Annotated in this window: 83 protein-coding genes, 5 tRNA genes and 1 other RNA gene (1 of these 89 only partly in view); 41 read left to right on the plus strand and 48 right to left on the minus strand. The window is 39.1% G+C overall.

Annotation, left to right across the window (positions count from 1 at the left end; all coding sequences use genetic code 11):
* The 9 genes from purB to N0B29_RS04045 all read left to right on the plus strand — a co-directional run.
* Positions 1-600: the end of an adenylosuccinate lyase gene (purB, locus tag N0B29_RS04005; protein ID WP_263832387.1), read on the plus strand. The gene continues 729 nt to the left of window position 1, outside the view; 600 of the gene's 1,329 nt are visible here — the last part of the coding sequence; its start codon lies beyond the left edge, outside the window; the stop codon is at positions 598-600.
* A complete protein-coding gene (locus N0B29_RS04010; protein ID WP_263832388.1) occupies positions 600-2,966 on the plus strand; it encodes a ribonucleoside-diphosphate reductase subunit alpha in 2,367 nt (788 codons plus the stop codon). The genes purB and N0B29_RS04010 overlap by 1 nt, the downstream gene beginning before the upstream one ends.
* 62 nt (positions 2,967-3,028) lie before the next feature.
* Complete coding sequence (locus N0B29_RS04015; protein ID WP_263832389.1) at positions 3,029-3,727, plus strand: aspartate/glutamate racemase family protein; 699 nt, start codon at positions 3,029-3,031, stop codon at positions 3,725-3,727.
* A gap of 222 nt (positions 3,728-3,949) precedes the next feature.
* Positions 3,950-6,055 (plus strand): ribonucleoside triphosphate reductase, encoded by a 2,106-nt coding sequence (locus tag N0B29_RS04020; RefSeq protein ID WP_263832390.1) that lies wholly within the window; start codon positions 3,950-3,952, stop codon positions 6,053-6,055.
* Entirely contained in the window at positions 6,052-6,216 is a 165-nt protein-coding gene (gene nrdD / locus N0B29_RS04025) for an anaerobic ribonucleoside-triphosphate reductase (protein ID WP_263832391.1), read from the plus strand. The genes N0B29_RS04020 and nrdD overlap by 4 nt, the downstream gene beginning before the upstream one ends.
* Positions 6,167-6,886 carry an anaerobic ribonucleoside-triphosphate reductase activating protein gene (locus N0B29_RS04030; protein WP_263832392.1) on the plus strand — a complete coding sequence of 240 codons (720 nt, stop codon included), beginning with the start codon at positions 6,167-6,169 and terminating at the stop codon, positions 6,884-6,886. Before nrdD ends, N0B29_RS04030 begins: the two co-directional genes overlap by 50 nt.
* 115 nt (positions 6,887-7,001) lie before the next feature.
* Positions 7,002-8,024, plus strand: coding sequence for a ribonucleotide-diphosphate reductase subunit beta (locus N0B29_RS04035; RefSeq protein ID WP_263832393.1), 1,023 nt, complete (start codon positions 7,002-7,004; stop codon positions 8,022-8,024).
* Complete coding sequence (locus tag N0B29_RS04040; RefSeq protein ID WP_263832394.1) at positions 8,014-8,769, plus strand: carbon-nitrogen hydrolase family protein; 756 nt, start codon at positions 8,014-8,016, stop codon at positions 8,767-8,769. The genes N0B29_RS04035 and N0B29_RS04040 overlap by 11 nt, the downstream gene beginning before the upstream one ends.
* A complete protein-coding gene (locus tag N0B29_RS04045; RefSeq protein ID WP_263832395.1) occupies positions 8,747-9,406 on the plus strand; it encodes a protein-L-isoaspartate(D-aspartate) O-methyltransferase in 660 nt (219 codons plus the stop codon). Before N0B29_RS04040 ends, N0B29_RS04045 begins: the two co-directional genes overlap by 23 nt.
* Here N0B29_RS04045 and recJ read toward each other — a convergent pair.
* The 3 genes from recJ to galU form a co-directional block, all read right to left on the minus strand.
* Entirely contained in the window at positions 9,403-10,986 is a 1,584-nt protein-coding gene (gene recJ / locus N0B29_RS04050; RefSeq protein ID WP_263832396.1) for a single-stranded-DNA-specific exonuclease RecJ, read from the minus strand. The genes N0B29_RS04045 and recJ overlap by 4 nt on opposite strands.
* The gene (gene pyrG / locus N0B29_RS04055; protein ID WP_263832397.1) at positions 10,979-12,619 is read right to left on the minus strand and encodes a CTP synthase; all 1,641 of its coding nucleotides are present in this window, start codon (positions 12,617-12,619) and stop codon (positions 10,979-10,981) included. Before pyrG ends, recJ begins: the two co-directional genes overlap by 8 nt.
* Before the next feature lie 140 nt (positions 12,620-12,759).
* Complete coding sequence (gene galU, locus N0B29_RS04060; RefSeq protein WP_263832398.1) at positions 12,760-13,629, minus strand: UTP--glucose-1-phosphate uridylyltransferase GalU; 870 nt, start codon at positions 13,627-13,629, stop codon at positions 12,760-12,762.
* 179 nt (positions 13,630-13,808) lie between these two features.
* On the opposite strand from galU, the gene N0B29_RS04065 reads away from it, so the two are divergent.
* On the plus strand, positions 13,809-15,485 hold the full coding sequence (locus N0B29_RS04065; protein WP_263832399.1) for a methyl-accepting chemotaxis protein: 1,677 nt from the start codon (positions 13,809-13,811) through the stop codon (positions 15,483-15,485).
* Between the two features lie 426 nt (positions 15,486-15,911).
* Here N0B29_RS04065 and N0B29_RS04070 read toward each other — a convergent pair whose 3' ends face one another.
* From N0B29_RS04070 to ilvD, 3 genes are read right to left on the minus strand one after another with little or no spacing between them, the layout of a single operon-like run.
* A complete protein-coding gene (locus tag N0B29_RS04070; RefSeq protein WP_263832400.1) occupies positions 15,912-16,118 on the minus strand; it encodes a hypothetical protein in 207 nt (68 codons plus the stop codon).
* Positions 16,119-16,126: 8 nt separating this feature from the next.
* Positions 16,127-16,765 (minus strand): MarC family protein, encoded by a 639-nt coding sequence (locus N0B29_RS04075; protein ID WP_263832401.1) that lies wholly within the window; start codon positions 16,763-16,765, stop codon positions 16,127-16,129.
* Positions 16,765-18,444 carry a dihydroxy-acid dehydratase gene (gene ilvD / locus N0B29_RS04080; RefSeq protein ID WP_263832402.1) on the minus strand — a complete coding sequence of 560 codons (1,680 nt, stop codon included), beginning with the start codon at positions 18,442-18,444 and terminating at the stop codon, positions 16,765-16,767. Before ilvD ends, N0B29_RS04075 begins: the two co-directional genes overlap by 1 nt.
* Positions 18,445-18,572: 128 nt before the next feature.
* Here ilvD and N0B29_RS04085 point away from each other — a divergent pair.
* From N0B29_RS04085 to N0B29_RS04100, 4 genes are all read left to right on the plus strand, one after another.
* Positions 18,573-18,647 (plus strand) — tRNA-Gly (locus N0B29_RS04085).
* Between the two features lie 29 nt (positions 18,648-18,676).
* Positions 18,677-18,764, plus strand: a tRNA-Leu gene (locus N0B29_RS04090).
* A gap of 16 nt (positions 18,765-18,780) precedes the next feature.
* Positions 18,781-18,854, plus strand: a tRNA-Cys gene (locus N0B29_RS04095).
* 34 nt (positions 18,855-18,888) lie between these two features.
* Positions 18,889-18,976 (plus strand) — tRNA-Ser (locus tag N0B29_RS04100).
* A gap of 81 nt (positions 18,977-19,057) precedes the next feature.
* Here N0B29_RS04100 and N0B29_RS04105 read toward each other — a convergent pair.
* Together N0B29_RS04105 and N0B29_RS04110 are read right to left on the minus strand one after the other, a co-directional pair.
* A complete protein-coding gene (locus tag N0B29_RS04105; RefSeq protein WP_263832403.1) occupies positions 19,058-21,121 on the minus strand; it encodes a molybdopterin oxidoreductase family protein in 2,064 nt (687 codons plus the stop codon).
* 2 nt (positions 21,122-21,123) lie between these two features.
* A complete protein-coding gene (locus N0B29_RS04110; protein WP_263832404.1) occupies positions 21,124-21,408 on the minus strand; it encodes a hypothetical protein in 285 nt (94 codons plus the stop codon).
* Between the two features lie 85 nt (positions 21,409-21,493).
* Between N0B29_RS04110 and N0B29_RS04115 the strand changes: the two genes are divergently transcribed.
* The gene (locus N0B29_RS04115) at positions 21,494-22,066 is read left to right on the plus strand and encodes a YqiA/YcfP family alpha/beta fold hydrolase (RefSeq protein WP_263832405.1); all 573 of its coding nucleotides are present in this window, start codon (positions 21,494-21,496) and stop codon (positions 22,064-22,066) included.
* On the opposite strand, the gene N0B29_RS04120 is transcribed toward N0B29_RS04115, so the two are convergent.
* Genes N0B29_RS04120 through N0B29_RS04130 form a run of 3 tightly spaced genes read right to left on the minus strand, consistent with a single transcriptional unit; the run spans position 22,032 to position 24,215 of the window.
* Positions 22,032-22,928, minus strand: a complete 897-nt coding sequence (locus N0B29_RS04120; protein WP_263832406.1) for a DMT family transporter — start codon at positions 22,926-22,928, stop codon at positions 22,032-22,034. The genes N0B29_RS04115 and N0B29_RS04120 overlap by 35 nt on opposite strands.
* 36 nt (positions 22,929-22,964) lie before the next feature.
* On the minus strand, positions 22,965-23,765 hold the full coding sequence (locus N0B29_RS04125; protein WP_263832407.1) for an AraC family transcriptional regulator: 801 nt from the start codon (positions 23,763-23,765) through the stop codon (positions 22,965-22,967).
* Positions 23,766-23,816: 51 nt separating this feature from the next.
* The gene (locus N0B29_RS04130) at positions 23,817-24,215 is read right to left on the minus strand and encodes a YbjQ family protein (protein WP_263832408.1); all 399 of its coding nucleotides are present in this window, start codon (positions 24,213-24,215) and stop codon (positions 23,817-23,819) included.
* A 91-nt stretch (positions 24,216-24,306) separates the two neighbouring features.
* On the opposite strand from N0B29_RS04130, the gene amrA reads away from it, so the two are divergent.
* The 4 genes from amrA (at position 24,307) to N0B29_RS04150 (ending at position 27,583) form a co-directional block, all read left to right on the plus strand.
* Positions 24,307-24,849, plus strand: a complete 543-nt coding sequence (gene amrA, locus N0B29_RS04135; RefSeq protein ID WP_263832409.1) for an AmmeMemoRadiSam system protein A — start codon at positions 24,307-24,309, stop codon at positions 24,847-24,849.
* Positions 24,849-25,838, plus strand: a complete 990-nt coding sequence (amrS, locus tag N0B29_RS04140) for an AmmeMemoRadiSam system radical SAM enzyme (RefSeq protein ID WP_263832410.1) — start codon at positions 24,849-24,851, stop codon at positions 25,836-25,838. The genes amrA and amrS overlap by 1 nt, the downstream gene beginning before the upstream one ends.
* A complete protein-coding gene (gene amrB / locus N0B29_RS04145) occupies positions 25,831-26,625 on the plus strand; it encodes an AmmeMemoRadiSam system protein B (protein WP_263832411.1) in 795 nt (264 codons plus the stop codon). The genes amrS and amrB overlap by 8 nt, the downstream gene beginning before the upstream one ends.
* A gap of 100 nt (positions 26,626-26,725) precedes the next feature.
* The gene (locus tag N0B29_RS04150) at positions 26,726-27,583 is read left to right on the plus strand and encodes an AraC family transcriptional regulator (protein ID WP_263832412.1); all 858 of its coding nucleotides are present in this window, start codon (positions 26,726-26,728) and stop codon (positions 27,581-27,583) included.
* Positions 27,584-27,605: 22 nt separating this feature from the next.
* Here the strand turns inward: N0B29_RS04150 and N0B29_RS04155 are convergent, their stop codons facing one another.
* Genes N0B29_RS04155 through N0B29_RS04170 form a run of 4 tightly spaced genes read right to left on the minus strand, consistent with a single transcriptional unit; the run spans position 27,606 to position 30,043 of the window.
* A complete protein-coding gene (locus N0B29_RS04155) occupies positions 27,606-28,010 on the minus strand; it encodes a nuclear transport factor 2 family protein (protein ID WP_263832413.1) in 405 nt (134 codons plus the stop codon).
* A 33-nt stretch (positions 28,011-28,043) separates the two neighbouring features.
* The gene (locus N0B29_RS04160) at positions 28,044-28,889 is read right to left on the minus strand and encodes an AraC family transcriptional regulator (protein WP_263832414.1); all 846 of its coding nucleotides are present in this window, start codon (positions 28,887-28,889) and stop codon (positions 28,044-28,046) included.
* Between the two features lie 53 nt (positions 28,890-28,942).
* Complete coding sequence (locus tag N0B29_RS04165) at positions 28,943-29,470, minus strand: phosphoglycerate mutase family protein (protein WP_263832415.1); 528 nt, start codon at positions 29,468-29,470, stop codon at positions 28,943-28,945.
* Positions 29,471-29,476: 6 nt separating this feature from the next.
* Positions 29,477-30,043 carry a TetR/AcrR family transcriptional regulator gene (locus N0B29_RS04170; RefSeq protein ID WP_263832416.1) on the minus strand — a complete coding sequence of 189 codons (567 nt, stop codon included), beginning with the start codon at positions 30,041-30,043 and terminating at the stop codon, positions 29,477-29,479.
* A gap of 117 nt (positions 30,044-30,160) precedes the next feature.
* Here N0B29_RS04170 and N0B29_RS04175 point away from each other — a divergent pair, with 117 nt between their 5' ends.
* Entirely contained in the window at positions 30,161-30,712 is a 552-nt protein-coding gene (locus tag N0B29_RS04175; RefSeq protein ID WP_263832417.1) for a cysteine hydrolase family protein, read from the plus strand.
* A 58-nt stretch (positions 30,713-30,770) separates the two neighbouring features.
* Here N0B29_RS04175 and N0B29_RS04180 read toward each other — a convergent pair whose 3' ends face one another.
* Genes N0B29_RS04180 through N0B29_RS04190 form a run of 3 tightly spaced genes read right to left on the minus strand, consistent with a single transcriptional unit; the run spans position 30,771 to position 34,947 of the window.
* The gene (locus tag N0B29_RS04180; RefSeq protein WP_263832418.1) at positions 30,771-32,588 is read right to left on the minus strand and encodes a citrate/2-methylcitrate synthase; all 1,818 of its coding nucleotides are present in this window, start codon (positions 32,586-32,588) and stop codon (positions 30,771-30,773) included.
* Between the two features lie 10 nt (positions 32,589-32,598).
* Entirely contained in the window at positions 32,599-33,915 is a 1,317-nt protein-coding gene (locus N0B29_RS04185) for an ATP citrate lyase citrate-binding domain-containing protein (protein WP_263832419.1), read from the minus strand.
* Between the two features lie 60 nt (positions 33,916-33,975).
* Positions 33,976-34,947: a malate dehydrogenase gene (locus N0B29_RS04190; protein ID WP_263832420.1), complete on the minus strand. Its 972-nt coding sequence runs from the start codon at positions 34,945-34,947 to the stop codon at positions 33,976-33,978.
* A gap of 230 nt (positions 34,948-35,177) precedes the next feature.
* Here N0B29_RS04190 and N0B29_RS04195 point away from each other — a divergent pair, with 230 nt between their 5' ends.
* The 6 genes from N0B29_RS04195 to N0B29_RS04220 all read left to right on the plus strand — a co-directional run bounded on the left by N0B29_RS04195 (position 35,178) and on the right by N0B29_RS04220 (position 40,826).
* Positions 35,178-36,746, plus strand: coding sequence for an L-aspartate oxidase (locus N0B29_RS04195; protein WP_263832421.1), 1,569 nt, complete (start codon positions 35,178-35,180; stop codon positions 36,744-36,746).
* 79 nt (positions 36,747-36,825) lie between these two features.
* Entirely contained in the window at positions 36,826-37,362 is a 537-nt protein-coding gene (locus N0B29_RS04200) for a carboxymuconolactone decarboxylase family protein (RefSeq protein WP_263832422.1), read from the plus strand.
* A gap of 70 nt (positions 37,363-37,432) precedes the next feature.
* Positions 37,433-39,016 (plus strand): aspartate:alanine exchanger family transporter, encoded by a 1,584-nt coding sequence (locus N0B29_RS04205; RefSeq protein WP_263832423.1) that lies wholly within the window; start codon positions 37,433-37,435, stop codon positions 39,014-39,016.
* 1 nt (position 39,017) lies between these two features.
* The gene (gene cheQ / locus N0B29_RS04210; RefSeq protein WP_263832424.1) at positions 39,018-39,494 is read left to right on the plus strand and encodes a cheVAW transcriptional regulator CheQ; all 477 of its coding nucleotides are present in this window, start codon (positions 39,018-39,020) and stop codon (positions 39,492-39,494) included.
* Positions 39,495-39,575: 81 nt separating this feature from the next.
* Complete coding sequence (locus N0B29_RS04215) at positions 39,576-40,652, plus strand: methyl-accepting chemotaxis protein (protein ID WP_318526688.1); 1,077 nt, start codon at positions 39,576-39,578, stop codon at positions 40,650-40,652.
* Positions 40,653-40,738: 86 nt separating this feature from the next.
* A tRNA-Ser gene (locus N0B29_RS04220) sits at positions 40,739-40,826 on the plus strand.
* Between the two features lie 11 nt (positions 40,827-40,837).
* Here N0B29_RS04220 and N0B29_RS04225 read toward each other — a convergent pair.
* The 4 genes from N0B29_RS04225 to N0B29_RS04240 form a co-directional block, all read right to left on the minus strand.
* Positions 40,838-41,467: a tetratricopeptide repeat protein gene (locus N0B29_RS04225; RefSeq protein ID WP_263832425.1), complete on the minus strand. Its 630-nt coding sequence runs from the start codon at positions 41,465-41,467 to the stop codon at positions 40,838-40,840.
* A gap of 39 nt (positions 41,468-41,506) precedes the next feature.
* Positions 41,507-42,184, minus strand: a complete 678-nt coding sequence (locus N0B29_RS04230; protein ID WP_263832426.1) for a hypothetical protein — start codon at positions 42,182-42,184, stop codon at positions 41,507-41,509.
* A gap of 138 nt (positions 42,185-42,322) precedes the next feature.
* Positions 42,323-42,832, minus strand: a complete 510-nt coding sequence (locus N0B29_RS04235; RefSeq protein WP_263832427.1) for a LeuD/DmdB family oxidoreductase small subunit — start codon at positions 42,830-42,832, stop codon at positions 42,323-42,325.
* Between the two features lie 10 nt (positions 42,833-42,842).
* On the minus strand, positions 42,843-44,093 hold the full coding sequence (locus N0B29_RS04240; protein ID WP_263832428.1) for a 3-isopropylmalate dehydratase large subunit: 1,251 nt from the start codon (positions 44,091-44,093) through the stop codon (positions 42,843-42,845).
* A 138-nt stretch (positions 44,094-44,231) separates the two neighbouring features.
* Between N0B29_RS04240 and N0B29_RS04245 the strand changes: the two genes are divergently transcribed.
* Positions 44,232-44,885 carry a GntR family transcriptional regulator gene (locus N0B29_RS04245; protein ID WP_263832429.1) on the plus strand — a complete coding sequence of 218 codons (654 nt, stop codon included), beginning with the start codon at positions 44,232-44,234 and terminating at the stop codon, positions 44,883-44,885.
* 281 nt (positions 44,886-45,166) lie between these two features.
* Positions 45,167-46,351, plus strand: coding sequence for a multidrug effflux MFS transporter (locus N0B29_RS04250; RefSeq protein ID WP_263832430.1), 1,185 nt, complete (start codon positions 45,167-45,169; stop codon positions 46,349-46,351).
* On the opposite strand, the gene mutY is transcribed toward N0B29_RS04250, so the two are convergent.
* Complete coding sequence (gene mutY / locus N0B29_RS04255; protein ID WP_263832431.1) at positions 46,307-47,278, minus strand: A/G-specific adenine glycosylase; 972 nt, start codon at positions 47,276-47,278, stop codon at positions 46,307-46,309. The two genes, N0B29_RS04250 and mutY, sit on opposite strands and share 45 nt — an antisense overlap.
* A gap of 99 nt (positions 47,279-47,377) precedes the next feature.
* On the opposite strand from mutY, the gene N0B29_RS04260 reads away from it, so the two are divergent.
* Positions 47,378-48,700 (plus strand): hypothetical protein, encoded by a 1,323-nt coding sequence (locus N0B29_RS04260; RefSeq protein ID WP_263832432.1) that lies wholly within the window; start codon positions 47,378-47,380, stop codon positions 48,698-48,700.
* Here N0B29_RS04260 and N0B29_RS04265 read toward each other — a convergent pair.
* The gene (locus N0B29_RS04265) at positions 48,693-50,282 is read right to left on the minus strand and encodes a DNA methyltransferase (protein ID WP_263832433.1); all 1,590 of its coding nucleotides are present in this window, start codon (positions 50,280-50,282) and stop codon (positions 48,693-48,695) included. The genes N0B29_RS04260 and N0B29_RS04265 overlap by 8 nt on opposite strands.
* 95 nt (positions 50,283-50,377) lie before the next feature.
* Between N0B29_RS04265 and N0B29_RS04270 the strand changes: the two genes are divergently transcribed.
* On the plus strand, positions 50,378-50,743 hold the full coding sequence (locus tag N0B29_RS04270; protein ID WP_263832434.1) for a helix-turn-helix domain-containing protein: 366 nt from the start codon (positions 50,378-50,380) through the stop codon (positions 50,741-50,743).
* 87 nt (positions 50,744-50,830) lie between these two features.
* Here N0B29_RS04270 and N0B29_RS04275 read toward each other — a convergent pair whose 3' ends face one another.
* Positions 50,831-51,505, minus strand: coding sequence for a uracil-DNA glycosylase (locus N0B29_RS04275; RefSeq protein ID WP_263832435.1), 675 nt, complete (start codon positions 51,503-51,505; stop codon positions 50,831-50,833).
* 64 nt (positions 51,506-51,569) lie between these two features.
* Between N0B29_RS04275 and ffs the strand changes: the two genes are divergently transcribed.
* Positions 51,570-51,667: signal recognition particle sRNA small type (ffs, locus tag N0B29_RS04280), an RNA gene on the plus strand.
* Between the two features lie 16 nt (positions 51,668-51,683).
* Here ffs and N0B29_RS04285 read toward each other — a convergent pair.
* The 6 genes from N0B29_RS04285 to dnaA all read right to left on the minus strand — a co-directional run bounded on the left by N0B29_RS04285 (position 51,684) and on the right by dnaA (position 59,672).
* Positions 51,684-52,895: an HD domain-containing protein gene (locus N0B29_RS04285; protein WP_263832436.1), complete on the minus strand. Its 1,212-nt coding sequence runs from the start codon at positions 52,893-52,895 to the stop codon at positions 51,684-51,686.
* Complete coding sequence (gene queF / locus N0B29_RS04290; RefSeq protein ID WP_263832437.1) at positions 52,889-53,284, minus strand: preQ(1) synthase; 396 nt, start codon at positions 53,282-53,284, stop codon at positions 52,889-52,891. The genes N0B29_RS04285 and queF overlap by 7 nt, the downstream gene beginning before the upstream one ends.
* Positions 53,281-54,696, minus strand: a complete 1,416-nt coding sequence (locus tag N0B29_RS04295; RefSeq protein ID WP_263832438.1) for a GGDEF domain-containing protein — start codon at positions 54,694-54,696, stop codon at positions 53,281-53,283. The genes queF and N0B29_RS04295 overlap by 4 nt, the downstream gene beginning before the upstream one ends.
* Positions 54,696-57,008: a DNA topoisomerase (ATP-hydrolyzing) subunit B gene (gene gyrB / locus N0B29_RS04300; RefSeq protein ID WP_263832439.1), complete on the minus strand. Its 2,313-nt coding sequence runs from the start codon at positions 57,006-57,008 to the stop codon at positions 54,696-54,698. Before gyrB ends, N0B29_RS04295 begins: the two co-directional genes overlap by 1 nt.
* Before the next feature lie 114 nt (positions 57,009-57,122).
* Positions 57,123-58,190 carry a DNA polymerase III subunit beta gene (dnaN, locus tag N0B29_RS04305; protein ID WP_263832440.1) on the minus strand — a complete coding sequence of 356 codons (1,068 nt, stop codon included), beginning with the start codon at positions 58,188-58,190 and terminating at the stop codon, positions 57,123-57,125.
* A gap of 156 nt (positions 58,191-58,346) precedes the next feature.
* Positions 58,347-59,672, minus strand: coding sequence for a chromosomal replication initiator protein DnaA (gene dnaA / locus N0B29_RS04310; RefSeq protein WP_263832441.1), 1,326 nt, complete (start codon positions 59,670-59,672; stop codon positions 58,347-58,349).
* A 159-nt stretch (positions 59,673-59,831) separates the two neighbouring features.
* Here dnaA and ruvC point away from each other — a divergent pair, with 159 nt between their 5' ends.
* Positions 59,832-60,305 carry a crossover junction endodeoxyribonuclease RuvC gene (gene ruvC / locus N0B29_RS04315; RefSeq protein ID WP_263832442.1) on the plus strand — a complete coding sequence of 158 codons (474 nt, stop codon included), beginning with the start codon at positions 59,832-59,834 and terminating at the stop codon, positions 60,303-60,305.
* Here the strand turns inward: ruvC and thyX are convergent.
* The 5 genes from thyX to fliK all read right to left on the minus strand — a co-directional run bounded on the left by thyX (position 60,302) and on the right by fliK (position 68,482).
* Positions 60,302-60,916, minus strand: a complete 615-nt coding sequence (gene thyX / locus N0B29_RS04320) for an FAD-dependent thymidylate synthase (protein WP_263832443.1) — start codon at positions 60,914-60,916, stop codon at positions 60,302-60,304. The two genes, ruvC and thyX, sit on opposite strands and share 4 nt — an antisense overlap.
* A 57-nt stretch (positions 60,917-60,973) precedes the next feature.
* The gene (gene flgE, locus N0B29_RS04325) at positions 60,974-63,712 is read right to left on the minus strand and encodes a flagellar hook protein FlgE (RefSeq protein ID WP_263832444.1); all 2,739 of its coding nucleotides are present in this window, start codon (positions 63,710-63,712) and stop codon (positions 60,974-60,976) included.
* A gap of 88 nt (positions 63,713-63,800) precedes the next feature.
* On the minus strand, positions 63,801-66,122 hold the full coding sequence (locus tag N0B29_RS04330; protein ID WP_263832445.1) for a flagellar hook-basal body complex protein: 2,322 nt from the start codon (positions 66,120-66,122) through the stop codon (positions 63,801-63,803).
* An 11-nt stretch (positions 66,123-66,133) separates the two neighbouring features.
* Positions 66,134-66,832, minus strand: a complete 699-nt coding sequence (locus N0B29_RS04335; RefSeq protein WP_263832446.1) for a flagellar hook capping FlgD N-terminal domain-containing protein — start codon at positions 66,830-66,832, stop codon at positions 66,134-66,136.
* A 21-nt stretch (positions 66,833-66,853) separates the two neighbouring features.
* Positions 66,854-68,482 carry a flagellar hook-length control protein FliK gene (gene fliK, locus N0B29_RS04340; RefSeq protein ID WP_263832447.1) on the minus strand — a complete coding sequence of 543 codons (1,629 nt, stop codon included), beginning with the start codon at positions 68,480-68,482 and terminating at the stop codon, positions 66,854-66,856.
* A gap of 294 nt (positions 68,483-68,776) precedes the next feature.
* Here fliK and typA point away from each other — a divergent pair, with 294 nt between their 5' ends.
* From typA to N0B29_RS04360, 4 genes are all read left to right on the plus strand, one after another.
* Entirely contained in the window at positions 68,777-70,576 is a 1,800-nt protein-coding gene (typA, locus tag N0B29_RS04345; RefSeq protein WP_263832448.1) for a translational GTPase TypA, read from the plus strand.
* Positions 70,577-70,655: 79 nt separating this feature from the next.
* The gene (locus N0B29_RS04350) at positions 70,656-71,213 is read left to right on the plus strand and encodes a LemA family protein (protein ID WP_263832449.1); all 558 of its coding nucleotides are present in this window, start codon (positions 70,656-70,658) and stop codon (positions 71,211-71,213) included.
* 7 nt (positions 71,214-71,220) lie between these two features.
* Complete coding sequence (locus N0B29_RS04355) at positions 71,221-72,189, plus strand: DUF3137 domain-containing protein (RefSeq protein ID WP_263832450.1); 969 nt, start codon at positions 71,221-71,223, stop codon at positions 72,187-72,189.
* Complete coding sequence (locus tag N0B29_RS04360) at positions 72,190-72,642, plus strand: flagellar basal body-associated FliL family protein (protein ID WP_263832451.1); 453 nt, start codon at positions 72,190-72,192, stop codon at positions 72,640-72,642. It abuts the gene before it with no gap.
* Here the strand turns inward: N0B29_RS04360 and N0B29_RS04365 are convergent.
* From N0B29_RS04365 to N0B29_RS04415, 11 genes are all read right to left on the minus strand, one after another.
* A complete protein-coding gene (locus N0B29_RS04365) occupies positions 72,626-73,717 on the minus strand; it encodes an MFS transporter (protein WP_263832452.1) in 1,092 nt (363 codons plus the stop codon). The genes N0B29_RS04360 and N0B29_RS04365 overlap by 17 nt on opposite strands.
* The gene (locus tag N0B29_RS04370; protein ID WP_263832453.1) at positions 73,714-74,178 is read right to left on the minus strand and encodes an RDD family protein; all 465 of its coding nucleotides are present in this window, start codon (positions 74,176-74,178) and stop codon (positions 73,714-73,716) included. Before N0B29_RS04370 ends, N0B29_RS04365 begins: the two co-directional genes overlap by 4 nt.
* 6 nt (positions 74,179-74,184) lie before the next feature.
* Entirely contained in the window at positions 74,185-74,793 is a 609-nt protein-coding gene (gene pyrE / locus N0B29_RS04375; protein WP_263832454.1) for an orotate phosphoribosyltransferase, read from the minus strand.
* A gap of 8 nt (positions 74,794-74,801) precedes the next feature.
* A complete protein-coding gene (gene frr / locus N0B29_RS04380; protein ID WP_263832455.1) occupies positions 74,802-75,362 on the minus strand; it encodes a ribosome recycling factor in 561 nt (186 codons plus the stop codon).
* Positions 75,349-76,305, minus strand: coding sequence for a polysaccharide deacetylase family protein (locus N0B29_RS04385; protein ID WP_263832456.1), 957 nt, complete (start codon positions 76,303-76,305; stop codon positions 75,349-75,351). The genes frr and N0B29_RS04385 overlap by 14 nt, the downstream gene beginning before the upstream one ends.
* A 6-nt stretch (positions 76,306-76,311) precedes the next feature.
* Positions 76,312-76,650: a preprotein translocase subunit SecG gene (gene secG, locus N0B29_RS04390; RefSeq protein ID WP_263832457.1), complete on the minus strand. Its 339-nt coding sequence runs from the start codon at positions 76,648-76,650 to the stop codon at positions 76,312-76,314.
* A gap of 88 nt (positions 76,651-76,738) precedes the next feature.
* Positions 76,739-79,135 (minus strand): HD domain-containing phosphohydrolase, encoded by a 2,397-nt coding sequence (locus N0B29_RS04395; protein ID WP_263832458.1) that lies wholly within the window; start codon positions 79,133-79,135, stop codon positions 76,739-76,741.
* 2 nt (positions 79,136-79,137) lie between these two features.
* On the minus strand, positions 79,138-81,354 hold the full coding sequence (locus tag N0B29_RS04400) for a CHASE2 domain-containing protein (RefSeq protein ID WP_263832459.1): 2,217 nt from the start codon (positions 81,352-81,354) through the stop codon (positions 79,138-79,140).
* A gap of 3 nt (positions 81,355-81,357) precedes the next feature.
* Positions 81,358-82,662, minus strand: a complete 1,305-nt coding sequence (locus tag N0B29_RS04405; protein WP_263832460.1) for a porin family protein — start codon at positions 82,660-82,662, stop codon at positions 81,358-81,360.
* Positions 82,662-84,419, minus strand: a complete 1,758-nt coding sequence (locus N0B29_RS04410) for a FecR family protein (RefSeq protein WP_263832461.1) — start codon at positions 84,417-84,419, stop codon at positions 82,662-82,664. The genes N0B29_RS04405 and N0B29_RS04410 overlap by 1 nt, the downstream gene beginning before the upstream one ends.
* A gap of 210 nt (positions 84,420-84,629) precedes the next feature.
* Positions 84,630-86,453, minus strand: coding sequence for a FecR domain-containing protein (locus N0B29_RS04415; protein ID WP_263832462.1), 1,824 nt, complete (start codon positions 86,451-86,453; stop codon positions 84,630-84,632).
* 378 nt (positions 86,454-86,831) lie between these two features.
* Here N0B29_RS04415 and N0B29_RS04420 point away from each other — a divergent pair, with 378 nt between their 5' ends.
* The 5 genes from N0B29_RS04420 (at position 86,832) to N0B29_RS04440 (ending at position 93,520) form a co-directional block, all read left to right on the plus strand.
* Positions 86,832-87,569, plus strand: a complete 738-nt coding sequence (locus N0B29_RS04420) for a methyltransferase domain-containing protein (protein ID WP_263832463.1) — start codon at positions 86,832-86,834, stop codon at positions 87,567-87,569.
* Positions 87,570-87,907: 338 nt separating this feature from the next.
* On the plus strand, positions 87,908-90,247 hold the full coding sequence (locus N0B29_RS04425) for a molybdopterin-containing oxidoreductase family protein (protein WP_263832464.1): 2,340 nt from the start codon (positions 87,908-87,910) through the stop codon (positions 90,245-90,247).
* A gap of 2 nt (positions 90,248-90,249) precedes the next feature.
* The gene (locus tag N0B29_RS04430; protein ID WP_263832465.1) at positions 90,250-90,813 is read left to right on the plus strand and encodes a 4Fe-4S dicluster domain-containing protein; all 564 of its coding nucleotides are present in this window, start codon (positions 90,250-90,252) and stop codon (positions 90,811-90,813) included.
* A 9-nt stretch (positions 90,814-90,822) separates the two neighbouring features.
* On the plus strand, positions 90,823-91,995 hold the full coding sequence (nrfD, locus tag N0B29_RS04435) for an NrfD/PsrC family molybdoenzyme membrane anchor subunit (protein WP_263832466.1): 1,173 nt from the start codon (positions 90,823-90,825) through the stop codon (positions 91,993-91,995).
* Between the two features lie 313 nt (positions 91,996-92,308).
* Positions 92,309-93,520, plus strand: a complete 1,212-nt coding sequence (locus N0B29_RS04440; RefSeq protein WP_263832467.1) for a rhodanese-like domain-containing protein — start codon at positions 92,309-92,311, stop codon at positions 93,518-93,520.
* Between the two features lie 77 nt (positions 93,521-93,597).
* Here the strand turns inward: N0B29_RS04440 and N0B29_RS04445 are convergent, their stop codons facing one another.
* Positions 93,598-94,305 (minus strand): Bax inhibitor-1/YccA family protein, encoded by a 708-nt coding sequence (locus N0B29_RS04445; RefSeq protein ID WP_263832468.1) that lies wholly within the window; start codon positions 94,303-94,305, stop codon positions 93,598-93,600.
* Positions 94,306-94,580: the final 275 nt, after the last annotated feature.

Below are 94,580 nucleotides of genomic sequence, written 5' to 3' on the forward strand. Positions count from 1 at the left end.
CAACGTACTGAAGTCTATGAATGTGAAGAGTTCTTTGAAAAAGGGCAAAAAGGCAGCTCTGCAATGCCTCACAAACGCAATCCTGTCCTTAGTGAGAATATTACAGGGCTCTGCCGTATGATAAGATCTTATGCGATTCCAGCTATGGAAAACGTTGCTTTATGGCACGAGCGAGATATTAGTCATAGTTCCGTTGAGCGCTTTATATTGCCAGATGGCTTTATAACGACTGACTTCATGCTCAACCGCCTTAACAGTGTCATCTCCAAACTGGTTGTTTACCCAGAAAACATGATGCGCAATCTTAACCTTACAGGCGGTCTTGTTTTCTCACAACGCATCCTTCTTGAGCTTCCACTTAAAAATGTATCTCGCGAAGACGCCTATAAAATCGTTCAACGCAATGCCATGAAAGTCTGGGAAGATCTTCAACAAGGAAAACCTGCCCTTAATGCTGAGGGTGAGAGCTTGTACCTTCAAAACTTACTCAGTGATGAAGACCTTCGCGCAAAACTGAGCGAAACAGAAATCAGAGAGTGTTTTGACTACGCTTACTATACAAAAAATATTGATAAAATTTTTCAAAGGGTGTTTAAATAATGTTAACTGTCCAAAAGCGTAATGGTCGCATAGAGCCACTAGACATCTCTAAAATTCAAAAATATACCAGCTCTGCCATCAAAGGTTTGGACAACGTTTCCCAGAGTGAACTTGAAGTTGATGCAAAAATTCAGTTTCGTGATCAAATCACCACTGAAGAAATTCAAAAAACATTGATCAAAACGGCGGTTGATAAAATTGATATTGATCGTCCAAACTGGACCTATGTTGCAGCACGCCTTTTTCTCTATGACCTCTATCATAAAGTCAATGGCTTTACAGGGTATGGAAGCTTTGCTGAGTATTTGGAGCGCGGAGAGAAAGAGGGAAGAATTGCACTAGGTCTTAAAGAAAAATATAACCTTAAAGACTTAGAATCTCATCTCAAACCTGAACGTGATCTTCAATTTACTTACCTTGGCATCAAGACACTTCATGATCGTTATTTGATCAAAAACCGACAAGGTAAACCCATCGAGTTGCCACAGCACATGTTTATGGCAATTGCTATGTTTTTGGCGCAAAATGAGCTTAATTCACAAGACTGGGCAAAGAAGTTTTACGATGTCATCAGTAAATTTGAAGTGATGTTGGCAACACCTACACTCTCAAACGCACGAACAACACGCCATCAACTCAGCTCATGCTACATCGGAAGTACGCCTGATAATATCGAAGGTATTTTCGACTCCTACAAAGAGATGTCACTACTCAGTAAATTTGGTGGAGGCATTGGTTGGGATTGGAACTTGGTACGCTCGATGGGTGGCATGATCGATGGTCATAAAAATGCCGCAGGTGGCGTTATACCGTTTCTTAAAATCACCAATGACATTGCCGTTGCCGTTGATCAACTGGGTACCCGTAAAGGTGCTATTGCCGTTTATCTAGAGCCTTGGCACATGGACATCTCTGACTTCTTAGACTTGAAGAAAAATTCAGGTGAAGAGAGGCGTCGTGCACACGAACTTTTCCCAGCATTATGGATTAACGATCTCTTTATGAAAAGAGTCGAAGAAAATGCTATTTGGACGCTTTTTGACCCAGCAGAGACAGGTGATTTGTGTGAAGTTTTTGGCGAAGAGTTTGAGCGACGTTACATCGCGTATGAGCAAAGTGACAAGGTTGCCAAAGAGTATGTGCCCGCAAAAGAGTTGTGGAAGAAAATTCTGACGAGTTACTTTGAAAGCGGTAGTCCTTTTTTATGCTTTAAAGACAATGCCAATAAAGCCAATCCAAACGACCATTCGGGAATTATTAGAAGCTCTAACTTGTGTACAGAGATTTTTCAAAATACTCAGCCGAACCACTATAAAATTAAAATTGTTTTTAACGATCAAACTTTCATTACCTATGAAGAGAGTGATTTAGTCAAAGTAGACAGTGGTATTACCAAAGAGGCTAAGAAAGTAACAGCACTTGATAGCATCGATGGTAAAGATATTTTTATTGTTGAAAAAGAGATGGTAGAGGGCAAAACAGCTGTGTGTAACTTAGCGAGTGTTAACCTCTCCATTATCAATACAAAAGAAGATATTGAGCGAACGATCCCAATTGCCATACGAATGCTAGACAATGTTATCGACCTTAACTTCTACCCACATGCAAAAGTAAAACATACTAACCTCAAATCACGTGCGATTGGTTTGGGTGTTATGGGTGAAGCTCAAATGCTTGCAGAACAACACATTGCATGGGGAAGTTATGAGCACTTTAGTAAAATTGATGAAGTGATGGAAGCAATCAGCTACAACGTTATTCTCGCCTCTTCGAACTTGGCCATTGAAAAAGGTGCTTATCCAGAATTTGCGGGTTCTAAATGGAGCAGAGGTATTTTCCCTATCGATACAGCCAATGAGGAAGCTAAAAAACTGGTCGATCGTGGTGGTCTTTTTGGCTATATGTATGACTGGGATAGTTTAAAAGAGAAAGTGAAACAAAATGGTATGCGTAATGGTTATTTGATGGCAATTGCACCAACCAGTTCTATCTCTATTCTTGTAGGAACAACCCAAACCATTGAACCTGTTTATAAACGTAAATGGTTTGAAGAGAATCTCTCAGGCATGATCCCCGTTGTTGCTCCAAATCTTAATCCAGATACGTGGGGATTTTATACGCCTGCGTATGAACTCGATCAAAGAGTGCTTATCAAAGCGGGTGCGATTAGACAAAAATGGATTGATCAAGGACAGAGTCTTAATATCTTTATCACACTTGATAAAGCCAGCGGAAAGTACCTTAATGACATCTATATGCTAGGATGGAAATTGGGTATTAAATCAACCTACTATCTACGCTCACAATCACCTGAAAATAAACTCGAAGTAGCAGATCGCAGCATTGAGTGTGAGGGTTGCCAATAAACATTCTCTAAAGTCTCTTGGCAAAAATCCAAGAGACCCTTCTTTACATGTAAAGGTTACAAATGAAAACAATAGGACTCATCGGCGGTATGAGTTGGGAGTCAACACTGAGTTATTACAAGCTTCTCAACGAAGGCGTAAAAGCAAAACGTGGTGGGCTACATAGTGCAAAGATCATCTTACATTCCGTTGATTTCGCTCCCATTGCTCGCTTGCAAAGTGAAGGTAAATGGGAAGAGGCGGCTGTTATTATCAAAGAAGCGGCACTTTCGTTAGAACGCGCAGGAGTGGATTTTATACTTTTATGCACCAATACTATGCACAAAATTCTTCCATTAGTCAGTCCTCATGTTAAAACACCTTTTTTACATATTGCAGAAGCGACTGCAAAAACACTCAATACTCATGGTGCACATAAAGCTATCTTGTTAGGGACAAAATTTACCATGCAAGAGTCTTTTTACAAAGAGGTTTTAAATGCACATCACATTGAAGTTGTTACTCCCGATGTAAAGTCAATAGAAATCATCAATCAGGTTATCTTTCAAGAACTCTGTGTTGGTAAAATTGAAACAACCTCAAAAGAAATGTTTTTGAAAATTATTCATGATCTAAAAACACAAGATGAAAGTATTGATGCTGTCATTTTAGGATGTACTGAGATTGGTCTTTTATTGGATCAGAAAAGCTCCAATCTTCCGTTGTTTGACACCACTGTTTTACATGTAAATGAAGCCATCAACCATGCACTAAATCAATAAAATTTCTTTTAATATTTAAAAATTGTTATTAACTATAAATTTTAATACTTAATAACTAACTTTTGGTTTAAAATACCTATCTATAGATACTATATCGATTAAGCTAACGATACAAAATTAACACTTTTCTAGCTTGTGACATATTTGTTTCAGCTTAATTATTAAGTTTCTTTAAATTTTACACTTACTATAATCTTCTCTACTTTTAAATCTAGGATAACCATGCTAACCAAAGTACTCAAACGCGACGGCACTACAGAAGAATTTCAACCTTACAAGATCGAAGATGCCATTAAAAAAGCATTCAAAAGCGAAGGTGTAACGTACGACGAAAGTATCTTTAAAGAGATTCTCAAACGTATTGAGAAAAAGCGGGTAGCAGCGGTCGAAGACTTCCAAGATATGATCGAACAAGAGCTTTATAAAACACGTTATTTTGACGTTATGCGCTCATTTATTCTCTATCGTCATACGCATAAAATGCAGCGTGAGCACATCTACGGGCTTAATGAAGATACAACCTACGTCAATTCAAGCCAAACGATTGAAGAGTATATTGGTAAAAGTGACTGGAGAATTAAAGCAAACTCCAACACGGGTTATTCCAATGCAGGTCTTGTTAACAACACCGCTGGAAAAGTGATCGCCAACTACTGGCTCGATAAAATTTACTCCAAAGAAGAGGGTTTAGCGCACAGAAATGGCGACTATCATATCCATGATTTGGACTGTTTAACCGCTTATTGTGCTGGCTGGAGTCTTCGAGTACTTTTGGATGAAGGTTTTAATGGTGTAAGGGGTCGCGTTGAAAGCCGTCCTCCAATGCATTTTAGAGAAGCACTCGGACAAATGGCAAATTTTTTAGGAATTTTACAAAGCGAGTGGGCAGGTGCACAAGCGTTTAGCTCTTTCGATACCTACTTAGCACCGTATGCATTTAAAGATAAAATCTCCTACAAAGAGATTAAAAAAGCAATCCGTAGCTTTATTTACAACTTAAATGTGCCCGCACGTTGGGGACAAAGCCCGTTTACCAACATTACCATTGACTGGACTGTGCCTAAAGACTTAGCCGATCAGATTCCAACGTCAAGCCAACGTCACCTCTTCAAAGAGATCAATGATGCTGAACTTCTTGATGAGGCAAAAAAACGTGGTGTCAATTCTCTTGAAGCTATGACCTATAAGCATTTCCAAAAAGAGATGAATCTCATCAATAAAGCTTACTACGAGGTGATGACCGAAGGTGATAAAACGGGGCAACCCTTTACATTTCCAATTCCTACGGTTAACATCACCGAAGATTTTGATTGGGATGGTGAAAATACCGAATTACTCTTTGAAAATACGGCAAAAATTGGCTCTTCTTATTTCCAAAACTTTATCGGAAGCCAATATGTCAGAGATGCCGATGGCAAGCTTATCGAAAACCCAAAGGCCTATAAACCAGGTCATGTTCGCTCAATGTGCTGTCGTTTACAACTCGATCTTAGAGAGCTTTTAAAACGTGGTGGTGGACTTTTCGGAAGCGCAGAGATGACAGGAAGCATTGGTGTTGTCACCCTCAATATGGCACGTCTTGGCTATCTTTATAAAGGTAATAAAAAAGAGTTGATGGCGCGTTTTGAATACTTGATGGATCTTGCAAAATCAACGCTAGAGAAAAAACGTGTTTTTGTTCAAGAGATGTATAACCGTGGACTTTACCCTTATACGGCTCGTTATTTACCAGGATTTAACAGCCATTTCTCCACTATCGGAGTCAACGGTATCAATGAAATGATCCGCAATTTTACAGAAGACAAGCACAATATTGCCGATGATTATGGAATGGAATTTGCTCACGAAATATTAGAATTTATGCGCAATAAAATGGTCGCTTATCAAGAAGAGACAGGCAATCTCTACAACCTTGAAGCAACCCCAGCAGAGGGTACAACATACCGTTTTGCGAAAGAAGATAAAAAACGCTACCCTGAGATCATCCAAGCAGGATCAGGAAAAAATGTTTATTACACCAATTCCTCTCAACTTCCTGCGAATTTTACCGATGATCCTTTTGAAGCATTAGATCTTCAAGATGATCTTCAATGCTCCTATACAGGTGGAACCGTACTGCATCTTTACATGAAAGAACGCATTAGTTCAAGTGAAGCGTGTAAAAAGTTGGTCAAAAATGTGATTACCAACTACCGTATGCCATACCTTACGATCACACCAGTCTTTTCGGTGTGTGAGAAACATGGCTACATTAGTGGTGAGCATGAATTTTGCCCAAAATGTGACGAAGAACTAGTCGAACAATACAAAAAAGGAGAAGCATCATGAGTAAAACGGAGATTTTAGAGAAATTAAGAGAAAAACGTACCAAATGTATCGTTTACACCCGTGTTATGGGTTACCATAGACCTGTAGAAAGTTTTAATGTTGGAAAAACAGGTGAACACAAAGAACGAACTCAATTTGTTGAGAGATGCTGCCATAAATAAACCAATCCATAGCATTACCAAATTTACGACGCTAGATTATCCGCATCATCTAGCGTCTATTTTTTGGTTTGCTAAGTGCAATATGACATGCCCTTATTGCTATAATCCTCAAATCGTACGAGATAATGGAACCATTAGCCTCGAAGCTGCCCTTCAATTTTTACAAAGCCGCAAAGGCCTTCTTGATAGTGTTGTTTTAAGCGGTGGAGAGTGTACACTTTACCCTCATCTTGAAACATTCTGTGAAACTATTAAAGCCTTAGACTATAAAATCAAAATTGACACCAATGGCTCTAATCCAACACTACTCGCTACTTTGATTGAAAAAGGGCTTGTGGATTACATTGCACTTGATTATAAAGCCCCTAAACAGAAGTATGAAAGCATGACACATTACCGCCATTTTGAACGCTTTGAGCAAAGCTTAAAGATGCTGATTCAAAGCCATTTTCCTTTTGAAGCTCGCACCACACTGCACAGTGATTTACTCACGCCAAATGACATCAATACTATCATTGAAGATTTACATGTAAAGGGCTATCAAGGTACCTATTACCTCCAAAATTATTTACATGTAGAACCCACCCTTGGCGCAACAAAAATGCAACAAAATCAGTTTGATTTGAGCCAACTAACCCCTCTTGTGCCCATAGAATTAAGAAATTTTTGATACAATAATCCCTTATACATCAAACCAACAAAACTATTTTGACTACGCAAGAGCACTAAAGCTTGCCAACTTTGTTAGTAGTCAATTTTAAAATAAAATGATACAAGGAATATTAGTGGAGCGCAAAAAAATCTATAACCCAAACTCAGATGAGAGCTTAAATGATCGCAGAGTCTTTGGCGGAAATCCACATGGAATTTTAAATTTTACCAAAGCAAAATACACTTGGGCACTCAAACTTTGGGATATGATGGAAGCCAATACATGGTTTCCAAAAGAGGTCGATACCACCAAAGATGTCATCGACTACAACCGTAATCTGACGGATGCTGAAAAGCGCATGTATGACCTTGTTTGGTCACAGCTTATTAGTATGGACAGCTTCCAAACCAACAACTTGACCGATAACATCAACCCTTATATCACAGCCCCAGAGATTAACGCGTGCCTTTCACGTCAATCGTATGAAGAGGCAAACCATTCTAAATCGTATGCCGTTATGGTCGAAGCGATTTGTGACAATACCGACCTCATTTATGAAATGGAAAAACACGATGAGGTTTTGCGTCGTAAAAATGACTATATTTCAAGCGTATACGAAGAGCTTGCAGGCGATGTTACCGATGAAAAACTTGTCCTTGCTATGTTTGCAAACCAAATTTTAGAAGGTATCTATTTTTACTCAGGCTTCACCGCGATTTACGCTCTTGCAAGAGCGGGAAGAATGCTTGGTAGTGCTCAGATGATCCGCTTTATTCAGCGCGATGAAATCACGCACCTTCTCATCTTTCAAAACATGATCAATTCTGTTCAAAAAGAGCGCCCAGATCTTTTCACACCTGAGCTTAAAGCCAAAGTGTATGATATGTTTCAAAAAGCCGGTGACCTTGAAATAGAGTGGGGTAAATACATCACGCAAAATCAAATTATGGGCTTTACCGATGACATCATTGAGACGTACATTCATTACCTCATTGACGACCGATTAAGCGCTGTAGGATTTGAAAAACTCTACAATGCCAAACATCCAATCAAATGGGTTGATGACTTTTCAAAATTTAACGATCAAAAAACAAACTTCTTTGAAGGCAATGTCTCAAATTACAGTAAAGGAAGTCTCTCATTCGATGACTTCTAAACCGATGCTCTGTGCTTTACAATTTCCCTATGAAGGGCGATGCTTTGAGGAGAATTTTGCAACCTTGCAAGCTTTGCTTGAGCAAACACCTCCAAATAGCATTGTTTTAGCACCAGAGCTCTGTTTAAGCGCTTACAGTTACGATAAAATGGAAGAGGCCGCAGAATTTTCTTCCATGATACTCCCCGACCTTGCAAAACTTTCTACATGTAAAACATTTGGGCTTACTTTAATCGAAAAAACAGATACAGGATATGTGAATAACTTCAAACTTTTTCATCATGGTGAACTTATCTATACACGTGCCAAATCAAAACTGTTCACTTTAGGCGAAGAAGAAAACTACTTTAGCTCAGGAAATACGGAAGAAATCAGTATCATTGATGTTGATGGAATAAAAATTGCTGTACTTATCTGCTTTGAACTTCGCTTTCCAAGCCTTTGGGAGCAAATCAAAGGAGCCGATCTGATTTTAGTACCTGCATACTGGGGCAAACTTCGCAAAAAACACTTTGAAGTGCTTACGACGGCATTGGCAATCGCCAATCAAGCGTATGTACTGTGTGCGAATGGCGCCGATGAAAGTATGGCTAAAGGTAGTGCGATTATTTCTCCTTTTGGTGACGTTACCATCGATGACAGTAGCAGACTTATAATGCACGCTTTTGATCTTCATGAGATCAAAAAAATGCGACGATATCTTGACATAGGATTAAACCATAATGCCGCAAACGGCTCACTTTAACACCAAAATACGTTTCCAAAAACATAAAAAAATGGCAGATGAAATTGCCAAAATATGTCCTATTAGTCCCAATGTCTATGATGCTTTTTGCCAGAGTGAGCGTGAGCTCTTTGTGCCACAAGGCATGAGTATGCATGCTTATAAACTCGATGCTCTCCCACTTGTTGCCAACCAATGGATCAGCTCACCGTTAACCGTAGCCAAAATGACCGAAGCGCTTACATGTAAAGGTGCGGACAGTGTTTTAGAGATCGGTTGTGGAAGTGGTTACCAAGCGCTTATTTTAAGTAAAATTATCCGCAGAGTCTTTACTATTGAACGCATTGAACGCCTTCTGAAAGAAGCACGTGAGCGCTTTAAAACGTTAGGCATTACCAACATACACACGCGCTTTGACGATGGTCAAAATGGCTGGAGAGAGTTTGCTCCCTATGATCGCATCCTTTTTTCAGCTTCAACGCCGGAAGTGCCTCAAAAACTCTTTGAACAGTTAAAAGTAGGGGGAATTTTGGTAGCACCCATTGAAAAGGGCGATAAACAGATTATTACCCGTTTTATTAAAACAGAAGAGGGGATACGCAAAGAGACAATCGGTGATTGCCTCTTTGTACCTGTTAAAGACGGAAGAGAGTTTTAATACTTTTTAACAATTTGCTTAATTAACAGTTGTGGTGTAACAAGCCCTCGATAATCGTTACGTGAAACCGTAAAGAGTATATCAATGCGATCCCCTTGTTTAGCTTTCACATCGTAGTTGAAGAAAAGCGCTTCAAGAGCATTATTCCCCTCTTGTAAAATGAGTTTTAAATGTTGCCCATCTTTGCCAATCAAACGATCAACCTTCACAGCAATGTTTCGTAACAAAAAGCTTGGTTTTGGGTTTTTTTGCCCATAAGGCTCTTGGTTTTCCAAAATTTCCAAAAGTTCAAAATCAATCTGATCGGCAGTAATCTCGCCCAAAAGATCATTATCAGCTTCTAAAACTTCTTGGGTAAATTGGCTTGAAGCTTTTTCTAAATTGGTGCGAAATTGCTCCAAATGTTTAATCTCAATGGAAACACCCGCAGCGCCTTTATGACCGCCGTAGCCTAGTAAAATCTCTTCTTGAGAGCGAATCAACTCTAAAATATCCACATCGCCTATGCCCCTCGCACTCCCCTTGGCTCTTTCATCTCGAATAGAGAAGACAATAGCAGGCTTTTTAAAGCGTTTAGAAAGCCGTGAAGCGACAATCCCGACGATACCCTCATGCCACTCTTCACCCCATGCCACGATGATATTTTCAGCCTCTTTGACGTAAGGAAGCGTTGCTTCAAACAAAAGACGCTCTTCTTCTTTGCGCGCTTCATTCAAAGAGACAATATAATCAAGTTTTTGTAGAGCATCATCCACATTTTTTGACTTCAAAAATTCATAAGAGAAGATAGCATCTTCCATGCGCCCAGAGCTGTTAATCAAAGGAGCAATTAAAAAAGAAATATCATCTCCCTCTAAAGTTGCTTTACCAAAGTACTGTTTTATCGCCTCAAAAGCAGCACGTGGAGAGCGATTAAGTTCAACTATGCCTTTTTTAACCATCACACGATTCATGCCCACAAGTTCCATCATATCTGCCATAATGGCGATACAAAGTAGGTCTAAGAAGCTGGAGAGGTCATATTCAACGCCTAGCTCTTCTTTGAGCGCTGCGACTAAATACCATGCGACTTGCGCCCCACAAATTTCACAATGAGGAAAAGCACAATCTTCTTGTTTCGGATTGACAATAGCATACGCATCAGGCAAAACAGAAGGAATGCTATGGTGATCGGTAATGATCAAATCAATCCCTTGTTCTTTGCAAATCTGAGCTGCTTCAATGGCAGAGATGCCGTTATCTACGGTGATAATCACATGCACATCAAGCTTTGCGACAATGTCTGGATTTAAGCCATAGCCATCGGTAAAACGGTTAGGAATAATCAAGGAGTAATCAACCCCTAGATCATCAAAAAATTGGCTTAAAATAACCGAAGAGATTACACCATCAACATCATAATCACCGACAATGGCAATACGCTCACCGTTACGCATTGCCGATGCAATGCGTTTTGAAGCACGTGCAATATCTTTTAAAGAGGAGGGCTTAGGAATTTCATTTAAACGGGTACACTCGTCATTCTCGAACCTGCTTTGAAGAATCCGTTTTATCTCCTCTTTGGTCAGTACCTTAACCATTTTGGCGTTGTGTTAAAGCCGCTTTAGCAAAGCCTACAATGGTTTTGTTAGGGTTTGTTAAACGAGAGGTAAACTCAGGGTGAAACTGAACACCTAAAAACCATGGATGCCCTTTAAGCTCCACCGCTTCGATCAGGCCATTGCTTTCGCCACTAACGATAAGGCCCGCTTTCTCAAAAGCTTCACGATACGCTGGATTGGCTTCGTATCGGTGGCGGTGACGTTCGCGGATTACTTTAGCACCATCATAGACTGATCGTAACAATGAGTCTGGTTTTGTCTCACACTCATAGCCACCCAAACGCATCGTACCGCCAAGTGGGCTTTGGAATGTACGCAGTTGTTTCTGACCACTTGCATCCATAAAAGAGTCGATCAAATAGATAATTGGGTTTTTACATGTAGGATTAAATTCAGCCGAATTCGCATCTTCAATGTGAAGCACGTTACGTGCAAATTCAATCATCGCAAGCTGCATTCCAAGACAGATTCCAAGGTAAGGAATTTGATGTTCTCTTGCATAACGAATGGCTGCCATTTTACCGACAACGCCACGTTCGCCAAAACCACCAGCAACCAAAATACCATCGACATCAGAGAGAATATCTTCGCAACCTTTTTCTTCAATGACTTCTGAGTCAACCCAGCGAATTTTCACTTTCGCATTAAGATGTGCGCCCGCATGAATTAAGGACTCTGTGAGTGATTTATAAGATTCTTTAAGGTCAAGGTATTTACCTACAAAAGCGATCATTAACTCATCACGTGGAGCAATAACACGTTTCACTAAAAGATCCCACTCGTCCATGTGCGGTGTCAAATCTCCAAGATCAAGCGTCTCAGAAATCGGCGCTAAAATGTTTTCTTTTAAGAAACTAAGGGGCACTTGATAAATCGTGGTCGCATCCAAACACTCAATAACCGAATTACGTTCAACACCACACGAAAAAGCAAGTTTATTTTTAAGCTCTTTTGGAAGTGGGTATTCTGAACGACAAATAAGCATATCTGGCGTTATACCAATACGACGAAGCTCTTGAACAGAGTGTTGTGTTGGTTTGGTTTTAAGTTCCCCTGCAGCTTTGATAAAAGGTACAAGGGTAAGATGAATGTTCATCGCTCTGCGCTTGCCGAGTTCACTTTTAAGAGAACGAATGGCTTCTAAAAAAGGCAAACCTTCGATGTCGCCAACGGTTCCACCAATCTCTACAATTAAAATATCTTTACCACGTCCTGCTTCTTTGATACGATTGGCAATCTCATCAACGATGTGAGGAATCACTTGAATCGTTTTACCAAGATAATCACCACGGCGTTCTTTTTCGATAACCGCAGAGTAAACGCGCCCTGTTGTGAAATTGTTGGCTTGGGTTAGATTTTCATCTAAAAAGCGCTCATAATGCCCAAGATCAAGATCTGTCTCTGCACCATCATCGGTTACAAAAACCTCTCCGTGCTCCAAGGGACTCATCGTACCTGGGTCTACGTTGATGTAAGGATCTGCCTTGAGAATACTGACTTTAAAGCCAACATTTTTTAAAAGTGTAGAGATACTCGCCGCTGCTATGCCTTTACCAAGAGAGCTTAAAACGCCTCCAGTAATAAAAATATACTTTGTTTCGTGATTGGACATAATCTTTCCGCCTCATTATTATTTAATGCCTTGATTATATCAAACGTAAGCTAATAAAGGGTTTATCTTATCTGTTTTAACGCAGTCAAAAAAGGGGAGAAAGCCTCATAAAAAACGCTTATGAGGCTTTACATGTAAAACTATTTTACTTTATCGTGGAAGTAATTGGTTGCTTCAACAAAGCCCTCAATAGAGCCACAGTCAAAACGTCTTCCGGTAAATTTATACGCAATAACTTTACCTTGGCGCGCGAGTTCTAAAAGCGCATCGGTAATCTGAATTTCACCACCTTTGCCAGGTTTTGTATTTTCAATCACTTCAAAAATCTCAGGCGTTAAAATATAACGACCGATGATGGCTAAATTGGTTGGCGCATCTTTTGGATCTGGTTTTTCAACCATGTTTGAAACACGAAGAACTGACTCATTGCCATCAACAATTTTGCCATCAATGACACCATATTTGTTTGTATCTTCTTTAGGAACTTCTTCAATGGCAACAACACAACAGCGGTATTTTTCATACACTTCGACCATCTGTTTAAGTACGGGATCGTCATCGTTATTGTCACATAAGTCATCTGCCAAAATAACGGCAAATGGTTCATCACCAATCAATGTTTTACCGGTAAGAATCGCATGTCCCAAGCCCTTCATCTCAACTTGTCTGGTATAACTAAAAGTACAATTATCGATAAGATTACGAATTTCTGTAAGGTAACTCTCTTTTGAAGTTCCTTTGATTTGGTGCTCTAGCTCATAACTGACATCGAAGTGATCCTCAATGGCACGTTTACCGCGACCTGTGACGATTGCCATCGTATCAATACCAGCACTTACGGCTTCTTCAACACCATATTGGATCAATGGTTTAGTAAGAACAGGTAACATCTCTTTAGGCATCGCTTTGGTTGCTGGTAAAAATCTTGTACCGTACCCAGCCGCAGGGAAAAGACATTTTTTAACAGATTTTAGACTATTGATTTTGCTATATTTTGAGATACTTGACAATGTATCGCTCCTGAAAATTTTAAATGTGAAATTTTATCTTAATTTTGCTCTTTTTTCTATGAGTAACAAATTTAAACATCTCACATTCTTTTTTTTCAACCATCTTTTTTTTTCATATAATTGTCATCTAAATGTGCTACCCTAATACTTTTATCTTAAAATTATATTTGAGGGATACGATGCTTCAACGTCATTTTTTAAAAATTAGTGCCTTTTTTGTTATTTTAGGAGCAGGTCTTTTTGTATCCTCACTGTTTATCCCACAGCCTTTTGTCATTGGACTGGCAACTATTATACTTTTGGTAGTATTGTTATTTAGCGTGTATCAAACGATCATTCGCCCACTTGCAAACGCTTTGGAACTTTTAGCGACTTTTGACGCTAGAGATAAAACGATTCGAGAAGCACACCAAAAAGAGTTTTTACATGTAACGGAAAAGAATAGCTTATTGCAAGCACTTTTTCCAAAAATTTATCGCCTTGTCACACTCTTAACCTATTTGAGCGAAAATTACTCACAAAGTGCTGGTAAAAATTCTATTGCCACAGCACAACTCATGTATTCGATTGATATGATGTCAAAAAAACTGGAAGAAAAAGCTGCTTCAATTTCAGACATCTCCGCTTCAGCACAAAATATTTTTGATCATGTCAACCGTGTTAGTTCCAATTCGCAAGAGGCTTCTTCCTTTGCAAAACTTTCCATGAGTGAGAGCCGTAAAAGTATCAATGAACTCAATGAAATTATTCAGAGAATGAACACGATTAACATCCAAACAGCCGATGCGTCTTCCAAAGTCAATGAGCTGAAAGAAAAATCTATCACCATCCAAAACGTTACGACCGTCATTGATGATATTGCTGATCAAACCAATCTTTTAGCCTTGAATGCCGCGATTGAAGCAGCACGTGCTGGAGAACATGGACGTGGGTTTGCCGTTGTTGCAGATGAGGTTAGAAATTTAGCTGAACGAACCTCCAAATCAACAGGTGAAGTCAACATCGTCATTAAGCAGATTCAACAAGATACAACCGATGTTTTTTCCAGTATTGAGTCATTAAGAGAAGAAGTTGATCACGCCACTCAAAAAGTACAACATGTCGGAGAGGAGATTAAACTCTTTATCGCCAATGCTGAAAAAATCGAACAGCAAATTGCCAATATTGCTCAAAGTTCTGACTATAACAGTGAACAGCTCCTCAGTATCAAAGAAGCCATCTCAAAAATTAGTGACCAACTTGAATCGGGCACAAAAGAGATGAAGTCTATTTCGGGACAAACACAAGCGATTATTTCTGGAGCTGAGGAAGCACATGAAAATCTCAGCGCTTTTGCGATGGATGAGTATCATGAAAAAATGTACCAAATGTGCTTGCACGCAAAAAAACAAGTAGAGCAAGTTTTTGAGATGGCTATTCAAAGTGGAAAACTCAGTGTTGAAGATATTTTCGACACAAACTTTAAACCTATCCCAAATACCAACCCTCAAAAATTCACCAATCGATACGATCATTTTACGGATCAAGCGTTTCCTGAGATTATTGATTCTATTTTAAAAGAAAATGCACAAACACTTTATTATTCAATCGCCATGGATAAAGCGGGTTACATTTCAACGCACAACTACAATGCTCGCGCACCGCTCACGGGTGACTACCAAAAAGATCTTTTTGGTAACCGTAGCAAACGCATCTTTACGGATACGGGAGTAAGAGGTGCAAACCACGAAAAACGCGTTCTACTTCAAACCTACCGCAGGGAAAATGGCGACATTATGCACGACATCTCCATTCCTATTTATGTAAAAGGTCGTCATTGGGGCGGATTTAGAATAGGGTATAAACCTAAAAATTGATCACCTTCTACAAGAAGGGTAACAAAAGACTCTTCTTGTCACTTTTACACATTTCTGCTTAAAAAACCCTCATTTTACTTAAATTTAACTTATTTTATATATTTAATACTATTATTTTCATTAAATTTAAAGTGTAAAAAAGTTACCAAAAAGAAGTTAATAAAAATAATTTTATATGTTTTATTGTATTTTAAGTTTTAAGTGCATATAATTCCGAAAATCTAAAAAGGAGCCGTCAAGATGAAAAAGTTAAATGTAGTAAAAGCTGGAATAGCTATGACGCTTATCAATGCTGTTTTATTTGCTGTGGGCTTTGTATACTTAGCACAAACACAATCGTTGTAATAATAGATAATAACCGAAAAGTATTCAGAAAGAGTGTAATTTTAGGATAGCATTCTAAAGTCACACTCTTCTTTTAAATAGTTATTCTTCTATATTCTCTTCGCCGAGCATCTCGCGCATTTTGCGCTCCATTCGTTTTTCAAATGCTTCATTTGAAGGTGAATCTTCACAAGAAAATTTAGCTTTCCCGTAAAGTACACATCCTTTATCACCCGGATCACACTCTTTTTTAATGATGTCGCAAGTCCCTTCTACATCATGAGGGCAAGTCCAACCACCTTTATTCATATAAATCCTTACATGTAATGTTTAACAAGCGTGCTAATACCACCTACAACAAACTGTACGGCAATAGCACCAACAATTAAACCCATCAAACGACTCACAATCTTTTGCCCCGTAATCCCTAAATAGTGTCGAATGTAAATACTGTTTTTAAAAGAGAGGTAAACACTTAATGCCACAATCAAATAAGCGATAATGAGTGCAGCAACAGAGATAATACCTTCACTATGTCCTCGCAAAATAATAATCGTAGCAAAAATACCTGGTCCAAAAGTGATGGGAATACCCAAAGGAATCACCGAAAACTCATCATTTTTGATCGCTTCTTCGCGTTCTTCTTCTGTTTGGTTTTTGGATTCCATAGAACCTTGCACCATTTTGATTGCCGTTAACAACAGTACGATTCCACCCATTACTTTAAGCGAATCAATCTCGATGCCAAAAAGATTGAGCAAAAAATTACCCGTCAATAAAACAACAAAGAAAGCCACAATGATTGTCATCGTAGCCTTCCAAGCAATTTGATTAATATGTTCTTTCGTTGTACTCTGAGGCAGAAGTGAGAGCATAATAGCACTCACTCCTAAAGGATCGACAATCGCCATCATCGTGATAGTATGTTGTAGTAAAAGATTTAGAAATTCAACCATTATGCATCAGTCTTTAAAACAGCGCCGCTGCTTGCGTTCGTAACGAGTTGGCGGTATTGCTTCAACCAGCTTCCTTGAATGGTTTTCACTTTTGGTTTGAATGCAGCTTTACGACGTGCCAATTCTGATTCATCAATCAACGCTTCAATGGTATAAGCATCGACATCGATCTGTATGGTGTCACCATCATGCAAAAGACCGATTAACCCACCCTCAGCTGCTTCTGGACTTACGTGACCAATACTAAGACCTCTGGTTGCGCCAGAGAAACGTCCATCCGTAATAAGCGCAACATCAGCACCAAGCCCCATACCCATAATTAAACTCGTAGGAGAGAGCATCTCTTGCATACCTGGACCTCCGCGCGGTCCTTCGTAGCGAATGACAACAACATCACCTTTTTTCACTTTTCCACCCACAATACCCGCAAGCGCTTCTTGTTGAGAATCAAAACAGACCGCTTTACCGATAAATTGACGACCACCTACAATGCCTGCTGTTTTGATAACGCAGCCCTCAAGTGCCAAGTTACCAAATAAAATAGCCAACCCGCCCACTTTTGAATAAGGATTTTCAAGTGTATGAATGATAGCGGTATCTTTGATCTCAGCGTTTGCGATGCGCTCACCAACACTCTCGCCCGTAACGGTTAGATTATCTAAGTGTAAAATCCCATTATCACGTCTGCTTACTTCTTTCATCACTGCACTCACGCCACCCGCACGGTTGATGTCTTCCATGTGAACGGTTGAAAGCGAAGGAGCAATTTTAGCGATATGCGAAACATTTTTGCTGATCTCATTAATGTCTTTGATCGCAAAGTTAACGCCCGCTTCTTTAGCAATCGCTAACATGTGAAGAACAGTGTTTGAACTTCCACCCATTGCCATGTCGACGGCAAAAGCATTGCGTACGGCTTTTTCATTAAGAATATTACGGATTTTAAAGCGATCGTCAATGGCGATCTCGCAGATACGTTTTGCTGCAGCTCGCAAAAGTACTTCACGCTCAGGGGTTAGGGCTGGAATGGTGCCATTACCTGGAAGAGCAATGCCCATCGCTTCCATAAGGGTATTCATACTATTGGCAGTAAACATTCCCGAACAAGAACCTCCGCTTGGACAAGCATTGCATTCAATGTCTTTAAGCTCTGCTTCGTTAATGTCACCCTTTTCAAATTTTCCAACCGCTTCAAAAGCCGTCGTTAAGTCAATCGGTGTTCCCTCTTTGGTATAACCTTTTTTCATTGGTCCACCGCTGACAAAAACCGTCGGAACATTGACACGAAGCGCACCCATAATCATACCTGGAACGATTTTATCGCAGTTAGGTATACAAATCATCGCATCAAGCATGTGTGCGTTCATCATCGTCTCAATCGAATTGGCTATAAGCTCACGACTTGGAAGCGAATAAAGCATACCATCATGCCCCATCGCAATACCATCATCAACACCTATCGTATTGAACTCAAATGGCACACAGCCGTTCTTGCGAATCTCATCTTTGATGATAACAGCATACTCATGCAAGAAGAAGTGACCAGGAATAATATCGATATAAGAGTTGGCTACTCCAATAAATGGTTTATTAAAATCTTCATCTTTTAAACCTGTTGCTCTAAACAAACTTCGATGTGGCGCTCTGTTGTACCCTTTTTTGACTTGATCACTACGCATCAATTATTCCTTAAAAATTTTTTTAATTATAGCAAAACCACTCTAAAAAAGCTTACATGTAAAGAAATTTGCACGAATGACTTTACATTTGAAAAAAAAACTGCTATACTCTCATCTCTTTTTTAGACGCGGGAATAGCTCAGTGGTAGAGCACAACCTTGCCAAGGTTGGGGTCGCGAGTTCGAACCTCGTTTCCCGCTCCATTTAGTTTTGTTTAGAGAAGAAATGCGTTGCCCGGATGGCGAAATTGGTAGACGCAAGGGACTTAAAATCCCTCGGGAGTTTTTCCTGTGCCGGTTCAAATCCGGCTCCGGGCACCACCTGATAAGATTTGGTGGCGATATAGCCAAGCGGTAAGGCATGGGCCTGCAAAGCCTTGATCCCCGGTTCAAATCCGGGTGTCGCCTCCACCTTTATAATTATTATCATTTATAAAACTTCTGTCGGGAGATGGCAGAGCGGCTTAATGCGGCGGTCTTGAAAACCGTTGAGGGTAATACCTCCGGGGGTTCAAATCCCTCTCTCCCGGCCACTTCATACTAAAATCCTAAAATACCAACTTTATTGAACTACTTTTTTTAAAGTAGCTAACGAGTAGCTACTTTAATTTAACTCAAACGTTTACAATTTCCACTTTTATCGACTTAAATGCCGCTGTTAAAATCAACTCATCACATCTATCGCCAAAAAGATTGTTGATTTTTGATTTGGCGTGGTGAAAGGTGCAAAACAGTGTTTTGGGTTGGACTTTGTCGGTAAATTTAACCGTTAGTGGAGCACTTTGTCCAAATTCTGTTTTTAATATCACTTTTTCACTGGTAAAATCTGCCGCATCGTCTTCGTGTACCAGTAAAATTGTTTCATCATAACGCTTATTGAGCCTCTCACTGCGACTGGTTTGCGAAGCATTGTTATACTGCGCCAGTGTTCGCCCCGTGGTAAGATGGTAGCCTGTGAGTCTTTTTTCATGGATTTCTTGCACCATGCCACGAAACTCATACTGGTGGTAATGAAACTCACCGTAGCCATCTTCGGTTCGAAAGTCGAGTTGATGTAAAATCGGTGTATCTTCGGTGTGTACAGGCCATTGAAGCCCGCGAACGCGGTGGCGTTCGAGTCTGTTGTAACTTGCACCCGAAAAACGTCTGTATGCCACTTCTCGCACTTCATCCCAAATCTGTTTAGAATCTTCATAGGCGTAATGTCCGCCCATTTTATTTTCAAGGTGTTGAATCACTTCCCAGTCATCGGGTAGATCAGACTTCACAAGCGGTTGCGAGAGGTGAAGACGGCGCATCGCGTTGACATAAACACCTGTTTTTTCATAAGCAGATTTCACACCGATGACAATGTCCGCCCGATTGGCGATTTCGGTCATAAAAAGCTCTTGAACCATAATAAATTCGACGTTATCGAGTGCACGGTTCACTTTGTTACTGTTGGGGTGAACATGCGTGAGATCTTCACCCATATTGATCACCGCTTTAATGCGACCCTCTAACATCTCATTGACAAGTTCAGGCGTCATCAGTCCTATCTCTTTGGGTGTTTGATAATCGGGGTCGTAGTAAGGAAGCATACCCATATCGCAAGCGCCTTGGACGTTGTTTTGCCCACGAAGTGGCATCAGTCCTGCACCTTGCTTACCGATGTTTCCTGTCATAAGGGCTAAATGCGTTATCGCCATTACCGCATACGAGCCATCAATGTGTTCGGTAATGCCAAGACCCCAGAAAATCATCGACTTTTTGAGTGCGTATTCTCGCGCCACTTTTGGGATGAGTTTACTTAAACTTTCATAGCCTTCAATCTGCTCAAAATACTTTGGATTTGCATACGGGTCATTTAAAATTTTCTCTTTAAACGCTTCAAACCCTTTGGTGCGATCGGCTAGAAAATGCTCATTGTAAAGCTCTTCGGTAATGATGACATACGCCATCATATTTAAAACAAGCAGATTCGCTTCATGCGGAATGATGCCTTTGTATTTGGCAAAACGGTGTAGCGTGATTTCTCGCACATCAAAAACGGCTAAATTGTCATGCTTTCCCGCCACATCCACAATGCGGTTGGAGATAATCGGGTGCGCTTCTGTGGTATTGGAGCCAAAAACAATCATAAATTCGGCATTGTAGATGTCATTGTAAGGATTGGTCGCAGCACCCTCGCCGATGGTCGTACGCATGCCTTTAAGGCTTGGGGAGTGACAGATGCGCGCGCAGTTATCGACATGCGGAGAATTGAGGGTATTGCGGGTGAATTTTTGCAGCAGGTACGAACTCTCGCACGATGTCCTTGCCCCTCCGATGGAGCAGACACTTGTGCGTCCGTACTTTGCTTGGATCTCTTGAAGTTTCATCGCCGCTGCAGTGGTGGCAGCATCGAGCGTTGTCTCAACCCACGTCTCATCCAACTCTTTTACATGTAAAGATATTGCCTCAAAAATTGCGGGGTTTTTTGCTAAAAAGCTTTTGCGAATGCGTGGGATTCTAAGACGATCGGGAGCATTCACAAACTCAAAACCGTATTTGCCTTTGACGCAAAGATTTCCCTCTGAGACCACACCTTCAGGATGAGCGAAAATGCTTTGAATTTTATTGTCTTTGACATTGGCGGCAATGTCACACCCAACGCCACAGTACGTACAAACGCTGTCGATTACTTCAACATGTTCCATGTTTATTCACCTTTGGTATAGAAAAAATCTCCATGAACAGACTCATTTTTGATTTTTTTAGTCGCACTCGCTTTGAGCGCATCGTAACGTGCAACATCTATTTTTTGCTCGCCCATTGTTGCGTTTTTATCTTTGCCAGAAACTTCCGCATTGAGCACTTCACACTCTTTTTTAGTCAATCTCTTTTTGAGAAGTAGTGCCAACTCTTCATCGCTTTTGGTCAGTGGACGCTTGTCGCCCATGACCATTAAAATGATTTTTCTAGCTTCCAATTCGTTTAATTTCATGTTGCCCTCTTCAAGTTATTGCGCGTATTATAGCCTAACGAAACTTTTGCTATACTCACCTTTATTTGTTACATAAAGGTTAACCATGATTATCTACATTCACGGATTTGGCTCGAGCGGAGAGGCGAGTAAAGCAAAAATGCTTCGTGCTTATTGCCAAGAAAATAAAATTCGCTTTATTGCACCATCACTGCCTACAATTCCAGATCTTGCGATTAAAACGCTGAGTGAGCTTATCGAATCTTATCAGGACAATGAACCTGTATACCTCATGGGTTCATCACTTGGTGGCTATTATTCGCTTTATCTCAGCGATAAATACAATCTTAAAGCGGTACTGATTAATCCTGCGGTGAATGCACCTGAAACACTACAGCGAGCAATTGGACATGGGGTGAATTACTATGACAACTCTGCATACGAATGGAATGAGTCACATCTTGAGATGCTTGAAAGCTATGAGATTGAAGAGCCAAATCTTGAAAACCTATTCGTTCTGCTTCAACAAGGCGATGAGGTGCTAGACTACGAAGAGGCGCTTGACTTTTTAGAGGGCGCTAAAATGGTTGTCGAAGAGGGTGGCAATCACAGCTTTGAAGGTCTGGATCGCCACTTAGAAGGGATTAAACGCTTTTTCGGCGTCGCTTTAAAATTGTAATATTGTTGAGCCGTTTTACCGCCCACAATGAAAGCAGTGTACCTAAAATAATAAAGAGGTCGATTTTCTCGTCCAAAAAGAGCACACTAAGTATAATTGCTGAAAACGGCACCAAAAAGACAAACGAACTTACCTCTGCCGCGCCTAGTTTTTCAATGCCTAAAAAATAGATGGTATTGGCAAATGTCGTTGCGGCAAAGGCGATAAGGGCGAGATTGAGCCAAAAGATGCTATCGAGCGTATCATAAGCGATGGTGCTAGGTTCGACAAAAAAGAGCCACACTAACGCAACCGTGACAACGTACATGTAAAACGTAAAGACAATAGGCGAGATTTTGGTTGATTTGGAGCTTAAGATAGTCAAACCCGCCCACGAAATCGCCGCTAAAATAAAGTAGAGATTTTGAATAACCAGTATGTGCTCTTTATCAAACGTCCAGACATGAAGCATTGTTAAAACGCCTGCCGCTCCGAGTGCGAGTGAAAAAGTGTCTTTGCGTGTCATCTTTTTACTTCCCATAAGCGCTAATATCAAAAACGTCATCACGGGAATCATCGGCGTGACCATCGCACTTCCAAGCGAAGCTGTGCCATATTTGGTACCAAAATAAAAAAAGTTCATATACGCAATGAGTGTTATTGAGGTCAAAACGACCAAACCAAAGCTTTTGAGGTCGATTTTAAAGGAACGTTTTAGTCCGATGATGATGGGCACCATCGTCACCGCTGTAATGCCAAAACGCAAGAAAATCATCTCGTACGCACCGATGTAATGTCCTATGATTTTGACATTGACCCACGAGCCACCCCATGCGACCATTGAGAGAAAAAGTAAAAAGAAAAAAAGATTTTTATTTGCCATGGTAACTCCTTGGCGCGAAGTGTACTCTTTTTGGTTTTATTTATATAGAATAAAATTGCTTTTTTGAAGCAGAGTTTTGGGCGAATAACCGTAAATTTTACGAAAAGAGCGGATAAAATGCGACTGGTCGCTAAAGCCCGCATGAAGCCCTGCGAGAGCAAGTGATTCACCCTCTAAAACAAGCTCTTTTGCTCTATGGATGCGCTCTGCAATGATGTATTGATGCGGCGTTAGACCCGTATGATTCTTAAAAAGCCTTAGAAAATGGTACTTGCTCACCATTGCTGCTTCGGAGAGGTTTTCTAGTGAAATCTCCGTATCCAAATATTCATGGATATATTCAACCGCCATTGACATGGTGTTTTTTTCTTTACATGCAAAAGGATAAGGCGTGGCTAAACGTGTATAGTTGGCTATGAGATATGAAAGTGCATTGATAAGTTTAGACTCCGTAACCATCGCCTCTTCATGCGTATAAACACTGCGAAAAAAAGAGACTAACCGCCTGTAAAGTTCATCATCTTGGATGATGTGCTTCTCAAAAACAGGCATCTTTTTTTCTCCATACATCTGTTCATAAAGATTGCTCAAAAGTTCAACATTGGGGTAAAAGTTGGTGTATTGCCATGCGTGAGAGTCACCACAATGCACCTCCCCTGGGTTAATCACGCGTGTGGAGTATTGATACGCGAGGGTCGTTTTGTGCTCATGTATGGACTTAAAAATGCCATCGTGCGTCAGTCCAATAGTGTAAGTGTCGTGAAAATGGTTGGTAAATTTACCATTGGAGTTGGTGATATTCTCAAAAATAGTATCACTGAGAAGAGATGCTTTCATGGCAAAAGTATAACGCAATTTTACATGTAAAAATAGTACAAAATTGCGCGCTTAGTACCGTGTAAATTTAACTGCTTGTGCTTTGCCCTCAATGCCACTTAAGCGATTCCATGAAGCACCAAGTTTTGTATAGCGTACATAGATGAGCGCATCAGCACCTTTTTTGAGCGCTTCTTCTTTCAGTTTGGCTTCAACGGCTTCTTGTTTTGGCTCTTCGCCCCACGGGTTGATTTTGGTCACACTTGCACTCACTTCACCAAGACTGGCATAAGGTCGATCGGTGATGTCAAGCTCGTACATCAAGATATTATTTGGAAGTGCTATCTTTACTTCAGAAACAACCGGAGCAGGTGTAGTTGGTGCTTTTTGACTCCAAAAATCATAGTTGAAACTCATGCTACATCCTGAGAAAAAGCCTAAACACATTAGCATTGCTACCCACTGTTTCATCACACACTCCTTAAAAGATAGGCAAAGTTTACCATTTTTAGCGTTACATGTAAAATTTTGATCTATAATATAATTTTACAAAGGAGGCACCATGCAAAATGTGATCCTAGATATTGCTAAACAAGCTATCCATGATAGTTTTAACCACACTTCCACAATCGATACGAAGGCACTATTGGAGTGCTATCCCGAACTCTCTAAGCCTAAAGCGACCTTTGTCACCCTTACGCTTGATCATCAACTGCGTGGGTGTATTGGCTCGCTCATTGCGCACCGACCACTTTTAGATGACCTCATTCACAACGCCCAAGCTGCAGCTTTTGAAGACCCACGTTTTTATCCGCTGAGTCCTGAAGAGTTTTCGCGCGTACATATCGAAGTTTCACTTTTGAGTGAACCAGAAGTCGTCGTATACTCTGACATTGAAGACCTTAAAAGCAAGGTTACCGTGGGCGTTGATGGTATTATCCTCCAAAGAGGGTCTCGTAAAGCGACATTTTTACCGCAAGTTTGGGAGCAACTGCCAACATTTGAGCTTTTCTTTTCACATCTATGCCAAAAAGCAGGATTAGAGTCTGGTTGTCTAGAAAGTCATCCTGACATCTGGCACTATAGAGTTGAAAAGGTGAAATAATGCACTATTTTAAGGCTGAAGGAGCACGACTTGTTTGCCTTTTATGTGCGCATTATTGCCATCTTAAAGAAGGGCAAGTGGGCATTTGTGGTGTCAACAAAAATGTTGATGGCGCCATTCAAAACCTTGTTTACGGCTATCCTGTAGCCATGCACGTTGATCCTGTGGAAAAGAAACCACTGTATCATTTTTTACCCGATTCTAGAGCTTTTTCTCTTGGAACGATCGGGTGTAATTTTAAATGCCCTTTCTGTCAAAACTGGAGTATTTCGCAAGAAAAATCTTTACATGTAACAGAGTATTTTGCCCCTTTGCAAATTGTTGAAATGGCACTCAAATACGAATGTGCTTCCATCGCTTACACCTACAATGAGCCCACTATTTTCTACCCCTATGCCAAAGATATTGCTCTTTTAGCCCATGAAAAAGGCATCAAAAACATCTTCGTTACCAATGGATTTGAATCTAGCGAAGTGATTGATGATATGGTAGGCATTATTGATGCTGCCAATGTTGACCTCAAATCCTTTAACCACGACTACTACAAAAAAGAGCTTGGAGGAGGGCTAGAAGCCATCTTGGAAAACCTCAAACACTTCAAGCGTAACGGCATTTGGATCGAAGTCACTACACTTATTGTTCCTACGAAAAATGACTCGGATGCTGAACTCACCTCCATCGCATCGTTTATTGCCAAAGAGCTTGGAGAGCAAACACCTTGGCACATCAGTGCCTTTCATCCTGATTATCACGAGCAGGGACTTCCAGCAACTTCTATCGAAACACTTAAACGCGCCGAAGCCATTGGACAAAGTGCTGGATTAAAACACATCTACATCGGCAATGTCGGACTTGAAAACCCAACAAGATGTGTTACATGTAACACTGTTTTGATAGAGCGCAAACGCTTTGAAGTCATAGAAAACCATTTAGTAGAAGGATGCTGCCCAAAATGCAAAACCAAACTCGCAGGAGTTTTTGATGAATAAATATCGCAAGTCTGCCGTTGCTGGCATGTTTTATCCCGATAGTTGCAGTGACATCAAACACTACATCGCGCACTTTACCAAAGAGATGCCCGAGTTAACCCTTGATGTTTTACCACGTTCCCTCATCGTACCCCATGCGGGCTATGTTTACAGTGGCTATACCGCCAATCTTGCCTTCCATTACGCCGCTTCAAAACGCCCTGACATTGAACGGGTGGTCGTCCTTGGTCCAAGCCATCGTGTTTACGTCGCAGGCGCTTCCATCGCTCTTTTTGAGGCATACCATACGCCTTGTGGTGAGCTTGAAATCGACTTAACGTATAGTCATGCGCTTGCGAAGAAATTTGCCTTTTTAGACTTTCTACCCAGTGCGCACGAAGAACACTCCACCGAAGTGCAAATGCCCTTCATTTACCACTATTTCAGACATGCAAAAGTCGTTGAAATCGTCTATGGCGACATCACTCACACTGAACTTTCACAGCTCATCGACGATGTGCTTCAAGATGAAAAAACGCTTCTGGTTATCAGCACCGATCTTAGCCATTTTTACACACAAGTGCAAGCCAATAAGCTCGATAATCTCTGCATAAATGCCATCTCACACCTTGACCTTCACGCCCTTTCTCATGGTTGTGAAGCGTGTGGAATTACAGGCGTCAAAGCAATGATACAAAGTGCGCTCAATCATAATTTCCAAGCCCATTTTTTAGACTATCGCACCAGCTTTGCACGCACAGGCGATGATAGCCGAGTCGTTGGTTACACGTCGTTTGCACTGGGATGATATCACATCCTTTCTTCTTCACATTTTCTCACTTTAGCAATTTAGGAAAAGAAATAAAAACCTAAAAAAAGTATGATTGTGCCAACAAAAGGATAATAATATGAGTCTTGAAAATACGACAATACATCAAATCAAAAAAGTAATTTGTTTTGTGGAAAAACACCTTAACGATGATTTAGATGTCGCTACTTTGTCACAAATTGCTGGATACAGCCATTTTCACTTTTGTCGGCTTTTTAAACTTTATACAGGTGAATCCATAGGAGTATTTATAAGACGCCTAAAGCTTGAAAAAGCAGCCTTTGCAATGGTCGATAAAAACAAATCTATCACCGACATAGCAATAGCAGCAGGATACGATACCCCGAGTGGTTTTTATAAAGCATTCAATGAGTTTTTTGGTTATGCACCTAGCGAGCATAAAAGACAAAAACATATAGCATTGAAAAAAATAAAAGGAGCTACAATGCTAGAACCAAAAATCGTTACACGTGAAGCGATCAACACTATTAGATGTCGAAGAATAGGAGCTTACAATACCAGTACGAAAGAAGCATGGGGAACACTCTGCACACTCTTACAAGAGTATGCCATTAAAAATAATCTACCTAACATGCTGAGTGATGATAAACAAGAAGCTATAGGAATAGGGTATGATGACCCAACCATCACCGCACCTGAAAAGATAAGATATGAAGCATGTCTCAGTTTTGAAAAGACGTATGAAAATCTTCCTGAAGGACTTAGTCAGAACCTCATTGAAGGTGGAAGATTTGCCTCTTTGCTTCACAAAGGAAGTTACAATAATATGTATGATTCTTGGATGAAGCTCTATTCGTGGGTCACCGAGCAAGGCTTAGAACTCAGGGAGAACAACCTGTTTGAGAAATATCTCAATGATCCAACCTACACATCTGAAGCATTACTTGAGACAGAGTTGTTTCTTCCCATCCGATAAGCCACTATCTTTAGCGGCTTATCTAGCAAGGATAAGCTGAATACTGATCAGCGACAGCCCACCATTGACCATTTTCTTTGACAAAAAAGAACATATCGCGTCCGCCAAGATCAACCTTGTGTCCGCCCATATCAAATGACATATCAAAATTATAGGCAACCACCGCAGAATCACCATAGACGTGAATCACAGGGTCAATCTCTTCCCACCGATGTATCGTGGCAGCTTGCGCAAAGCCTTTCCAACCTTCTAAGCACATCGCCCGACCTTCACGGCGGTATCGATCTGTTGCGGTAATAGCGATCATATCGCGATGAAAATAGTTGACCAAATCATCGGGATTGCCTTTCGTCCACGCATCATTCAAAGCGCGTACCGTTGTCCAAATCTCTTGTTTTATCGGATCATCAAATGCTACTATTGCCACCTTCTCGCTCCTTAACATTTTTTATCCATTATTTTACTCTATCGGCACATAAATCTCCGTACGCAAATTCTCAGGCTTGGTGCGCCTTGGATCTCGGTTGAGGTACTTTTCAAAAAGAGGCTTGTCGCGTAGTTTCACGCCACTTTGAACCATCCACTGACCTATCTCATCATAGGTGGCTTTCAGATTTTCATACGCACCTTTATGCAAGAACACCGCAAACTTTCCACCCTCCATCACCTTGCGAAAAACCTCGCCTTTTGGCTCAATACTCGCATCATCACAGCTAATACACGCATCGTAGCGAAGTAGGTCTGGCTCTATAAGGTTCGGATTGTCGTGCCCGATGCCAAAATGCATCGTCTCTTTGTCCATAATTTTTTTATGAAACTTCATTCTTTGCTCGTACACAAAAGGCATCAATACATTCCACGCTTCACACGCTGAGGTTGCATACAAACCTGTTTTTCGCACATACAAAACCGTTATCGGCTCTAAATTCACCACTTTTGGCGACACCATCACAACTCCTTGTTTCGCTTTGAGCTGATCCGAAAAAGCCCTCGGACTCATCCCAAAATGTTTTTTAAACGCTTTGGTAAAGGAGGCATTGGTTTCATAGCCACTATCAAGGGCAATCTGGGTAATTTTTGGTTCAATTTTAAGCTTCCACGTCGTTCTTTGAAGCCTGATGCGACGTATATAATCCCCAATATTTTCACCGCTCACAGCCTTAAAAATTCTATGAAAATGATACTTCGAAAACCCCGCTACTTTGGCTAACTCTTCAAGACTCAGCTCTTGTGCGTAGTTGGCTTCAATGTAAAAGATAACCTTATACACACTGTGAATATAGTCCTCTTTGGTGATCTCTTTCATAGCCCCTCTTTAAAACGTTTATGTGAAAGTGTAGAGTAATGGCGAAGTTAAAACTACTCCGTGGTTGCTAAATTTGAAAATGCGTATAATCTTCCATTTTGAGGTGTTATCGTGTGATTGCCATAAAATCCACGTTTTTTCAGCACTTTGATGATCGTTTTCATCACAAAGCCATGTGAGATAATACACATATTTTTAGTTAAATCACATGTTTTGAAAAACTCATTTATTCTCTGAACAGTATCAATTCTATTTTCACCTTCTGACATATTAAAATACCACTGTATTCTAGCTATAACTAACCAAAGCCACGTGGGAAGGAGCAAAGAAGTTTTTATAAATACTTTTGCATCAACTTCTCTTACTAAATCACTTATCTGATACTTATGGCAAACAAAATCTGCTGTTTTTAGAGCTCTCATCTGGGATGAAACATAAACAATTTCAATATTAGGAAAATCTACCTGTGTATAATGAAGATCAAAAGTATCATAATCTTTGACCCATTGTTCAAATTGGGCACTATTCATCCACGTTGTTGATGTATCTTTCACTTTAAAGTGACGCATCAGATAAATCATGTAAAACTATCTCTTCCCCTCAATATGCTCTATCAACTCCTCTATTACATCAACATAATCCTGCGCATTTCCACTCGCTTTAGCGGCGAGGATAGCGCCCTCAATCGTTGAAGTAATGAAAAGTGCTAGTTTGGTTGTATCGCACGGTTTCATCTCTTTTACTTCAATGGCTTTGTCTAAAATGGCTTTGATATTAGCACGAAAAGCCCCATAGATAGACTTCATCAGCGTATTAAAATCTTCATCGATGTTGGACATCTCTTGGACGATGTTGGCGATAGGACAGCCACGCTTAAAGTCTCTTACGGAAGTGTCGCGCAAACGCGTGTAAAACTCTTCAAGAAAGCCGCTGGTGTAGGTCTCGACATAACGATATTTCTCAGCATTTTTTTGCAAGATAGTCTCTTCGATGGAAGCGAGTGCCATCTCTTTTTTATTGGCAAAGAAGTGGTACATGGAGCCTTTGTGTACGCCCGCTTTGGCTAAGATGTCTGAGAGTGATGCACCTTGGTAGCCGTGTGAAAAGACCTCGTCAAAAGTAGCGTTTATAAGTTTGTCGCGTGTATTTTCCATTGTATATTCCTTATATTTCTAACGTTTATTATAGCACAGTTTTTCGACACTTGACTAAGCGGTCAATTTTAGTTAAAATACCGCTTGACCAAACAGTCAAGTTCTAAAGGAGATTTTATGAAACGAGCTCTTATCGTTGTTGATGTTCAAAATGAATATTTTGATGGTGGTGCATTGCCCATCAGCTATCCGCCTCATAGTTTTGAGCGCATTAAAACGGCTATTGCCCAAGCGCAAAAAGCGGGAATTCTTATCGTTTTTGTGCAACACACCAGCCTCAAAGAAAATGCAGGAGCGTTTGTGCGAGGAAGCCAACTATGGGAATTTCACGATGAGATTAAGACAATAAAACCTGATCTTTACATCGAAAAGAATCATGCGAGTTCATTCATAGGAACTGACCTAAACTGGAGACTAAGAAATCTTGGTATCGACACTGTTTCTATCATAGGTTACATGACTCAAAACTGTTGCGATGCAACCGCAAGAGACGCTTCACAACTTGGATTTAACGTCGAGTTTTTAAGCGATGCCAATGGTACATTGGCTTTTTCTAATGAAGCAGGTGAGGTAAGTGCCGAAGAATTACACCGAGCTTTTTTAGTCGCTCAGGCATTTGGATTTAGTCGCGTTTTAACACTTAATGAATGGATACCATTACTTCATTGACAAAAACCTTGGAATAACATCTGTTTTTCCAAGGTCATTAGCTTACATACAGATACGTTTAAATCTCATCCGCCATGGCAACATTGTACAAAATGTCATCCGTTGGGTGACGGTACATTGGCATACCAAGGCGTTTTTCATCTAAAATATGCCCGATAAAGCCGATGGAGCGCCCCACAACAAAGAGCGCATTGAGCGTTCCTGTCTCTATAAAGCCATCAATTTCATCTTCACTATAGCCTAAAGAACGCCACATATCGACCATCAAAACACCGATGGTGCCATCGACATTTAAGATGAGGTTGTCTTTTTTAGACGTGGTTATCTTCTCAACTTCTAACGCAAACTCTAGCAAAGGAGTCTTTGGAAAATGCGCTTTGGCGTACTGCTTTAACCCCGACACACGAAGATCTGGATTGCGTACCGACTTCACACGATGTCCAATGCCAGAGATGGTTTTTCCCTCTTTTTTCATGTACTCCAAAAATTCATCAGGACTCATACCGTTATCGTTGGCGTATTTAAAATAGCGCGCCGCATCGTCTATCGCTCCACCAAAACGAGGTCCAATGGTAACAAGTCCGCTGACCAGTGCGCTGATGACGTCTTTGCCCGCACGTGCGGTGACTTTGGCATTGTGCGCTCCCGAAACAGCAGGACCATGGTCTGCAACGGTTTTGATGACAGTCTCAAGATAATCCGTCGCCCATTTAGGATAACGTTTTTTAAACCACAACAAGGAGATAACATCACCAATGCCAAAACCTGTTTCAGGTGTTGCCACCGAACTGATAGGATACCCCGCATACGTCGCTTCATCGCCTCTATCGTCTGAAATCGTACAGATAAACTCTTTGCTACGACGTACTTTGGGGATACTTCTCACCTCAGGCTCAACAATTTTTCCGATAATCCCCTTATCGCAAAGCTCGCTGTAAACCTTAGCAATGGTGTTTGGCAGTTCATTGAAACTTGAGGGCACGTAAATGCCAACTTCTGCCATGGCTTTGTTTTTGGCTCCTGCTGTTTCAGCGTTTGCATTGGCAGATGCGCCTGCATGACCAAACTGAACACCTGAGCTAAAGTACTTCGCAATCGTCCCTATACACCACGCGATGATGGGCTTTTTGATACGACCTGAACGTACCGCTTCAATGACTTTGTACTCTTCAAGTCCGCCCACTTCACCAAGTAATACCATGTATTTGACATCGGGATTATGCTCCATGCGAAGTAAGTTGTCGATAAATACAGAACCTACAAAACGGTCACCGCCTATGGCAATGCCCTCAGCGATACCGTCGGCGTTAATTGCGATAATATTGGCAAGTTCGTTAAAAAGCCCGCCTGAACGTGTCACAAGCCCGCACGAACCCGCACGGTGAAGCTTGGAAGCGATGATATTTTCTATCGTGCCACCAATATTGGCGATTTTAAATCCGCCAGGTGCAATGCCTCCCACCGTCGCGGGACCTACGATAAGAACACCCGCATCACGCCCTGTTTGGTTCATCTTGCGTGCAAGTCGCTCAGGGATTCCCTCCGCGGTTACCATCACCATTTTGAACTGTCCCGTGATGTCTATCGCTTCCATCGTGACATCATAGGCGGTACGAAACGAGGCAAAATTGAGCAGAACATCTGCTTTGGGAAAAGCAAGAGCCGCATCTTTGGTGTTTCTAAAAATGGGCACCATAATCTCATCGGCGCCGTAAAAAAACTTTTCAAATTTGTTGCTTGATGTTGGTGCGACGATGGCAGCAACGGAAGGTTTGAGACGATTGATGGTATAGTCATAATCAAGCATACGCTGAATGGCACTGGTGTTGTTGTTCCAAAAAATGGCTTGCGTCTCTTTGGTAAATAAAGCGCTCATCTTCTTCTCCTTATTTTTCAAGTGCCATACGCACGATGTCGGTGACATGTGTTTGCGGGCCATACACTTCGATGTAAAGACCAAGACGATCGGCTGCTTCTTTAATATCTTTGAGACCTTTTTCATAGTTAGGTCCACCCCGACGCACATAAATGCGCGTTCCTACCGCTTTCATTTTGTCGGCGTACATTTCAAACGCTTGAATGATGCCCGTAAACGTTTTCGCCACATCCGTAAAGTTGGCAATCGCCCCTCCGATAATCAAAATCTTATCGCGTCCTTTCGGGTCTTTATGGCGTGTCATCAGGTCTAAAACGGTTTGCGCATAAAAGCGGGTTTCATCGGTGGTTGGACCTCCAGAGTACTCGCCGTAATTCGCCAAATCACTCACATTGCCGCTTAAATCGGCGATGGTGTCGGCATACACCACCGAAGCACCACCCCCTGCGACCATCGTCCAGATACGTCCCATCGGATTGAGAAGGGTCAGTTTCAAAGAAGCCCCCGACTTAGCGTCCGCTTCGGCGATGGCTTTCTCTTCTGCGGATTGGTCTTCCATGCCAAACGCTGTGGGAAACTCTGCCCCACACCACGCATCTTTCATCATAAAACCTGCCGTGTCATCAAGGCGTGCTACAAGATCTAAAATGTGCATATCATTTCCCGTCATAACAATAGGATTTATCTCAAGATAGGCAAAATTCATATCTCTGTAAAAGGCATAAAATTGCTCTGCAAAAGTGATAAAACGCTCTTTATTTTCAGCAGGAATTCCTAAAGGCACATTGGCACGAATGAGATGCGAAATGCTCACGTCATCCATCATAATAGGAATAACGACCTCATTAACCTTTTTCTCCCAACCTTCTTCCACCTCCATGCCACCCTCAGCGGAGAGATACAACACATCGTCTTCTCCCACTGTTGTCGCGCTGATGTAGTACTCTTGGTCTTCTCGATGCGGGGTAAAAGGCTCAACGATAAAACGGTTCAACGTCCCTTTTTCACCGGAGAGCAAAATCGTTTTATACGAACTCTTCTCATCGATCCATTTTATTGCATCTTCCAAAGTCACATCGCCAGCTTGTTTTGTTTTGTATAAAACGAGATTGTTTTTACCCCGTTTACCAAAAAGCATGTCGGGCTTTGCCACGAGCGCCCTTTGCTTGAGCCATTCAAAACCGTGCTCATTTGCCTTAGCGCGCAACTCATCGCCACTGCTTACCGTTACTGATCTAAATCCATAGTGAAATCCGCTGAAATATTTTTCCCAATGTTTTGAAAAAATGGCTTTTCCATCGTACTCACGAATTGCTCTTTGTGCCATCTGTTACTTCCTTGTTTTACATGTATTAAAGTGTTTACAAAACTTTGGTGCTTTTACTTTTTATTTGGTGTCAAAAAAGTTATTTTTATTCAGTACGTCTATCAACTCTCGCACCGACCTGATAGATTCGGCAAAAAGTCTATCTTGCTCGGCGTCAAGGCTAGGGGCAAATACCTGCTCAACACCGCGAGCACCTAGCATGACAGGAACGCCACTGACAACATCATCGTACGCATATTCACCCTCTAGCATCACCGCGCACGGATAGACAAGCTTTTTATCTTGCAAAATAGACTCCACCATCAGCGATGTTGCTTTGGCAGGTGCGTAGTAGGCAGAACCTGTTTGGAGGTAACGCACGATTTCAGCGCCACCATTTTTAGTTTTGGCAACAATTTCATTGATCTCATTCCAATCTAAAAAATCCGTTAAAGGAAGACCCGCTACGGTGGTAAAACGAGGTAGTGGTACCATCGTGTCACCATGCCCTCCAATCACCTGCGCTCTTACTTGTCCACCAAATTCTATTTTGTGTTTATTGTAAATGGCTTCTTGAATGTAATGCGCCATTCTGGCACTATCTAAAATACCTGACATCCCAACAATGCGACTTCTATCCCAGCCTGTCTCTTTGAGTGCCACATAGACCATAACATCTAAGGGATTTGAAACAGGGATGATAATAGCGTTTGGCGAATACGTCTTTACATCTCTGACAACTTCTTTCATAATCTGCGCATTTTTCAAGAGCAAATCATTTCTATTCATCCCCGGAAGTCTTGGACTTCCCGCTGTAATGACGACCAAATCACAATCCGCTAATTGCTCAGGTGTTTGCGCAACCTTTACCAAAGTACTCATTCTTGCAGCTTGTGCTGATTGGCTCATATCTAAAGCCATTCCTTTCGCTCGCTCAACCTTGTGATCGCTAAGAATCACTTCGTGCGCCAATCCGCGCATAGCGATTGAGTAGCCAACGGTTGAACCCACTTGTCCTACCCCAACGATGCCAACTCTTTTACTCTTTCCCATGCTATGCCCTTTTGGTTTGATGTTTAATTTAAGAAGAATTTACACACTTAAATTCTTTCAAATTTTGTAATTATAGCATAATAGAAAATAAACGAGAAGAATTTACACATATTAAGATACTAAATGTAACTTATTAGCCTTTTATGACGAATTTATTTTAAACTTTACAAATTTTGTCCTATTTGTTATAATAACATTGTGAGTATTTTTGAAACATAAAGGTGGAAGTCATGAAATACGATGTTATTATCATTGGAAGTGGCATTGCTGGTATGAGAGCAGCGATCGAGGCGAAAGAGCTTGGTGCCAATGTGGTGATTATAACAAAATCTTCACCTTCGGCGAATAATTCTTTCATGGCAAAAGGTGGCATCAATGCTGCTTTTGGAAACATGGGAGATGCGGACAATATTTTTCAACATATTGCAGAAACACTCAAAAGCTCTGTTGATATTGGAAATGAAGAGTCCATTAGAATCTTTTGTGAACAAGCCCCTACTGCGGTGAGAGAACTCATAGGGTACGGTGTCGAATTTACGAGACTTCCCAATGGCAAAATCGCACAGCGACCTTTTGGTGGTTCAAAATTTAAACGAACGGTTTACGCCGCCGATGAAACGGGACCTGCGATTATGAAAGCCTTGTATGAGGTGATTAAAAATTATGAGATTGACATCATCAAAAATCACATGGCTATCAATTTAATGACGAAAAATAACATTATCTCAGGCGTTACACTTTTTGACGAAGAGACACAAAAAGTTGTTGTCTGCGAGGGCAAAAGCATCATTTTAGCGAGTGGTGGGTTTGGCTCTTTGTATAAAAACTACACATCTAACGTCAAAGATGCCACGGGAGATGCCATCGCCATGGGACTTCGAGCAGGGCTTAAAGCGATGAACTTGGAGTTTGTCCAATTTCACCCTACAGGCTTAGAGGGTACCAACTTTCTTTTAAGTGAAGCCGCGCGTGCGGAGGGAGGAAAATTGGTGGATGAAAAGGGCGAATCGTTTGTCGATGAACTCAATACGAGAGATTTCGTAACACGCGCTATTTTTAAAGAGATGCAAAAAGGAAATAAAGTCTATTTGGATTTAAGAGACGTGCCCCAAGAGGTGATCGATACTAAGTTAATTGGGATTAAAAAAAGGGTGCATACCTTGAAAAAATTAGACCCTAGCCATGATCTTATTCCTGTAACACCTGTTGCGCACTACACGATGGGTGGCATTGAGACTGATGTCATTGGTCGAACCAGCATTAAAGGTCTTTTTATTGTAGGGGAAGCTGGAGACAATGGAGTTAATGGCGCGAATCGTTTAGGAGGGAATTCGCTTAGTCAAGGTGCGGTATTTGGCAAAATTTCAGCCTATGAAGCCATTAAATTTGCCAATAAAATGAAAAAGTTTAATGGCGTGGACTATTATGACATCACCAACGATATTGAGCTGGTTAACCGTTTAAAAAAATTAGCTGAACATATTGATACCAATGCCTTGCGAAATGAGATCGGGCAGATTATGTTTGAAAAAATCGGCATTATACGCACAGAGTCTGACATGCAAGAGGCGTTAGAAAAATTTGAGGCTATGGAAAGGACATTGGAGAGCATTCAAAACGATAAATCTTCAACGGTTAAAAGCATGTTAGAGCTTATCAATTCTCTTTTAGTCGCTAAAGCCGTCGCCAAATCTGCTTTGCTCAGAGAAGAGAGTAGGGGTTCTCACTTTAGGATAGATTTTCCTGAAAAAGATAGAAAATTTAAGATTAACACGCTTATAGGTATAAAAGACTTGTAAAATATTTTGGCTTGACTAATCGGTCAAATTTTGTTAGAATGTCACTTGACCAAACAGTCAAGCCATTAAGGAGGTTTTTATGCCACTCATTAACACGATTAAACCAGAAGATGCAACAGGTGAGCTCGCCGAGCTTTATGGGAAAATACAAGCCATGAGAGGACGTGTCAGCAACTCTGCACAAATCTTTAGTGCTAGCCCTGAACTCATTAAACAGCAAATGGCGTTTATCGAATACTACATGTTAAAGCAAAAAAGCCTTTCTATGGCACTTCTTGCCTGTATTCGTACACTCGTCTCCGATAAAAACGGTTGCCAATACTGTGTTGATTTTAACGCTTCTATGCTCATCAACATGATGCATTGGACACCCAAAGAGGTTGAAGCCATGCGTGCTAATCCAAACAATGCCAAACTGGATGCCAAAGAAAAAGCGATGCTTCTCTTTGTGCTTAAAGCTGTTCGCACCCCTCATGATGTAAACGCTTCAGACGTTCAAGCCTTGCGTGATCTTGGGTATGAAGATGGTGATATTTTGGATGCAACAAACCACGGTGCGCGTATGTCTGCCATTGACATTATCTTTGACGCATTTAAAATCGAGAAAGATTTTTAGCCACCGCTGCCTTAAAAGTAAATAGGAAATTAGTGTATAATTTCTTAATTCTTTTAAGGCACTATTTTTTATGATAAATAACGAAATTTTTTACCTCTTTGCCATCATCTCCGTTGGCTATATCCTAGGCAATATCAAAATCAGAGGCTTTTCACTTGATGTGACAGCAATGCTCATTGTAGCGTTGATTGCAGGGCATTTTGGTATGGTTATTTCTGACGCATTTCAATACTTTGGACTGGCGATTTTTATCTATGCTGTTGGGCTACAATCAGGTCCAGGTTTCTTTGACACCATTAAGCATGAAGGACTTAAACTCAATCTCATTGCCACAGCACTTTTGGTACTCCTTTTTATCATCATCTTTGGCTTTGGTTACTTTTTTGATCTTCCTAAGACTATTATCGATGGTATCTTTACAGGAGCCCTTACTTCTGTCCCAGCCCTTGCGGCAGCATTGGAAATCAAGCATACCCCAACCACTTCGGTTATCTTCGGTCTTGTGTACCCTTTTGGCATTGTGGCAACCGTTCTTTTTATTCGCGTACTTCCGGTACTTTTTCGTGTCGACTTGCAAAAAGAGGTTGAAGAGTATGAATCAAGCCAAAAAGTACGTTTTCCAGACATTCATACACGAAATTTTCGCATTACCAATGAAAACTTTAGAAATACCGAGATCAAAAAATCCAAAATCGAAAGTATGACCTCTACGGTCATTGAGCGTATGACCTCTGATGGTGCGGTTGATCACACAACAGAAGACGTTTCTCTAAGCTTTGGCGATGTCATCAGGGTTGCAGGAACCGATGAACAACTTGCCAATCTTAGCATTGTATTAGGTCAAGAGATTGGTGAAGATCACGAGTTCCAAGACAATATGATCGTCCTACGACTACTCACAACATCTAAAGAGATTGTGGGTAAAAAGATCGGTATGATTAAAGAACTCAAATCCCTTCGTGCCGTTATTACCAAAGTACGACGTGCGGGTATCGATATTCCAGCGTATCCAAGCCTTACATTGCGACTGGGCGATAAACTCTATGTTGTTGCGCCCGATGCGTATGGTGAAAAAGTAACGAAACTCATTGGTAATGACCTTTTAAAATACCCAGCCGCAGACTTCTTGCCGATCTCCTTAGGTGTTGTTTTTGGTATTTTATTGGGAAGTATCCCTTTTTATATCCCTGGTGTTGGAGCTATCAAACTAAGCTTCGTTGGCGGTATTTTGATTACCGCGTTGGTGCTTGGACGACTTGGACGTGTTGGACCCATCGTTTGGAACCTTTCACCGCACTCAACTACGCTTTTAAAAACACTTGGTCAGCTCATCTTTATTGCAACGCTTGGAACGAATGCAGGCAAATATCTTGTCGAATCGTTAGAGAACAACGGCTTCTTACCCATCATTTTAGCACTGGGTGCGCTTATCGTTTCATTGGGCATTATTACCTTTACATGTAGAAAAATTTTGAAGATGAATTTCCTCGATATTTTAGGTCTCCTTTCAGGCGCTATGACCTCTACGCCTTCTCTTACGATGGCAAACAACATGACCAAAACTGACTACCCTTCCATTGCGTATGCAGCAGTTTATCCATTGGGATTGGTACTTGTCATCGTTCTAGCACAACTGGGTATGAAGATCATGTAACATGCAGATGAACATCCTGACGCACAATCATTGGCTGAACAATTATGTTTTAAACAAAGAATTTAGCTTACTTGCGGGGATTTCATCTAACGCTTACCGCTACTGGAAAAGTGTTGAAGCTGCAAAATTTGATGATGCCCGCGTTGTTTTTTTACGCAAAGAGAGCATACTTCCCAAGTACAAAGAGATCATCAAGCAATGCACTGACCTTACGGGGATGGTGCAGTCACAAGCCTTTTGCAAATATACGGGTCTTGCCCCTTCACATCTTATAGAACACAATAACTCCTGCATCTACAAAGCATTAGAAATCATCGATGTTTGCGATGTCAAATTAGTCAACCTCAAAAGATTTTATGATGATTTAAAACTAGACTATAACTATCACATTTACATCGAAAAATGCAAGTACTTCGGCCCTTCACCGTTTGAAAGAAAGATCAATCTTTCCAATGGTATTTGCGTAGGCTACTACTAAATCTTATAGTCCTCATAAATGCAACACAAATGTCACGTTTCGTCTGATATAATCATTCGTATAAAATTTTAGGAGGACCGCATGTTTGGAGGACGACGTATCGCAGAGTTAGAGAGCGAAAAACAAACGCTCAAAGCAGAGCTTCAAAAGAAGCAACAAGAAATTGATGAACTTCGTTATGCACAACAAAATGCAGCGCAAATATCACAAGAAACATCAAATGATTCTACTAAAGAAGAACTTCTCACCATCCTTTTAGGAAGTTATGAAGATGGCATGAGCTTTTTACAAAACACCATTGAAGAAAGTTTAACCATGCTCAATGAGATCAATACACTCAATGATGCTTCCACACAAGGTGGTCAAAACGTTGAAAAACAAACCAAAGAGATCTCCACTTCTTTGGAAAAAATTCAAGGACTAACCCAAAATTTTGCACGTGATGTTGAAAACCTCTCGAGCAGCGTTTCAGCCATCAGCGACATTATCAATCTTATTAAAGATATTTCCGATCAAACCAACCTTTTAGCCCTCAATGCTGCCATCGAAGCGGCACGCGCTGGTGAACATGGACGTGGGTTTGCGGTTGTTGCGGATGAAGTTAGAAAGCTTGCTGAACGTACTCAAAAAGCAACACTGGAAGTCGAATCAAATATTAGTATTCTCAAACAGAATACCAACTCTATGGCAGATACCAGTGAAACATTCCAGAGTGAATCGCGAACTTCTATGAAAATTTTGGAAGACTTTTATGGGCAAATTAATGCCATGCTTAAAAATTCTATTAGTATCACCAATAAATGTGAAAACGTTACCAATGAAATTTCCGTTAGCAATGGAAAAATTGACCATATTATGCTCAAACTCAAAGGCTACAACGCCGCTCTTGGTCGCACAAGAGCCGATATTTTAGGTCACACCGCGTGCCGCTTTGGTAAATGGTTCTCAAGCATTAACCAACGTTTAACACCTACGATTGTCAATGAAGTTAACAACCAACATATTAATGTCCACGAAGGGCTCAAAAAAGCAATCGACATTTTTGCCAATAACGGCAACCTTCATGAGGGTATTGAGACTTTCCGTTCTGTAGAGAACTCTAGTAAAGTAGGTTTTGAAAAACTGATAGAAGGATTTAAAGCCATTCGCAAATCGTAAAGTTAGGTGGATTAATGGTTTTACATGTAAGACCATTAATCCCCAAATAAGCACAAAATCGTTATACTTCCAATCCTATCCAAAATGGGCAGATGGGAGAGTGGTTTAATCCAGTCGCCTGGAACGCGGCCGTGGGGCAACTCACCGGGGGTTCGAATCCCCCTCTGCCCGCCACTTTTCAACGTTTACTTCATCTCACTTTTAAGCTTCTCATAGTTTTTACAACCAAGTAACACATTTCCTTCACAGGCTTTCTTAAAGAGTTCGAGTGCCATTTGTTTATTTTGCATGACACCTTGCCCATCACGGTACATAACGCCTAGATTGAAACATCCTTTTTCATAGCTTTCATCACACGCTTTCTTAAAAAGCTCGGCTGCTTTGATATAGTCTTTTTGTACACCTTGCGCTTTGTAGTACATGATTCCTAGATTGTAACAACCTCTTGTATGCCCCGCGTCACATGATTTGTTGAAAAGAATGAAAGATTTTGCATAGTCTTGTTGAACGCCTTCGCCCTTGTCATACATCATGCCAAGGTTGTAACAACCATCTGAAAAACCGCCATCACATGACTTTGTAAAAAGTGCAACAGCTTTTTGATCATTCTTAGGAACACCCAAGCCTGTATCGTACATATTGGCAAGATTATAGCAAGCTTCTACATTGCCACTTTCGCATGCGCTTTGAAAAGACAAAGCCGCGTTATTATAGTCACCCTTTTCATACGCAGACAATCCATTCATAAGGTCATCCGCATACGATATTTGAGTGCCTAGTGCTAAAATAAATAAGAGTTGTAAAAATTTTTTCATGTAAAACTCCTTGTTAGAATTTACATAAAGTACAAATGGTTATTTATACTTTCCATTGTAGGTGATTTCATTGAATATCAATTCTTCAATCAATTCAGGAAACAATCGAATGGATAAAAAAAGTGCTACATTTTTGGCAATAGAAAGAGGGGTATTGGCATTTGAAATAGAATCTGTTAAAAACTCTTGATCACTCTTGCTAAAACGCTTAATCGAGTAGATAAAATCTTTAACGTTCTCTTTAGCACTTGGATCTGTTGCACTTTTTCTAAAATCTGCCTGTAATGTTTCAAGATTCCATATTGTTGTTGAAAATAGAGTTCCAATACTTTTATTGGAAAGAAAATCTCCAAATGCTAATTTTGTATCAAAATCGATGATAAGCTTAGGCTTTCCATCGCCGATAAAATAGATATTTTCTCTTATGATCGTTCCACCATAATTATTCTTTCCTTCGAAAGAGTGGGCTATAAAAATAACTTTTTTATTGATACGTTCCGACACACGATCGCCACTTTGCAGTTTTTTCCATGAAACTTCTTGATAAGACTTAGGATCATTGATATTCTTTAAAACATCTTCCTTGATAGCATTTTTAATCCCAGTATCAATGTTTGGTGTCTCAAGTCCTGAGGCATTTTTTTTCTCTTCATCTCTGCTTGTACAGCCAGTGAGAATGAGTAAAGCCATCATGAACATCATCATATTTCGTAGCATATCAACACTCCTTTTTTAGGCATAGCTTCATTGATAGACTCATTGTATAACGGTAAAACTTAAACCATTAAAAACTTAAATGTTTAGGTGAAGGAAATCTTTACATGTAAAAGTGACAGAAAACTCTGCCACTTCGTATTAGACGTTATTCTCAGCTTCCAGCTGGTGTCTGATGAGAGATTTTATACCACCATTTTCTAAGATGTTTAGTACATACTCAGACATAGGCTCAACCGTTGCTATCAGTTCTCTTTCGCGACGAATGGTGCCACTTTGAAGATCAAGGCTTAGAGTATCATTCGCTTGAATCAGCTTTGAGATGTTAGGACAGATGATAAGAGGAAGCCCTAGATTGATCGCATTGCGGTAGAAGATGCGCGCAAAGGACTCTGCGATGATAGCACCCACGCCCACAGCTTTTAGGGTAATAGCGGCATGTTCGCGACTGCTACCACACCCAAAGTTTGTTCCTGCAACGATAAAATCACCTTTTTTAACTTTTTTAGTAAAGTCAGGATCAGACCCAAACATCGCGTATTTGGCAACATCTTCCACATCAGTAAACTCCACAAAACGCCCCGGATAAATCTGGTCAGTATCGACATTATTGCCAAACACAAAAGCATTTCCACTTAACAATTTTTGCATCTTTTATCCTTTACATGTAAAGAGTAGAATCAACGATCTCACCCATCAAAGCCGCGGCTGCAACGGCGGCAGGTGAGCCTAGAAAAATCTCCGCTTTGGTATCGCCCATGCGCCCAGGGAAATTGCGGTTAGTCGTCGTGATGCACGTCTCACCCGAGGCGATCATCCCCTCATGCGTTCCCAAACAAGCGGCACATCCAGGGGTTACAAAGGTTGCACCTGCTTCTACCAGTGTTTTTACATATCCTTTTTCCATTGCTTCGAGTAAAACGCCTTTAGAAGCGGGAACGATGACAAACCGTGTGCGAGATGCCACTTTTTTGCCGTGAAGAATATGTGCGGCAATACCAATGTCTTCAGCCCGCCCACCCGTACACGAACCCAAATAGGCTTGGTCGATGTGACGACCGATAAATTGGCTTAGATCGTAGACATTATCCACACTTGATGGAGCGGCAAGTTGTGGTTTGAGTTTGCTCACATCAAACGTGACTTCATCGGCATATTCAAAGTCAGCATCGGTATGGTATATTTCATAAGGACGCGTCACTTTCTCTTTCAAAAATGCCATCGTAATCTCATCAGGCTGAATGTAACTGGCTTTTGCACCCATTTCGGTACTCATATTGCACAGCGCCATACGCTCGGAAATGCTTAAATGAGGAAGCATAGAGCCGCCAAATTCAACTGCTTTATACACGGCATAATCCGCTCCAAGTGCGCCAATCGCATGCAAGATAGCATCTTTGGCATACACACCTTTGGGTAGTTTGCCCTCAAAGTTGATTTTGATAATAGGAGGAACCCTAAACCAAAGCTTTCCTGTCGCTAAAATAATCGCCAGATCCGTCGCACCCACACCTGTTCCAAACGCACCAAAAGCGCCATGCGTCGTCGTATGTGAGTCGGTGATAACCACGATTTCACCCGGATACGCCAAACCTTTGTCGGCTAAAACTTGATGGCACACCCCTTGGTCAATATCCATCAAAAGATCAATGCCTTGATCCCAGCAAAACTCTCTAAATTGCTTTTGATTTGAAGCCTGAGTGATGGTGGAAGCTGGGGCATAATGATCTAAAAACATAATCACACGGCTTGGATCATGCACCCTTTTGCCACCCATCTCAAAAAAAGAGCGCAAGGTTTGGAGATAAAGATCGTTAATTCCCGCCATATCGACTTCACAGTTGATAATCTCGCCTGTTTTGACGCTTGCTTTGCCTGCTTTTTTCGCTAATAATTTTTCAATCGCATGCATATTAAATCCTTTTAGCCTTTATCTTTTTACATGTAATTCCCAAAAAGCTTTACATGTAAAAAGAAAATCTCACTTTTCTTGAAAAGATAGCCTTGTCATGCTATACTTAAATAAATATAGAATTATAAAGAGCATTTTATGATCAATCTTAAAAAAATACAAATGTTACCCGCGCGTGAACAGGTAGCCTCTATACTACGCTCTTCGATCCTTTCTGGAGGCATCAGTAAAGGTCAGTCCATCACGCTTGATAGCGTTGGCGAACAAGTCGGTATGTCTCGCACACCCGTACGTGAAGCATTCCAAATCCTTGCCAACGAAGGACTTTTAGAGCTTCGTCAAAACCGTTGCGCCATCGTTAAAGGCATTTCTGTTGAAGCGATCAAAGACCACTACGAAATACGTGTCTTACTCGAAACCGAAGCACTTCGTAGAGCATGTAAAAACATGACCGACGAAACACTCAAAGCAATCCAAAATGTCAACAAACAAGGTCAGCGAGCAAAAGATGCCGGCGACACCGAAGCCTATAACCTTGCCAACCAAGCGTTTCACATGACTATTTGGGAAGCCGCCGATAGCGAAAAACTCAAATCATTCCTCTCTTTGCTTTGGAATGGTTTGTCAATGAACCGCTTAGTAACAGCGCAAGAGTACGCAGGCATTTCACTTGCAGATCATAATAAAATTGTTGAGCAACTAACTCAAAAAGACTATGAAGGTGCATGTGAAACGATGCGTGAACACATCATTTACAGTATGAACAGTACACTTTCCAACTTCAAAGATTAATCTTCCAAGGCGCCTTTAAAAGCGCCTTTTCACTTTTTCTAACTCTTTTCAATCGTCGTAAACAAAATGATTCATTACCTTAAAGAGGTACTTTGTTTATCCAAATGTGATATGTGATAAAATATCACATATCAATTGTAGGCTATGGTGGCTTAAAAAGTTCTAAGAAATAAAACTACTCAAATACTCTGCCAAATTTCTTTACATGTAACGCTTGGCATTAACATAAAATTTAAACTTTTGCCCTATAATTGCGCCACACTATATTAAAGAGAATTTTTATGTCCCAAGCACTAACTGAGCGACAAATCGTCTTAACGCTCGCATCTTTATCAGCGATTACTCCTTTGGCAATCGATATGTATCTACCCTCATTTCCCGCCATCTCAACGGATCTTCAAACCTCCATTCCCAATGTTGAATTTAGCCTCAGCCTCTACTTTTTTGGTATGGCAATGGGTCAACTCTTCGGAGGTCCCATTTCGGATGCGTATGGCAGACGCCCGATGGTTATTATTGGACTTACTGTCTTTGGGTTGAGTAGTTTTTTACTCTCTATCACCAACCAAATTGAAATGTTTTGGCTTTTGCGCGCACTTCAATCATTTGGAGGAGGCATCGCCACGGTCAATGTTTCGGCCACTGTTCGCGATATGTTTGAAGGCAAAGAGAGTGCGCGCATTTTTTCACTCATCGGTATGGTCATGCTTATGGCTCCTCTTTTGGCACCAACGCTTGGCTCTTTGGTACTTAAATTTTTTGAGTGGGAAGTTATCTTTATCATTCTAGGACTCTACACTTTTTTTGCAATGGGCTTTTATCTTTTTCGTTTTCCATCCGTCAAGCAAAAGCGCGCAAAAATAACGCCGATTCAAAACTATAAAATGGTTCTTTCGCACAAACAAGCAATGGTTTTTATCGTTTCTCAGATTTTATGCACTTCGGGAATGTACACGTACATCACCTCGTCTTCGTTTATATACATGGAACACTTTCATTTGAGCGCTGGCAAATTTGCACTCTTTTTTGGAGCAAGTGTTTTAATGCTGATGGCATTTGGACGTCTCAATGCGTGGCTTGTAAAACACAAAGAGCCTTTGAGTCTGCTTCGTTTTGGTCTTAATGCTCAAGCGATTATTGGTATTTTACTTTTTCTCTGCCAAGAGAGTTCGGTTTATGTTATTTTTCCGCTTATTGGACTTTACATTGGCTCGCTTGGTTTTGTATTTTCTAATTCAGTTTCACTCACGCTTGAATTTTTCCCTACCATTAGTGCCTCAGCCAATGCAATCATCGGCGTCTTACAATACAGCGTTGGTGCATTTATGGGCTTTATCGCGAGCTCGCTTCACGATGGTACTCTTTTCCCCATTACAGGTGTTATGATGGGGGTAAGTCTCTGCGGAACAATACTTTTGATGTTAGGAAGTAGGGGGTATATTCCCCATCATGGAAGGCAAAGCTAAAATCTTTTTATCGACACTTGAAAGTGCTAACGTCTCAATTTGCTCACGCGTAAAGTAGCCATCTACTTTTACATGTAATGATTCACACCTAAAAGCTTCTAGTTCCAATTTAAAATGGCTATAGGTGTGAGTGACACTCCCTAGACTTTTAGCATCTTTGGGAAGTTCACCCGCTTGTACAAAACCCCAAAGTCCATGAAGAAGTCTCTCTTTTCGTTGAACAAGCCCCAGCTTTCCCTCGTTATAAACAACCAAAGCAAACCGTTTTTTCGTTGGGACTTTGGCTTTTTTAAGAGCCTTTGGGTAGTTTTCAGGCGCAGTTTTACCTTTACATGTAAGAGACAACGGACACTCTTTACATATAGGATTTTTTGGCGTACAGATGAGTGAGCCTATGTCCATCATCGCTTGATTGTGCTCGTAAGGATGCTTTACATGTAAGAATTCCCATGCCTTTGCCCAAAGCATCTTTTCATCTTTGACACTAAGAGCAAAGTAGCGACACAACACGCGCTTTACATTGGCATCCAAAATGGGAAGAGCGTGTCTGTAAGCAAAGACACAAATAGCGTGCGCTGTGCTCTTTCCAATGCCTTTAAGCCCGCCTAACTCTTCAGGACTACGTGGCAAAACACCTTTACATGTAAAAGCGGTATGGTGAAGATTTTTAGCTCTTGTGTAGTATCCAAGCCCTTCCCACATTTTTAAAACATCATCTAAGGACGCATCAGCCACACTTTGAAGTGTGGGAAATCGCTCTAAAAAAGGAAAGTAAAAACGCTCCAAAACGGTTTTAACTTGAGTTTGTTGTAGCATTATTTCGCTGAGGTATATTTTGTACGCATCATCCGTTTGCCGCCAAGGAAGATCATGCCGACCGTTTTTTTGATACCAATCTAAAAGTGATTTATGAGCTTCATTGTGCATAAGATATTGTATCCAAACCTCATTTTATAAAATAAAAGTAGTAATATAATTGGCAAAAAATTTCCGCTATAATTTTACAATTTTTATTAGGACATAATTATGTTTAAGAGTTTACATTCTGAATTTGAAAAAAAAGATACTGATTTATACAAGTTTCAACAAAGAAAAGGCTTTTCTAAATATATTCTTATTAGATCGCTCGATATAAACACTTTGAAAGAGATAATTAAAGATCAAACAGGAAATGATGCTAAATCTTCAAAGCAGGACGAACTATATAAAGAATTATTTGATACAGATATTACTATCGACAAATTAATTGAACATATATTAAAAAAATATCCAGAAGAAAGAGAGTATCGACTAGAACAAGAAAAGCATCTTCCAGCTATAATTGAAAATTTTGGAGATGTAAAATGTGGAATTAGAAATGACAATATGAATGATGTTGCAAAAGCATTGGTAAGAGACAAATCTATTCTAAGTAAAAAAGAATTGGATAGACGAGTTAATGAGTTACTACAAGGAACTATAAAAGGCTACCTTTTATGGCAATACTATAATCAAGTCACAAATGACTTGATAGAACATATAGTAAATGATCATCCAAGTGTCATTCCAACGATAAGAAAAATTCATGATGTAGATTTTTTTCTCAAAATAAATGATGAAATTGTCCCTTTTGATCTCAAAATAACACATATATCAAATGATTTTTTTGATAAATATACAAAAGGAATAGAGCTCAATATTGATAATAAATGTAATATAACAGATGACTATTGCATTAATGACCGTTCCCATGGTGAGCTAGAACAAATAAAAAATCTATATAAAGTTACAAAAGAAAAACGACTACCTAAAATGACAGGGCAATCAAAAGAAGATTTAAAAAACAACCTAACTTCTCTGGGAATTGAAGAGATCAATCAAGAGTTAAGTGCATTAGAAGAATTAAAAGAAATTAAAACTTATTACAGTCAGATTAAACTCAAATATGATTTACCTAATATGAGTAAATTAAGCCAACAGGGAATGGTTGATATCTTATTGAAATATAATCAAACTGAAACAGAAAAACTATTAGAGCAATTAATTGCAAAAAGACGAACCTGTATCAAACAATTAGAAACTGATAGGAAAATTCTAGAATGGTGGAATTATAAAAATCAAGGAGAACGTTTATTCAAAAACAATAATCGTTTTTTTGTTTTTTTGGCTTACCGTAACTCATTTGAGGATGCAAGACCATTAAAAGGAAACGTAGATTCTTTAAAAAACTTAATTAGTCGGCAACTTGATGCCATCTCAAATGGTCAAGAATTGAATACAATTAATTATTATTACGATAAAGATAAAAATTTAAAAGGATCATATACTATAAATGCCACTTCTGTAATTTATGCAAGTGAAATTATATGAACCACAGTCCTTCCTCATTTATAGAAAAATATTTACTAAGAATTTCTAGAATATTAACCTTAGCGATGATGATATGCTTTGAAAAAAATTCTTGAAGTAAAACCATATAAATATTATTTGTATCTACATACGTTATTTTAGACATCAGCTGCTTAGTAGTATTAACAATTAAAGCCACAGTTTCATTAAAAGATAATATTTGATGTTGATTAGATGATGTACTTTTTAAGAAAGTAATCATCATATCACCCTTGACTGTTTTGGTTCTATTCAATTGTCTAGGTGTAAATGTTTTTTGCGTCAACCATTCAATTTTATGAAGTTGAAAATTATTTTTTAAACAACCATTCAAAATTGCATACCATTCCTCTCCTGAAATCGAGTGAAACGTTAATGTAAAATACTTCTGAGGTTTTAATACTCGATGTATCTCATATAAGCATTGCTCAATATCACTTCCAAATTCTTTAATAGTCTTAACTCTTTTTTTACTATCGCTTACAACAACTTCATTATTGTAGTCAACAGAAAATCCTAACCAAGTATTCCAAATGATACTTTGTTCAAAATAAGGAACAGAATCTCCATAAGGAGGATCTGCAAAAATATAGTCAATTGAATTATCCGGATATGGTAATTTTTTTGTATCTAACGAGTCAATAATATAACTTGTATTTTCAATTGTCATTTCATTAATTGATGCAACTTCTCCATTATACTGATGTAATGATATATTCTTTTTCAATGCTTTTATAAAATCTTTCTTTCCAGATACTAACTTTTGAACTCGATTTTTGAAATAATGAAATACGTTGTTTTCAATATATGTTTCACCTATATAAAATCCTGTCATCCAAGCGCCAGATGCCATTTCACCTCTGCTTTTAATTGGAGGAACTAAACGTGAGCAATTTGCTAAATTAGATGTAAAAGCTAACAATAACAAGTCTTTATATACTTTATCAGATACCTGATTTATAGCATCGAATAATGCTATATGAGATGATAAAGCTCTAACAGTAAATAAATCATCTGTTGTAAGACCTTTGTATGCACTGATTCTGCTATTTGGAATAATTTTGGAAACTGGATGATCCATCAAAGATACATTATGTTCTTGATTTAAAATATAATCTATTTGTGTTTGAGATAAAGTAAATTCAATTGAAGCTTTTGTGCATTTACATTGTATTTTTGCTTTTACTGGTATATCTTGTTTTGTTCGCAAGGTTGCAATAACTCGTGCATCATGTCCACATTTTGGACATTTTATTATGTTCCAAAAGATATTCTCACTCAAGGTTTGAACAATAATATCATCACTTAAATTTTCTAATCTACTAATATTAAATTCATGGGTTAAAAGCTGTTTTTGAATAAATGAAGCAATAGGATTCAAATCATTCGATATGACATTTCTTTTATTGATATAAGCCTCAGCAGTAAAAACACCATATCCAGAAAAAGGGTCTAAAACTATATCCCCTTCTTTTGTAAATTCATCTAAAAGACTTCTTAATTGTTCAGGAGGTTTTTTCCCCCAATATTTGTGCATTCCATAACGCGGCAGTTTTTGAGACAATGTATAGCCTTATTTTATGTTTATATAGTATAATTCTATTCTTAATAAGATTAATAAATACTTAATATGAATATATTATACGTTAAAGGTATATAATGAGCTTTATTTCAAATTCACAAATCATTGGCACTATTTTTTCCTGGTTAAGAGCACAAAAGAATATAGATCAAATCACGTTTGCAAAAAAGATGAAACTTACACAAGCTTCTTTATCTAGAATCGAGAATGGGAAAGCAATAATGAATATAGAACAAGTTCTGTTTGCATCCAACATATTGGAAATTGAAAGTTCCTATGTTTTAATTTTATTTACTAAATTAAAAGAACTTTTAGAAAATCAAGGTTTTGTTATAGTGAATAGTAGAGATACTATTAATGGACGCAATATTAGTTTTGAGCCAATAACAATTGTACGAGGAGTTTTAACCCAACACGTTTTATCTATAATGAATAAAATCTAATTCCTACTATAGAATATAATAAGGATTAGAATGACAGTTCATATTTTCTATTCTTTTCGTACCACTCAAAAATAGCCTCTTTTACATTCAAGCCAAGCACCACTGAATAGGTTTTTTACCGTTACATGTAAGGTATTCGTTACTTTTTGAAAAAGGCTTTGATCCAAAAAATCCGCGGTATGATGAGAGAGGAGAAGGGTGAGGAGCGCGTAATATGAGATGTTTTTTGCTGTCAATAAGGCTTGCTTTTGCCCCTGCTGGACTTCCCCAAAGAATGAAAACCAAATGCTCTTTTTGCGTGCTTAAAAGTTTAATAACAGCATCAGTGAAGTTTTCCCAACCTTGCCCACGATGTGAATTGGCTTCGCTTGCACGCACCGTTAAAACTGTGTTTAGTAAAAAAACACCTTGCTTTGCCCATGCTGTTAGATTTCCGTTGCGAGGAATAGCACAGCCAAGATCATCACGTAGCTCTTTGAAAATATTTTGAAGGGATGGCGGATGCTGGATGCCGTCTTGCACTGAAAAAGAGAGCCCATGCGCCTGATTAGCTCCATGATAAGGGTCTTGCCCTAAAATGACCACTTCGACTTTATCAAAAGGGGTATTATCGAAGGCTGCAAAGATATTGGCGCTTTTAGGATAAATGGTATGGCTTTTTTTTTCTTCCACCAAGAAGTTTTTTAAGACTTCAAAATAAGGTTTTTGAAACTCATCCAACAAAACAACTTTCCAGCTCTCTTCAATTTTTGGATCAACCATTTTTATCCTTTAATTAATTGCAGTCTATTTTTTAAGAATTTTTGGGTAAAATACGCTTCGCCTTCTTCTAGACCTGTGCAATGTCTTCTAAGAGCATCGCTTCAGGGTGGGAACACAGCAGAGCACTTTTTTTAGGTGTGTGCCGCAGTCATCTGGGAGAGGGTTTTTACACCACTACTTACACTCCCAAATAATTTTCAATCTCCATCGCCAATTCGTAAAAATCAGCCTTACCCATTTTGCCTTTTTCTTTAAGCTTATGACGGATATGCTCTTTACCTTGAATTAGCTCTTTAGACTTCACTCCGTGTGAAATAGAAAGTGTTGCCTCAATAAATGCAGCAATTCGATCACAATTTTTCAGCGCTTCGCCATCAATGGCATTGTATTTATCTTCATTGTAACGTGATAAATCATGCACCATTTCAATGCCATTTTCATTGATACGGTTCATAAACTCATCTTTTTGATTGTCTCCATACAAACCCAAAAGGTATTTAAAGGTCGAAACCATTCCTTCTGGCAAATACGGTAAAATCTCTTCCTCAATCATTTTAATTTCAAACTCACTAATGATGTCATCAAGCCCGCTTACCGAATACTTCACAGGACTGATAATATCGCGTGTTAATGCTTCGGGAAAGTCATGAAAGAGCGCACAAAAAAAGTTGTTTTCCATGCGTTTATCGCATGCTTTAATGGAAAGAGAATAAAAATAACCCATAATAGCAACAATGAGCATGTGTCCAAGCACTGAGGTTTCAGGTATTCGTGGCGTTTGCGCCCAACGTTTTTGAAAACGAAGACGTCCACTAAGATCAATAATCTTAGAAATCTTTTTATTCATCTCCATTTTACGAACGCCAATAAGCTCGTAATAATCTTCAATTTCCTCTTCCACCGCCTCTTTTACTCGGTCAATATTGTTCAGAAATTGGCTGGTTTGATAGACAATAGAAAATTCCCAGCGTGTTGCCATGTACGAAGCCGCTTTGAGAATAAAACGCTCCTTTTTATACATAGAACTATCGCTCAAATACTTTTTAAAACGCTCATAAAAAGCGCCATTTTCAATATCACTCAGTGAATCATAGAGTTGTGCCAATACCCACGCATTGATCTCTTTCTCTTTTTTTTGAAGTGCTTTGCGAAAAACGTCAGGGCGAATATCAGTTACAACGACTCGACGCAAAAATTCAAAGATACCCGCTTCAATCATATTGACCATATTAATGCTATCTTTGGCTTCCATTTGTGCTAAAAAATAAGCAATAATGAACTTATGAGCTTGTTTGTCAAGCTCCACCAATTCGACCATACGAGGGTAATCATTCCAGCGTTGGATCGAAGCAGCTCCGAAGAACTGTTCTATCAGTCTAGGGTTTAACATGAACTCTCATTTCGTACCTGTTTCGAGTCAATTTCAATCACCGTATGAACATTCCCTCTTGGGTTAAAATCAGCAACGACTTTGAGCCATTTTGGTTTGAGCTTAGAATCGAGAAGGTCATAAATTTCATTCGCACTGTTTTCGTGGCTGATGTTGCGATTCATAAAGCTGTTGATGTAAAGTTTGATTGCTTTAAGCTCCACAACCAGTTCATTGGGAATATAATCAATATAAATCGTTGCAAAATCTGGATACCCACTACGTGGACATAGACAACAAAACTCTGGTAATGTAAGCTTAATAACGTAGTTTTTTTTATGCTGATTTGGCCAAATTTCTAAGTCTTTTTCAACATCAAATTCTGTAATTATTTTTTCACCGTATTTCATAAATTATCTCCTATTATTTGTTCTATTGATTTTGGTTTTGAGATACAAAACCCTTGTATAAAATCAGGTTTAATCTCTTTCATTTTTTCAAAAAGAGCCTCTTTATCTACGAATTTTACCATACTTTGAATGTGAAGCGTTTGGATAAGTTCAACGTAGTGTGAAAGAAGTTGTTGGTATTTTGGATCATCAATTTTTTTGGTAAATTCAATATCAAATTTCACCAAATCAATCGGTAAATATTTAAGGTATTCAAAACCACAATTATTACCACCAAAATTACCCAATGCTATTTTAAATCCAACCTCTTGATAACTCTCAATAATCTCTCTAAAACGGTGCATGTTTTCATAGCTTTTTTGCTCGATAATCTCAAGTATAAAACGATGCGGATCAATACCATTTTTTTCAAAAAGCGTTACAAGATAGCGTTTAAAACTAAGATTTCGAAGTGTTACAGGTGAAACTTCAATGCAAAAAAGTACCTCTTTTTCCATTAAAGGTTTAATCTCTTCCAATAAAAGCTCAAAAACCTTTTCATCAAACTCTCTCTCATGTCCTGTATGGTTAATGATACGTTGAATCTGCTGTTTTGAAAGTGTTCCATAGAGTTTAGATTCCATACGTGTCAAAATTTCTAAAATATTGATTTGATTTGATTTTTGTGCTAAAGAAGGTTGGTATTTGAAAAAAAGCTGTCGATGATTAATTGCTTCCTCGATAATCATTTGAAATTGATCAAGTTTAATGTTTGGAGTGATTTCTTCACTCTTTTTTTGTTCTTCCAACAACATTAAAAGTCGTTCTATAATATTGTTTACATCGCTATCATACGCAGCACTTAAAAGTGAAAAGGCCACTTTAACTTCAATATTTAAAATTCCTATATTTTGAACACTTTTAGTAAAAATTGTTAAAAGATGTCTAAGCTCTCTGCTTGGATGGTTGAGTAAAAGTATAAAACCATCATTGCTATATCTTCCAATGGCAATCTTTTTAAAACGATGCTCACGTAAAAAAAATTGTAATTTTTGAATAAAATGATAAAGAACTAAATCTCCATTATTGATACCATAACGTTCATTGATGTCATTTAAATTATTGATATGTAAAAAGATAATGGTGGTGGTTTCACGCTTTTTGATTTTAACGATTTTACTGATAATCTCTGCTCTGGTAAATGTTTTGGTTATTGGATCAATCAAACTTGTTTGAAATCCATGATAGATCAAATAAACCGTATAATAAACATAAATAGGAATCAATAAAATAAGGAGAATATAATTAATTGACGTGTGCGAAAAAAGCTGAAAGGTATAGAAAAAAACGCTTATGAGAAGTAAGAGAGGAAAAGCGATTTTAAGAGCTGTAATAAATCGATTTTCTCTCTCCTTGATCTCAGAATAGAGCATTAAACGTCCAAATGTTTTACGTCTTTGGCATGATCTTGAATATACTGACGGCGAGGTTCAACTTCATCACCCATAAAGAGAGTAAAGGTTTCACTTGCAGCTTCTGCATCATCAACTTTAACTTGCAATAATCGTCTGTTTTCAGGATTCATGGTTGTTTCCCAAAGTTGTTCAGGGTTCATCTCACCAAGACCTTTGTAGCGTTGAATATAAGCGCCTTTTTTAGCATTTTTTTCGATTTCATCGAGTACTTCAACAGGATCTTTGCCATCAAATACATCAAAGTCACGTTCTTGTATTTTAGTGTAAATATAACGAGCCTCTTCGTAAAGTGGATTGGTATAAAAAACTTCATCTAAAAGTAACTCTTCGAGTCCATCTTTGGTTTGAATAAAAAGATGAATGCTATCATCGTTGACATAATGGTTGAGAATGTTATAACCAAGAGCTGTTACAAATTTTTCAATCTCTTTGAAAAGATCACTTGATGGTAATGCAATTAAGTCTGGATTTTCAATCAAATAACGTACCACTTCAATCATAGAGAAGCGTTTTTCAAGCTCTTTTAAAATACCCCTATAAGCAGAGATAATTTTAAAATAATCCACTAAATCAGGTGTTCCAACACCTTCAATAGCAATACTGTCCATACCAGATTCAATTAAAAAGGCATTCATTTCAGTATCATCTTTAAGATAAATCTCTTTTTTACCTTTTTTATAACGATAAAGTGGTGGTTGAGCCAAATAGACATAACCATTATCCACAACAGGGCGTAAAAAGCGGAAAAGAAATGTTAAAAGTAGTGTTTGAATATGGCTACCATCAACGTCCGCATCGGTCATAATGATAAGCTTATGGTAACGAAGTTTTTCTTCGTTAAATTCATCCCCAATGCCGCATCCCAGAGCAGTAATCATATTTTTAATCTCATCGGATTTTAAAATTTTATCTAAACGGCTTTTTTCAACGTTAAGAATTTTACCTTTAAGCGGTAAAATGGCTTGGAAAACTCTATCACGTCCTTGTTTTGCAGAACCGCCCGCACTATCGCCCTCTACGAGATAGAGTTCACAGATAGAAGGGTCTTTACTTTGACAATCCGCTAATTTTCCAGGAAGTGTTCCAATGCTCATGGCATCTTTTCTACGTGTGAGATCACGTGCATTTTTAGCCGCTTCACGACCTCTTGCTGCAGCAAGCGCTTTATTCATAATCGCTTTGGCTTCGATTGGATTTTCTTCAAAATATTTAACCAGTTGTTCATAAACCAATTTTTGAACGATTGGTTTAACGTAAGAACTACCTAGTTTTCCTTTGGTTTGACCTTCAAATTGAGGTTCAGGTACTTTAACACTCACAATGGCTATCAAACCTTCACGAACGTCATCACCTGTGATTTTGACATCTTTTTCACGAATACCTGCATTTAAAGAGATGTAATTGGTAATGGCTCGCGTTAGTCCAGCTCTAAAACCACTCTCATGCGTTCCGCCATCAATCGTTTTAATGTTATTGACAAATGAGTAAAGAATTTCGCTGTAGGTTGAGTTATACATCATAGCAACATCAACTTCAACATCTTCAACACTTGCTGTATAGTGAACAGCATCGGCTACTTTTTCTTTTTTATTAAGATCTAAAACAAACTGTTTAATACCACCTTCAAAATGGTAAACTTCAGTACGTCCATCTCTTTGATCTTTGAGTTCAATCGTGATTTTTGGATTAAGGTATGCAAGTTCACGGAAACGTGTTGCTAAAATTTCAAATTGAAATTCTACTGTTTCAAAAATAGTACCATCTGGCCAAAATTCTATGGTTGTACCTGTACGATTGGTTGTTTTTACAACATCCAATGGCGTTTGAGGAATACCACAAGCAAACTCTTGACGATGCTCATTCCCTTCACGTTTAATAGTCGCAACAAGTTTTGAAGAAAGCGCATTTACAACCGAAACACCAACACCGTGCAAACCACCACTTACTTTATAGGTATCTTTATCAAACTTTCCACCTGCGTGAAGTACGGTTAGAACAACCGTTGCTGCTGACATATTTTCACCCTCATGCCAACCAACAGGAATACCACGACCATTATCGGTCACAATACAAGAGCCTTCACGTGTAAGTTCTACTTTAATTAAGTCACAATAACCAGCCATTGCCTCATCAATAGAGTTGTCAACGACTTCATAAATAAGATGGTGAAGACCGTTAATGTTGGTATCACCGATATACATACCTGGACGCTTTCTTACTGCTTCAAGGCCTTTTAAAACTTTAATATTGTCTGCACCGTAAGTACTCATATTTTCTCCACTTCTTATTTTTAATTCTTTGATACGCTTTTAAAGCAAAGCTCTAAAAGCTACGCTAACGCTGAGTTTACACGAGCGTAAGCTCACGCGCTGTGTGCTTAATTTTTAAATCATAATTGGCATAACAATGGTTGTAAAGTTATCACTCTCTAAAGTGAAAGGAAGACCACTGTCATTGAAACCTAGGGTAAAGTTACTATTTTCGATATTAGATAAAAAATCTAAAATATAACGACTGTTAACGGCAAGGTAAATATCACTATCAAGTCCTGTTTTAAAATCAATTTCTGTTTTTGCTTCAATGTTATCGTCATTCAAACTTTCAAAGACAATTTTTTCAGGTTTAAAAGTGATTTTAATTTCAGGGGAAATAATAGAAATTTGTTTAATAGATTCAACCATAGATTCACGGTTAAGTAAAATTCTGTAATTTTTATTTTTAGGAATGATACGCTGATAATCAGGAAATTTTCCATTGATAAGTTTTGTATAAAATGTAAAATGAGCAGAACTTGCAATGAGTGTGTTTTCATCGTAAAAAATTTCAATGTTATCAAAAAAGAGTTTTTGAATTTCACTGATTGCTTTTTTAGGAATGATAAGTGAAAAATTATGTTCAGTTGGTTGTTCTATTTGCATAATAGCAAGGCGCTTTGTATCGGTAGCAACTAAATTAATGCTGTTGTCCTTAATGTCAATTAAAGAACCATTGAGTTCGAATTTTGGATTATTGCTATCGATAGCTGGAGCTATTTTTTTAATGGAGCGAACAAGTGTGTTGCTATTGATGTCAAATTTAGGTTTAGAATCAATTTGTGGAAATGGAGGGAAATCAGTTGGGTTAAGCATTGGAAGCTTAAATTTGGAGCTATTCTGTTTGATATAGAGGTAATCATTGATTGTTTCTAAAACAACTTCGTCATCTTTTAAACCTTTAATAATATCTAAAAGCTTTTTTCCATTAGCGGTTGCATTGCCTGAAGTGATTATTTTGATCTCAGGTGTATGGTAAGAAAGACCAATTTCATAATCAGTTGCTTTAATGACAAATTGACTCTCTTCAGTGATTAATAAAACATGGGATGTAATTTGACTCAAATCTTTTTTTTCTAAATAGGGTTGAATGTTTAACAACATGTTTTCTAAAATGCTTTTTTTAATCGAAACTTTCATAGAGTCTCCTTTTTATTATTTAATTTAAAATAGATGAAGTAGTAGATTGGGATGAATTTGTGAAAACATCAACATTATACCTCAAACTAGGGATTATTCGCGTGAAAGATTTGTTGTGAGTTTTTCACATCTCATCACGTTTGTTATCAAAACTTTTTATACCTGCTTTGTTAAAATTTTATTTTTTAGATCTTCAACTTTAAGTTTAAAAGACTCATTGGTGTCAATAAGTTCGTTAATTTTTTTAATATTGTGTGAAACAGCTGTATGATCTTTCATTCCAAAGTAGGTTGCTAAAGATGGCATTGAGTTTGGTGTAAGTGTTCGTGCCAAATAGATACCAATACGTCTAGCTTCTACAATGTTTTTACTTCTTTTAGTCGATTTAATCTCGCTTGGTTTAATATTGAGATCTTTTGCAATGATTTGAATAATATCTTCAAGGCTAATATTTTCGCGACGCTCTTTAATCTGCTCACGCATAACATTCTTTGCAAAATCAAGGGTTATTTCTTGACGCATAAGTGATGCATAGGCATTGAGGTTAATAATTGCACTCTCAATTTCACGGATATTATCGCCCATGTTGGCAGCAATATAATTGACAATATCGCTGTTAAGGTTAATACCATCGAGTTCACATTTCTTTTTAATGATGGCAATTTTTGTTTCTAATTCTGGTAAGCCAATATCGGCAATTAAACCCCATTCAAAGCGACTTTTTAAACGATCTTCAAGTCCATTAATCATCTTTGGTGGCTTATCTGAGGTCAAAACAATTTGTTTACCTGCAGAATGAAGCTCATTAAATGTATGAAAAAATTCTTCTTGTGTTTGAATTTTATTGGATAAAAATTGAGTATCATCAATAAGTAAAACATCGCAATTACGGTATTTTTCACGGAATCTGTCCATAGATTGGTTGCGAAGATTATAGGTAAAGTCATTCATAAATTGTTCAATTGTTGCATAAATAACAATTTTACCTTTACTTTGAACATAATTTCCAATGGCATGAATAAGGTGAGTCTTACCAAGTCCCGTAGGACCATAAATAAAGACAGGATTGTACATAACGCCTGGTTTTTCAGCAATAGATTTAGCAGCTGTATAAGCGTATTGATTTGAACTTCCTACAACAAAACTGCTAAAGGTATAAGATGGGTTTAAAATAGTATTTTTAGTGCTTTTAATAGAATCTATCATTTCAACAGGAGTTGATTTAGTTTTTGTGGTTTTAAGATGCTCTTTTAGGACGATTTTGATTTCAGGCTTTTTGCCTGTTTTGAGTTCAAACAGATGAGCGATTTTGTCGGCGTATTTAGTTCTTACCCAATTAGCGATGAGAATATTAGGGGCAAGAAAGACCATTTGATCCGAATTAGACGCCTTTTCATGGAATTTTAGTTGTTTAATATAGCGATCATATTCTAAAGAAGCAATCTCTCCTTTTAAAAGTTCTATGACGGTATCTGCTAACAAAAACACTCCTTAAAAAAGTCTTCACCCTGTGAATATCATGTGAATAAGTTTGTTTTATTTTATCTAAACTATTATTAGTTATATGTTAAAGCGTGTATGTGTATAATGTGAAAAAAGTTATTCACCCTGTGAACAAAGCTGTGAATAAAGGACAAAAAATTGGTTATTTTAGGGATCGATCCAGGAACGCGTAACTGTGGATATTCTATTTTAAAAAAAGAAAAAAACACGCTTATTTTGATCGAAGCTGGGCTTATAAAAATTAAAGAAAAAATACTCCAACATCAGATTATGGAGTTGGTTGAAGGGCTTGATACCATCTTTAAACAGCACACCATTGATGAAGTTGCGATTGAAGATATTTTTTATGCGTATAACCCTCAAACAGTGCTTAAATTAGCACAATTCAGGGGTGCTCTTAGTTTAAAAATTTTACAAGTTATAGGCAACTTTAGTGAGTACACACCACTGCAAGTCAAAAAAGCCGTTACAGGCAATGGAAAAGCGGCAAAAGAGCAAGTAGCCTTTATGGTAAAGAAGATTTTAGGCATTAAACAAGAGATCAAACCTCTGGACATTACAGATGCTATTGCTATAGCCATCACACATGCCCAAAGGGTGAAAGTGAGTTAAGAAGGCTCTTTGATATTAAAGAGATATTTGTGCTCTTCTGGTAGAGCATCATAAAGTGCATGAGAAAGATCTTGAATTTCCCAAAGCGCACTTTTATCGCTGCGCAGTGTTAAAAAGTTTTGAAGACTTCTAGCGTTAATAGTCCATGTAAGTTCGGTTTTGTAACTCTCCGGAAGACAGTATTTTGCCTTATCGTTGCTAATTCCTTCCACGAGTACTAAACGAAGGTTTTCAAGTGCTTTGATGCTCATCTCATCTACCATTTCTACACCCGTTAAAACGAGGTACTTAGAAGCACGTTCTACATCTTTACATGTAAAGCTCTCTTCGTTCTTTAACTCTTTAAGTGTGTAGCGTGTTGACTTAACGGAGAGTGACGCCATACGATGCCTTGCAAGCTCTTGAAGAAGGGCACGGGAAATGCCTTCAATGTAAAAGTTATAGACAAGATGCTCTAAGGTTGAAGCGTGTTTAAATTTATTGCCAACGCGATCAATAAGTTCTCTGTCTTTTTCGCCGCCTTCATCGCTTTTGTCAAAACTTTGCCAACACGTACGAATGGCATCGGCACAAATGAGTAGGGGAGTGTAGTGGTTGAGTGTGATTTTCATGAGTGAGTCCCAAGTTGTTTTTTGGGACTCATTGTATTACATGTAAGCTAAAAAAATCTATTTGAGTTGGAGTAAAGTGTTGAGCATTTCATCCGCTGTTGTGATTGTTTTTGAGTTAGCTTGGTAACCTCTTTGAATAACAATCAACTGTGTAAGGGAGCGTGAAAGGTCAACGTTACTCATCTCGAGTGAACTTGCTTGAATCGTACCTTTACCACCTGTTGAAGCTTGTCCAACGATAGGATCGCCTGAGTTTGAAGTTTGAACAAAACAGTTACCACCATCACTCTCAAGACCTTGGTTGTTGGTAAAGGTTGCCATAGCCACTTGTGCGAGCGCAAAACTACGTCCATTGGTAAAACTACCGATAACCGTACCTGTTTCATCAACACTTAGACCATTAAGATCACCACCCGCATAACCATCTTGGCTAATACCTGAAGTGTTGGAGTCTTTATCAAAACTGGTCATACCATCAAATTGTCCGAGTGTTCCAAACTTGAGTTCAATGTTTTGGCTACCCGTTGATCCGTTGTTGGCTGTATAGGTAAGACTTCTTGGAGAATAGGTTGCTAAAGAACCATCAGAGTTAAAGCTAACCGTACCTGTTACAATGTTTTCAGGGTAGTTTCCAAGGTTAATATCACCTGGTTCTGGAACAGAAATAAGGACTGACCATTCAGTACCACCCTCAGATGTAAAGCCTGTTTTTGTATATTCAAGTCTTACGGTATGTTTTGAACCAAGTGAATCGTAAACATCGATACTGGAAGCGTGGCTTGCTGCATAAACGGACTGAGAGGTTCTCACAGATGTACCTGATGTGAGTGTTCCTTGAAGTGCATTGATCGTTGTGCTAAAGTTATTGTTGGCTGCAACGTTATTGGTTCCATTGGTAAGATTGGTGATTGTTAAGTAAAGATCATGATCATTGGCATTTTTAAAGTTTGTTCCAGCGGGAAGTGTTGTAATAGCTCCCGTAGCTACTGAAGCAACGCTTACATTTATTCCACCTGCTGGTATAACAGTTCCAATTGGAATAGTAGGGCCATTTGCACCTGTTGGTCCATAGGTATTAGCACCTATGGTAACGTTTATGGTAGGAGTAATAAGTCCAATTGTTGTGAATCCTGCTGGTAAATTATTAACTACTGGCCCTTGTGGAATTGTTACAGCAGTTGTGAGTACGGTTCCAGCAGGAATGGTGCTACCGCCAGCACCCGTTGGTCCATAAACTGTGCCATTAACTGTAACGTTGGTTGAAGGTGTAATGGCTGCAGCTAAAATTGCTCCAACTGGAAATGAAATAGCTTCAGTAGCTAATGCTGTTGTAAGAGCAGCAGCAGTCATTGTAACAGGTGTAACTAAAGTACTATCAACAACGTCACCATCATCGGCATTAAAAGCATCTCCTTTAGGGTTTGCGATTTCAAATTGACCGGTTTTATTAACAGAAACGGTTACACCATCATTTTTATTGAAAGCTTGTGAGCCTGAAGTTACCCATTCATTTCTAACATTTGAATCAGGATCAGCAATGGTATCAGCAACGGCTTGTCCTGTATAATTAACAAATAATCTAGCATCTTTTTGAAGTGCTTCTCTTAAATCTTCCGTTGTTGTAAAGGTTCTTTCTGCAGTATCATCATAGAAGTGTGTTGTATTGAGTGGACTTGCAGAATAGGTATATTGATAGGCCGTAATAACATTTGTTGATACTAATGTAGTGGTATCTGTGCCATTCTTAAGTAATTTAATATTTTTCATTGCGGCTTCAGTGCCAGATTGATTATTATTGGTTAAGTAGAGCCCTGTACCACCTGTGATGTTGGCTTCAACACCTGTTTTACCTGTTTTGGCGTTGATCAAACTTGTAATATACGATGCGACTGTTGCATCATCGGTTGATACGATGCTACCCGTAATGGTTTCACCATTTAATGTAAGATCAATGGTTGTTGTGCCTGAAGGATCATGGGCAATGGTAATAGTATTGGTTTTTGCTTGCGCGAAACTTGTCCAAATACCTTGACCTGTTGTAAGGCTAAAGGCTTTTCCATCGGAGTTGAAAAGTGCGCCAAAGTCTTGCCCGCGTTCATAAAGTTTTTTACTGGTATCAAACATATTGCTGCCAGTATCGTTTTCATCGTGTGTTTCTGTCGCTTCTTGAATACCATTACCATTAATATCAACCCATCCGTGATTTCCGTCTAGTGAGTAGATAACGGATTTATGAGTGCCTACAGTATCACCTGAGTCAAGGTTAGCTTTTACAGAGATATAACTCGAAGCATTAGCGGGTGTTGTAAGTCCTGGTGGAATGGTAATGTTGCCAATTGGCGATGTAGAGTCAATCGCAAGCGTTGTTTTGTCTCTGTTCCACCCTTGTGCGATGTAACCGTTGGTATCGACAAAGTTACCGTTGGCATCAAAGGTAAAGTCACCGCTTCTGGTATATTTATAAGTACTTCCGCCATCGGGGGATACAACAAAGAAACCATCACCTTGAATCGCAAGGTCGGTTGTTTTGTCCGTTGTTTCGATGGAGCCTTGTTTAAAGATTTTTGTGACCGTACTTATTTGTGTTCCAAGTCCAATTTGCATCGCATTTTTACCACCAAGTTCACCTTGGGGTGCCGTTGCAATTTTAGCTGTTTGGCTTAAGAGATCAGAAAAATTTGCTCTACTGTATTTATATCCGGTGGTATTAACGTTTGCAATGTTATTACCTTCAACGTCCATTGCGATCTGGTGTGCCTGCAATCCGGTAACGCCGGCCCAGAGTGATCTCATCATAGCGTATCCTTTTTAAAGTTACTTTTTATTTTTATAAATTTCGTACAAAATGAAAGCAATTTTTATTCCATGTAAATGTCATTTACATTTAGTTTTTCATGTTAATAGCATTTTTAATAAGCTCATCGCTGGTGGTAATGCTTTTAGAGCTGGCATCAAATGCTTTTTGGGTAATAATAAGCTCGGTTAGTGCCGTAGCCATGCTAACATTGCTACCTTCTAGTTTGTTACTAAAAATGGTTGAACCTAAAAAGCTATTGCCATTTTTGTCAGTGTAAAAAATGGGTTTTCCACTGTTGTCGGACGCTTCATATAATGTTGCAGAATCTTGTAAAAGTCCTTGATCATTTTGAAAATGATAGACGGCAACTTTCGCAATAGCCGAGCTTTTACCATTTGTAAATTCCGCAACAACATTGCCATTGCTATCCATTGCGTAGTCTTTTAAAAAGCCTTCCATAGAACCATTTGCAGTAACAACATTGGCTTTTTTAATGGTTGTGCTTGAGATAAGACCATCATAATCACCAACCGTTCCGAGGTTAAGCTCTAAAGGAGTACCTCCATTGCTAAGTGCTGGCACAGAGTTTGATAAAAGCTGTCCTGCTCCACCAAAAGAGACTATTCCTGTTTTGGTATCGACAATGTCATAGACTTTATTGGTTGAGGTATCAACATAATATTTTGTTGGATCATAGATTTTTGAAACAGTCCCTTTTACAGTATCAACATTATAAACGGAAGTATCGTACGTTTTTGTAGCATCATAATTTTCAACAACATAATCTTCAAAATAACTTAGTACTTTAACCGTAGCATCCCAGGTGCTTCCCGATGCTGCTTGAGGAACTTGTTTGGTAAAAGTCATATCAATAATATCTTTACTGCCATCGGGTGCAATGATACCTGTGGTGAAGTGTTCGGTATTGGGAATTTCTTGGGTTGATTTTACCGAAACGCTTGCGGTCAAATCCGAAGTTGTATTTAAGTCACTCACATCAGAATTTACAATACTCCAATTCAAAGAGGCATCAAGTTCGGTTGAAATTTTTTGTGTTTTTCCATCAACATCGGTCAATGTGATGATGACAGTATCGCCTTTTTTTGGATTTTGCAGTGCTGTTGTATTGCTGACTGTTCCATTTAAACTTATTTTCCCTAAATCAGTTGGTGTCACTGCTGCGGTGTAATCAGCCGCACTAAGAGGTACCGTAGTGGGCGAGTAGGTCGCTGAGACACTTGCAGTCAAGTTAGAAGTAATGTTTAAACTACTCACATCTGCATTTGTAATACTCCAGTTCAAAGAGGCATCAAGTGTGGTTAAAATATTTTGTGTGTTTCCACCAATATCCGTAAGGGTAATAGAAATAGTATCGCCTGGTTGTGGGTTTACAAGAGCAACTGTATTGCTCACCGTTCCACTAAGACTCGCTGTTCCTAAAGGTGTTGGCGTTACCGTTGCTGTATAATCAGCCGCGCTAAGAGGTATGGTAGCGGGTGTGTAAGTAGACGACACACTTGCGGTTAATCCGGAAGTGGTGTTTAAACTACTCACATCTGTGTTTGCAATACTCCAATTCAAAGAGGCATCAAGTGTTGTTGAAATATTTTGTGTTTTCCCATCAACATCTGTAAGGGTAATGGTAACGGGATCACCTGGTTGTGGGTTTGTAATGGCAGCCGTATTGCTGACTGTTCCATTTAGATTTACTAAAGCTGCTGGGGTTACGGTTGCCGTGTAATCAGCTGCATTTAAAGGAACAGTAACAGCATCTGTTTTAATGGTAGGATCAAGATTAGCACCGTAAGAAACTTTCGAGGTTGCAACGGGTGGATAGTAGAGTAAATCTGGCAAAGTTACTTTGGTTTGCCCTCCAACACTTCCTAACGGAACATCGTTCATAGGAGTAATAGCATAAGGTGTCACAGGAGAAGATGTTTGGGCATTGTAATAAGTTCCAAATTTTGCCATTGTTTTGGCATCAAGTGTTGTGGGGGTAATGTTATTACCCGATGTTGCCATAAGATAATAGCCATCGGTATTGACTAAAGAACCTTGCGCATCAATGGAAAAAGAACCTGCTCTTGTGTAATATGTTTTTTTCGCGTCTTGCCCTTTGACGCCAAACCAGCCATCACCTTGAATGGCAAGATCAAAAGGGCTATCCGTGTTTTCAAGAACCCCTTGAGCTAAATCGAGCGAAGTTGTTTGACTTTGCGCTCCAAGCCCTTTGTCGTTAGAATAAGAAGCGTAAGCGCCTGTTAATGCTGTTGAAAAAAGAGTTGAAATTTCTGGGCTGCTTCCTTTATAGGCAGTGGTGCCAATATTGGAAATATTATTAGCTTGCACATCCATAGCAAACTGTTGTGTTTTCATGCCAGAAATTCCATTGTAAAAAGAGCTAGTCATTGGAAATTCCTTTATTTGTCGTAAAACTCGACAACATCACTCATGGCATAATATTGAGAACCTAATTTAACATAAGTTGATCCAGAGTCATAACGTATGGATTCAACAGGGTAAACACCAAATGCAGTTGTTTTTGAAGCGCCAGCAGCGTCTACATACGTTGCTGTAACGCGATAAGCGCCATCTTTTTGAAGTGTACCAGAATTATCTGTACCATCCCAATCAAAGGATAAAACGCCACTTTTGCCTGCAGCAACACTGCTAAGATCAACAGTTTTAACGGTTGCCCCATTTTTGTCTGCAATGGTAAGCGTTCCTGTTTTAATTGCTGTTGGGAAATAGACTTCGTAGGTTGATTTACCACTACTAAGTGTAATAGCATCACTTCCAATACTTCCCATTTTTCCAATTACAGATGTTGCATTAGCACTTACACTCTCTTTGAGTTGCGTTGATAAATTGTCCAAAGCAGTGTTTGTTTTAGTTGCAGATTCTAATGTAGCAAGCTGAGAAGTTTGGGTTAAAATTTTATCTGAATCCATAGGACTGGTAGGGTCTTGATGCTGAAGTTCGGTTAATAGAAGTTTTAAAAAGTCATCTTTTCCTAATGTATCAGAACTGCCCGTTTTTGCTGCAGCTGTTGTTGTTGTCGAACTTGCTGTGCCTGGAGTAATAAGGCTTTCGTACCCTTTAGTTGATGTTGTTGCCATAATGTATCCTTTTACTATAATTTATACATATTGAGGAATGACAATTTCTAATGATGCTGTCTCTTCCTCACTTGATTCGGTGGTAAACTCTTCAAAATTTCCACTACTTTTTTGCTGATTTTGTTGTGATTGATTGCTGTTTCTTTGATCGCTAAAGTTCATCTCTAAATTGGTAAAACCCATACTAACTAGCGCATTTTTTACATCATTTTGATTTTGAGTAAAAAGTGACATGGTGTTGGTATTGGAAGAGATGTTTACATGTAAATTATTGCCTCGTGTTAGTAAGGTAACATCTACATCTCCCAAGTTTTTAGGACTTAAAGAAAGCTCAACTTTCATAATAGGCGGTTTATAGGCTTCTATTTTCTCTTTAAGGTCGGTTGCAAATTGATTTAAACTCTCTTTTACCGGAGTATTTTTAACCGTAGTCTCTTGTTTTGACGTTGTTTTAATATCAGTTTTAACCTCTAAGGTTGATTGTGTCTCTTCAGAAGAAGTTTTCGTTGTCTCTTTATCATCATGAGCTGCTGTTTTTTGGAGTTGTGCCATCTCTTCTTGTGAAGATTCATCGAGTGTTTTTTCTGTTTTTGTTGTTTTTGGCGTTAAATCAACAACGTTTTCTTCAGATTTTAAAAGAGGCTCTTTTTTGACTTCATTAACACGTGTTGTAGCCACTTGAATAGGCTCTTCTTGTGTAACAGGCTCCTGCACAGTAGGTTCAATAGGTTGTGATGATGTTTTCTTTGTTTCTTTTGGGGTGACGACTTTTTGGATCGCTGTTTCAAGCGGTGCAGATACGACTTGTTTGGTCTCTTCTTGTGGCGCTTGAAGCGCTTGAGCTAGAGTATTTTGTTGCTTTTCATTTACCATTGATGGTGCTTCATCAACTACCACATCGACTTTATTGTTGAGTTCAACGGGTTGTGTTTTTGTAGGTTCAGGTTTAACATCTTTAGAGATGAGTTCACTCAAAATAGATGTGACAGGTGTCGTTTCTGTCTGCACGGGTTGTTTATCTAAAAGGTTCATCACATTGGTGGTAGGTGTTGTTGCTACTGTTGTTGGTAGCGTTACATCACTTTTTTGTGAGGTTTTTGCACTATCTAAGGCACTTTGGAGATCATCAAAGAAGTTGCTTTGTGCAAGTTTTGGGAACTTTGTTTGAAGACTGTCTAGATTCTCCTGCGAGATTGAAAGTTTTTCCAAACCAAGATTGTATTTTTTCGATAAATCCATCAAGTCGCTTACACTTTTAACATTAGCAAAATCTTGACGAGCAGTTTCACTGCCAAGAATTTTTTCTAAAGTCGAAGAGGGTTTGAGTGTTGGGAAAACCGTTATTTGTGAATTTTGTTGAAGCGCATTAACAACGCTTAAAAGATCATCTAAAAGGTGTTCATCCACGCTTTTCGCCTTTTGATCTTTTGCGTTAAGGTTGAGATTTTCACTGACAGAGGTTGTTGGCAGCTCTTGTGCAAGATCATTTAAAGATGTTTGTTTGCTCTCTTGTGTAAATTGACCAAGAATAATAGAAAAAAAACTCTCACTAAAAGAGCCATCATTACCTGCAGGTGTAACTGATTTTGTCGTAGAAGGCGCAAGAGCTATAGGGCTTGGTGCTTGAGCAAAAGAGAGAATATCTTGCATTGCCATTACCTTAATTTGAATTTTTTAGAGATGATTCCACTCCTTTGACAAGCAATACTCATTCCAAATTTTGAGTTTTTTTAGACGAAGTATGTATAGACGTTGTACTAAAGAAAATTGCGTGTTAAAAGTGCTGCTTAAAACTTTCAGAAAAAGCGTTAAAAATAGCTTTACATGTAAGGATATTTTTAATTTAGTAAGAAAGTGGTATAATGAAGCATATTTACTTCATCAAACTACACCAATCACGTACGTTTTATATGAGATGTAAAAGTTATTTTCGAGGAGAATTTTTTGCAAGAGTTTAGAAATATTGCTGTGATCGCACACGTTGACCACGGAAAAACGACCTTAGTCGATGAGCTGTTGAAACAATCAGGAACTTACACAGCACACCAAAAAGTAGAAGAAAGAGCCATGGACAGTAACGATCTTGAAAAAGAGCGTGGTATTACCATTCTTTCTAAAAATACAGCCATTCGCTACAAAGATATTAAAATCAACATTATCGACACTCCAGGCCACGCCGACTTTGGTGGTGAGGTTGAGCGTGTTTTGAAAATGGTTGACGGCGTTTTACTTCTTGTCGATGCACAAGAAGGCGTTATGCCACAAACCAAGTTTGTTGTTAAAAAAGCTCTTAGCCTTGGTCTTTGCCCAATCGTTGTTGTTAACAAGATTGATAAGCCTGCTGCTGATCCTGATCGTGTTGTCGATGAGGTATTTGACCTTTTAGTAGCCCTTGGTGCAAACGAAGATCAACTTGAATTCCCTATCGTTTATGCCGCAGCAAAAGAGGGTTATGCTAAACACAATATGAGCGATGAGAATAAAAATCTTGAACCTCTTTTTGAGACCATCATCAAGCATGTTCCAACGCCTTCAGGCAATGCAACGAATCCACTTCAACTTCAAGTTTTTACACTTGATTATGATAATTACGTTGGAAAAATCGGTATTGCACGTATTTTTAACGGAACGATTAAGAAAAATGAGACTGTTTTACTTGCAAAAGCCGATGGTGAGCAAGTTCGTGGACGTGTTTCAAAACTCATTGGTTTTCACGGTTTGGAAAGAATTGACATTAATGAAGCAGAAAGTGGTGACATCGTAGCGGTTGCTGGTTTTGAGACACTTGATGTGGGCGATAGTTTGGTTGATCCAAGTAATCCTATGCCACTCGATCCATTGCACATTGAAGAGCCAACACTCTCCGTTGTTTTTGCGGTCAATGATTCTCCATTTGCAGGACTTGATGGTAAATATGTTACCTCAAACAAAATCGCTGAACGTTTAGAATCTGAGATGAAAACGAATATCGCGATGAAATACGAGAGTGCGGGCGAGGGTAAATTTAAAGTTTCAGGTCGTGGTGAGCTTCAAATTACTATTTTGGCTGAGAACATGAGACGTGAAGGTTTTGAGTTTACATTAGGTCGTCCTGAAGTTATCGTTAGAGAAGAAAATGGTGTTAAAATGGAGCCATTTGAGCACCTTGTTATCGATGTACCTGACGAATTTACGGGTGCTGTTATCGAAAAACTAGGTCGTAAAAAAGCAGAAATGAAAGCGATGAACCCAACAGGAGATGGTCAAACGAGAATTGAGTTTGAAATTCCTGCGCGTGGTCTTATTGGTTTCCGTGGACAGTTCTTGACCGATACAAAAGGTGAGGGTGTTATGAACCACTCATTCTTAGATTTTAGACCACTCAGTGGCGAAGTTGAACACCGTAAAAATGGTGCACTTGTTTCAATGGAAACAGGAACGGCGATGGGTTATTCACTTTTCAGCTTGCAAGAGCGTGGCGTTCTTTTTGTGGATGCACAAGTCAAAGTTTACTCTGGTATGATCATTGGTGAGCATTCACGTCCAAATGATTTGGATGTCAATCCGATCAAAGGTAAGCCACAAAGTAACGTTAGAAGTAGTGGCGCAGATGAAGCGATTAAACTCGTTCCACCACGTAAAATGAACTTAGAATTAGCGCTTGAGTGGATTGAAAATGATGAATTGGTTGAAGTAACGCCAATCAACATTCGTATTCGTAAAAAATACCTCGATCCAACACAACGTAAACGTATGAGCCGCTAAAAAGCTTTTACATGTAAAGATTTTGCCACTATCTTGGTGGCAAAATCGTATAATGTCTAAACAATACAGGAGGTTTATCATGGAAACGTTTTTGGTTGTTGCAGGTGTTATTCTTCTCATTATCGTGTTTATGTACAACACGCTTATCTCTAAAAAAAATCAAGTTGAAAATATTTTTGCCGGGCTTGATGCTGTTCTCAAAAAACGTTACGATCTTCTTCCTAATCTTGTGGCAAGTGTCAAAGAGTATATGGTGCATGAGCGCGCAACGCTTGAGAAAATCACCGAACTTCGCTCCAAAGCACTCAATGGCTCACTTGATAGTCGTGAGACCATAGCACTTGATAAACAACTCTCTTCAATGCTTAGTAATTTAATGGTAGCGGTTGAAAACTATCCTACGCTTAAAGCGAATGAAAATTTTCTGCATTTGCAAGGAACGCTTAACGAACTTGAAGAGCAAATCTCCGCAGCGCGTAGGGCTTACAATCAAAGCGTAACCGATTATAACAATGCTATAGAGATGTTCCCAACAAATTTTATGGCAAGTGCGATGAAGTTAGTGCGCAAAGAGGTCTTTAGTATTCCCTCAAATGAGCGCGCGAATGTTGATGTGAAAAATCTTTTTCAAAAATAGGTAACGCTTGAAAACAAATCTTGCATCATTGCTTGATTATTACTACGAGTCGATGTATCCAGAGCTGAAAGCTTTGGAGGAGAAACGCCAAAGCATCGTTGCTACGCTTAAAAAAGCTGCTTTTATTCTTTTAGTTATTGCTACGATTCTCTTTTTATTCTTGACAAAAAACGCTATTTTAATACCGCTAAATGCGCTCATGGTCAGTGGAATGGGTGCATTTTTGATCTTTATGTTTATTTACCGTCATGAAAGTGCTGGGTATGGATCGTTGTTTAAAGATCAAGTGATTGAAAAAATCATTCATTTTCTTGATGCTTCACTGATTTATGATAAAACAGGTTCTATGAGTGAACATGAATATCAACAGAGTGAGCTTTTTTTAGAATCTTACGATCGGTTCAGTGGTCATGATCTCATCAGTGGGAAGATTGAAGGGGTTGATGTACGTTTTTGTGATTTACATGTAGAGAAAAAAGTGCGCACGAAAAACAACAATGAAGAGTGGCACGACATTTTTACAGGGCTCTTTTTTATGGCTGATTTTAACAAAACATTTCATTCTAAAGTCGTGGTTCTCCCTGATGTCGCTGAACGGAGTTTGGGTGTTTTGGGTTCGTGGATGCAGGGAATGAATGTGCAAAGAGGCGAGCTCATTAAGCTTGATCATGTTGAATTTGAGAAATTATTTGTAGTTTATGGAAGTGATCAGATAGAGAGTCGTTATATTCTTTCACATGCGTTTATGGAAAAAATAGTGCAATTTCGTACCAAAATTGGCAAGCCGCTTTATCTTTCATTTGTTGATTCTAAAATTTTTTTAGCACTCAATTACACTAAACCGCTCTTTGAGCCGATATTATCACGTTCCTTATTAGAATTTAATTACATTAAAGACTATTTTGAACTTTTGGCAATGATTGTTAGCATCGTCAATGAATTTAAACTGAATGAAAAACTATGGAGTAAACGCTAAATGTTTAATGAAAAACTACTCAAAATCTCTTTGGCATTTATTGTATTTTTGATCATCATTGGATTTGTAACGCTTAATTATATGCTCAAAGAAGATAATACGCAGTCCTCTTATGGTGCAACAAGTACAAAACGTGCTACGAATGTTAGTACCGATGCTAAAGAGATAAGTCTTGATACCATTTATATCAATATAAAATCCCAAAAATATAAAATTTTAAAAGCGGATATTGCCTTAGTCATGAAAAGCAATACCAGTAAAAAATCGTTACAAGCCAATATGGATAATGTGCGTAATGCTGTTTTGCAGTATCTCAATACTATGGATGCCAATGGGTTAGAAACAGTCAGTGGAAAAGAGCGACTTAAAGAAGAGTTGATTGATATGCTAGAAAATACATTTGGGTATCAGATTGAGACAATTTATATCAAAAACTTTATTCTCGCCCCTTAAAAAGCATTAAACTTCTAAGCGAGAGTAAGGCAATGAAACTCGCATACAAATAGAGATACTCTCCATAAAAATAGCCCGCAAGCAGGGCACCTACAAATCCTCCTAGCCCAAATGAAAAGCCATAGTAAAACTGCGCCGCAAGCTTTTTGTGCGCATAAAGCGTGTAAAGAAGGCTGAGGGCTGCGGTGTGATGCAGTGCAAAGCTAAAGGCATGAAGCGATTGTGTGGCATAAGAGATAAAGAGTGACGAGGGAAAAAGAAAAAGTAAAAACCAGCGAAGAGCGGTTGCAAATACGCCTAATTTCACTAAAGAAAGAAGGCTAAAGCGGCGCAAAAGCGGTGCTTGGAAATAAAATAGAATAATCTCGCAAATAACACCAAAAGCCCACAAGTAGCTTGTGCCTTCAAGGCTGATGCCGTGTTCAGTCTCATAGATCGTAAAGAAGTTATAAAACGCACCAAAACTGACCTGCATGAGAAAAAGACTGAGCCATAAATACTTTACATGTAAAAAGCTAAAAGGCACTTCTGTAGTGGTGCTTGAGGTGGTAAAAACAGGGTTGTTTTGCGTAAGAAAGTAGGCAAAACAAGCCGTAAGTGCAATGCCTAAAAGTAGGTAATGCAGACCGTTCGTGTAGTCCTCAAGGTGTTGCGCTAAAATGATACCCGTAAGCATAAAACCAATAGAGCCAAACAGACGTGACCTTCCAAAGCGTTCTTTTTGAAGATGCTCCATCGCATACGTTTCAACATAAGGCAAAATCATGCCAAGACAGGCACCTAAAAGCATATTGGGGAGCATAAAGAGGTAAAAATGGTTAATGGTTGGATAAAACATGAGAATAGAAAAAAGCGCTCCACCAAGAGCCGTGTAAAAGACTTTTTGTGTTAGTTCAAAATGCTTAAGAAAGAAGAAGGGTACAAAAAAACGCATAAGCGGTGCTAAGGCAAAGATAGCCCCAATTTGAGGTGTGCTGTAACCTATCATCTGTAAAATTTTGGGCATAAAGATGACATAAACCCCCGTGACTACAAAGTAGAAAAAGAAAAAGCCCGAGATTTTAAAAAAGATCATTTGCAAATAGGGGCAGTTTGACTCAAAATATCATAAAGGGCTAACTTATCTTTACGCAGAAGTGGTATAAAAAGCCCAATAATCGTGATAGCTGTTAAAAGAAGCACACTATAACGTACGATAAGTTGTCCCAAAGAAGCCATTTGTCCCATTTTGAGATCAATCAGTTTAAGATCATACGCTTTATAGCCAGGCGTTTGTCCGCTTCGTTTGAGAAAGGCGAGGGTGATCATGCCATAAGGAATAAGAATAAGAAGCCAACCTTGAAGTATGTGCTCTGCAAAGCCTTCGCGTGAGCCATAAATGATATAAAAGACAATGTAGAGAATAGGCATAAGAAGCATAAAAGAGTCTACGACAAAGGCTTTGAGACGTTGAAGAAAGGGTGCGATGGTGTAAGGAAGCAAAGTTTCTTTGCTCTCCTTTGGATGAAGTGCTTTTTTAGCAGTACGCCATCGCATAAACGCCTAGTTTCCTCTACTACCTGGCTTGTAAGCCACGCTTCCTTCTTTGCATAAAGGACACTCACTTGGCTCATAAATATCAAATTCAAAATCAGCCAGTGCAAAGAATGGTGCATCATGAGGTAGTTTACATGTAGGTTTACCTTCAAGATCGCTTCCTACCCGTTTGCAAAAACCACGATTGGCAAGTGCTGCGAAGCCTACAATGACACCACCCATCGTTTCAGCAATTTTAGCCGCTTCTAAAGCAGAGCCACCTGTAGTGATGATGTCTTCACAGACAAGGATTTTTTCACCTTTTTTCACCTCAAAGCCTCTGCGGATGGTCATCTCACCATTCACACGCTCCGCAAAGATAAAGCGTTTTCCAAGGGCACGTGCAAGCTCATAGCCCGCTAAAACACCACCAAGGGCTGGAGAGCAGATGGTGTCGATTTCAAGCTTGGAAGCATGAATCATTTTGGCTAATTCAACGGCTAATTGCTCTGCAACTTTTGGATCTTCTAAAACTTTTGCGCTTTGAAGATAATAACGTGAATGTTTTCCACTACTAAGAAGAAAGTGTCCTTCTAAAAGGGCATTTGCATCTTTATATATTTTTTCAACTTGCATGGTCGCCCTTAAATTTTAAGTAGTTCAGCTTCTTTTTCTTTGACTAAATCATCGACTTTAGAAACGGTTGCATCGGTGATTTTTTGGACTTCATCTTGACCTTTTTTAGATTGGTCTTCAGTGATGAGTTTATCTTTTTCCAATTTTTTAACTTGATCGTTAGAGTCTTTACGAACATTGCGAATCGCGATTTTTGCTTTATCGCCCATCGTTTTAGCTTGTTTCGCGCCTTCTTTACGTTGGTCACTTGTCATTGGAGGGAAGAAAAGTTTAATGGCTTCACCATCGTTGTTTGGATTAACACCGATATTGGCTTGCATAATCGCTTTTTCGATCTCTCTTAGCATCTTTTTCTCCCAAGGAGAAATGGTGATGGTGGTTGCATCGGTGGCCAAAACAGTTGCTACTTGGCTAAGACCGGTTGGTGTTCCGTAGTAGTCGACATGAATGTTGTCTAAAATAGTGGTAGAGACTTTACCGCTACGAATGGTCATAAAGTCGCGCTTAAGTGCCGCAATACATTTTTCCATATGCTCTTTTTGTTCAGCATAGATTTTACTGAGTTCCATATTTATCCTTTACAAGTAGTTTCGTTGAAATTTTATTGCCCACGGAGACGATAACCCGTGTGCGCTCTTTGGTCAATATTTTGTTAATCTGTGCTTCAAAAACACCGTCGCTTAAACTAACCTCTTGATAGCCATGATCACTGATGTAAATGCCACCTTTTTGTGATGTGGTTTGTGCCTTTACATGTAAAGATGTAAGCTTGCCATCTTGAAGTAATACCGTAGGTTCTATCCATGTAGCTTCAAGCGCCTTATACTTTAAAAATCCTGTTAAATCACTCTTGCCAACCAATGCAGAGCGGTCTAAATCAAGTGGATCACTAAAACTAGCTACGGCTCCCATCGTTTGGTTTAAAATCGCTTCAAAGCCATAACGTGTTGCAATCGCTTTAACCCGTGGACTAAACTCACCAAAAGGGTAGGAGTAGTAGTGCGATTTTAGACCAAGGCGTTTCTCAAAAAGTGCCAAACCCTCGTCAAAATCTTTTTTGATCGCTTCATCACTGAGTTCGGTTAGATGGGGATGGTTCAGTGAATGAAACTCTAAAGAGCCATACTTGGCAATTTCTTTGAGTTGATCCCAACTCATAAAATCACCATATTTTTGCTCTGTTGCTCCGACATAAACGAACATTGTGAAGGGGTAGTTGTACTCTTTGAAAAGGGCTAAACCATGCTCATAAAAACTTTTGTAGTTATCATCGATGGTCAGAACAACCCAATTATCAGGAATGGTCTCTTTGTTGTGAAGCGCTTTAACCAATTTTTCAAGTGGAATGACTTCATAACCATTTTTTTTGAAGTAGTCGAACTCTTTGCGAAGTTCTTCTAGCGTTGTGTTGGTTGAGGGATACCTGGAATCGTTAAAACGATGGTAGATGAAGATATGAGCATCTGCCCACATCATCACACTCAAACACAACACAAGCCAAAAAGATTTCATAGCTTATTATTTAGACGCAGGAGCTTCAGGTGCTGCTGGAGCAGTTGTGATAGGTGCTGGAATACCGCTTGGTACAACGCTTTTTTCGATTTTAATATCTTCAGCAATGGATACTTTTTTATTTTGGTTGTAAAAATAGCCTAAAGCTAGGGTATTGACAATGAAAAGTGTCGCAATGATAAAGGTGAATTTAGCCATAAAACCCGCTGGTCCTTTTGCACCAAAAAGGGATTCATTGCTTCCACTATATGCGCCAAGACCTATAGATGAGCTTTTTTGTAAGAGTACAGAAACAGTTAAAATGGCGGTTAATACAAATTGTAAAACCAATAAAACGGTGGTCATAAGGGATGTCCTTTGTTTTCAAAATAATGTAGAACTAAGGATTATATCCAAAACGAGTTAAAAAATCGTTAAAGTACGTTTTTCTCTCTTATAATGTCTCAAAATCAAGCTTTATTTCATCGATACTACGCTCGGGCAAAAAGGCTTTAGCGTATTCTAAATAGATGCCTGAAGTATAGAGAAATTTGACTAACTCTTTATCAAGTTCGCCCTCTTTTGCCATCGTATAAAGAATTTTCATGACAGTAGAAAGTGGCATACCCGCTTTATAAGGACGATCACTGGCTGTGAGTGCTTCAAAGATGTCGGCAACGGCTAGGATGCGTGCTTCAAAGCTGATTTCATCCCCTTTGAGACCTTGTGGGTAACCTTTACCATTGATTTTTTCATGGTGATTGCCTGAAATTTGGGGAATTTGCTGGTATTTTTTAGGGAACGGAAGGCGGTTTAAAATATCGACACTTATCTTTGCGTGATCGTTGATAATCTCGCGTTCTTCGAAAGTCAAAGTACCTCTTTGTACACTCAAATGATGTGCTTCATCTTTGGTTAAAATGATGTAGGTTTGATCACCAATCACCCATGGTTTTTCCGCAATTGATTGAATGAGAGCAACATTCTCGTTACTTAAAAATATTTCTCCATTATTGCTAGATTGAATGAGTGCAAAGGTGTCATGGAGTGTCTGCATCTGTTGTTTATACGTGGCTTCCAAAGCATCTACATGGTCTAAATGGTTGCTTTCCAAAAGAAGCATTTTGTCTTCTAAGAGTTTTACATGTAAAGCTTTTTCAATCGTTTTGACACGGTTTTCAATTAGCGTAAGACGGTCAAACAGTGCTTCGAGTTTAGTTGCTTTATTGAGAATATGTTCGGGTGACGCAAGTTTACCAATGTCGTGCATCAAGGCAGCAAAATTGATCTGCTTGATCTCTTCTGGATTAAAATGTTTATGGGCATAAAGTGTTGTGTCTTGGTTAATCGCTTCTGCGAGCATGACGCTCAGTTTTACCATACGTTTAATGTGCCCTGCAGTATACGGTGATTTTTTACTGATGGTGAAGATAATGCTCTTCAAGAAACACTCCAAAAGATTTTCAAGCCCTTGGATCAGTGAGGTTTTGGTAATGGCAATCGCCGCTTGTGATGCTAATGAAAGCGTGATCTGCTCATCTTCACTATCAAAAGGGATCGCTTCAAAGGTCTCTTCTGTTTGTTTGTTGATCAGTTGAAGTACGCCAATAATTTCGTGTTCATGGTTTTTCATCGGGATAACAAGCATGGATTTGGAGCGATACCCTGTGCCTTGATCAAACTTTTTGGTTCCCTCAAAGGAAAAACCTACCGCTTCGTAGACATCAGGAATGTTAATAAGGCGATCTTCCAAAGCACATGTTGCCGCGACCATCGCTTTGTTAGGTGTTCCATTTTCTAAGTAAAGTGGCAAAGGTGCCCACGTGATTTTCCCGCTCGTGCCACCCATTTTGATATTCAAAGAGTCTGTTTGAATGACTTGAAAACGCAAAGTCTCTTTTTCGAGCAGATAAAGTGTTCCACCATCCGCATTGGTAAGATTTTTGGCTTCTGTGACGATCATTTCGAGTAGCGTATCGAGGTTTTCATTAGCGGAGAGAGCTGTTCCAATTTGCGTCAGTTTTTTAACGCGCTCATCAACGCTAGGTGCAAGCGTAGCGTGATGAAGAAGTCCTGTTGAGAGGTCTATTTTTTCGCCATCGCGTAAAATCATCTCTTTATCAATACCTATAGATTCAAGCTCACTTGCAATTTGTTCCGCGTAAAAGGGTTTGAGGTGATTGATATAGATGTGAACATCATTACGTTTGAGATACGCTAAATCTTGTTGGAGGAAATGTGGCGTTAAGTGCTTGCTCTCCGTCGCGACTTTTGAGAGGCGATTTGGAAAGGAAACGTCAATGATCAGGGCTTTAATTTCAGGTTTTTTGTTGAGTGTATGCCAGAGATTTTCATTATGAAATGTGTCACCTGAAAAAAGTATGCTACTTCCATTTTGCTCAATCATATAACCGCAACACGCGACCGTATGGTTAGCAAGAAAAGGAGTAAGTGTAATGCCTTCTTCGACAGGGTAGTTTTTGTTGGCTTGAATAGTCACATAGGTGATCGCAGGAGTGAAACTATGAGGCAGATAAATTTTACTAAAATCTGGCCATATAACATCATTGAAAAGGTGCTTTTTTAGGGCTTCAATCGTTCCAGTAAGCCCATAGAGATAGAGTGTTTCTGTGCGCTTTGCAAAAAAATTGTCAATCATAAAAGCGGCATCAATGATATGATCTAAATGAGCGTGGGAGAAAAAAATATGATTTACATGTAAAGCATCTTCGCCTAAAGCATTCATAATATTGCCCGCATCAATCAGCGTATTTTTACTGATTTGAATACATGTCGTAAAGGCATTTTTAGACCTACTTCCTTGTGCGCCAAGAATGCGAATGTGGCTCATATTTATCCTTTGGTGGTGTGTACAAAAACACCATTAAATGCTGTAGGTGGGAAGGCAATGTAATGCGAACAACGCTCTATATAAATAGGGTAGAGTGCATAGTTGGTTTTAGTCTCTTGTTTTTGTAATGCTTCAAATAAACAAAGAGCCTCCGCAAAGCGCGCCTCTTTGTAAAGGGCTATCGCGTCATGATGCAATGTTAGCTCCTCTTGGAGTGCTTCATAGCTCACCGTATAGAGTGGCTCTTGTTGGGGGGTGTCAAAGTCATGGATTTGCCATACTTCTACAGGCTCACTTTTGCCTTTAACGGTGACCAAGTCCAAGAAACGAAAAATGTAATCGCCTTTGAGCTGGGCTTTGGTGAAGTTTGAAATCGTAAGGTGAGAGTTGTAATACTTACACAAAGATTCAAGACGGGAGCCAAGATTGATAGGATCGCCAATAACGGTATAGTCACTTCTACTGCTCGTTCCCATTTCGCCGACAATGGCAACACCGGTATTAATACCAATACCAATATCGATGATAGGTATCCCTTTTTCCTCTGCCATAGCGGTTACTTTGTCAAACTCAGGGTTATCTTTAAGTGCGGCATTGAGTGTTTTAAGATGGTGAAGTTGTTGCAATGCCGCAGTCACAGCTTTATCCGCGTGATCTTCGATGCTAATAGGAGCATTCCAATATGCCATAATCGCATCACCAATAAATTTATCGACCGTGCCACCGGAGCGAATAATAATCTGACTCATAGGATCCATATAAGCATTCATAAGATGAATCAGTTTTTTTGCGTCGCCTGCGGCTTCGGAGATAGCGGTAAAGTTACGCACATCGGAGAAGAAAATAGTGATCTCTTTTTCGATACCTTGCAAAACGTCATCTTCGCTCGCAAGAATATTATTCATAACCGCTGGACTTACTTTACTGGCAAATTTATGTTTGATAAGCTCTTTTTGGCGTATTTCTAAAAAGTAGTTGATCGCTTGCCCTACGATAAAAAGAATATTGATTGCCGCTAATGGCAAAATGGTATTGAGTAAAATGCCTTGATAAACCATGCAGTAGTAGTGCGCCACAATCACGATGAGGTTGAGTGCAACAAGAGCTACAAAGCTAAAAAATGCGCTAGGAAAGAGTAAAATTGCTAAGGTCAAGAGTGAAAGCAATACGATACTGAGTATATCAACACCTAATGCCCAAATGGGTTTAGCAATGTAATCTTGATGAAGTATGTTATCAATCGCATTGGCATGCACTTCGACACCGGCATAAACACTTTCAAATGGGGTACTTCTAAGATCTAAAAGACCCGCTGCGGAAGTTCCCAAAAGAGCGATTTTATCTTTTACATGTAAAGGATCAACGCTGTTGTTATAGACGTCAATGGCTGAAATATAACGGTAGCTATTTTGACCTCCGCGGTAATTGACCATCAAGCGTCCAAAAAAATCTGTGGGGATGACATGCTCTCCAATCTCAATTTGACGAAGTCCACTCTCATCATAGACAATGTTGACTCTCTTCTCACCGAGTAAAATGCGTACCATTTCAAGACTTAGCGAAGGATAGAGCACGCCGTCATATTCCATGACCAAAGGAATGCTTCGCACAATGCCGTCATTATCAGGAACGGTATTGAAATAGCCGCTTGAATAGGCTTGTTTTTGAATCTGAGGGATGTTCAAAATTGCACGGTATGGTTTGATCAACGATGAGTGTTTTGGGCGATTTTGTTCCACAATGGTTGCTGCTGATTTTGGACTTCCCTCTGGCTCGATAGAATCAGGTGTAAGCGCAAAAACATAACCGACAATTGTAGGCGTGTTGGCGATGGTTTCGGCAAAAATAGCGTCGTAATCGGGTACATTGTTATGGGGTAATCCCAACTGTGATAAAACCTTTTGAGGCGAGCTGTTATCGGCTTCGGCAAAAACTACATCAAGTCCGACAATGGCAACGCCAAGATTGGAGAGATTTTCCAGAAGTTTTGCTACTTTATCACGGCTCCAAGGCCATTGACCTAGTGCTTTGAGGCTCTTTTCATCGATGTCGATAATGACAATATTCTCATCGCCCTTAATTTCACCTCTACTTTGAAGCATTCTGTCTTTGATTTTATACTCAAAAGGAAGCCAAAAAGAGCTGTAGTAGAGGTAGCCTACAACACTTCCCACCATAACGATCAAGGTAAAAAGAATTTGCAGTAGGCTTTTGCGCATAGACTAGAACGTCCACATAATACTAGCGAGAGCGTTTATTTTGTCGTAGTCGTATGGATCATGGTTAGAGTGGTTGTTGCTGTACATCACACTGGCTCCCAAAGAGAGGTTTTTTTGAAGTGTGTAGCCAAAAGAGAGTTCATACTGGTCTTTGTCATCTTGGCGTTTAGTAAGAAAAATGGCATCCACGTCGTCATAATTGGTCGAAGTACGGGTATAGCCAAAAGAACTTCGGAAATCTTTGGTGAACTCTTTAGAAAGATCAAATCCGTATTTCCACTCTTTGTTTTGCACATCGGTTCGTACTTCTTCAACTTCTTTGTTGATGCCATAACTGGTATGAAGTCCTAAGGCAAAAAGGTTTTCACCGATGATACGTCGATAATTGATAAAGAGCAAATGTGCATTGACATCGTATGTCTCATCGTGGTAATAGCCTCGCTTAAAGCTATAGCCTCCCTCAATTTGAGAGAGCGGATCAAGAAGATAACTGCTTTTAATGCCTGCTCCAACATTGGCGAGATAGCCCTTGCCATCGATATAAACACGATCAAATGTGACAGGAAGTGCTACGGTTGTTTTATCTTCACTCCACGTTGGGGCACTGGAGAGTGAAAAGAGTACCAGATTGTTTTTGCTGGATTGGGAGTAAAGTTTGTCGTATGCTACAAAGCTATTTTCCAAGCTCCAACCACCACGATCACCAAAGTCATAGCTGTGGTTTAAAACAAAGGTTGAAAAACCATAGCCATCGCCTTTTTTATCATTGCCTGAAATTGGAATGTCTAAAGCGGGAAGTGTGAACTGTTTTGCGCCAATATCGTTATTGACATTGCTATCGTATCCACCACCTACAATGAGTGCTCCACTGAAGTGATGGCGGCTCATGCTCTCGTCAATTTTACGTTTAAACGTCGTGGCAGAATCTCGCACATCGTTTGGAAGCTGGTCATTTAAAACTAAGTCTAGCTCTATTTGAGCCAGTTCTAACTCTTGACGCTCATAGTAAAGGCGAGCTAATTCAAGATGTGTTCGTGTGTGTTTGGGATTGAGTATGAGTACACGATCAAAGGCTGCAACAGCTGTGTCATATTGGCGAAGTTCTAGAGCACAACGCCCAAAGAGAAAGTTTATCTCAGTGTTCTCAGGTGTTTGATCGGAAAGTTTCTCAAATAATGGGTAGGCTGTGGCAAAGTCATTTTGAGCATAAGCTTTTTGTGCGGAGTTATAAAGCTCCCCAGAAGTAGGTTCTTGTGCCAAAAGTTGTGTACCAAGAAGTGCAATGATTGCAATATGTGAGAATTTCATTATTTTACCGCCTTAAAAACGCCTATCGCCGTTTGTGAATCTGCTTTTAGTTTAAATGTTCCACCTACTGCTTGGGCAGATGAACCATAGAATTGACCTTTAACTGATGTAATACTGGTATTGCTTGGTGTGCCATTAATGGAAATTTCACCTTCAGAAGCAGCAAAGCCACTTCCAGATGCGCTTGTGCTAAAGAGGTTAGCAGACCACACTTGAGGCGTTGTTTGGCTGGTTTGGAATTGAATAGACCCAGAGCTAAGGCTACCGCATCCTCCACCAAAATCGAAATTCAACGCAATGGCATTATTGGTCGTAGGGTCAATATTATAGCTATTGCCACCATCGATGACAGAGCCGATAACATGTCCATTGTAAGTGTAATTTGTCGTAGTTGCATCACCAATTTTTGTTGTAACATACGCACTTGCGGAAGCAGCATCTTTGCCTGCAACCCAGTAGCTCATAGTAGGTAGAAGTGTGCTATCATCATTAACTTTCATTGCCCAGTATCCCCAAGAGACATAGTCGTTTGCATAGGTATTGTCCGTTTGCATCCAACCTGCTTGGTTATCAAAATTTTTGATGGCAAAACGATTGATATCTTTATAGGTCATCGTTGCGCTATTAGCTGCCTTGATTAAAGAAACTGGCTCAGAGACTTCACGGTAAAGTGAAATAGCACCACTGGAAATACTATCATTACTCGTATCAAGGCTAAGTGTTAGGGTGTCTTCTATACTGTTTGCAATACCATCAAAAAGATATTTGGAAGTTGCTAAACCGCTAAGTGTGACAGTTCCAGCATGGGTAGATGACGATTGAAGGGTTGGACTGAAAACAGGGTAAAAACTATCACTGTAATTGTCAATTTGGTTTGTAAAATGAGTGTAAGTATTTGCTAGCTGGCTGGTTTGAGAAGCTTGTTCTACAACGGGTGGAGCTGCTGTTATTGCAGGTGTTTGTGCTGTCGCCTGAGACGGAGCAGAGCTACCTTGAGATTGTGCTGATGGCGATAGTGGTTGATTTAATTGTTGTAGTTGAGCCGGTGTTAAAGGTGCAGGTGGTGTTGGTGCGAAATTTAGAGAGACAATCGTAAAAGAACCTGCAGATACAGGGACGCTACCATGAGGATTAGTGACAACAATCGCACCTGAATAACACCCAATTAAATCGGGTCTTACTGGTGGCGGTGGCGGTGGTGCAAATGATGAACTAAACTGTAAGGGACCTGCTTGATTCAGAATTTGTGTACCACCATGATTGGTGATAACAATTTGCCCTACGCCACCGTCCGAATCGGATAGAAGTGACACGTAATTTTGCCCATTCTCATATCCCGCAGACCCTGCTACAGTTGTTCCACGAATACCAATGGTCGCTGTTTTTGTTTCTAAATTAAAATTCTCTGGCGCTTTTTTACCAATTTCGCCTGTAATACTTTTAAACGTACCTTGATTGAATTTGAATTTTGCTTTTGGTTGCTGTGCATCATTAAGATATTCTTGAATATCCAAGACACTCGAGCTTCCAAGTGTAATAACGGTTTTATCTTCAAACGTTAATTGAATTTGACTGTTATTGCTCGTAACAATCATATCATGTTCTTCAATATGAGAGTTTGTGGAGAGCTTAATAGTTTGATTATCTCTCGATGCAGCGGCTTCTCCCTTCAAAAGAGAGACTTTTCCAATAGATGCCCATACCTGTGTCACCAATAGAAGACACATAAAAATACCTAAACGCCCCCATTTAGACATTGTTTTCTCCTAAACTTATAGTGTAATACCTATTCTATGAAAAAATTTCTTAAACTCTTATTGGTACTTTTGCACGCTGTTTACATGTAAAGATGAAGCAGGTATTTTTTGCCAGAATATAGAGGTATAAAGCTTTTCTACTGAAAAGGATGATTGCGTTAAAAGCTTTGTGCTAAGAAACGCAATTATCCTAATAAATGTGAGTTTTAATTATCGTGTTGCTTTAAAAACACCTGTTGCCGTGTTGGAACCCGATGTTGCACTAAATGTACCGCCAGTTGCTTGAGCGGATGTTCCATAGAATTGACCATTGATTATGCTGGTGCTTGTACTATCTGTGATACTATTTACAGCCACATTAGCTATATTTGAGATGGAAAAGCTACCGCTTCCAACCGTACCAGAAGGGGTAATTTTCCATAATTCTGGTGTTGATTGGCTCGTTTGAAATTTAATGTAGCTAGTATTTTTAAGGGTGCCATTTCCTCCACCAAAATCAAAATTTAATTTGACATCATTATTTCTAGTAGGGTCAATGTTATAACTATTGGTTCCGTCACTGACTGAACCAATAACATGCCCATTGTAAGAGTAAGTAGTTGTATGATTTTTAGCAATCAATGTATTTATATGGCTATTTGCACTATCGGAATTAAGACCTGCAACCCAATAGTTAGCAGAGGCAAGAAGTTTACTGTCATCATTGAGATTAATGGCCCAATATCCCCATGAAACATAGTCATTGGCATAAGTGTTTTTTGTAATAATCCACCCTTGGTAGTTATCAAAATCTTTGATAGCAAATCTATTGAGCTTTTTGTAAGTCATGGTAGAAGCGTCGCTGGATTTGGCTAAATCTATCACCAACGAACCGATACGATCCAGTGTAATGTAGCTGTAGGTGTCACTAAGGCTATTAGTACCACTTTGGATTGAAAGCATAAAAGTATCGTTTATGCTAGAACGTGTTTCTCCATTGCTAGTATACGATGATGTGGCAAAACCGCTCAAATTAACGGTTCCTACATTACGAGAAGATGCTTGAAGGCGTGGGTTATTGAATGTTGGATAATAAAAATGGCTGCTAGCGGATAAAACTTCATTGACTGTATCGGCAACATCAGCATCTTCAATATCATTAATCTGTGTAGCGATATTGGCTGTTGCTAGCACTTGTTGATTGGTTTGCGTGACTTGTGCTGTGTTACTACTAACAATTTGATGTGCAAGTCCCGCATCTGTTGCTGTTGTCTGAATAGGCTGAGAAACAGAAACAGTTTGCGCTGTGTTACTACTAACAATTTGATGTGCAGGTCCCGCATCCGTTGCTGTTGCCTGAATAGGCTGAGAAACAGAAGCGGTTTGAGTAGAAACTTGCTCTGCTGAAAGTGGTGGCAGTGCATCTGATGACGGTGTATGTGTAGCAAGTGGAGCAGATGGCGCAGGTTGACTACTCATCAGTAATGCTGGAGTTAGTACAACTGCTGGTGTTGGTGCTTGGGTTTTTGATACGGTGGTTTGAAAACCAGCATTAACTGCTACGGTAGCTCCAGCATTACTGACGACAATGCGTCCACTACTACAGCCAATAATATCAGGCGCTTCGCCTTGACCGATTTGACCGACAACTGTTGTTCCACGAATACCAATCGTTGCAGTTTTAGTTTCAAGGTTAAAGTTTTCAGGAGCTTTTTTGCCAATTTGTCCTGTAATACTTTTAAATGTACCTTGGCTAAATTTGAATTTTGCTTTAGGATCTTGTGCGTCATTCAGATACTCTTTGATGTCTAAAACACTCTCACTACCCAGGGTAATGACGGTTTTATCTTCAAATGTCAATTGAATTTGGCTATTTGCACGTGTTGTAATAATATCGTGTTCTTCGAGTGTTGTTCCATTGGCAAGTGAAATTGTTTGATTATTGCGATTTGCAATGGCTTCTCCCTTCAAAAGAGAGACCTTTCCAATAGATGCCCATACCTGTGTCGCTAAGAAAAGACACATAAAAATACCTAAACGCCCCCATTTAGACATTGTTTTCTCCTGTATATTCAGTCTTTGAATCCATAACTCAAAACTGTTTGTTAGAACCGTAAAGTTTTTATGGTTGTCCAGCTTCAAAAAATAATTTAAAGCATAGACTCATGAGTGTTAGAAACTTTCTTAAAAAGTTACCAACTACAGATTATATTTTATCGGAACGTTAGCGATGAAACGGTCTACTTTTGTACGGTTCAGATGTGACTTTGATATGACTTAAGGGATAAAAAGCCAAAAAATGTTAAATATTTTAAATATTGATGCGTTTGAGAATAGTCTTAGCTCCCAATAAAGAGGTGTAAGAATAACTTTACATGTAAAGGTTAAACAGACACTTTTTAGGCAGTGCAGAGTATAATTTTTGGAAAAATAGTGGACATTAAGACTTACATGATTGCAAAACATATTAAAGAATTCTCAAAAAATGCCCATAGCTACGATGACTATACCTCCTTACAACAAGAAGTAGCGCGTTATTTAATCTCTCGCATTACAACGAAACCTACAAAAGTCTTGGATTTAGGGTGTGGAAGTGGTGCAGTCTTTAAAAATATCCCATGGAAAATAAGCCAATTTACGGGAGTGGACAATGCTCTTGGCATGTGTGAACTTCATCCTACATGTAAAGAGATTGAAATCATTTGTGAGGATTTTGAATCGCCTTTTTTACTCTCTCGCCTAAACCCACCGTACGATCTTTTGATCTCCTCTTCTGCTCTGCAGTGGGCAAATGACATTGAAGCTTTAGTTGCTCAAATGAGCTTTACATGTAAAGAGGGCGCATTTGCTATTTTTACCGATAAAACGTTTGAAACCATCTATACAATGAGTGATCGCATCACTTTTTTACCAAGCGCAACCACGTTGGTTCACATGTTTGAAAAATACTTTACATGTAACTATGAAATCAAAACATTTCGACTTTTTTTTGAGGACAACCTCTCCAAGTTCCGTTACATTAAAAGAAGCGGTGTAAGTGGCGGTGAAAAAAGTTTGAGTGTCGCACAAACTAAAGCATTAATTCAAAATTATCCATACGACTATCTTGAGTTTGAGGTGCTTTTTATTTGGGGTGTGTCAAATGAGTTTCAAAAGGTAAATAAAATATAACCAAACTTTATACATCCCCTTAAAATCACTACTCTAACCTTAAAAAAAATAATTGAATGTTTTTTGTTTTTTTTAACCAAAATGGCAAAAAAATGGCAAAAAAAGTTTATAAAAATTTACCTTTATAAGAAAAATGTCGGAAAATAACCAAAGTTTTACCACTTTATAAATCTCGTAAAATAGGGCATTTGCTCCATAATATTACGTTTTGGATACTTTTTTTTACCTTTTGTAAGTTCTTTCTAAGATTTAACCTTTACAATGGATATACAAAGACACACTTTTAGATGTGATTTGAAAGTGTGAACCTTAAAGGCAAAAGATTACAAGGAGACGCGATGAAAGTAGAGATCTCGAGAAGGAGATTTCTTCAAGGTAGTGTGGCGATGTCTATCGCTGGCGGAGTGAGCCTTAGTTCCTCTTCCATTATGGCGAGCGCTGCAACACCGGCCAAAAAAATTGGCAATGAAGATAAAAAAGTAGCAACACTCTGTGAAATGTGTGTTAATAAATGTGCAGCGATTGCGCATGTCCGCAATGGCGTCGTTGAAAAACTCGATCCAAACCCACTCTTTCCAAAATCACGTAATATGCTCTGCGCTCGTGGAAATTCAGGTATTCAAGCTCTTTATGATCCTGATCGCCTCAAATATCCGTTGATTCGCGATGGTGAAAAAGGAAGTGGTAAGTTTAAGCGTGTCAGTTGGGACGAAGCTTATGCATACATTAACGAAAAACTCACCAAAATCTTAGAAGAAGAGAAAGATAACCGTTCAACCGTAGCGTTTTGTGCAGGTGAGGGTATTGCAGAGCACACCTTCAAAAGTTTCTTCACGATGTTTGGATCTTCCCATTTTCTTAACCACGCAAGTCTCTGTTTAGCCACAACGGTTTCGGGGTATTCCCTCACGATTGGCGGTTATGGTCAAGCGGATTTGGACAATGCAAAATACGTCATTATGGCAGGAGCAAATCGCGCTGAAGCGATTGTCACTCCTGACACGATGGACTTTTTCAAACGTACCAATGGACGAGGTGCAAAACTGATTACGGTTGATCCTCGCTTTACCAATACAGCAGCTAAAAGTGATAAATGGCTTGCTATTAATGTTGGAACCGATTTAGCCTTTGTTTTAGCGCTCACCTATGTAGCGATCAAAGAAGAGCGATACAATAAAGCCTTTGTTGAAAATTACTTCAATGGTTTTGATGCCTATAAAGAGCATATTTTAAGTAACAATTATACCCCAGAGTGGGCAGAAAAAATCACTGGTATTAAAGCAGCCGATATTTATCAAGTATCTCGTGATTTTATGGCAAATGCTCCTCAGGCGATTTACTACCAAGGAAGACGTACGACGTGGTCTAAAAATGACTTCCAATTACGCCGTGCTCAAGCGATTTTTTCAGCTCTTGGTGGTGGTGTTGATGTTAAAGGTGGTATCTGCTTTGGTAAAACATTACCATTGATTGAGCATGACGCCGTTGCTCCTATGTATGCGCAAGCAAAACCTCGTATCGAAAAAGATGAAGCAGCGGTTGTGGGTGGTTCTGGCTCATGGGTAGCGTTTAGAAATATGGTTTTAGAAGGTCGCAGTCCTTATCCTGTTCGTGCCCTTTTTAACTACAAACACAATCCAATGCAAAATATGCCAAACAATAAAAAAACAGAAGAGTTCCTTAAAAAATTGGATCTTGTTGTTACAATCGACACGATGCCAAGTGATACGGTCATGTTAAGTGATGTTATCTTGCCTGAGTGTACGTATCTAGAGAGAACCGATCCAGTCGTTTCGTATGGTGGTATTGAGCCTTCCATCGCTCAACGTAATAAAGTCATTGACCCAATGTTTGAGAGTAAACCTGTTATGGACATCATGAGAGGGCTTAGTGCCAAACTTTCCAAACCACTTTTTGAAATCACTAAAAAATACGATGAAGATGTTCAAAGTGCCATTGAAGATGATGGTGAAGATAAAGTCTATGCAGACTTTGATTTAACAAAGCCATTTGCACACGATCAAGCAGAACTCAATGCGCACGCCGTTGAAAAATACGAAGGTGCAGCAGACATCCTGAAAGAAAAAGGTGTTTTCTACCCAAATATGAATGAATATTTCAAAAAAGTGGGTGTGAATGATTATGAGTACTATCCTGAAACGAAACGTGCTTATTCGGTGAGAAATAACAAGTTCGCGACACCATCAGGCAAAATAGAGTGTTCCGTTCCGGCTCTGGCTAAAAAAGGAATTGACGCTATGCCTGTATGGAAAAGTGAATATGAAATGGCAATTCCAGCAGGTAAATTTAGATTTATTACAGGACGTCATGCGCAATTTACTCAATCAGGAACATCTAATAACCGAATGCTTCTCAATCTTGTGCCACAAAACTACGCATGGATTAATAAACGCGTTGCCGAAAAGTTAGGCATTAAGTTTGGCGATAAACTCGAAGTCTCTAGCAAGGTAGGCAAAACAACGATCAAAGCGTATCCAACAGAGAAAATTGGACCTGATACACTCTTTTTTGTCCATGGTTTTGGCGTTTACTCAAAAGCACTTACGCTTGGATACAACAATGGCGGTAATGATGCAGCCATTATTGAAGATGGCATTGAGCCGATGCACGGGTCAACCTGTCTTCACGACACAATTGTAGAAATTAGAAAGGTTTAATCATGGCACGTTATGGAATGGCACTAAACTACAAAAATTGTATTAATTGTAGAGCATGTGAAAGTGCATGTAAAGAAGAAAATGGTGTTTTGCTTCTCAAAGATCATTATCGTATTTGGGTGGGTGTAAAAGAGGCGGAGGGACAATTCCCCAATATCTCTATCGCTTCACAAACCTATCATCCAAGTCAATGTCAGCATTGCGAGAATGCACCGTGTCAGCAAGTTTGCCCAACCAATGCAACCTATTACAGCAAAGATGGTATGGTTATGGTTGATCCTACTAAATGTATCTTATGTACGTATTGTATTAATGCATGTCCTTATGATGCGCGTTATGTGGATAATCGAACCAATACAGTCGATAAATGTACCTTCTGTTCAGATACGAGACTAGCGAATGGCGAAACAACCACAGCATGTCAAGCGACCTGCCCAACAAAAGTGAGGGTATTTGGTGATTTAGATGATCCAAACAGCGAGATTTCTGTATTGCTTGCTAACAAAGAGTATCGTCAAGTGAAAGAACACTTGGGTACGAAACCAAAACTATTTTATATCTTGTAGGAGTTTATGATGCAAACAATTTCTTTGAAAAAACTCTTTTATTTTGAAAAAACGCCTCTTAATCTGGGGATAGCAATTGTAACCGTAGCACTTCTTGCCGCTTTTATGGCAGGCGCGGTTGCCTATATCTTACATGGACACCATGTTTACAATGTAACAAGACAACATCCATGGGGTTTACTCATCGCAATGTATGTCTTCTTTGTTGTATCCAGCACAGGTCTTTGTATTATCTCCTCTATTGGACATGTTTTTGGAATTCCTGAGTTTCAGCAAATTGGTAAACGCGCTATTGCGGGTGCTATTATTACCATTAGTTCGGGTTTTGCGGTTATTGGCTTAGAGATTGGTCACCCAATGACAATGCTCATTTACAACGTCTTAACTCCTGGTCTTACCTCTGCTATTTGGTGGATGGGAACGTTGTATGGTCTTTATCTTACCTTTATCTGTTTAGAGTTTTTCTTTTTAGCGATTAAGGTCAATCACACGTTTTCTAAAATCTTTGGTATTTGTGGACTTTTAGTGGGTCTTGCGGCGCACTCTAACCTTGGAGCCGTTTTTGGATTTTTGATTTCACGTCCTTCAGCTAATGGTGTATTTTATCCTGTGTATTTTATTCTCTCCGCGATGATTACAGGATGTTACTTGGTTTTCTTAATGTATGGCTTTAGATACAAAATGAATTTTCCTGAAAAAGTAAGCGTTATGCTTGTCAAACTTTCAAAAATTTTAGGCATGCTTTTAGCCGTGCTTATTTTCTTTGAAGCGTGGAAAATTTTAACAGCGTTGTATGGAGATATGCCAGAGCGCGCAGCGACTATTTTACATGCCATTAAACATCCAAATTTTTGGTTTGGTGAGTTGATCTTAGGTATGTTAATTCCTTTCGCGATTATTTTAGTGAGCAATGCAAAAGCGATTAAAGCAACCATTTATGCCTCTATCACAGGCATGGTAGGTATTTTCTTTATGCGTTATGACTTAGTTCATGACACATTGCTTTATCCTATGACAACACTCAAACGTGCTGAATATCAAGTAGCGCCTTCATTTGTAGAGTACTTCCCATCCGCTGCAGAATTTGCAATAGGATTTGGTGGTATTGGTTTGGCTCTGTTTATGTATTATCTTGCCGATAAAGTCTTTAATCTTGATGAAACCGAAAGTGCTCATCATTAAACAATAGTTTTTAGATGCACAGTGGAAAAGATTTTTTCACTGTGCAGTACTTTTTGAAATCTTCGTTTCCCCTACATTTAATCGTCAAAAAATGACATGCTACTCTTAGTAAAAAATAGTTATCTTCTTAAATTTTTTTTGAATGTTTAATGCTTTTTAAGTAATAAAGTATAATAATTATTATGTTTTCTTTATATAATTATTAGGTTATAGCTTTGCTTGGTGTCACATTTGTGATCAATAACGTTTCAGTACTCAAAGAATATTTTATAATTGGGTCTGTTAATGTATAACTATAGAAAAAGGAGATGAGATGAAACTAAGAATAATTAGTTCAAGCATTGTTGTTGCAGTATTATTATTAAGTGGGTGTACAACACAACCAGAAGGAACTGCTACAACTGTAAAAGTGTTAAGTGAACCCTCTGCAAATGTGAAAGGTCTTATTGAAAAATTTAAGTTAGAAAACGTTGATTATGCTTATGTAAAGCAAGCTATTGGAAATGGTACAAGAGAAGGTGCAAAAGCGCTTTTAATTGATGCGCGCCCCAATCCAAAATATTTAGCCAGCACCATTCCTTCGAGTATCAATATACCTGATACGCAGATTGATAAATTTATCGGGCAGCTTGATAAAGTGGCAAAAGACAAAGAAATTATCGTCTTTTGTGGCGGATGGGACTGTGAAAAAAGTCCTATCGTTGCGGGTCATTTGAAAGAAAAAGGCTTCACAAATGTAAAACTTTACCAAGCGGGTGAGCCAGAATGGATCAGCAAAAACTATCCTGAGATAGGTTTGCCAGCTGCTCAAGCTATTTTCAAAAACAATAGCGCTGTATTTATGGACGCAAGACCTTATGCAAAATATATGGCAGGAACTATTCCAGGGGCACTGTACATGAGTGATGAAGAAGTCGATAAACTAAAAGGACGTTTGCCAGCTGATAAGGCAACACCAATCGTAAGCTTTTGCGAGGGTTATAGTTGTGCTAAATCACATAACTTAGCTAAAAAACTTCAAGAGTTTGGTTATCAAAAAATTAGCGTCTATGCCGGTGGCTACCCTGAGTGGAAAGAAGCTGGACAATTGACCACAGCGGGTGGAGCAAAAAAGGTAGAAGTCGCCACAACGCCTAAAAAAGATGTTTTTGTTGAAGGTGTCAAACTAGGTGAAGACGAAGGAAGTGTTGATGGTGAGTGGTATAAGGCGCTTATTGTTAGCGACAAAATCCCTGCAAATGTAGCCGTTGTCGATGTGAGAACGGCTGGAGAGTTTGCCAATGGTCACATTAAAGGGGCTATCAATATTGAAGCTGGCAAACTAAATGCCAAAGACTTAGCTGCTAAATTACCAAAAGGGAAGGTTGTTATTTTTAACTGTTCTGCCGGTGGACGTTCTATGGAAGCTTTTATGAAACTTAAAGATGCCAAAATTGATGTGAGTAAAATTCTCTATTTTGATGCCAATATCAAATGTGATAAAAGCGGTAAGTGTGATATCAAAGTAAATGAGCCATTAGGCTAGAATCTTTACATGTAAACCTAAAAAGGGGGTGGAGGAGTTAAATCCTCTCGCCCCTTTTTTTATGCTTGAACAAAAGCTTATTCGTCGCGTGATCCAAAAATACCAAGAATTTGAAGCAGTGAAATGAAAAGATTTAGAAAATCTAAATACAAGGCAATAGCACCTTCAATAGGCGTCTCATAAGCACCTTTAATGATGTTCTGTGTATCGTAAAGGATAAAAGCACTAAATAAGATAGAGCTAATACTAGCGATTGCCAATTGTAAGATTGGACTATGGAAAAAGATATTGATAATACCTGCAACCACAATAACGATAAGCGTAATAAACAACATTTTACCCATTGCAGAAAAATCTCTTTTGGTATTCATTGCAAATACCGAAAGTCCACCAAAAGCAACTGTCGTTAAAATAAACGCATTCGCAACAATACTAGCACCTCCTGGCATTCCTAATGTATGCGATAGCAAAGGTACCAGTGTTAATCCGCTTACAAAGGTAAAACCAAAAAGCAAAATCATATTGATTCCAGCTTTTCGTTTAAGCGCATAAAGTCCAAATAAAAAAACAAACTCTAAAATAACCAGTCCCAAGTACCAAGAAGAGATGGTTTTTGCCATACCAATTCCAACATAAGCGCCAGCACTTGCAGCAAGTAGTGAGGCTGCAAACAATTGATAGGTTTGTTTAATGAACAATCCTAGTGAGCTCTCGTTGACTCTTGCATGCTCATAGGTACTCTCTTGTGAGTTTTGTTGTATGTAATTTCTGTCATACAGTCCCATATTAATTCTCCTTTTAAATATATAAATCAAAACGCATTCTATCAAATTCAAAAGATGGAATGCAATTTTTAAGTTCCCTATTATATGGAAAGAGAGTAAACGAAAAATAAATCATTTTAAGAGAAACAAAAAAAGTATTCAAGCCCCTTTTGTATTTAACCTTATTTTAAGGTGTATGGATATATAATTTCGTCCTCGTTTGAGAGAACGGGGTTAAAGAGAAGCACCCAAAGTAGGGGATTTGCTTCAAGTTCATTACCATTTTAACAATGTCA

Source organism: Sulfurospirillum oryzae, from assembly GCF_025770725.1.
Classification (GTDB): Bacteria; Campylobacterota; Campylobacteria; order Campylobacterales; family Sulfurospirillaceae; genus Sulfurospirillum; species Sulfurospirillum oryzae.

Excerpts from the sequence above, each read along its gene's own strand:
- N0B29_RS04275 (WP_263832435.1), bottom strand. The coding sequence starts at position 51,505 with ATGGTTGATCCAAAAATTGAAGAGAGCTGGAAAGTTGTTTTGTTGGAT.
- N0B29_RS04370 (WP_263832453.1), bottom strand. The coding sequence starts at position 74,178 with ATGCGATGGCGTACTGCTAAAAAAGCACTTCATCCAAAGGAGAGCAAA.
- amrB (WP_263832411.1), top strand. The coding sequence starts at position 25,831 with ATGAATAAATATCGCAAGTCTGCCGTTGCTGGCATGTTTTATCCCGAT.
- N0B29_RS04195 (WP_263832421.1), top strand. The coding sequence starts at position 35,178 with ATGAAATACGATGTTATTATCATTGGAAGTGGCATTGCTGGTATGAGA.
- N0B29_RS04360 (WP_263832451.1), top strand. The coding sequence starts at position 72,190 with ATGTTTAATGAAAAACTACTCAAAATCTCTTTGGCATTTATTGTATTT.
- N0B29_RS04440 (WP_263832467.1), top strand. The coding sequence starts at position 92,309 with ATGAAACTAAGAATAATTAGTTCAAGCATTGTTGTTGCAGTATTATTA.
- N0B29_RS04365 (WP_263832452.1), bottom strand. The coding sequence starts at position 73,717 with ATGATCTTTTTTAAAATCTCGGGCTTTTTCTTTTTCTACTTTGTAGTC.
- N0B29_RS04330 (WP_263832445.1), bottom strand. The coding sequence starts at position 66,122 with ATGACTAGCTCTTTTTACAATGGAATTTCTGGCATGAAAACACAACAG.
- N0B29_RS04015 (WP_263832389.1), top strand. The coding sequence starts at position 3,029 with ATGAAAACAATAGGACTCATCGGCGGTATGAGTTGGGAGTCAACACTG.
- N0B29_RS04020 (WP_263832390.1), top strand. The coding sequence starts at position 3,950 with ATGCTAACCAAAGTACTCAAACGCGACGGCACTACAGAAGAATTTCAA.
- N0B29_RS04205 (WP_263832423.1), top strand. The coding sequence starts at position 37,433 with ATGATAAATAACGAAATTTTTTACCTCTTTGCCATCATCTCCGTTGGC.
- ilvD (WP_263832402.1), bottom strand. The coding sequence starts at position 18,444 with ATGCGTAGTGATCAAGTCAAAAAAGGGTACAACAGAGCGCCACATCGA.
- N0B29_RS04225 (WP_263832425.1), bottom strand. The coding sequence starts at position 41,467 with ATGAAAAAATTTTTACAACTCTTATTTATTTTAGCACTAGGCACTCAA.
- N0B29_RS04075 (WP_263832401.1), bottom strand. The coding sequence starts at position 16,765 with ATGGTTGAATTTCTAAATCTTTTACTACAACATACTATCACGATGATG.
- mutY (WP_263832431.1), bottom strand. The coding sequence starts at position 47,278 with ATGCACAATGAAGCTCATAAATCACTTTTAGATTGGTATCAAAAAAAC.
- N0B29_RS04400 (WP_263832459.1), bottom strand. The coding sequence starts at position 81,354 with ATGCGCAAAAGCCTACTGCAAATTCTTTTTACCTTGATCGTTATGGTG.
- N0B29_RS04240 (WP_263832428.1), bottom strand. The coding sequence starts at position 44,093 with ATGCATGCGATTGAAAAATTATTAGCGAAAAAAGCAGGCAAAGCAAGC.
- N0B29_RS04165 (WP_263832415.1), bottom strand. The coding sequence starts at position 29,470 with ATGATTTATCTGATGCGTCACTTTAAAGTGAAAGATACATCAACAACG.
- recJ (WP_263832396.1), bottom strand. The coding sequence starts at position 10,986 with ATGGTTAAGGTACTGACCAAAGAGGAGATAAAACGGATTCTTCAAAGC.
- pyrE (WP_263832454.1), bottom strand. The coding sequence starts at position 74,793 with ATGCAAGTTGAAAAAATATATAAAGATGCAAATGCCCTTTTAGAAGGA.
- gyrB (WP_263832439.1), bottom strand. The coding sequence starts at position 57,008 with ATGAGTACTTACGGTGCAGACAATATTAAAGTTTTAAAAGGCCTTGAA.
- N0B29_RS04105 (WP_263832403.1), bottom strand. The coding sequence starts at position 21,121 with ATGGAACATGTTGAAGTAATCGACAGCGTTTGTACGTACTGTGGCGTT.
- nrdD (WP_263832391.1), top strand. The coding sequence starts at position 6,052 with ATGAGTAAAACGGAGATTTTAGAGAAATTAAGAGAAAAACGTACCAAA.
- N0B29_RS04200 (WP_263832422.1), top strand. The coding sequence starts at position 36,826 with ATGCCACTCATTAACACGATTAAACCAGAAGATGCAACAGGTGAGCTC.
- N0B29_RS04235 (WP_263832427.1), bottom strand. The coding sequence starts at position 42,832 with ATGCAAAAATTGTTAAGTGGAAATGCTTTTGTGTTTGGCAATAATGTC.
- N0B29_RS04170 (WP_263832416.1), bottom strand. The coding sequence starts at position 30,043 with ATGGAAAATACACGCGACAAACTTATAAACGCTACTTTTGACGAGGTC.
- N0B29_RS04215 (WP_318526688.1), top strand. The coding sequence starts at position 39,576 with ATGTTTGGAGGACGACGTATCGCAGAGTTAGAGAGCGAAAAACAAACG.
- secG (WP_263832457.1), bottom strand. The coding sequence starts at position 76,650 with ATGACCACCGTTTTATTGGTTTTACAATTTGTATTAACCGCCATTTTA.
- N0B29_RS04045 (WP_263832395.1), top strand. The coding sequence starts at position 8,747 with ATGCCGCAAACGGCTCACTTTAACACCAAAATACGTTTCCAAAAACAT.
- N0B29_RS04395 (WP_263832458.1), bottom strand. The coding sequence starts at position 79,135 with ATGAGCCACATTCGCATTCTTGGCGCACAAGGAAGTAGGTCTAAAAAT.
- N0B29_RS04245 (WP_263832429.1), top strand. The coding sequence starts at position 44,232 with ATGATCAATCTTAAAAAAATACAAATGTTACCCGCGCGTGAACAGGTA.
- N0B29_RS04150 (WP_263832412.1), top strand. The coding sequence starts at position 26,726 with ATGAGTCTTGAAAATACGACAATACATCAAATCAAAAAAGTAATTTGT.
- N0B29_RS04425 (WP_263832464.1), top strand. The coding sequence starts at position 87,908 with ATGAAAGTAGAGATCTCGAGAAGGAGATTTCTTCAAGGTAGTGTGGCG.
- N0B29_RS04070 (WP_263832400.1), bottom strand. The coding sequence starts at position 16,118 with ATGAATAAAGGTGGTTGGACTTGCCCTCATGATGTAGAAGGGACTTGC.
- N0B29_RS04335 (WP_263832446.1), bottom strand. The coding sequence starts at position 66,832 with ATGGCAACAACATCAACTAAAGGGTACGAAAGCCTTATTACTCCAGGC.
- thyX (WP_263832443.1), bottom strand. The coding sequence starts at position 60,916 with ATGAAAATCACACTCAACCACTACACTCCCCTACTCATTTGTGCCGAT.
- N0B29_RS04125 (WP_263832407.1), bottom strand. The coding sequence starts at position 23,765 with ATGAAAGCATCTCTTCTCAGTGATACTATTTTTGAGAATATCACCAAC.
- frr (WP_263832455.1), bottom strand. The coding sequence starts at position 75,362 with ATGGAACTCAGTAAAATCTATGCTGAACAAAAAGAGCATATGGAAAAA.
- N0B29_RS04250 (WP_263832430.1), top strand. The coding sequence starts at position 45,167 with ATGTCCCAAGCACTAACTGAGCGACAAATCGTCTTAACGCTCGCATCT.
- N0B29_RS04160 (WP_263832414.1), bottom strand. The coding sequence starts at position 28,889 with ATGAAAGAGATCACCAAAGAGGACTATATTCACAGTGTGTATAAGGTT.
- fliK (WP_263832447.1), bottom strand. The coding sequence starts at position 68,482 with ATGCAAGATATTCTCTCTTTTGCTCAAGCACCAAGCCCTATAGCTCTT.
- N0B29_RS04185 (WP_263832419.1), bottom strand. The coding sequence starts at position 33,915 with ATGGCACAAAGAGCAATTCGTGAGTACGATGGAAAAGCCATTTTTTCA.
- amrS (WP_263832410.1), top strand. The coding sequence starts at position 24,849 with ATGCACTATTTTAAGGCTGAAGGAGCACGACTTGTTTGCCTTTTATGT.
- queF (WP_263832437.1), bottom strand. The coding sequence starts at position 53,284 with ATGAAATACGGTGAAAAAATAATTACAGAATTTGATGTTGAAAAAGAC.
- N0B29_RS04120 (WP_263832406.1), bottom strand. The coding sequence starts at position 22,928 with ATGGCAAATAAAAATCTTTTTTTCTTTTTACTTTTTCTCTCAATGGTC.
- N0B29_RS04115 (WP_263832405.1), top strand. The coding sequence starts at position 21,494 with ATGATTATCTACATTCACGGATTTGGCTCGAGCGGAGAGGCGAGTAAA.
- cheQ (WP_263832424.1), top strand. The coding sequence starts at position 39,018 with ATGCAGATGAACATCCTGACGCACAATCATTGGCTGAACAATTATGTT.
- N0B29_RS04230 (WP_263832426.1), bottom strand. The coding sequence starts at position 42,184 with ATGCTACGAAATATGATGATGTTCATGATGGCTTTACTCATTCTCACT.
- N0B29_RS04190 (WP_263832420.1), bottom strand. The coding sequence starts at position 34,947 with ATGGGAAAGAGTAAAAGAGTTGGCATCGTTGGGGTAGGACAAGTGGGT.
- N0B29_RS04180 (WP_263832418.1), bottom strand. The coding sequence starts at position 32,588 with ATGAGCGCTTTATTTACCAAAGAGACGCAAGCCATTTTTTGGAACAAC.
- pyrG (WP_263832397.1), bottom strand. The coding sequence starts at position 12,619 with ATGTCCAATCACGAAACAAAGTATATTTTTATTACTGGAGGCGTTTTA.
- N0B29_RS04270 (WP_263832434.1), top strand. The coding sequence starts at position 50,378 with ATGAGCTTTATTTCAAATTCACAAATCATTGGCACTATTTTTTCCTGG.
- N0B29_RS04410 (WP_263832461.1), bottom strand. The coding sequence starts at position 84,419 with ATGTCTAAATGGGGGCGTTTAGGTATTTTTATGTGTCTTCTATTGGTG.
- N0B29_RS04350 (WP_263832449.1), top strand. The coding sequence starts at position 70,656 with ATGGAAACGTTTTTGGTTGTTGCAGGTGTTATTCTTCTCATTATCGTG.
- N0B29_RS04295 (WP_263832438.1), bottom strand. The coding sequence starts at position 54,696 with ATGCTCTATTCTGAGATCAAGGAGAGAGAAAATCGATTTATTACAGCT.
- N0B29_RS04175 (WP_263832417.1), top strand. The coding sequence starts at position 30,161 with ATGAAACGAGCTCTTATCGTTGTTGATGTTCAAAATGAATATTTTGAT.
- N0B29_RS04110 (WP_263832404.1), bottom strand. The coding sequence starts at position 21,408 with ATGAAATTAAACGAATTGGAAGCTAGAAAAATCATTTTAATGGTCATG.
- N0B29_RS04405 (WP_263832460.1), bottom strand. The coding sequence starts at position 82,662 with ATGAAATTCTCACATATTGCAATCATTGCACTTCTTGGTACACAACTT.
- N0B29_RS04130 (WP_263832408.1), bottom strand. The coding sequence starts at position 24,215 with ATGAAACAGTGGGTAGCAATGCTAATGTGTTTAGGCTTTTTCTCAGGA.
- N0B29_RS04445 (WP_263832468.1), bottom strand. The coding sequence starts at position 94,305 with ATGGGACTGTATGACAGAAATTACATACAACAAAACTCACAAGAGAGT.
- N0B29_RS04430 (WP_263832465.1), top strand. The coding sequence starts at position 90,250 with ATGGCACGTTATGGAATGGCACTAAACTACAAAAATTGTATTAATTGT.
- N0B29_RS04285 (WP_263832436.1), bottom strand. The coding sequence starts at position 52,895 with ATGTTAAACCCTAGACTGATAGAACAGTTCTTCGGAGCTGCTTCGATC.
- N0B29_RS04415 (WP_263832462.1), bottom strand. The coding sequence starts at position 86,453 with ATGTCTAAATGGGGGCGTTTAGGTATTTTTATGTGTCTTTTCTTAGCG.
- N0B29_RS04260 (WP_263832432.1), top strand. The coding sequence starts at position 47,378 with ATGTTTAAGAGTTTACATTCTGAATTTGAAAAAAAAGATACTGATTTA.
- N0B29_RS04385 (WP_263832456.1), bottom strand. The coding sequence starts at position 76,305 with ATGAAATCTTTTTGGCTTGTGTTGTGTTTGAGTGTGATGATGTGGGCA.
- dnaN (WP_263832440.1), bottom strand. The coding sequence starts at position 58,190 with ATGAAAGTTTCGATTAAAAAAAGCATTTTAGAAAACATGTTGTTAAAC.
- N0B29_RS04010 (WP_263832388.1), top strand. The coding sequence starts at position 600 with ATGTTAACTGTCCAAAAGCGTAATGGTCGCATAGAGCCACTAGACATC.
- amrA (WP_263832409.1), top strand. The coding sequence starts at position 24,307 with ATGCAAAATGTGATCCTAGATATTGCTAAACAAGCTATCCATGATAGT.
- N0B29_RS04065 (WP_263832399.1), top strand. The coding sequence starts at position 13,809 with ATGCTTCAACGTCATTTTTTAAAAATTAGTGCCTTTTTTGTTATTTTA.
- flgE (WP_263832444.1), bottom strand. The coding sequence starts at position 63,712 with ATGATGAGATCACTCTGGGCCGGCGTTACCGGATTGCAGGCACACCAG.
- nrfD (WP_263832466.1), top strand. The coding sequence starts at position 90,823 with ATGCAAACAATTTCTTTGAAAAAACTCTTTTATTTTGAAAAAACGCCT.
- N0B29_RS04040 (WP_263832394.1), top strand. The coding sequence starts at position 8,014 with ATGACTTCTAAACCGATGCTCTGTGCTTTACAATTTCCCTATGAAGGG.